Origin of the sequence: Rhodoferax sp., assembly GCF_012927445.1 — a bacterium.
Taxonomy (GTDB): Bacteria; Pseudomonadota; Gammaproteobacteria; order Burkholderiales; family Burkholderiaceae_C; genus Rhodoferax.
The window spans coordinates 564,321-679,663 of record NZ_JABBPD010000007.1; the positions used below are offsets into that span (position 1 = coordinate 564,321).

At 61.1% G+C, this 115,343-nt stretch carries 93 protein-coding genes and 1 riboswitch (1 of these 94 only partly in view); of the genes, 36 read left to right on the plus strand and 57 right to left on the minus strand.

Annotated elements, in window-relative coordinates; translation table 11 throughout:
• Positions 1–87: 87 nt before the first annotated feature.
• From HHJ17_RS14415 to HHJ17_RS14455, 9 genes are all read right to left on the minus strand, one after another.
• Positions 88–1,635 (minus strand): PAS domain-containing methyl-accepting chemotaxis protein, encoded by a 1,548-nt coding sequence (locus tag HHJ17_RS14415; RefSeq protein ID WP_296506244.1) that lies wholly within the window; start codon positions 1,633–1,635, stop codon positions 88–90.
• Positions 1,636–1,671: 36 nt separating this feature from the next.
• Positions 1,672–3,357 carry a methyl-accepting chemotaxis protein gene (locus HHJ17_RS14420; RefSeq protein ID WP_296506245.1) on the minus strand — a complete coding sequence of 562 codons (1,686 nt, stop codon included), beginning with the start codon at positions 3,355–3,357 and terminating at the stop codon, positions 1,672–1,674.
• 21 nt (positions 3,358–3,378) lie between these two features.
• Complete coding sequence (locus tag HHJ17_RS14425; protein ID WP_296506246.1) at positions 3,379–5,604, minus strand: EAL domain-containing protein; 2,226 nt, start codon at positions 5,602–5,604, stop codon at positions 3,379–3,381.
• Between the two features lie 167 nt (positions 5,605–5,771).
• Positions 5,772–7,010 carry a hypothetical protein gene (locus HHJ17_RS14430; protein WP_296506247.1) on the minus strand — a complete coding sequence of 413 codons (1,239 nt, stop codon included), beginning with the start codon at positions 7,008–7,010 and terminating at the stop codon, positions 5,772–5,774.
• 113 nt (positions 7,011–7,123) lie between these two features.
• Entirely contained in the window at positions 7,124–7,708 is a 585-nt protein-coding gene (locus HHJ17_RS14435; protein ID WP_366557546.1) for an ABC-type transport auxiliary lipoprotein family protein, read from the minus strand.
• 77 nt (positions 7,709–7,785) lie between these two features.
• Entirely contained in the window at positions 7,786–8,748 is a 963-nt protein-coding gene (locus HHJ17_RS14440; protein ID WP_296506249.1) for an MlaD family protein, read from the minus strand.
• Between the two features lie 12 nt (positions 8,749–8,760).
• On the minus strand, positions 8,761–9,549 hold the full coding sequence (locus HHJ17_RS14445) for an ATP-binding cassette domain-containing protein (protein WP_296506250.1): 789 nt from the start codon (positions 9,547–9,549) through the stop codon (positions 8,761–8,763).
• Entirely contained in the window at positions 9,546–10,667 is a 1,122-nt protein-coding gene (locus HHJ17_RS14450) for an ABC transporter permease (RefSeq protein WP_296506252.1), read from the minus strand. The genes HHJ17_RS14445 and HHJ17_RS14450 overlap by 4 nt, the downstream gene beginning before the upstream one ends.
• Positions 10,668–10,817: 150 nt before the next feature.
• Complete coding sequence (locus tag HHJ17_RS14455; RefSeq protein WP_296496867.1) at positions 10,818–11,852, minus strand: SGNH/GDSL hydrolase family protein; 1,035 nt, start codon at positions 11,850–11,852, stop codon at positions 10,818–10,820.
• Between the two features lie 260 nt (positions 11,853–12,112).
• Here HHJ17_RS14455 and HHJ17_RS14460 point away from each other — a divergent pair, with 260 nt between their 5' ends.
• On the plus strand, positions 12,113–12,901 hold the full coding sequence (locus tag HHJ17_RS14460; protein ID WP_296496868.1) for an enoyl-CoA hydratase/isomerase family protein: 789 nt from the start codon (positions 12,113–12,115) through the stop codon (positions 12,899–12,901).
• On the opposite strand, the gene HHJ17_RS14465 is transcribed toward HHJ17_RS14460, so the two are convergent.
• Complete coding sequence (locus HHJ17_RS14465) at positions 12,898–13,833, minus strand: LysR family transcriptional regulator (protein WP_296496869.1); 936 nt, start codon at positions 13,831–13,833, stop codon at positions 12,898–12,900. The genes HHJ17_RS14460 and HHJ17_RS14465 overlap by 4 nt on opposite strands.
• Before the next feature lie 91 nt (positions 13,834–13,924).
• On the opposite strand from HHJ17_RS14465, the gene HHJ17_RS14470 reads away from it, so the two are divergent.
• The gene (locus HHJ17_RS14470; protein ID WP_296496870.1) at positions 13,925–15,436 is read left to right on the plus strand and encodes a CoA-acylating methylmalonate-semialdehyde dehydrogenase; all 1,512 of its coding nucleotides are present in this window, start codon (positions 13,925–13,927) and stop codon (positions 15,434–15,436) included.
• A 173-nt stretch (positions 15,437–15,609) separates the two neighbouring features.
• Positions 15,610–17,334, plus strand: a complete 1,725-nt coding sequence (locus HHJ17_RS14475) for a GMC family oxidoreductase N-terminal domain-containing protein (protein WP_296506254.1) — start codon at positions 15,610–15,612, stop codon at positions 17,332–17,334.
• A gap of 72 nt (positions 17,335–17,406) precedes the next feature.
• Here HHJ17_RS14475 and HHJ17_RS14480 read toward each other — a convergent pair whose 3' ends face one another.
• Complete coding sequence (locus HHJ17_RS14480) at positions 17,407–18,018, minus strand: recombinase family protein (protein ID WP_296506255.1); 612 nt, start codon at positions 18,016–18,018, stop codon at positions 17,407–17,409.
• Positions 18,019–18,197: 179 nt separating this feature from the next.
• Here HHJ17_RS14480 and HHJ17_RS14485 point away from each other — a divergent pair, with 179 nt between their 5' ends.
• The 4 genes from HHJ17_RS14485 (at position 18,198) to HHJ17_RS14500 (ending at position 25,601) form a co-directional block, all read left to right on the plus strand.
• Positions 18,198–21,245: a Tn3 family transposase gene (locus HHJ17_RS14485; protein WP_296506386.1), complete on the plus strand. Its 3,048-nt coding sequence runs from the start codon at positions 18,198–18,200 to the stop codon at positions 21,243–21,245.
• A gap of 199 nt (positions 21,246–21,444) precedes the next feature.
• Positions 21,445–23,211 carry a methyl-accepting chemotaxis protein gene (locus HHJ17_RS14490; RefSeq protein ID WP_296506256.1) on the plus strand — a complete coding sequence of 589 codons (1,767 nt, stop codon included), beginning with the start codon at positions 21,445–21,447 and terminating at the stop codon, positions 23,209–23,211.
• Positions 23,212–23,786: 575 nt separating this feature from the next.
• A complete protein-coding gene (locus tag HHJ17_RS14495) occupies positions 23,787–24,545 on the plus strand; it encodes a TSUP family transporter (RefSeq protein WP_296506257.1) in 759 nt (252 codons plus the stop codon).
• A gap of 36 nt (positions 24,546–24,581) precedes the next feature.
• Complete coding sequence (locus HHJ17_RS14500) at positions 24,582–25,601, plus strand: diguanylate cyclase (protein WP_296506259.1); 1,020 nt, start codon at positions 24,582–24,584, stop codon at positions 25,599–25,601.
• On the opposite strand, the gene mrdA is transcribed toward HHJ17_RS14500, so the two are convergent.
• The 4 genes from mrdA to HHJ17_RS14520 are packed head-to-tail and all read right to left on the minus strand — an operon-like array spanning position 25,588 to position 30,111.
• Positions 25,588–27,591: a penicillin-binding protein 2 gene (gene mrdA / locus HHJ17_RS14505; protein WP_296496874.1), complete on the minus strand. Its 2,004-nt coding sequence runs from the start codon at positions 27,589–27,591 to the stop codon at positions 25,588–25,590. The genes HHJ17_RS14500 and mrdA overlap by 14 nt on opposite strands.
• 13 nt (positions 27,592–27,604) lie before the next feature.
• Entirely contained in the window at positions 27,605–28,135 is a 531-nt protein-coding gene (mreD, locus tag HHJ17_RS14510) for a rod shape-determining protein MreD (RefSeq protein WP_296506261.1), read from the minus strand.
• A complete protein-coding gene (mreC, locus tag HHJ17_RS14515; protein ID WP_296496876.1) occupies positions 28,132–29,052 on the minus strand; it encodes a rod shape-determining protein MreC in 921 nt (306 codons plus the stop codon). The genes mreD and mreC overlap by 4 nt, the downstream gene beginning before the upstream one ends.
• 15 nt (positions 29,053–29,067) lie before the next feature.
• Positions 29,068–30,111: a rod shape-determining protein gene (locus tag HHJ17_RS14520; RefSeq protein WP_296496877.1), complete on the minus strand. Its 1,044-nt coding sequence runs from the start codon at positions 30,109–30,111 to the stop codon at positions 29,068–29,070.
• 201 nt (positions 30,112–30,312) lie between these two features.
• Between HHJ17_RS14520 and gatC the strand changes: the two genes are divergently transcribed.
• Genes gatC through gatB form a run of 3 tightly spaced genes read left to right on the plus strand, consistent with a single transcriptional unit; the run spans position 30,313 to position 33,662 of the window.
• Complete coding sequence (gatC, locus tag HHJ17_RS14525; RefSeq protein ID WP_296496878.1) at positions 30,313–30,612, plus strand: Asp-tRNA(Asn)/Glu-tRNA(Gln) amidotransferase subunit GatC; 300 nt, start codon at positions 30,313–30,315, stop codon at positions 30,610–30,612.
• Between the two features lie 24 nt (positions 30,613–30,636).
• Positions 30,637–32,112, plus strand: coding sequence for an Asp-tRNA(Asn)/Glu-tRNA(Gln) amidotransferase subunit GatA (gene gatA / locus HHJ17_RS14530; RefSeq protein ID WP_296496880.1), 1,476 nt, complete (start codon positions 30,637–30,639; stop codon positions 32,110–32,112).
• 2 nt (positions 32,113–32,114) lie between these two features.
• Entirely contained in the window at positions 32,115–33,662 is a 1,548-nt protein-coding gene (gene gatB / locus HHJ17_RS14535; protein ID WP_296506263.1) for an Asp-tRNA(Asn)/Glu-tRNA(Gln) amidotransferase subunit GatB, read from the plus strand.
• Between the two features lie 30 nt (positions 33,663–33,692).
• Here the strand turns inward: gatB and HHJ17_RS14540 are convergent, their stop codons facing one another.
• Both HHJ17_RS14540 and pyrE read right to left on the minus strand, forming a co-directional pair.
• Complete coding sequence (locus HHJ17_RS14540; protein WP_296506265.1) at positions 33,693–34,400, minus strand: DUF4124 domain-containing protein; 708 nt, start codon at positions 34,398–34,400, stop codon at positions 33,693–33,695.
• Between the two features lie 2 nt (positions 34,401–34,402).
• Positions 34,403–35,113 carry an orotate phosphoribosyltransferase gene (pyrE, locus tag HHJ17_RS14545; RefSeq protein WP_296506266.1) on the minus strand — a complete coding sequence of 237 codons (711 nt, stop codon included), beginning with the start codon at positions 35,111–35,113 and terminating at the stop codon, positions 34,403–34,405.
• A 10-nt stretch (positions 35,114–35,123) separates the two neighbouring features.
• Between pyrE and HHJ17_RS14550 the strand changes: the two genes are divergently transcribed.
• Positions 35,124–35,909: an exodeoxyribonuclease III gene (locus HHJ17_RS14550; protein WP_296506269.1), complete on the plus strand. Its 786-nt coding sequence runs from the start codon at positions 35,124–35,126 to the stop codon at positions 35,907–35,909.
• Between the two features lie 98 nt (positions 35,910–36,007).
• On the opposite strand, the gene HHJ17_RS14555 is transcribed toward HHJ17_RS14550, so the two are convergent.
• Positions 36,008–36,418: a high-potential iron-sulfur protein gene (locus tag HHJ17_RS14555; protein ID WP_296506270.1), complete on the minus strand. Its 411-nt coding sequence runs from the start codon at positions 36,416–36,418 to the stop codon at positions 36,008–36,010.
• Positions 36,419–36,676: 258 nt separating this feature from the next.
• Here HHJ17_RS14555 and HHJ17_RS14560 point away from each other — a divergent pair, with 258 nt between their 5' ends.
• The 9 genes from HHJ17_RS14560 to pelG all read left to right on the plus strand — a co-directional run bounded on the left by HHJ17_RS14560 (position 36,677) and on the right by pelG (position 50,342).
• The gene (locus tag HHJ17_RS14560) at positions 36,677–37,315 is read left to right on the plus strand and encodes an MBL fold metallo-hydrolase (protein ID WP_296506272.1); all 639 of its coding nucleotides are present in this window, start codon (positions 36,677–36,679) and stop codon (positions 37,313–37,315) included.
• Positions 37,316–37,540: 225 nt separating this feature from the next.
• Entirely contained in the window at positions 37,541–40,315 is a 2,775-nt protein-coding gene (locus tag HHJ17_RS14565; protein ID WP_296506274.1) for a bifunctional glycoside hydrolase 114/ polysaccharide deacetylase family protein, read from the plus strand.
• Positions 40,281–41,171 (plus strand): hypothetical protein, encoded by an 891-nt coding sequence (locus HHJ17_RS14570; RefSeq protein ID WP_296496892.1) that lies wholly within the window; start codon positions 40,281–40,283, stop codon positions 41,169–41,171. Before HHJ17_RS14565 ends, HHJ17_RS14570 begins: the two co-directional genes overlap by 35 nt.
• Positions 41,168–44,485 carry a tetratricopeptide repeat protein gene (locus tag HHJ17_RS14575; protein ID WP_296506276.1) on the plus strand — a complete coding sequence of 1,106 codons (3,318 nt, stop codon included), beginning with the start codon at positions 41,168–41,170 and terminating at the stop codon, positions 44,483–44,485. The genes HHJ17_RS14570 and HHJ17_RS14575 overlap by 4 nt, the downstream gene beginning before the upstream one ends.
• Before the next feature lie 12 nt (positions 44,486–44,497).
• Positions 44,498–45,019: a penicillin-binding protein activator LpoB gene (locus HHJ17_RS14580; protein ID WP_296506278.1), complete on the plus strand. Its 522-nt coding sequence runs from the start codon at positions 44,498–44,500 to the stop codon at positions 45,017–45,019.
• A 36-nt stretch (positions 45,020–45,055) separates the two neighbouring features.
• Entirely contained in the window at positions 45,056–46,411 is a 1,356-nt protein-coding gene (locus HHJ17_RS14585; RefSeq protein ID WP_296506280.1) for a PelD GGDEF domain-containing protein, read from the plus strand.
• 7 nt (positions 46,412–46,418) lie between these two features.
• The gene (locus HHJ17_RS14590) at positions 46,419–47,459 is read left to right on the plus strand and encodes a hypothetical protein (RefSeq protein ID WP_296506281.1); all 1,041 of its coding nucleotides are present in this window, start codon (positions 46,419–46,421) and stop codon (positions 47,457–47,459) included.
• Positions 47,431–48,981, plus strand: a complete 1,551-nt coding sequence (gene pelF / locus HHJ17_RS14595) for a GT4 family glycosyltransferase PelF (RefSeq protein ID WP_296506283.1) — start codon at positions 47,431–47,433, stop codon at positions 48,979–48,981. The genes HHJ17_RS14590 and pelF overlap by 29 nt, the downstream gene beginning before the upstream one ends.
• Positions 48,969–50,342, plus strand: a complete 1,374-nt coding sequence (gene pelG, locus HHJ17_RS14600) for an exopolysaccharide Pel transporter PelG (RefSeq protein ID WP_296506285.1) — start codon at positions 48,969–48,971, stop codon at positions 50,340–50,342. Before pelF ends, pelG begins: the two co-directional genes overlap by 13 nt.
• Positions 50,343–50,442: 100 nt before the next feature.
• On the opposite strand, the gene HHJ17_RS14605 is transcribed toward pelG, so the two are convergent.
• On the minus strand, positions 50,443–51,291 hold the full coding sequence (locus HHJ17_RS14605; RefSeq protein ID WP_296506287.1) for a M48 family metallopeptidase: 849 nt from the start codon (positions 51,289–51,291) through the stop codon (positions 50,443–50,445).
• 43 nt (positions 51,292–51,334) lie between these two features.
• On the opposite strand from HHJ17_RS14605, the gene HHJ17_RS14610 reads away from it, so the two are divergent.
• From HHJ17_RS14610 to HHJ17_RS14620, 3 genes are all read left to right on the plus strand, one after another.
• A complete protein-coding gene (locus HHJ17_RS14610) occupies positions 51,335–52,681 on the plus strand; it encodes an MFS transporter (RefSeq protein ID WP_296506289.1) in 1,347 nt (448 codons plus the stop codon).
• Between the two features lie 179 nt (positions 52,682–52,860).
• Positions 52,861–53,565: a response regulator transcription factor gene (locus tag HHJ17_RS14615; RefSeq protein ID WP_296496917.1), complete on the plus strand. Its 705-nt coding sequence runs from the start codon at positions 52,861–52,863 to the stop codon at positions 53,563–53,565.
• Between the two features lie 2 nt (positions 53,566–53,567).
• Positions 53,568–54,803 carry an ATP-binding protein gene (locus tag HHJ17_RS14620; protein WP_296496919.1) on the plus strand — a complete coding sequence of 412 codons (1,236 nt, stop codon included), beginning with the start codon at positions 53,568–53,570 and terminating at the stop codon, positions 54,801–54,803.
• 268 nt (positions 54,804–55,071) lie between these two features.
• On the opposite strand, the gene waaF is transcribed toward HHJ17_RS14620, so the two are convergent.
• The 12 genes from waaF to HHJ17_RS14680 all read right to left on the minus strand — a co-directional run bounded on the left by waaF (position 55,072) and on the right by HHJ17_RS14680 (position 64,476).
• The gene (waaF, locus tag HHJ17_RS14625) at positions 55,072–56,079 is read right to left on the minus strand and encodes a lipopolysaccharide heptosyltransferase II (protein ID WP_296496921.1); all 1,008 of its coding nucleotides are present in this window, start codon (positions 56,077–56,079) and stop codon (positions 55,072–55,074) included.
• The gene (locus tag HHJ17_RS14630) at positions 56,066–56,272 is read right to left on the minus strand and encodes a zinc-finger domain-containing protein (protein WP_296496922.1); all 207 of its coding nucleotides are present in this window, start codon (positions 56,270–56,272) and stop codon (positions 56,066–56,068) included. Before HHJ17_RS14630 ends, waaF begins: the two co-directional genes overlap by 14 nt.
• Before the next feature lie 22 nt (positions 56,273–56,294).
• Complete coding sequence (locus tag HHJ17_RS14635; RefSeq protein WP_296496923.1) at positions 56,295–57,245, minus strand: branched-chain amino acid transaminase; 951 nt, start codon at positions 57,243–57,245, stop codon at positions 56,295–56,297.
• A 106-nt stretch (positions 57,246–57,351) separates the two neighbouring features.
• Positions 57,352–57,765 carry a glycerate kinase gene (locus HHJ17_RS14640; protein ID WP_296506290.1) on the minus strand — a complete coding sequence of 138 codons (414 nt, stop codon included), beginning with the start codon at positions 57,763–57,765 and terminating at the stop codon, positions 57,352–57,354.
• Between the two features lie 51 nt (positions 57,766–57,816).
• Positions 57,817–59,196 carry an ATP-binding protein gene (locus tag HHJ17_RS14645; RefSeq protein ID WP_296506291.1) on the minus strand — a complete coding sequence of 460 codons (1,380 nt, stop codon included), beginning with the start codon at positions 59,194–59,196 and terminating at the stop codon, positions 57,817–57,819.
• Positions 59,193–59,864 carry a response regulator gene (locus HHJ17_RS14650; protein ID WP_296506293.1) on the minus strand — a complete coding sequence of 224 codons (672 nt, stop codon included), beginning with the start codon at positions 59,862–59,864 and terminating at the stop codon, positions 59,193–59,195. Before HHJ17_RS14650 ends, HHJ17_RS14645 begins: the two co-directional genes overlap by 4 nt.
• A 27-nt stretch (positions 59,865–59,891) precedes the next feature.
• On the minus strand, positions 59,892–60,629 hold the full coding sequence (locus tag HHJ17_RS14655; RefSeq protein ID WP_296496927.1) for a cytochrome b/b6 domain-containing protein: 738 nt from the start codon (positions 60,627–60,629) through the stop codon (positions 59,892–59,894).
• Between the two features lie 6 nt (positions 60,630–60,635).
• A complete protein-coding gene (locus HHJ17_RS14660) occupies positions 60,636–61,133 on the minus strand; it encodes a diheme cytochrome c (RefSeq protein ID WP_296506295.1) in 498 nt (165 codons plus the stop codon).
• A 29-nt stretch (positions 61,134–61,162) separates the two neighbouring features.
• A complete protein-coding gene (locus HHJ17_RS14665) occupies positions 61,163–61,564 on the minus strand; it encodes a DUF1924 domain-containing protein (protein WP_296496929.1) in 402 nt (133 codons plus the stop codon).
• A 63-nt stretch (positions 61,565–61,627) separates the two neighbouring features.
• Positions 61,628–62,995: a DNA repair protein RadA gene (radA, locus tag HHJ17_RS14670; protein ID WP_296496930.1), complete on the minus strand. Its 1,368-nt coding sequence runs from the start codon at positions 62,993–62,995 to the stop codon at positions 61,628–61,630.
• 239 nt (positions 62,996–63,234) lie between these two features.
• Positions 63,235–64,086: a hypothetical protein gene (locus HHJ17_RS14675; RefSeq protein ID WP_296506297.1), complete on the minus strand. Its 852-nt coding sequence runs from the start codon at positions 64,084–64,086 to the stop codon at positions 63,235–63,237.
• A 108-nt stretch (positions 64,087–64,194) separates the two neighbouring features.
• A complete protein-coding gene (locus HHJ17_RS14680; protein ID WP_296506298.1) occupies positions 64,195–64,476 on the minus strand; it encodes a hypothetical protein in 282 nt (93 codons plus the stop codon).
• Positions 64,477–65,098: 622 nt separating this feature from the next.
• On the opposite strand from HHJ17_RS14680, the gene mgtA reads away from it, so the two are divergent.
• Together mgtA and HHJ17_RS14690 are read left to right on the plus strand one after the other, a co-directional pair.
• A complete protein-coding gene (gene mgtA / locus HHJ17_RS14685; protein ID WP_296506301.1) occupies positions 65,099–67,597 on the plus strand; it encodes a magnesium-translocating P-type ATPase in 2,499 nt (832 codons plus the stop codon).
• Positions 67,567–70,179, plus strand: a complete 2,613-nt coding sequence (locus tag HHJ17_RS14690; protein ID WP_296506303.1) for a cation-translocating P-type ATPase — start codon at positions 67,567–67,569, stop codon at positions 70,177–70,179. Before mgtA ends, HHJ17_RS14690 begins: the two co-directional genes overlap by 31 nt.
• 15 nt (positions 70,180–70,194) lie before the next feature.
• On the opposite strand, the gene HHJ17_RS14695 is transcribed toward HHJ17_RS14690, so the two are convergent.
• Together HHJ17_RS14695 and alr are read right to left on the minus strand one after the other, a co-directional pair.
• Positions 70,195–71,370 carry a hypothetical protein gene (locus HHJ17_RS14695; protein ID WP_296506304.1) on the minus strand — a complete coding sequence of 392 codons (1,176 nt, stop codon included), beginning with the start codon at positions 71,368–71,370 and terminating at the stop codon, positions 70,195–70,197.
• 41 nt (positions 71,371–71,411) lie between these two features.
• Positions 71,412–72,536: an alanine racemase gene (gene alr / locus HHJ17_RS14700; protein ID WP_296506387.1), complete on the minus strand. Its 1,125-nt coding sequence runs from the start codon at positions 72,534–72,536 to the stop codon at positions 71,412–71,414.
• Positions 72,537–72,662: 126 nt separating this feature from the next.
• Here alr and lplT point away from each other — a divergent pair, with 126 nt between their 5' ends.
• From lplT to HHJ17_RS14715, 3 genes are read left to right on the plus strand one after another with little or no spacing between them, the layout of a single operon-like run.
• Positions 72,663–73,946: a lysophospholipid transporter LplT gene (gene lplT / locus HHJ17_RS14705; protein ID WP_296496942.1), complete on the plus strand. Its 1,284-nt coding sequence runs from the start codon at positions 72,663–72,665 to the stop codon at positions 73,944–73,946.
• Positions 73,946–74,821 carry a DMT family transporter gene (locus tag HHJ17_RS14710; RefSeq protein WP_296496943.1) on the plus strand — a complete coding sequence of 292 codons (876 nt, stop codon included), beginning with the start codon at positions 73,946–73,948 and terminating at the stop codon, positions 74,819–74,821. Before lplT ends, HHJ17_RS14710 begins: the two co-directional genes overlap by 1 nt.
• Positions 74,822–74,875: 54 nt before the next feature.
• A complete protein-coding gene (locus HHJ17_RS14715; protein WP_296496944.1) occupies positions 74,876–75,361 on the plus strand; it encodes a glutathione peroxidase in 486 nt (161 codons plus the stop codon).
• Between the two features lie 38 nt (positions 75,362–75,399).
• Here the strand turns inward: HHJ17_RS14715 and HHJ17_RS14720 are convergent, their stop codons facing one another.
• The 9 genes from HHJ17_RS14720 to HHJ17_RS14760 all read right to left on the minus strand — a co-directional run bounded on the left by HHJ17_RS14720 (position 75,400) and on the right by HHJ17_RS14760 (position 84,841).
• The gene (locus tag HHJ17_RS14720) at positions 75,400–76,296 is read right to left on the minus strand and encodes a transglycosylase SLT domain-containing protein (protein ID WP_296506305.1); all 897 of its coding nucleotides are present in this window, start codon (positions 76,294–76,296) and stop codon (positions 75,400–75,402) included.
• 45 nt (positions 76,297–76,341) lie between these two features.
• The gene (locus tag HHJ17_RS14725) at positions 76,342–77,400 is read right to left on the minus strand and encodes a 3-deoxy-7-phosphoheptulonate synthase (RefSeq protein WP_296496947.1); all 1,059 of its coding nucleotides are present in this window, start codon (positions 77,398–77,400) and stop codon (positions 76,342–76,344) included.
• Between the two features lie 175 nt (positions 77,401–77,575).
• On the minus strand, positions 77,576–78,850 hold the full coding sequence (gene glcF, locus HHJ17_RS14730) for a glycolate oxidase subunit GlcF (RefSeq protein WP_296506306.1): 1,275 nt from the start codon (positions 78,848–78,850) through the stop codon (positions 77,576–77,578).
• Between the two features lie 9 nt (positions 78,851–78,859).
• Positions 78,860–80,026 carry a glycolate oxidase subunit GlcE gene (gene glcE / locus HHJ17_RS14735; RefSeq protein WP_296506307.1) on the minus strand — a complete coding sequence of 389 codons (1,167 nt, stop codon included), beginning with the start codon at positions 80,024–80,026 and terminating at the stop codon, positions 78,860–78,862.
• 67 nt (positions 80,027–80,093) lie between these two features.
• Positions 80,094–81,032: an SMP-30/gluconolactonase/LRE family protein gene (locus HHJ17_RS14740; protein WP_296506309.1), complete on the minus strand. Its 939-nt coding sequence runs from the start codon at positions 81,030–81,032 to the stop codon at positions 80,094–80,096.
• A gap of 6 nt (positions 81,033–81,038) precedes the next feature.
• The gene (locus tag HHJ17_RS14745) at positions 81,039–81,941 is read right to left on the minus strand and encodes an HDOD domain-containing protein (protein ID WP_296506311.1); all 903 of its coding nucleotides are present in this window, start codon (positions 81,939–81,941) and stop codon (positions 81,039–81,041) included.
• Between the two features lie 178 nt (positions 81,942–82,119).
• The gene (amt, locus tag HHJ17_RS14750; protein ID WP_296496957.1) at positions 82,120–83,673 is read right to left on the minus strand and encodes an ammonium transporter; all 1,554 of its coding nucleotides are present in this window, start codon (positions 83,671–83,673) and stop codon (positions 82,120–82,122) included.
• A 32-nt stretch (positions 83,674–83,705) separates the two neighbouring features.
• Positions 83,706–84,044 carry a P-II family nitrogen regulator gene (glnK, locus tag HHJ17_RS14755; protein WP_296496959.1) on the minus strand — a complete coding sequence of 113 codons (339 nt, stop codon included), beginning with the start codon at positions 84,042–84,044 and terminating at the stop codon, positions 83,706–83,708.
• A gap of 26 nt (positions 84,045–84,070) precedes the next feature.
• Positions 84,071–84,841 (minus strand): TorF family putative porin, encoded by a 771-nt coding sequence (locus HHJ17_RS14760; RefSeq protein WP_296496961.1) that lies wholly within the window; start codon positions 84,839–84,841, stop codon positions 84,071–84,073.
• A gap of 201 nt (positions 84,842–85,042) precedes the next feature.
• Here HHJ17_RS14760 and HHJ17_RS14765 point away from each other — a divergent pair, with 201 nt between their 5' ends.
• Complete coding sequence (locus tag HHJ17_RS14765; RefSeq protein ID WP_296496963.1) at positions 85,043–86,575, plus strand: YifB family Mg chelatase-like AAA ATPase; 1,533 nt, start codon at positions 85,043–85,045, stop codon at positions 86,573–86,575.
• On the opposite strand, the gene HHJ17_RS14770 is transcribed toward HHJ17_RS14765, so the two are convergent.
• The 5 genes from HHJ17_RS14770 to HHJ17_RS14790 all read right to left on the minus strand — a co-directional run bounded on the left by HHJ17_RS14770 (position 86,572) and on the right by HHJ17_RS14790 (position 96,257).
• Entirely contained in the window at positions 86,572–89,109 is a 2,538-nt protein-coding gene (locus HHJ17_RS14770) for a chemotaxis protein CheW (RefSeq protein ID WP_296496965.1), read from the minus strand. The two genes, HHJ17_RS14765 and HHJ17_RS14770, sit on opposite strands and share 4 nt — an antisense overlap.
• Positions 89,106–91,415, minus strand: coding sequence for an EAL domain-containing protein (locus HHJ17_RS14775; protein ID WP_296496966.1), 2,310 nt, complete (start codon positions 91,413–91,415; stop codon positions 89,106–89,108). The genes HHJ17_RS14770 and HHJ17_RS14775 overlap by 4 nt, the downstream gene beginning before the upstream one ends.
• A gap of 95 nt (positions 91,416–91,510) precedes the next feature.
• Positions 91,511–92,215, minus strand: a complete 705-nt coding sequence (locus tag HHJ17_RS14780; protein WP_296506314.1) for a glycine zipper 2TM domain-containing protein — start codon at positions 92,213–92,215, stop codon at positions 91,511–91,513.
• Between the two features lie 140 nt (positions 92,216–92,355).
• Positions 92,356–95,091, minus strand: a complete 2,736-nt coding sequence (gene metH, locus HHJ17_RS14785; protein ID WP_296506316.1) for a methionine synthase — start codon at positions 95,089–95,091, stop codon at positions 92,356–92,358.
• Between the two features lie 25 nt (positions 95,092–95,116).
• A riboswitch (S-adenosyl-L-homocysteine riboswitch) is annotated at positions 95,117–95,186 on the minus strand.
• Between the two features lie 24 nt (positions 95,187–95,210).
• Positions 95,211–96,257: a homocysteine S-methyltransferase family protein gene (locus HHJ17_RS14790; protein WP_296506318.1), complete on the minus strand. Its 1,047-nt coding sequence runs from the start codon at positions 96,255–96,257 to the stop codon at positions 95,211–95,213.
• A 94-nt stretch (positions 96,258–96,351) separates the two neighbouring features.
• Here HHJ17_RS14790 and HHJ17_RS14795 point away from each other — a divergent pair, with 94 nt between their 5' ends.
• The 4 genes from HHJ17_RS14795 to recQ all read left to right on the plus strand — a co-directional run bounded on the left by HHJ17_RS14795 (position 96,352) and on the right by recQ (position 101,394).
• Complete coding sequence (locus HHJ17_RS14795; RefSeq protein ID WP_296506320.1) at positions 96,352–97,323, plus strand: HlyD family efflux transporter periplasmic adaptor subunit; 972 nt, start codon at positions 96,352–96,354, stop codon at positions 97,321–97,323.
• The gene (locus tag HHJ17_RS14800) at positions 97,320–98,252 is read left to right on the plus strand and encodes an ABC transporter ATP-binding protein (RefSeq protein WP_296506321.1); all 933 of its coding nucleotides are present in this window, start codon (positions 97,320–97,322) and stop codon (positions 98,250–98,252) included. The genes HHJ17_RS14795 and HHJ17_RS14800 overlap by 4 nt, the downstream gene beginning before the upstream one ends.
• Positions 98,249–99,385 carry an ABC transporter permease gene (locus HHJ17_RS14805; protein ID WP_296506323.1) on the plus strand — a complete coding sequence of 379 codons (1,137 nt, stop codon included), beginning with the start codon at positions 98,249–98,251 and terminating at the stop codon, positions 99,383–99,385. Before HHJ17_RS14800 ends, HHJ17_RS14805 begins: the two co-directional genes overlap by 4 nt.
• A gap of 161 nt (positions 99,386–99,546) precedes the next feature.
• A complete protein-coding gene (recQ, locus tag HHJ17_RS14810) occupies positions 99,547–101,394 on the plus strand; it encodes a DNA helicase RecQ (protein ID WP_296506388.1) in 1,848 nt (615 codons plus the stop codon).
• Between the two features lie 36 nt (positions 101,395–101,430).
• Here the strand turns inward: recQ and HHJ17_RS14815 are convergent, their stop codons facing one another.
• From HHJ17_RS14815 to HHJ17_RS14835, 5 genes are all read right to left on the minus strand, one after another.
• Positions 101,431–101,859, minus strand: a complete 429-nt coding sequence (locus tag HHJ17_RS14815) for a hypothetical protein (RefSeq protein WP_296496974.1) — start codon at positions 101,857–101,859, stop codon at positions 101,431–101,433.
• Between the two features lie 238 nt (positions 101,860–102,097).
• Entirely contained in the window at positions 102,098–103,024 is a 927-nt protein-coding gene (locus tag HHJ17_RS14820) for a hypothetical protein (protein WP_296506325.1), read from the minus strand.
• Positions 103,025–103,145: 121 nt separating this feature from the next.
• Positions 103,146–103,766 carry a MarC family protein gene (locus tag HHJ17_RS14825; RefSeq protein ID WP_296506327.1) on the minus strand — a complete coding sequence of 207 codons (621 nt, stop codon included), beginning with the start codon at positions 103,764–103,766 and terminating at the stop codon, positions 103,146–103,148.
• Between the two features lie 38 nt (positions 103,767–103,804).
• Positions 103,805–104,713, minus strand: coding sequence for a YihY/virulence factor BrkB family protein (locus HHJ17_RS14830; RefSeq protein ID WP_296506389.1), 909 nt, complete (start codon positions 104,711–104,713; stop codon positions 103,805–103,807).
• A gap of 216 nt (positions 104,714–104,929) precedes the next feature.
• Positions 104,930–105,676, minus strand: coding sequence for an SDR family oxidoreductase (locus tag HHJ17_RS14835; RefSeq protein WP_296496977.1), 747 nt, complete (start codon positions 105,674–105,676; stop codon positions 104,930–104,932).
• Between the two features lie 96 nt (positions 105,677–105,772).
• On the opposite strand from HHJ17_RS14835, the gene HHJ17_RS14840 reads away from it, so the two are divergent.
• Together HHJ17_RS14840 and HHJ17_RS14845 are read left to right on the plus strand one after the other, a co-directional pair.
• Positions 105,773–106,375 (plus strand): 2-hydroxychromene-2-carboxylate isomerase, encoded by a 603-nt coding sequence (locus tag HHJ17_RS14840; protein WP_296496979.1) that lies wholly within the window; start codon positions 105,773–105,775, stop codon positions 106,373–106,375.
• A 23-nt stretch (positions 106,376–106,398) separates the two neighbouring features.
• Positions 106,399–107,091 (plus strand): dienelactone hydrolase family protein, encoded by a 693-nt coding sequence (locus tag HHJ17_RS14845; RefSeq protein ID WP_296496981.1) that lies wholly within the window; start codon positions 106,399–106,401, stop codon positions 107,089–107,091.
• 6 nt (positions 107,092–107,097) lie between these two features.
• Here HHJ17_RS14845 and secB read toward each other — a convergent pair whose 3' ends face one another.
• From secB to HHJ17_RS14865, 4 genes are all read right to left on the minus strand, one after another.
• Positions 107,098–107,562 (minus strand): protein-export chaperone SecB, encoded by a 465-nt coding sequence (gene secB / locus HHJ17_RS14850; protein WP_296496982.1) that lies wholly within the window; start codon positions 107,560–107,562, stop codon positions 107,098–107,100.
• A gap of 91 nt (positions 107,563–107,653) precedes the next feature.
• Positions 107,654–108,160 (minus strand): acetone carboxylase subunit gamma, encoded by a 507-nt coding sequence (locus tag HHJ17_RS14855; RefSeq protein WP_296496983.1) that lies wholly within the window; start codon positions 108,158–108,160, stop codon positions 107,654–107,656.
• A gap of 51 nt (positions 108,161–108,211) precedes the next feature.
• Complete coding sequence (locus HHJ17_RS14860; protein ID WP_296496985.1) at positions 108,212–110,536, minus strand: hydantoinase B/oxoprolinase family protein; 2,325 nt, start codon at positions 110,534–110,536, stop codon at positions 108,212–108,214.
• A gap of 11 nt (positions 110,537–110,547) precedes the next feature.
• A complete protein-coding gene (locus HHJ17_RS14865) occupies positions 110,548–112,695 on the minus strand; it encodes a hydantoinase/oxoprolinase family protein (RefSeq protein WP_296496987.1) in 2,148 nt (715 codons plus the stop codon).
• 456 nt (positions 112,696–113,151) lie between these two features.
• Here HHJ17_RS14865 and HHJ17_RS14870 point away from each other — a divergent pair, with 456 nt between their 5' ends.
• Entirely contained in the window at positions 113,152–115,182 is a 2,031-nt protein-coding gene (locus HHJ17_RS14870; RefSeq protein WP_296496989.1) for a sigma-54-dependent Fis family transcriptional regulator, read from the plus strand.
• Between the two features lie 41 nt (positions 115,183–115,223).
• Here HHJ17_RS14870 and HHJ17_RS14875 read toward each other — a convergent pair whose 3' ends face one another.
• A protein-coding gene (locus HHJ17_RS14875) for a magnesium transporter CorA family protein (protein ID WP_296496990.1) crosses the window boundary here: on the minus strand, positions 115,224–115,343 show its 3' end. Its footprint extends 1,002 nt past the window's final position; only the last 120 of its 1,122 coding nucleotides appear in the window; its start codon lies off the right edge, out of view; the stop codon is at positions 115,224–115,226.

Sequence of the window (115,343 nt, forward strand, 5' to 3'; positions counted from 1 at the left end):
ATTATTCAGCATAAGCGATAACTTGACCAAATGGTCACATCCTGTAACGTAACGCCTCGGGGGAAGAAAAATGTGCTTGAAAGTGTCTTAAACCGAAAACACCTTCACGGCCTCGACCAGACGTTGGGCCTGATCGCCCATGCTGATGGCGGCCGCACTGCTTTGCTCCACCATGGCGGCGTTTTGCTGCGTCATCTCGTCGAGCTGGGTCACAGCGTGGCCAACCTGTGAAATGCCAAGATTTTGTTCCTTAGATGCCGAGGTGATTTCAGCCAGTAAATCATTAACGCGTCGGACCTGACTCACGACTTCGGTCATGGTCTGGCCGGCATCGGCCACCAACCGGGACCCGTTTCCGACCTTTTCGACAGAGTCATCAATCAGAACCTTGATTTCCTTGGCGGCCGCCGCAGAGCGGCCGGCCAGACTGCGCACCTCGCTGGCCACTACCGCGAAACCGCGACCCTGCTCCCCTGCGCGGGCGGCCTCGACCGCGGCGTTCAGCGCCAGAATATTGGTCTGGAAGGCAATGCCGTCAATCACACTGATGATGTCGGCTATTTTTCGGCTCGAATCCGAAATCAGCGCCATGGTGGACACCACATCGGTCATTGCATCGCCTCCTTTGGCTGCAACTTCCGTTGCTGCTTGCGCCAGTTGGCTGGCCTGCTGTGCCGTATCGGCGTTTTGGCGCACGGAGGCCGTTTGCTGCTCCATAGCGGCCGCTGTCTGCTCCAGATTGGATGCGGTTTGTTCGGTCCGGCTCGACAAGTCATTGGTGGCAGCGGCAATCTCCATGCTAGCCACCTGCACGCCGGAGGCCTGCTCGAACACGTCGGCCACCAGCGAATGCAGGTTGAGCCCGGCCTGGTTGATGGCGCGTGCGATCAGTCCAATGTCATCACAGCGGTTGAGGCGCAAGTCCACGGCGGCCTCGCCGCTGGCCACCTGTTCGGCCAAAACCAGAATTTTTTCCAGGGGCGAGGTCACCTGTTTTTCAATAAACCAGCCCGCCAGCAGCAGGCTGCCCGCGACCGTCGCCCCGATGGCCGCCAAGGCCGCACCCCCCAAGTCCGAAAAAGACAGGGCGATGCCCACCATGGAGCCGGCCAACAGCAGCGGTAGGCGAACCCGCCAAGCCGTGGGCAGCAGTTGCAGCGCACTGGCCCAGCGCATGAGGCCGGTACGCACAATCAGTCCCCGATGGAAGGCAAGCCCTGACGCTTGCCCCTCCTTGAAACGCGCATACAGTTTTTCAGTGGCTGCTACTTCAGCGCGCGAGGGCTTGGTGCGCACCGAGATGAACCCCGCCACCTGGCCATTGCGCCGCATCGGCGCGGCATTGGCGCGCACCCAATAGTGGTCGCCGTCCCTGCGGCGGTTTTTGATCAGCGCCGTCCAGGACCGACCCTCTTTCAGGCTGCGCCACATATCGGCAAAGGTTTCCGTGGGCATGTCGGGGTGGCGGACCAGATGGTGGGGCTGCCCAATTAACTCTTCGGTGGAAAAGCCACTGGTACGAATGAATGCCGCGTTGGCGTAGGTAATGTGGCTAGAAACATCGGTCGTAGACAGCAGGGTTTCATTGCCTGGAAACTGGTACTCGCGTTGCGTCACCGGTAGGTTTGTTTTCATTGATATCTCTTTTTAGTTGGTGTTTGCGTGATGTTTTTAGAAACTGGCCCATTCACCCGCGTCCTTCGCCGGGCTCTGGGTCAAGGCTTTGGGTGCGTAGGCTTGCGGCAGGGCTCTGGGTTTGCTGGCCGCAGGCTTGGCGATGCGAGGGGTCGACAGGGCTTGCGCGCGTGAAACGCCGGGCGTCAACTTGAACACCGCCACGGTGCCGACCAGTTCTTGCGCCTGTGACTTCAAACTGCTGGCCGCCGCCGCCATTTCTTCGACCAGCGCGGCGTTTTGCTGCGTCACCTGGTCCATTTGCATGACCGCCTCGCCCACTTGTGACACCCCCTGGCTTTGCTCGTTGCTGGCGGCACTGATCTCGCCCATGAGGTCGGTCACGCGTTTGATGGAGCTAACGACTTCCGTCATGGTGGTGCCGGCCTGATCGACCAGCACGCAACCTTGCTCGACCCGCTCCACGCTGGCATTGATCAATCCCTTGATCTCCTTGGCGGCTTCGGCAGACCGCCCGGCCAAACTGCGCACCTCGCTGGCCACCACGGCAAAGCCGCGGCCCTGCTCACCGGCCCGGGCGGCTTCCACAGCGGCATTCAAGGCCAGGATGTTGGTCTGGAAGGCGATGCCGTCAATCACGCTGATGATGTCGGAGATTCTTTTGGAACTGTCATTGATGTGTTTCATGGTGTTCACCACCTGGGTTACGACCTCACCGCCCTGGATGGCGGTGGTGCTGGCACTCAGGGCCAGTTGGTTCGCTTGACGGGCACTGTCGGCGTTTTGTTTGACGGTCGAATTGAGCTCTTCCATGGAGGCGGCGGTTTGCTCCAGCGCGCTGGCTTGCTGTTCGGTGCGGGCCGAGAGGTCGTGGTTGCCGGAGGCAATTTGCGAACTGGCGGTGGCCACGCTCTCCGAGCCGATGCGCACGTCGGAAACGACCTTGGCCAGGTTCTCCTGCATGGCCGACAGCGCCTGGAGCAGTTGGGTCACTTCATCCTGGCCGTCCACATGGATGGTTTGGCTCAGGTCGCCTTGGGCGATGGCATGGGCGATGTCCACGGCATGATGGAGCGAGCGCGAGATGCCGCGAATCAGGGCCACCCCAAAAAGCACTGCAATCAGCAGGCCGGAGAGGATGGCGCCAATGGCCAGCCAACGAATGTTGTTGTAACGGGCCGAGGCCGCATCGAACTCCGCCTTGGCCACGTCCAGCTGGAGCTGCATCAGGACAACAATACCCGCACTGACGGGAACATACAGCGGGCGATTTTTTTCAAAAACGATGCGCTTGGCTTCTTCCAAATTATGGGCACGCAAGGCAGCCACAGATGGACGCAAGCCCTCTCTCAAAAAATGTTCGTTGTCCGAGGCGAATTTCTTGGCGATCGTTGCTTCCTCATCGGTCAGTGTGGTCGCCACGTAATCGGCCCAGGCTTTCTCAATGGCAGCGATGTTGGCATCGACCCCGGTGGTGTCTTGGGCGATTTCTTCGGGCGTTGGATCAAGCAAGCTTCCGGCAATCAGCAGTCGGTTTTTCAGGTTCAACTCGTTGATCTTGGCAATCAGTCCCATCGGCACCGTGCGGTCTTCGTACACGGTTTTCAGCGCGTCGTTTGATTTGCTGATGCCCGACAAGCCGATGGCGCCGATGACAACGAGCAGTGCAGACAGAAGGCCGATCAGGATGACCAGGCGGGTGGAGATTTTCAGGTTGTTCAAGCGATGTTTCTCGTAAAAATGCTAGTTAACTTCGGTGGCGGTGACCTGCAGGGCCAGCGCTTCAAATTCATGCAAGGGCATGGGCCGGCCGTACAGGTAGCCCTGGTAAGAAGTGCAGCCAAAGCGCTCAAGGCAGGCGCGCTGCTCCTGCGTTTCCACGCCTTCGGCAATCAAGCGCAGCCCCAGGTTGTGGGCCATGCCAATGATGGTTTGCACGACGACGGCGTCGTTGTGGTTAGTGTCAATGTTGCTGACAAAACTCCTGTCAAGTTTGAGTTGCTGAATGGGCAAGCGCGTCAGCTGCGACAAGGAGGAATAACCGGTGCCAAAGTCATCCATTGAAAAGTGGACGCCCTGCTGGTTCAAGGCCTTCATCTTGTCGATGGTGTCAACAATGTTGTGCAGTACCAGGCTCTCGGTCAGTTCCAGCTTGAGCTTGTCCGGGTTGATGCCGGTTTGCGCCATTATCTGGCACACCATGGCGACGAAATCAGGCTGACGAAACTGGCGGGCACTGACGTTGACCGCGAGCACAAATTTTTCTGTCGCCGGGTCAGTCGCCCAGACCTTGAGTTGCTCACACGCCGTGCGCAATACCCATTCGCCCATCGGCAGGATGAGCCCTGATTCTTCAGCCATTGGAATAAACTGGTCGGGTAACACCAGGCCGTGTTTAGGGTGCTGCCAACGCAGCAACACTTCGGCGCCCAGGACACCCTGCGTGTTGTCCACCTGTATCTGGTAGTACAGCTGGAACTGATTGTTGGGCAGGGCGTTACGCAGTTCGGACTCCAGTGCCATGCGTGTTTCCAGTGAGGCCTGTATTTGCGGGTCGTAAAAGCACAGGGCGTTGCGCCCGCTGCTCTTGGCCTGGTACATGGCGCTGTCAGCGCGTTTGAGCAGCTCATCGAGGGTGGCGTTTTGACCCGGAAACAGGCACAGCCCCATGCTGGTGGAACCGTGGTGAAGCTGGTTTGCCAGCATGCAAGGCTGGTTGATGGCGGCTCTAATTTTTTCACCGACTCTCTCCGCCTGCAGTGCGGCCTGCGCTTCATCCGCGCTCAAATCAGTCAGCACGACGATGAACTCGTCACCCCCCAGACGGGCGACCGTGTCGGTCTCGCGAACGCAGGACTGGATACGCCGTGCAACTTCTGTCAGCAGGCGGTCGCCAACATCATGCCCACGGGTATCGTTGATGCGCTTGAAATTATCCAGATCAAGCATCAGCACGGCGCCATGGAGATGGTCGCGCGTGCTCACTGACAGCGCCTGTTGCAACCGGTCATACAGCAGTCGCCGGTTGGGCAGGCCGGTCAGGTGATCATAAAAGGCGAGTTGCTCAATATGACCCGCCTGGGCTTTAAGCTCGGTGATGTCCTCCACGACTACCAGCAATTCTTCTTCTTCTTCTTCTTCTTCTTCTGCAAGCCGGATTCCAGTGATGGTGAGGCGCAGCCATTTTTCGCCCTGCGCGATGTCAATGCCGCGCAAGGTCATCCCGCTGGCGAGGACGGCTTGCGCCTGTTGGCGCAGATCGGGTAGCGGCAGGAGGTCTTCGAGTTCGCGCCCGAAAACGTCTTCTCCGTTTTCAAGTCTGAACATCTCGCGGAAGGAGCGGTTGACACTGCGCACCTTGAGGGTGCCGTTCACCACGATCAGCCCGGCGGGCAGGCTCGCAATGATGTCATCGGCGTATTTCTTGAGCCCGAGGATGGCACGCCGGTCGGCCTGAATATAGGTGTCGAGGGCAAGCCCCATGTCCAGGAACGCGATCTTCTGCAGCGCGTGGTAGGTGGCGAGAAATTTGTCCGGGTCGTCGCCAAGCAAGCGCCACAGCTCGGGCAGCAGCCCAACGAGGTACTTGCTGTAGGCGCCGATGTACCACTTGGGTTCGAGCCCGATGTGCTGGTGGACGACGCCTACGCGCAGGCGCTGGAGAGCGTAGTCGGGGCCGTAGTCGCCCGCGGTCAGGCTGTTGAAGTAGTCCGTCTGAGTCCGCTTCAGGCGCTCAAGGGATGGTGCATCCGGGATGAAGCGGCGGGTTTCCTCGAACTTGATGAGATGGGTGTAAAAGTCGTTTACGAAGTGCTGCGACACATCCTGCAGACGCGCGTGCAACTCCGTGAGCAAGCTGACATCGGTTTCGTCGAACTCCAGGAATGCCTTGCGCCGGGTGATCTCTTGCGCGTCGATCCCGATCTTACGGGCCAGCGCGGCGACGGCCTCGTCCGAGAGATTCTTCATCGTCCGGCTCCCGCTATGGGGCCGTAGACGACGGGGGGGAGGTCAGGCTTGCTTGCTTGCTTGCTTGCTTGCGCAATATTTGTTCCACGATAGACCCCAACCTTTATTTATTCTGGTTCACATTTTGCGCCAGACTCTGGTGCGCCCCAATTACCACTCTCTAACTCTTACGGGCTCATTCGATTGCACAACGGCGGCGTGCCGAAGGTTTCGCAAAATACCCGATACAGATCCCGCTCCGCCCAGCGCCAGCCTTCGTTGATCAGGCGGAATCGCACCCGCGCGGCACCGTCTGCGAGGTGCTTGTAAAGTAGCACATTATCACTACTGCCCCGCAGGTGATCCCCCAGACGCTTGCGCAAATCCCCGGTCGAGCCTATATACACGACGCTGTGCGGCCCCGGAGGCGCGCTTTTCTCAAGCCATCCCTCTTTTGCTTCACTCACGGGCGAGCCCAAAGCCGCCCGGATTTCGTACACTCCCGGTTGGGCCGGAACTGCAGTCCGCAGTGCTTGCGGGGTCAACGGTACCAATGTGGAAAACCCCTCGGTCGCCGCCAGATAATTCATCCGCTGGCTGCGACTCCGGCAATCGGGAATCGCCAGGTCGTGCCGGATGTTGGCCACCGTGCGCCGCGACAAGCGAATGCCGTGTTCGCGCTTGAGGATGGCAGCGATGGCTTCGTCCGTCAGCGGCTCGCACAACACGCCTTGGAGCATCCATGCTTTTTCCCTTTTGATCACGTGGTCCACAAAATGACAATGAACCTGCCGCGGCTTTGGAAAAAGTCCACCCAACGGCACCGCTTTACCGTTCGGCAGCGCGATGGACAATCCGCGCACCAACCGGGAGATCCGGCCCGGATCCGCCACCACGGAAAGATTCGACTCCGACCGCAGCCGGGCGGAAATCTCCGCTTGGGTCAGAGGCAAGAGCGCCAAGCCCTGCCCGGAACGCAGATACGCCGCTTGCGATGCCAGCACGGCCTGCATCAGCGCGTGGGTGAGCCGGTTCCGGGTATTGATGAGGCGCAACCTGCGCAATACACCCGCCTGTTCCCTGGGGAAGTCCGGGCCGGACATCAGGTGGTTTACACCCTCCTCATCGAATCGGTATTCCCGCGCGTAGCTGTCGCGGTGGTAGAGGAACATCAGACCCCGGCTCGCCTCGCGAATCTCCCCCAGTACCGGGGAGGCTTGGGTTTGAGGGGTGTCGGCCGCATCATGCGCCACCTGCGCGCCGTCCAATTGACCCACGGTCACCCAGGGGCGCAGGGCGGTAAACCCGGTGGCGGACTCCGTCCGGGACACGAGACGGTCGACAGCCCGCAGCGGCAATTCCAGAAAGCGAGCGAGCACGATTTTACCGAGCAGGTCGGCATCAATCTTATTGTTAGGGTGTTGCAATCGCTATTGTAAGCTACTGTATTCATAGCTTATAACGTAGCAGCGACGGGGGCTGGCGGCAGATTTTATCAATAGTTTGAGCAGATGATCCGTGCGGCGGCCGTGCCGGTGTCTCAGGGCGCCAGTGGCTGCAGCCACTGTTCAATTTCTTGCACAGCGGCATCGGCAGCCGCGGTCAGGGCGCGCACACCGCCAGCGGCATCGGTGCTGGTGGCTGGCCGTTTCACGATGACGCTGTGTTGCGCCACCCATTTTTCGCCGCTGGGGCTGGGCTGGGCCAGCGTGGCGCGCAGGCGCAGCAGACCCACGCTTTGGTTGGGCGCCTCGAACAGCTGGCTGAACTCTTCCAGCTCAATACGCAGCGTGTGGGTGGTGGCGATGTTGAGGGTGCTGTCGCCGGGATTGAGCAGGGCGCGGCTCTGGCCCAGGTAGGCACGCAGGCGTTGGCGCAGCAGTTGGGCCGGCGTCATGCTCCAGCGGGCCTGGGCGTAGGGCCGGAGTTGCTGGGCGTCGGCATAGGCCAGCCGGTACAGGATGGCGGTGCTGTCCAGTGCCGGGTTGGCTTCAATCTCGCCAATCACCAGCGGCCCCAACGGCGCCCGGGGGGCCGGTTGGCTGGCCGGGCTGCTCAGGCTGCCGGGGCCAAAGTCATAGACGGTGGCGCGAACCGGGGAGCGGGGCAGGGCGCAACCGGTCAAGCTTAATAAAATTATAAGAAATAGGCCTCTAGCCCCCGTTCTGTATGCGCAGTTAGCTACTGAATTCATAGCGTTTCTCATGGTTTGCCTGGGTTGGTGAAACCGGCTTCACCCGGGCCGGGTAGCAAGGGTCCGTTGCCATAGAGCAGGGACTGGGGGTTGTCGTTGATGGTGCCGGCGGCGCGGCTGAGCTGGCGCGCGGTGCGGGCGGCATCTTCCAGCGCATGGTTGACACGCGGCAGGGTCGCGGTGTTCAGGTTTTGCCCGGTGGCGGCCAGCGTGCTGACGCCCTGGGCCAGTTGGTCCAGCGTGCCGCCACTGGCGTTCATGCGCTCGGTGACGGTCCGAAAGGCGCGTGCCGATCGGCGCGCCTCATCGGCACTCTCGCCCACCCGCACCGAGGTGTCTTGCAGGCTGACGAGGGTGGTCTTGGCGTCTTGCATCAATTGGGGCAGCACTTGGTCGGTATGGGTGGTCAGCTTTTCCATGCTGGCCGCCGCCTGGCCGAGGTTGCCAATGGCGCTCATCAGGTTTTTCTGGTTGTCGGCGCTGAGCAGCAGGTTGGCGCGCCGCGTGGCTTCATCCAGTTGCGACAGAATGCTCAGCCCCCGGTCCGACAGCGTGGACAGCAGGCTGGGCCGCATGGGGATGCGGGCCGGCGAGCCGTCGCCCGCGGGCAGGGCGACCTTGGACTCGCCTTTGTCGTCCAGCTGCACAAAGGCCAGGCCGGTGACGCCCTGATAACCGAGGGTGCCAAACGTGGACTGGGTGATGGGTGCCTGCTCGTCCACCGCAATGCGGATCAGCACCTGGCCGGGCACTTGCGGGTCAAAGCCGATGGCCGTGACCTTGCCAATGTTGACGCCTTTAAAGCGCACCGCCGCCTGCGGCTGCAGGCCGGTCACCGCGTCTTTGCTGGACAGGTCGTACAGCCGCAGCGAACGGGAATCGCGGGTCAGCCAGACCGCCAGGGCCACCAACAGGGCCATGACCACCAGCACAAAGGTGCCGGCCGCCAGGGCGTGAGATTTGTTTTCCATAAGGTTCCGTTTCTACACTGCGTCGGGGTGTGTGCGCAACAAGGAAGAAGCGCGCTGCCCCCGGTCACCCAGAAAGAAGTCGTGAATAAAAGGGTGCGGGTAAGCAATGACCTCTGCCGGCGTGCCGCAGACGATGATGCGTTTGTCGGCCACCACGGCAATGCGGGTGCTGAGTTCAAACAGGGTGTCCAGGTCATGGGTGACCATGACCACGGTCAGCCCCAGTTCATGGTGCAGGGAGCGCAGCAGCGCACAAAAAGCGTCGGCACTGTCGGGGTCGAGCCCGGAGGTGGGCTCGTCCAGCAACAGCAGCGGCGGGTCCATGATCAGGGCCCGCGCCAGCGCCACGCGCTTGATCATGCCGCCCGACAAATCAGCCGGCATTTTGTGCGCCTGCGCGGGGTCCAGTCCGACCATCTGCAGCTTGACCATGGCGGCGTCGTGAATCAGGGATTTGGGCAGGGTGCGCAGTTCGCGCAGCGGAAAAGCAATGTTTTCCAGCACGGTAAAGGCGGAAAACAGGGCGCCGTGCTGGAACAACATGCCAACCCGGCTGGCGGCGCCGTCCGAGCCCAGTTGCGCGGCCGGTTTGTCCAGCACCGTCACGCGGCCGCGGGTCGGCTGCTCCAGCCCCAGCATCTGGCGCAGCAGTACGGTCTTGCCGCTGCCGGAGCCGCCGACGATGGACAACACTTCGCCCGCCTCAATGCGGAGGTCGAGGTCCTGGTGCACCACGACGTCCAGCCCTTCGGCGCGAAACACCGACCAGAGCTTGTCAATCTCGACCACGGTCTGGTTCATATGCCGATGTCCTTGAAGACCACGGCAAACAGCGCATCGACCAGGATCACGATGGTGATGGAGGTCACCACCGAGGACGTGGTGCCTTGCCCCAGGCTCTCGGTGTTGGGTTTGACGCGCAGCCCGAAGTGGCAGCCGATCAACGCAATCAGCAGGCCGAACACCACCGATTTGCCCATCGCCAGTGTCAGGTTGGAGGCTTGCACGGCGTCGGGCAGGGCGGCAAAAAAGTAAGCGGGCGTGACGCCCATCGTCAGGTCGGACGCCAGCATGCCACCGGCCAGCGCCGCCAGCGTGGTCCAGACCGTCAGCAAGGGCATGGCCAGCGCCATGGCCATGGCGCGCGGCAACACCAGCCGGTAGCCTTGTTCGATGCCCATCACCCGCATGGCGTCCAGTTCTTCGGTCACCCGCATGACGCCGATTTGCGCGGTGATGGCCGAGCCCGAGCGACCGGCGATCAGGATGGCGGCCAGCACCGGCCCGAGTTCGCGGATAAGCGAGATGCCCAGGATGTTGACGATGAAGGCATCGGCGCCAAACTGGCGCAGCTGCTGCGACATCAGGTAAGCCAGCACCACGCCAATCAGAAAGCCGACCAGTGCCGTGATAGGCAGGGCCGTGGCGCCGATATGGAACAGGTGGCCCGAGACATCGCGCCACGGGCCTTTGTGGGGTTGGCGCAGCAGTTTGAGGCCATCCAGCAGCAGCTGGCCCATCAGGCGAATGAAACCCCTGACGTGGTCAATCAGCAGCCAGACCCGGCTGCCGAAAAATAGAAAAACCTGCCACGCTGAGAGGCGGGTGGTTGCCGGTGGCGGGCCCGAATACTGGGCCACCCGGGAAAGCATGGTGCGTTGGGCGTCCGGTATGGACAGCTCGGCGGGCCATTGGTGGCCCCAGGCGTTCCACAGCACTTGGGCGCCGGTGTGGTCAAGCCGTTCCAGCTCGCGCAAATCCCAGCGCCCGCCGGCTGCCGTGCCCGCGCGCAGCCCGGACTGAATCTGCGGCCAGGTGGCGGGCTCGGCCAGCCGCGCCGCGGTCCAGCAACCAGACAGCACGATTCCCGGCTTGTCAGGCGTGGTGAGTGGCGTGATACGTGGGGTGTTTTCCTCCATGGAGGGGCGCTAGCTCAAAAAGATACAGAGTTCGCATCGTACCGCCAAAGAGGACCTGATCGCCAACCTCACACCGCCCCGTGTGCCGGGGCTTGTTCCGTGCCGACGGGGGCGTGCCACGCCAGCCGGTGATCCGTCGTTCCGCCCGCTTCAGGCCGCCCGGCGGCGGTGCGCCACGAGCAGCACCAGCAAGGCCAGCCCGACCAGCGCCAGGCTGTCGGGTTCCGGCACGCCCAGCACGGCCAGCGCCGCACTCGCGATCAGGGCGTGCGCATAAGCGGACGGGTGCAGGACATCCGCAAACAGCGAGGCGGCACAGCTGGCGCCCGCTGAAAATTCAAAACCATCACACGGCAAGCTGGTGTTGGTGATGCCAAAGCTCAGGGGGTTGGCCAGAATGGAATCAAACAGGCCGGCCATGTCCAGCAGGTACATGTGCAGACCCAGTGCGGCCCCGCCGCTCATCAGGGCGCTCTGGATCAGGGTATTGAAGCGTACCGATGCATCCGATGAGGCCGCCTGCAGGTTCAAAAAATTCGCCTCGGGCGATGCGCCCAGATTCGGCAGCGTGGAGATCAGGATGTTCTTGGCGCCCATGCTTGCCAGGTAACCGATCGTGTTCGCCAGGTTGCCGATGGCGGCCGCCGCCGCCGCTGCGCGCCCGGTCACATCTGCCGGTGTCATACCGGTGTAGAGTGAGCGCGCATCACGCATGTCGTTGCCACCGCCCACCACGACATACAGGGCATTCGGATCCGCCGACAGATGGGGCGTGAGTCCCCAAGGGGCGTAGCCGGGGCCCCACAGGCCGACCGCCTGCGCCAGCACACCGGGTGGGCTGCCGATCACGCCGGTACGGGCGCCAGCGAAGGCGTAGTTGTTGCCGCCCTGCAAAGCCGGGGCGGCTTCACTGGCCAGCCCCAGTCCGGTGGCCAGTGATTCAATCCAGACCGGACCGTTGGAGAGGCGACTGTCCTGATAGTACGGACCGTTGAAGCCGACCCCGATGGGCGGCAGGGTGGGCACCGGCAAGCTGTTAGCGACGGCATTGGCCGTGGCCAGGTTGCCGGTGTCCGACAGGCTGTCGCCGAACACCACTAGGCTGGAGAAGGGCCCAGCCAGCACGCTCAAGGGCAGGCTCATCGCCAGAGGCAGCAGGATGGAACGCAGGCGTTTGAATAACATCTTGTCTCCCGGGACGTTGTTGAGCTGAAAGTCAGCAGCCCCTGTTTGGGGTGGGCCAACTAAAAAAGCTGGCAAGTTTCACGCCAAAGTGGAAAAGATATTTAAAAACAAGGGCTTGCCTCCGCCGTTCGCGATAGGCAATGAAAAAAACGGGTGAAGTGTCAACTTTATCGACAGTCCGGTTTGCCTGGTGGCCCGCCTTGACCCGCGGCCAACCGGCTCGCGCGTTGCGGCAAAATGACCTCAACAGGAGACCTACCGTGAACAACCCCCCATTTGTATCGACCCCCGAGTTAAGCGTGGAACAACGCGGCCCGGTGCTGTGGCTGACCATCACCCGCGAAGAGCGGCGCAACGCCATGAGCCACGGTGTGCTGGCTGGCATGACACAAGCCATCCTGGCGGCCCAGGGCCAGCGCGACCTCCGCGCCATCGTCATCACCGGGGCCGGTGTCAAGGCCTTTTGCGCCGGCGCTGATTTGCAGTCGGCCAAGGCCTTCACCACCGACTATTCCGAGCCGCATGGCCATCTGGCGCAACTGCTGCGCGCCGCGCGGGCCAGCTATGTGCCGCTGATTGCGCGTGTCAACGGCGCCTGCATGGCCGGTGGCATGGGGCTGATGTCGATGTGCGACATGGCGGTGGCGGCGCGCCATGCGGTGTTTGGTCTGCCGGAGGTCAAGGTCGGCGTGTTTCCGGCCCAGGTGCTGAGCGTGTTGCAGCATCTGATTCCGCGCCGCACCCTGAACGAAATGTGCCTGACCGGCGAGCCCATCACCTCGGCGCAGGCGCTGGAGGTGGGGCTGGTGAATTATGTGGATGACGATGTGGACGCCAAACTGCAGTGGCTGCTGGACCGCATGCTGGACAAATCACCGGCCGCCATCCGGCGTGGTCTGTACACCCTGAAGAAGGTGGAAGCGATGGCGTTTGAAGAGTCCATGTCCTTCACCGAAAGCCAGATTGCCCTGTTCACCTTGACCGAAGATGCCAAGGAAGGACAAAAGGCGTTTCAGGAAAAGCGCAAGCCGAACTGGGTCGGGCACTAGCGCCAGACCCGGTCCAGCGCCGTCCAGGCACTGGCCACCACCGGGTCGGCCAGGCGGGTCTGCAGGCAGGTGAAACTCAAATTGCAGTCCAGGCTGACGCGGTCGGCAATCACCAGGCCGCGCGCCTGCGCTTCCCGAATGGCAATGGAATCACGCACCAGGCTCAGGCCGACGCCCGACCGGACCAGATCGAGCATGGAGGCCTCCTGGTCCACCAGCGCCACCCGGCGCGGCTCGACCCCGAGCGGGCCAAAGACACTGGCCAGCAAGCGGTGGTGGGCCGACGCCGCCGGGGTGGCCAGCCAGGGCAGGGCGGCGAGCGCCTTCCAGTCCCGGCCCAGCACCTGCTCGCCCCAGCCGGCCGGCGCCAGCACCCGGTAGGTGAAGTGCGACAGAATTTTTGCTTCAAAAACAGGAGCAGTGTTCGCCCGGTTGACGGAGGCTTGAGGCGATTCTGAGGGTGCATCGCCGGGCAGGCTCAGGTAAAAGCCGACATCCAGTTCGCCCCGCGCCACTTGGGCCAGCACATCGCCGCTCATGCCCTGCCGCAACTCGGTCTCGATCTGCGGGGCCGACTCCACCAGCTCTTTCAGGAACGCGCCCAGCCGCGTGAACTCGGGGTCGAGCACGGTGCCGATGCGCAGGCGGCCGCGCACCGTGCTGTGCAGACGGCGCGCCGCCTGGTTGAAATCGGCCAGTGACAGCAGGGCTTTTTCTGCCTGCGGCAGCAAGGCTGCGCCATCGCGGGTGAGCACCAGACCATGCGGCGTGCGCGTGAACAGCACCAACCCCGTGTTTTCCGCCAGACTTTTGAGTTGCAAACTCACCGCCGGCTGGCTCAGGTGCAGCCGCACCGCCGCCCGCGACACATTGCCTTCGCGCGCCACGGCGACGAAGGCGCGCAGGGTGTGGAGATCGGCAACGGTTGTCATATTGGATAAATTTATATCACGGTTTTACCGAAATCATTGGTAAAGGGCCTCGCTTTTAGCGACACTCGCACCTTAATTTCAGGAATTCATCATGAGCAACGCAAATATTGATCATTACATCGGTGGCCGTGTCGTCGCGGGCACCTCCGGCCGGGCGCAAGATGTGTTCAACCCGGCGACTGGGGCGGTGACCGGCCAGGTGGCGCTGGCCAACGTGGCCGAGGTGAATGCAGCGGTGGTGGCGGCGCAAGCGGCGTTCCCGGCTTGGTCCGACACGCCGCCGATCCGGCGTGCCCGCGTGCTGTTCAAGTTTCTGGAACTGCTCAACCGCAACAAGGACGAGCTGGCGCGTTTGATCACCGCCGAGCACGGCAAGGTGTTCACCGATGCGCAGGGCGAAGTGGCGCGCGGCATCGACATCGTCGAGTTTTCCTGCGGCATCCCGCAGTTGCTCAAAGGTGACTTCACCGACCAGGTCAGCACCGGCATCGACAACTGGACGCTGCGCCAGCCCTTGGGCGTGGTGGCCGGCATCACGCCGTTCAACTTTCCGGTCATGGTGCCGATGTGGATGTTCCCGGTGGCGATCGCCGCCGGCAATACCTTCATCCTCAAGCCGAGCCCGATCGACCCCAGCGCCAGCCTGTTCATGGCCGACTTGCTGAAACAAGCCGGGTTGCCGGACGGCGTGTTCAACGTGGTGCAAGGCGACAAGGAGGCGGTCGATGCCTTGCTGGTGCACCCCGACGTGAAAGCGGTGAGCTTTGTCGGCTCAACCCCGATTGCCAACTACATCTACGAAACCGGCGCCCACCACGGCAAGCGCGTGCAGGCGCTGGGCGGTGCCAAGAACCACATGGTGGTGATGCCCGATGCCGACATCGACCAGGTGGTGGATGCGCTGATTGGCGCCGGTTACGGCTCGGCCGGCGAGCGCTGCATGGCGATCTCGGTGGCGGTGCTGGTCGGCGACGTGGCGGACAAGGTGCTGCCCAAGCTGATTGAGCGCACCAAGTCGCTCAAGGTCCTCAACGGCACCAACCTGGCCGCCGAAATGGGTCCGATCGTCACTCCGGCGGCGCATGCGCGCATCACCGGCTACATCGAGCAGGGCATCAAGGAAGGCGCCCAGTTGCTGGTGGATGGTCGCGGTTTCACCGGGGCGACCGCTGGTGACGGTTGCGAGCAGGGTTTCTGGATGGGCGGCACGCTGTTTGACCACGTCACGCCCGACATGCGCATCTACAAGGAAGAGATTTTTGGCCCGGTGCTGGGTTGTGTCCGGGTGCCGGACTTTGCCACCGCAGTCAAGCTCGTCAACGACCACGAATTCGGCAATGGCGTGGCCTGCTTCACCCGCGACGGCAACGTGGCGCGTGAATTCAGCCGCCGCATCCAGGTCGGCATGGTCGGCATCAACGTGCCGATTCCGGTGCCGATGGCGTGGCACGGTTTTGGCGGCTGGAAGCGCTCGCTGTTCGGCGACATGCATGCTTATGGCGAGGAAGGCGTGCGTTTTTACACCAAACAAAAGTCCATCATGCAGCGCTGGCCCGAGAGCACGCCCAAAGGTGCTGAGTTTGTGATGCCGACGGCCAAGTAATCTACCCCCCACGCTTGTCACTGCGTGTACGGCGCTGCCCCCCAAGGGGGCTGTTTCGCCTTGGGGCGGTCCGGCGCCGAAACTAACCCCCACGCTGCGCACTCCGTGTCGTCACTGCCCCCAAGGGGGTCGTAGTCGGCTTGGGGCGGCCCGGCGTCAACTAAGCTATCGATATGAGCACCCAATTCGACTACATCATCATCGGCGCCGGCACCGCCGGTTGCCTGCTGGCCAATCGACTCTCGGCGGACGCGACCAAGCGCGTCTTGCTGATCGAAGCCGGCCGCCGCGACGACTACCACTGGATTCACATTCCGGTCGGTTACCTGTACTGCATTGGCAACCCGCGTACCGACTGGCTGTACAACACGGAGCCGGACACCGGCCTCAACGGCCGGTCGTTGCGTTACCCGCGTGGCAAAACGTTGGGCGGCTGCAGCAGCATCAACGGCATGATTTACATGCGCGGTCAGGCGCGTGACTACGACCAGTGGGCGCAAATCACCGGCGACGAGGCCTGGACCTGGGACAACGCCCTGCCGTATTTCAAGCTGCATGAAGACCATTACAAAGGCGCTAGCGCGGCGCACGGGGCGCGCGGTGTTGCGCCCGAACTGATGCGCGACGATGCCACGCCCTACCGCCAGGTGCTGCGGCACCGCAATGCCGGCGGCGAATGGCGGGTCGAGAAGCAGCGCCTGCGCTGGGAGGTGCTGGACGCGTTTTCACAAGCCGCGCAGCAAGCCGGCATTCCGGCCAGCGATGACTTCAACCAGGGCGACAACGAGGGCGTGGGCTACTTTGAGGTCAACCAGAAAGAAGGCTGGCGCTGGAACACGGCCAAGGCCTTTTTGCGGCCCACCTGCTACGGCCGACCGAATTTCGAGATGTGGACCTCGGCCCAGGTGGCCAAGCTGCTGCTGGAAACCCAGGCCGACGGCAGCCAGCGCTGCACCGGCGTGCAGGTGTGGGCCAATGATGAACTGATCACCGCCACGGCATCTGGCGAAGTCATCTTGAGTGCCGGCAGCATCGCCTCGCCCCAACTCCTGCAACTCTCCGGCATTGGCCCGGCGGCGCTGCTGCAGCAACACGGCATCGCCGTGGTGCATGACGCGCCGGGGGTCGGCTCCAATCTGCAGGATCACCTGCAAATCAGGTCGGTCTACAAGGTGGACGGTGTCAAGACGCTGAACACGCAGGCCAGCTCACTCTGGGGCAAAGCCATGATTGGGCTGGAGTACGCCTTCAAGCGCACCGGCCCCATGAGCATGGCGCCGTCACAGCTGGGCGCTTTTACCCGCAGCGACCCGGCCCAGCCCTATCCCAATATCGAGTACCACGTGCAGCCGCTCAGTCTGGACGCTTTTGGCGAACCGTTGCACAGCTTCAATGCGTTCACCGCCAGCGTCTGCAACCTGAATCCGACCAGCCGCGGCACCGTGCACATCAAGAGCAATCGTTTTGAAGAGGCACCGGCCATTGCCCCCAACTACCTGAGTACCGACAAGGACCGCAAGGTGGCGGCCGATTCGCTGCGCGTCACGCGCAAGATCGTGGCGCAATCGGCCCTGGCCAAGTACCAGCCGCAAGAATGGAAGCCCGGCACCCAGTACCAGACCGACGAGGATCTGGCCAAGCTGGCGGGCGACATTGCCACCACCATTTTTCATCCGGTTGGCACCACCAAGATGGGTGCGGCGCACGACCCGATGGCTGTGGTCGACTCGCGCCTGCGCGTGCGCGGCCCGGGTGGCCTGATTGCCGGTCTGCGCGTGGTCGATGCGGGCGTGATGCCCCTGATCACCAGCGGCAACACCAACTCCCCCATTTTGATGATTGCGGAGAAGGCGGCGCAATGGATTGTGGAAGATGCCGCGCAACGGGTCAAAGGGTAAATTCTTCAAGGGTTAGTCCTGATGTGGGGTTGTACGCCCTAATCCACGAAAATTTCAGAGGCACCGATTTTCTCAGCGACCCAGCATCTTTTGACCGTCTAGGCGCAGCGCGCCACCAGGGCCAAGATGCCGGTACAGGGTCTGGCGGGTGACCCCCAACTCCTTGCATAGTTCGCTCACGACCGTTTCCTTTTGACCCATCGCCGCCATGGCCAGGCGCAATTTCGCCGGCGTCATCTTGTATTGACCGCCTCCATTGCGTCCTCGTGCGCGGGCTGACGCCAAGCCCACCTTGGTGCGCTCTGAAATCAACGCCCGCTCAAACTCAGCCAGGGCAGCAAAGATGCCGAACACCAGTTGACCTTCAGGTGTTCTCGTATTGATGGAGGCGCCATGCCCTGTCAACACCTGGAAGCCGACACCTTTGCTTGTCAGATCGTGCACCGTGTTGATGAGGTGACGCAAATTGCGGCCGAGACGATCAAGTTTCCACACCAGCAGCGTGTCGCCTGCTCGCAGGGCTTTCAGACAGCTGATCAGTCCAGGCCGTGCGTCCAGGCTTCCTGATGCCAGATCTTCATACACGTGCTCAGCATCAATGCCGGCGGCCAGCAATGCATCTCTTTGCATATCCAAGACCTGGGAGCCATCCGCCTTGGAAACGCGCATGTAGCCGATCAGCATGGTGTCACCTGAACGAACGTTTGCGTGACAGACGATAGATGGGACGATTGAACACAAAAATATGTCACTTTGCTAGTCACTCAGTCAGTGTATCGTGAATAATTGAAGATTTTGACTATATTACATGCCCATGCCCATGCCCATGCCCATGCCAAACCATATCCTCTTGAATGTCCCACATGCGCGGTGACCCCAATGCGCGACTGACCATCCTTTCAGAGGTCGAAAAAACCGCCCTCTACGGCATTCCAAATTTCGACGACTTCCAACGCATTGAATTCTTTGCCATGACCGATGCGGAACGTTCCCTCGCATTGGGGCGCAAAAGCGTTTTGGCACAGGTCTATTGCCTTCTGCAAATTGGGTACTTCAAAGCCAAGCAAGCCTTCTTTCAATTCTCTCTTGACGACGTGCAACACGAGGACATTGCCTTCCTTTTGCAGCGATATTTTCCGGGTCAGACGCTGGTCAATGCACCGTTGCACACCAGCGAATACTACGTGCAGCGCAATAAAGTTGCCAAATTGTTTGGCTACCGCATGTGCTCAGACGACGATCTGCCGGCGTTGCGGGCCAAGGCAACACTGCTGGCACGCACGGACGTGACCCCCACCTTCTTGCTGGGTGAACTGATGGTATTCCTGATTGGCCAGCGTATCGTGCGACCAGGCTACACCACGTTGCAAGACCTGATCACGCATGCACTATCAGTCGAACGTGACCGCCTGGAAAAACTTGTCGAAAAAGACCTGACCGCTACAGCACGCAAAGCGCTGCAACAACTGCTGGAAAGTGATGATGCCCTGTCTGAATTGGCAGCCCTCAAGCAGGACGCCAAGAGCTTTCGCTACCTCCAGATGGGCATGGAGCGCCAAAAGCGCCTCACCCTGGCGCCCCTGTACACCATCGCCAAAACCCTGCTGCCAAGCCTTGATATCTCGCAGCTCAACATCGCCTACTACGCCAGTCTGGCCAACTTTTACACCATCTACGATTTACGGCGATTCAAGCCCGGCCAGACCAACCTCTATTTGCTGTGCTACGCCTGGCAGCGGTACCGGCAACTCACCGACAACATCGTGGAAGCCTTTGGCTACCACGCCCGTCATCTTGAAGACAGCACCAAGGCCGTCGCCAACCAGCAAGCCGCACAAATACACAATGAACGCCAGCAAGCCACGCCACGGGTTGGTGAGCTACTCTTGCTGTACGTGGATGACTCGCTCACCGACGTGACCCCTTTCGGCACGGTACGCGGCAAGGCCTTTCGCATCATGCCCGAGGAGAAGCTGCGCTCGACTGGCAAGCTACTGACGGAGACTCCTGTCAGTCAGATGGATTTGCGTTGGCAAGCGGTGGACAAGCAGAGTGGGCTTTGCACGAAAAATCTACGCCCCCTTGCCACGGCCCTGGATTTCGCAAGCAGTAGTGCCAGTGGCAAGGTCTGGCTGGCGGCCTTGCAATGGATGAACGAGGTCTTTGCCGGCCACAAGCGGCTTGCCACGCAGCAGTTGGAGGACATTCCGCAGCGCACGATACCCACCCGGTTGCGCAATTTCTTGCTCAGCTTTGACGAGGAGGGCAAGCCCGTTGGTCTGCGCGCCGACCGCTACGAGTTTTGGGTGTACAGGCAACTGCGCAAGCGCCTTGATGCGGGGGACATTTACCTCGACGACAGTGTGCAGCACCGGCGTTTTGCCGATGACCTGGTGTCCATGGAGGCCAAGGCCGAAGCCCTCAAGGCACTGGACATCCCATGGTTGCGACAGCCGGCCGACCAAACGCTTGATGCCTTGTTTGTTGAACTGGATAAGCAGTGGCGGGCGTTCGATTCGGAACTGCGCAGCGGCAAGCTCAAGCACCTGGAGTTTGATCCGGTCAAAAAGACGTTGACATGGCACCGGCCCAAGGCCGACAAGGACAAGCAACTGCAGCAAGGCTTCTACGGCAAGCTGCAGGCGCGCGACGTTGCCGACGTATTCCGGTTTGTGAACGAGCGGTGCAACTTTCTCTCAGCCATGACGCCCTTGCAGCCACGCTACGCCAAGAAAGTCGCCGACGCTGACAGCCTGATGGCCGTGATCATTGCCCAGGCCATGAACCATGGCAACTTCAAAATGGCGGAGACCTGCGACATCCCGTACCACGTCCTGGAGGCCACGCACCAGCAGCACCTGCGACCGGCCACGCTGATTGAGGCAAGCAACGTCCTCAGCAACTTCATCGCCAGCCTGCCCATCTTCCCGTATTACTCCATCGACATGGATGTGCTGTACGGCAGTGTGGATGGGCAAAAGTTTGCCACTGCCTCTCCGACGCTCAAGGCCCGCCATTCACGCAAGTATTTTGGTAAGGACCGTGGCGTTGTCGCCTATACCTTGCTGGCCAACCATGTGGCTCTGCAAACCCAGATGCTGGGTGCCAACCAGCATGAGAGCTACTGGGTGTTTGACATCTGCTACAACAACACGTCCGACATCAAGCCAACCACGATCACCGGCGACATGCACAGCATCAACATGGCCAACTTTGCCATCCTGCATTGGTTTGGCATGAACCTGGCACCACGCTTTACCAATTTGCATGCCCAGTTGAAGCACCTCTGCCGTGGCCCTGACCAGGAGGGTTATGCTGATTTTTTGATTCAGCCAGTGGGTCAGATTGACCGTCATCTGATTGCCGCTGAAAAATCCAATTTGGATCACATTGCCGCCACCTTGGGTCTCAAGGAAATGAGCCAAAGTGTGCTGGTGCGTAAAATTTGCACCCTGTCCGGACACCACCGCACGCGCAAGGCCCTCTTCGAGTATGACAAGCTGATCCGCACGATCTACACGCTGCGCTACTTGCGCGATCCCCAATTGCAGCGTGATGTCCACCGCTCGGAAAACCGCATTGAGTCCTACCACCAGCTGCGCTCCACCATCGCCCAGGTCAACGGAAAGAAGGAACTTACCGGGCGTACCGACCTGGAAGTGGACATCAGCAACCAGTGCGGCCGACTGATTGCCAATGTGGTGATCGCCTACAACTCGATGCTGCTGTCAGGGCTGCTTGGCCGGTGTCTGGCCGCGGGCAATGAAAAGGCGCTGGACTTGCTCAGGCGGATTTCACCAGCGGCGTGGCAGCATCTGCACTTCCTGGGGCACTATGCCTTCAGAGGCAAGCACAATCCGATCGATTTGGAGGCTGTTTTGGCGGGGATTGATTGGGACGCGGCAGGTTGATTTAGGTCATCGGGAAATTCCGAGGGTTCGGGCGTGGAACCCTGGATGCCGTGCAAAATCATCGCGCATCGTTGACGTGGGCGCATAGGGTAAACACGGGGGGGGGGCTGAAAAACCCTACTTCCTAGTAGACAATGATGATTTGGAAAACAAACCCGTGTCAGCGTTGACATGGGCTTACCGGGACCCAAGCTCTCCTATGAACAACCTCAAAATCTCAACCCGGCTGATCACGCTGATTGGCATCCTGTCCGCATTGCTCCTGGCTATCGGCACGCTTGGTTTGTATGGCGTTGGCCGGTCAAACGATGCGCTGAAGACGGTCTACGAAGACCGTGTCGTGGCCCTCGATCAACTCGGTGAAATCGGTTACTTGGTGCAGCGCAACCGCGTGCTGGTCATGGACATGATGCTACAGCCCGAGCCTGCCAATGTGCAAAAGCGCAACAAGGAGCTGCTTGGCAACGTCGAAAAAGTAACGAAGATTTGGGCTGCTTACATGGCCACCTATCTCACCCCGCAAGAAAAGACTTTGGCTGACACTTTTGCAGTGGCGCAAAAATCGTATGTGCAGGAAGGGATTCTGCCAACGGCGCAGGCCATGCTGGCCAACGATGCGACGACCGCTTCTGAGATATATAAAACAAAAATCAGCCTGCTGGCGCCCGCAACGCAGGAGGGTGTGGGAAAGCTGATGGAGTTACAACTCGATGTAGCCAAGGAGGAATACGTCGCCGCAGAGGCCCGCTATGCCATGCTGCGCATGCTTATGGTGGGGGCCATTGGTGCTGGCTTTTTGTTTGCCGTTGCTTTCGGCATGGCACTGGTGCGCGGCATAAGTCGCCAGCTCGGCGGCGAACCAGGCGAGGCAGCAGAGCTGGCCCGCAGCGTTGCCGCAGGCGACCTCACTTCGCGTATTGACCTCAAGGCAGGGGACACCACCAGCATGATGGCGCAGCTCAGCGCCATGCAAAAGAGTCTGTCCGAAGTCGTGAGCAGCGTGCGACAGGGCTCCGACGGTGTGGCTACTGCCAGTGCCGAGATTGCCCAGGGCAACAACGACCTGTCGGCCCGCACTGAATCGCAAGCCAGTGCACTGGAAGAAACTGCCGCCTCCATGGAGCAGCTCAGCGCCACGGTCAAGCAAAACGCCGACAGCGCCAGGCAGGCCAACCAGTTGGCGATGAACGCCAGCACGGTTGCCATCAAGGGCGGCGAGGTGGTAGCCCAGGTGGTGGGCACCATGAAGGACATCAACGACTCGTCGAAAAGAATTTCGGACATCATCAGCGTGATCGACGGCATCGCCTTCCAGACCAACATCCTGGCCCTCAATGCAGCGGTTGAAGCAGCCCGTGCCGGTGAGCAGGGCCGTGGCTTTGCCGTGGTGGCCAGTGAAGTGCGCAGCCTGGCCGGACGCAGCGCTGAGGCGGCCAAAGAAATCAAGAGCCTCATCAACGCCAGCGTAGCGCGGGTTGAGCAAGGTACTGCGTTGGTGGATCAGGCGGGGACAACCATGACCGAGGTGGTCAGCTCCATCAAGCGTGTGACCGATCTCATGGGCGAGATCAGCGCGGCCAGCAACGAGCAGGCCGCAGGCGTATCCCAAGTGGGTGAAGCCGTCCAGCAAATGGACCAGGTGACACAGCAAAATGCGGCGCTGGTGGAGGAAATGGCCGCAGCTGCAAGCAGCCTCAAATCGCAGGCCGAAGACCTGGTGGGAACGGTGGCGGTGTTCAAGCTCGGCGGCGATGACGAGCACCACAATGCGGCCCCACGCCCGGTTGCGGTGCGCGCGTCCGTATCCAGCGCCAAACCTCATAAAAGCCCAGATAGGCGTGCTTTGACAGCTCCCTCCAAACCCGCATCAAATCCAACTACTGTGAGAATTGCCACTAAGTCTCCTGCCAATACAGTAGCTTCGTCCGCCTCCAAGGGAGGAAATGACGAGTGGGAAACGTTCTGAGGCGCTGCGAGTATGACAACGCCAAATGCAACGCCACCGGATGTGGACATGGAGATACTGGCCTGTTTGTTGGCAGAGTTGCGCGATGCTCTGGTAGAGACAGCACTGGCTTTGCGAGACTATCAATTTACATTTGACTCTGATGCGCGGTGCCAGGCACGGGACCAGGCGGGCCAATGGATTGCGCGGGTTCAGGGCGGTGAAAGCCGAAGTCAAAACGGTCTGTTACGCCATCGGCCGTTTGATTGAACCCAGACGCAAGCTGTTACTTTGTAACGGTTCTGAAATTTTCGTGGATTTGGGCGTACAACCCCGATGTGCCAAGCGGTGTGGGTCGCGTACATTTATCTCAATCGACAACGGGCCACAGGCTTGCTGACGGTGAAAGGCCCCGGAGACAAGCCCGCACGGGCATATTAAAAATGACGCAGCCACAAGCAGACGCATCTGGAAAAAACACCGGTAATCCCGGTGTTTTTTTTTATCAAATTGGCCTGTAGACGCCGTATTTATTGCGCTATAAGCTATAAATACTGTAGCAATTGTGGCGCCATGGCGGGTGCGACAATCCTCTGATGGAATTATTGATTGTCTCGCTGGCCTCGCTTTTGGCCGGTTTTGTGGATTCGATTGTGGGTGGCGGCGGCCTGATTCTGGTGCCCGCCCTGTTTGCCACCTTCCCCGCCGCACCTCCGGCCACCCTGTTTGGTACCAACAAAGGGGCTTCGGTCTGGGGCACGGCATTTGCGACCTGGCAATTCAGCCGGCGGGTCGAGATGCGCTGGGCCGCCCTGTTGCCCGCCGCTGGGGCTGGTTTTGTTGCCGCTTTTGCCGGTGCCTGGCTGGTGACCGTGGTGTCGCCCGACTTTTTACGCAAGGTGCTACCGGCCGTCTTGCTGGTGGTGTTGATCTACACCCTGCTTAAAAAGGAGTTGGGCCGGACCCATGCGCCACGGTTTTCCGGCAGCAAAGAAAAGCTGCTGGCGGCGACGATCGGTGCCGTGATCGGGTTTTATGACGGGTTTTTCGGGCCGGGTACGGGCAGCTTTCTTGTCTTTTTGTTTGTGCGCCTGCTGGGCTACGATTTTCTCAGTGCCTCGGCCTCGGCCAAGCTGATCAACACCGCAACCAATGTGGCGGCGCTGATTCTGTTTGTGGGCAAAGGCCATATCTGGTGGCACTTTGTGGTCGTCATGGCGCTGGCGAATGTGGTGGGCAGTCTGCTGGGCACCCGCCTGGCGCTCATGCACGGCACAGGTTTTGTGCGCGTGGTTTTTATCGGGGTGGTAAGTGCACTGATATTGAAGACGGGGTATGACGCTTTTTGGCGTTGACTGCTGCCAGAATCAAGGCTTACGTTGGAGACCAACTTGCGGTACAAAGAATCAAAAGAACAAAGCGCTGAATTGCTGCGAACTGTGCTGGCGTTGATGGGGCAGCACGATGCTGCGTTCAATCCGGTGACGTTTACCGTCTGGTACGAGTTTGCGGCCGGCATGAATGCCCGCTTGACACAGGCCATTGAGAGCGCTCTTCAAAACGAGCCCCGGCTCGGTGACGACGCCTTGGATCGTCTCTATCAGGCCTACGTGGCTGAGGCCGATCCGGCGGCGATGCAACGCATCAGCGGTGAGTTGCAGCGCATGATGGCGAGCATGGCGGCCAGCGCCTTGCGCACGGGCGATCGGGCCGGTGTTTTTGGTGAGCAGCTCCGGGGTCTGACGGTGGCGCTCAATACGAATAATCCGACCGTTATGACGCCGCTGGTCACGCAGGCGCTGGCCGGCACGGTGGAGATGAGGAGTTCGGCGCAAGAGCTCGAGCAACAGGTCCTCGTCAGTTGCCGGGAAATTGAGCGTCTGCATGTGGATTTGATCCGCGCCCGCGACGAAGCCGTGCTGGACCCCCTCACGCGGGTTTTGAACCGCAAGGGGTTCGACCAGGAACTGGCGTCCATGTTGGCGCAACCGCCCGCGCCGGGCAGCACCCATGGCCTGATCATGCTCGACATCGATCATTTCAAGTTGGTCAATGACAGCCATGGCCATGTCATGGGCGATCGGGTCATCCAGGCGCTGGGCGAGGTCTTGCGCAGTTGCGTGACCGGCAAGGCGCATTCCGTGGCGCGCTATGGCGGCGAGGAATTTGCGATTTTGCTGCCCCACAGCACGCTGGACTTCAGCATGGCGCTGGCGGACACGGTGCGGCTGCGGACCCGGGCCATGAAGATTCGCGATCGCCGGACGCAGGAGGTGGTGTTGACGGTCACTATTTCAGCCGGGGTGGCGGCGATGCAGGCGGGCGATGATGCCCAGGGCTTGATCGAGCGCGCCGATGCGGCCCTGTACAAATCCAAGGAGTCAGGACGGGATTGCGTTACCTGCGCTTGAGGGGCGCGGCACTGGCTGCAGTTTCGGGCGGCTTGGCGACCTCGGGTGAGCCGGGTGGCCAGGGAAATTCGGCCGCCGTGCGGGGCTTGCCAATGGGCGTGGTCACCTGGGCTTTTTGCACGGCTTGAATATCCTCTTTGCTTGGGTATTGGTTAAGCAGCCAGTAATCAAGCACCCGGCGGGCAATGGGCGCCGCACTCTGGCCACCGAAGCCGGCGTTTTCCACAATGATGGCCAGTGCAATTTTGGGTTCGTCTGCCGGTGCAAACGCGGTGAACAGCGCATGGTCGCGAAAGCGCTCTTCCATTTTGGAGGCCACGTACTTTTCGTTTTGCTTGATTTGCACCACCTGGGCCGTGCCGGTCTTGCCGGCGCTGGTGTAGGGGGAGCCTCTGAAGCTGGCGGCAGAGGTGCCCTCAATGTTGACGCCCACCATGGCCTTCTTGATGACCGCAATATTGGCCGGTTTGGCAATCACTTCCCCCACTGATTCGTGTGTGGTGGTCGTGGGGGCGTGGGTCATGATGTCCATCACCTCCTTCACCAGGTGCGGCTTCATCTTGACGCCGTTGTTGGCGAGCGTGGCGGTGGCCGAGGCCAGCTGCAGCATGGTGAAATTGTTGTAGCCCTGGCCGATGCCCAGTGAAATGGTCTCGCCGGCGTACCATTTTTGCTGGTCGGCGCGCTTGTAGGCTTTGCGTTTCCATTCGGTGGATGGCAGCAGGCCGCGCACTTCGCCGTGGATGTCGATGCCGGTGAGTTCACCAAAACCAAAGCGTTGCAGCTGGTCATGGATGGTGTCGACCCCCATGTCGTTGGCCAGGATGTAATAGTAGGTGTCGCAGGACTGGACAATGGAGCTGTACATATTCACCATGCCGTGGCCACCCTCCTTGTCGTCCCGAAACCGGTGGTTGCCCAGCATGAAAAATCCGGGGTCGGCGATCGACTGTTCGGGTGTGCGCAGGCCGGTCTCCAGGGCTGCCAGCGCCATGAACGGCTTGTAGGTGGAGCCGGGCGGGTAGGTGCCGCGCAGCGCCCGGTTGAGCAGCGGTTTGTTGGGTGATTCGTTGAGCGCTTGCCAACTCTCGCTGTCAATGCCTTCGACAAACAGGTTGGGGTCAAAGGTGGGCTTGCTGACGAACGCCAGGACTTCACCGGTCTTGGGGTCCATGGCCACCAGCGCGCCACGGCGCTCGCCAAACAATTCTTCCACCAGGTGCTGCAGCTTGATGTCGATCGACAGCTTGACGGTGTTGCCCGGCACGGCGGGGCTGCTGGCCAGCCGGCGCATGGCGCGTCCGCCGGCCGAGGTCTCCATCGAATCCACGCCGGTGGTGCCGTGCAACTCGGCCTCAAAACTCTGCTCGACACCGAGTTTTCCGATGTAGTCCGTGCCGCGGTAGTTGGCCTGGTCGTCCGAGTCGTCAATCTTTTCTTTTTCGGACTGGTTGATGCGGCCGATGTAGCCAATGACATGGCTGGCCAGTTCGCCATAGGGGTAGTTGCGAAACAGCCGGGCCTTGATGTCGACACCTGGAAAACGATAGCGTTGTGCCGCAAATTTGGCCACTTCTTCGTCACTCAGACGGGTGCGCAGCGGCAGCGACTCGAAGCTTTTTGACTCGTCCTGAAGCTTCTTGAAGCGGCGGCGGTCCCGTGGTGTAATTTCCAGTACCAGGGACAAGGCTTCAATTGTTTGCTCCAGGTCGGCAACCTTGGACGGTGTGACTTCCAGTGTGTAGGCCGAGTAGTTGGAAGCCAGCACAATGCCGTTGCGGTCGAGGATGAGCCCCCGGTTTGGCACCACCGGCACAATGGCCGTGCGGTTGTTTTCCGCCTGCTCCAGCAGGTCCTCGTGGCGCACGATCTGCAGGTACATCAGCCGGGAGGCCAGCAGCACAAAGCACGCCACGACGACGATGCTGGCCACCAGCACCCGAGCCCGAAAACGGGACAGGTCGGCTTCAACATTGCGAAGTTCCATCATGATGGCAGCTCAGTCAAAGCGGGCGGTTCGCGTCGGGATTGGGGGTCCTTCTTTGCGGCAGCAGCAGGATCACACTGAAGACCGGCCACAGCAGCGATTCAATAACCGGTGCCAGCAGAATCCATAAGCTGGGGAAGGCGCTGCCCGACATCATGCGAACGGCCAGTTCAATGGCGTGGGACGCGGCAAACAGGGGCAAGACCTGGAACGCCTGAGACGGTACCGTGAACCACAGCAGGCGGCGGTGGATGGCAATGGCCAAAAAGCTCAGGACGGTATAGGCCATCGCATGCTGCCCCAGCATGGCGCCTTGGTGCACGTCGATTAACAGTCCAAAGACAAAAGCGACGCCAATACCCACCCGCTGCGGTTGATGAATACTCCAAAACACCAGGATCAGCGCCAAAACGTCCGGTATCCAGGCCGCGCGACCCCACAGGCCCATGTTCTGCAGCATGCTGAAGGCCAGTGTTGCCAGCAAGCTGCCCCAGATGAAGAGTGGATTGGCGGGCAGCAGCAGTTGATGCCCCGGACGCATGATCATTTTCTAGTCCCTTTTTTGACCGGCCCGGGAGGGGCTTCCACGGCGGGACGCGGAGCAATCTGGGTGGTCAGCGGTTTGAGGACCATCACATGCCCCACCCCGGAGACCAGGGCCAGTGGCACACAGGTAATCCGGGCGAAGGCCGAGTCCACCCGGCGTTCCACATTGGTCACCCGGGCCACGGGCAGGCCCGGCGGATAGACGCCGTCCACACCACTGGTGGTCAGCAGATCGCCGGTTTGCACATCCGCGTTGGCGGCCATGAACCGCAGTTCCAGTGAACTGGAACGCAACGTCGGGTCACCAAAGGCCACACCACGCGCGCCGGTGCGCGTATTGAGCACTGGAATCGCCTGGTCCCGATCGGTCACCAGGGTCACTTCGCTCACCAGTGGGTAGACCCGCGTCACTTGGCCCAACACCCCTGTTTCATCCAGCACCGGAGAGCCGGGCTCGATGCCCTTAAGCCCGCCGCGGTCAATGATGACTTTGCGGGTGTAGGGGTCAGCGGCGTCATACAGCACCTGCGCTGCCTGCGAGGGGGTTGCCACCCGTTCGCGCAAGGCCAGCAGTTGGCGCAGACGTGAATTTTCCAGGACCAGTTGCTCGACCTGATTGGCGCGCTGGGATTGCAGATCCAGTTTGCGGCGCGCTGCTTCTTCGCTGGCCTGAGAGGCGCTCAACGATTCAAAATATTTATTGCCGCCCTGCGCCCATACCACTGGGCGCAGGGCCAGCCATTGCACCGGGTACAGCACCGTCGCCAGCGTCGCACGCAGGGGTTGCGTGACATGGAGGCGTACATCGGCCACCATCAAAAACAGCGCCAGCGCGCTGAAAAATGTTAGTTTGGACAGGGCCGAGGGGCCCTGTCTGAAGAAAGGAGGGGGCGTGCCGTCCAGCGTACCAAGTGGCATCGCTGCACCTAATGATTATTCGCTGGTGAAAATGGAACCCAAACGGTCCATCCGCTCCAGCGCCATGCCACAACCCCGCACCACGCAGGTCAGAGGATCTTCCGCCACCAGGACGGGCAGGCCGGTTTCTTCGGCCAGCAGGCGGTCCAGGTCGCGCAAGAGTGCGCCACCGCCAGTGAGCATCATGCCGCGGTCGGCAATGTCGGCGCCCAACTCGGGCGGGGTTTGCTCCAGCGCATTTTTGACGGCCGACACGATGTTGTTGATCGGGTCGGTCAGGGCTTCCAGAATCTCGTTGCTGGAGATGGTGAAGCTGCGTGGCACGCCTTCCGACAGGTTACGGCCGCGGACTTCCATTTCCAGCACTTCGCTGCCTGGAAACGCCGAGCCGATTTTTTTCTTGATGGCTTCGGCGGTGGGCTCACCGATGAGCATGCCGTAGTTGCGGCGGATGTAGTTGATGATGGCGTCGTCAAAACGGTCACCGCCAACGCGCACACTGCCTTTGTAGACCATGCCGCCGAGCGAGATCACGCCCACTTCGGTGGTGCCGCCACCAATGTCCACCACCATGGAGCCACTGGCTTCACTGACGGGCAGACCGGCGCCAATGGCGGCTGCCATCGGTTCTTCAATCAGGTACACATCGCTGGCACCGGCACCGAGGGCCGACTCGCGAATGGCGCGACGTTCGACCTGGGTGGAGCCACACGGTACGCAGATGATGATGCGCGGGCTGGGGCGAAAGATGGAGCGCGGATGCACCATCTTGATGAACTGCTTGAGCATCTGCTCGGTGACGGTAAAGTCGGCAATCACGCCGTCTTTCATGGGGCGGATGGCCTCAATGTTGCCGGGGACTTTGCCCAGCATGGCCTTGGCTTCCTTGCCAACGGCTTGAATGGTTTTCTTGCCTTGGGGGCCACCTTCGTGGCGGATGGCAACGACCGAAGGTTCGTCCAGCACAATGCCCTTGTCACGTACGTAGATCAGGGTGTTGGCGGTGCCAAGGTCGATGGCCAGGTCAGTGGAGAAGTACTGACGGAATGCTCCAAACATTTAAAATCCTCTCGGGTATGGCGTGCACTTCGGCCTGCCATCACCCTGTTAGCTGGTTGAATATCGGGTTTTTCTGACAAAAAGCCGCAGTGCAGCAAGCCGGATGCCAAAGGCAGGATAATACCTTATCCCCTGTGAAAACTTTAGCCGGCGAGGCCTCTCGGGAGGCCTTTTACAACCGGTTTCGAATGAAAATACGTTATGTCCCTGACTTCTGCTGACATCGCCCGCATTGCCAATCTAGCCCGACTGGAGCTCAATCCAGTCGAGGGTGAGCGCATGCTGATCCAAATTAACGGGTTTTTCGACATGGTCGAAAAAATTCGAGCGGTGGATACCACCGGTATTGAACCCCTGGCGCATCCGGTGGCCGCGATCCAGGAAATTGCTTTGCGTCTGCGCGAGGATCGGGTGAGCGAGCCTGACAACCGCGAAGCCAATCAGCGCAATGCCCCGGCCGTTGAGCATGGGCTGTTTCTGGTCCCCAAGGTGATCGAATAACACGGCGACCCACAAAAGAAAAATATGACGCAAGACACATCTGCCCTCCATGACCTCACCGTGGCCCAACTGGCCATCCAGTTGCGTGAGCGCAAAATTTCTGCGGTCGAGACGGCCCAGTATTTTCTGGCCCGGGCCCAGGCGAACGCCACCTTGGGTGCCTTTCTCGACCTCAATGAAGAAGCCACACTGGCCCAGGCGCGTACGGCCGACCTGGCACTGGCTGCAGGCACGGCCAGCGCGCTGCAGGGTGTGCCGGTGGCGCATAAAGATATTTTTGTGACCCGGGATTTCGTCACCACGGCCGGCTCCAAAATGCTGACCGGTTATCGCTCCCCGTTTGACGCCACCGTGGTCGCCAACCTGGCCCAGCAGGGCGTGGTGACCTTGGGTAAGCTCAATTGCGATGAATTTGCCATGGGCTCGGCCAACGAGAACTCGGCTTTTGGCCCTGTCAAAAATCCGTGGGACACCACCCGCACCCCCGGTGGCTCGTCCGGCGGCAGCGCGGCGGCGGTGGCCGCCCGGTTGGCACCGGCGGCCACCGGCACGGACACGGGTGGCTCGATTCGCCAGCCTGCCTCGTTTTGCGGCATCACCGGTATCAAGCCCACCTATGGGCGCGCCTCCCGTTACGGCATGGTGGCGTTTGCCTCCAGTCTCGATCAGGCTGGACCGATGGCACGCACGGCGGAAGACTGTGCTTTGCTGCTCTCGGCCATGTGCGGACCGGACCCGGACCGTGATTCGACTTCACTCGATGTGCCGGCTGAAAATTTCAACCGTTCGCTGAACGAATCTATCGACGGTCTGCGCATTGGCGTGCCGGCTGAATTCTTTGGTGAAGGCCTGGCCCCTGACGTGCGCGCCGCCGTGGACGCCGCCTTGAAAGAGTATGAAAAGCTGGGCGCCAAGCTGGTCCCCATCACGCTGCCCCGCACTGAACTGTCGATCCCGGTCTATTACGTGATCGCTCCGGCCGAGGCCTCCAGCAACCTGAGCCGCTTTGACGGTGTCAAGTTTGGCCACCGGGCAGAAAAATACGTCGACCTGGTCGATATGTACAAAAAGACCCGTGCCGAAGGTTTTGGCGATGAGGTCAAGCGTCGCATCATGATTGGCGCCTATGTGCTGTCGCATGGCTATTACGACGCTTACTACCTGCAAGCGCAAAAAATCCGCCGCATGATTGCCGACGACTTCCAGCGGGCCTTTACGGAGTGCGATGTGATCGCCGGACCGGTGGCGCCCACGGTTGCCTGGAAACTGGGCGATAAAAGTGACGATCCAGTGGCCAGCTACCTGGCCGACATCTTCACCTTGCCGGGCTCACTGGCCGGCTTGCCCGGCATGAGCATTCCGGTCGGCTTTGGCGCTGGCCACATGCCGGTGGGCATGCAACTGATCGGCAATTATTTGCAAGAAGCCAAGCTGCTCAATGTGGCGCATCGCTTCCAGCAGGCCACTGACTGGCACGCCGCCAAGCCAAAGGGATTTTGAACATGAATGCATTTGTTGAAACCAGCAACCCGGCCCGTGCCGGAATCAAATCACCGCTGGTGATGGGCTACGAGGTGGTGATCGGGTTCGAGACCCACGCCCAGCTCTCGACTCAATCCAAAATTTTCAGCCGCGCCGCCACGGCGTTTGGCGCCGAACCCAACACGCAGGCCTGCGCGGTGGACTTGGCCTTGCCCGGCACCCTGCCGGTGATGAACAAGGGCGCGGTGGAGCGCGCCATTCAGTTTGGCTTGGCAATCGGTGCGCATGTGGCCCCAAAAAGTATTTTTGCCCGCAAGAACTACTTTTACCCGGATCTGCCCAAGGGCTACCAGATCAGCCAGTTTGAAATACCGGTGGTGCAGGGCGGCGAGATTGAATTCTTTTTGGGTGACCAGAAGATGTCGGTGCGCCTGGAACGGGCTCACTTGGAAGAAGACGCCGGCAAGTCACTGCACGAAGACTTTGTCGGCCAGACCGGCATTGACCTGAACCGGGCTGGCACGCCCTTGCTGGAGATCGTGACCCAGCCCGACATGCGCTCCAGCTTGGAGGCCGTGGCCTACGCCAAAGAGCTGCACAAGATCGTGACCTGGATCGGCATTAGCGACGGCAACATGCAGGAAGGCAGCTTCCGCTGCGACGCCAATGTGTCGGTGCGCAAACCGGGCGAGCCCTTGGGCACGCGCCGCGAGGTCAAGAACCTCAACAGTTTCAAGTTCATGCAGCAAGCCATTGACTATGAAGTGCGCTGGCAGATTGAGCAGATTGAAGACGGTCATGCCATTCAGCAGGCCACCGTGCTGTTCAACCCCGATACTGGCGAAACCCGTGCCATGCGCACCAAGGAAGACGCCGCCGATTACCGCTATTTTCCCGATCCAGATCTGCCGCCACTGGTGATTGCGGATGAATGGGTGGAGCGCGTGCGTTCCGAGATGACGGAATTGCCGCGTGTCATGGCGCAGCGGTTTGTGGCTGATTACGGCCTCTCGGACTATGACGCGAGCGCCTTGACGCAAAGTCGAGCGATGGCCGCTTATTTTGAAGCCGCCGCCAAGGCCTGCGGTCAGCCCAAGCTCGTTAGCAACTGGATCATGGGTGAAGTGTCACGACGGTTGAATCAAGATGGCGGCGCCATCGAAAACGCGCCAGTGACACCGGGGGCACTGGGATGGCTAATCAGCCGTATTAACGACGGGACGATCTCAAATAACAATGGGAAAGTAGCTTTTGACCACTTGTGGAAAGGAGCTAATGTTGCTGGTTCCAGTCTGAGCGCGCCGAGTTCAACCCTGCACGCCATGGGCACCGTTGGTGAACAAGTCGATCAAGTAATTGAGTCCCTTGGTCTTAAGCAGATGAACGACTCCGGTGAGCTGGAAAAAATCGTGGACGATGTGCTGGCTGCCAACCCGAAAAATGTCGAGGAATACAAAGCCGGCAACGGCAAGGCCCTTAACGCGCTGGTCGGCCAGATCATGAAGGGCAGCAAAGGCAAGGCCAACCCGCAGCAGGTGAACGACCTGCTGCGCCAGAAACTGGACTGAGCCCGCCTCAGGCGGCCGCCAATTTGCGCGTTAGCGCGTTTTGTTGGCCGCGGCTGGGGGAGCCGGCGCATGCAGGGCCCAAAGCTGCTTCAGGCGCACCAGCTCTTCGTCAAAGTGGGCATTGACGCGCTTGATCTCAGTGTCCTGATCGGCAATGAAACGCTGCTGGATCGCCAGACTCTGGGCAACTTCCTCGACCTGGAGTCGCAGGGATGGCGGCGCTTTGCTGGGGTCGCGTTTGTAAAACTCCATCTCCTCCAGCACGGCCGCACGCTGGCGCTGTAGTTCTTCAATCCGGGTAGTGGCGGCCTGCCGCACCACCCCGATCTGGGCCAGTGCGGCGGCACGTTCCTTGTCATGGATGACCTTGTTGGGGTAGCGGATCAGCAGTGCCCGCTCGCGCCGTTTTTCTTCATTCAGGCGCGCCCGCTCTTCCTGTTCCGCTTTGTCTCTGGCCTCCAGATCAGCGCGCTCCTTGAGGGTCAGGGTGGGGCCCACCCGGGCTTTCAGGGTGCCACTGGGGTTGAGCAGCTTTTGCTCACGGTCGTTGCACTCGGCAATGGGTCGGTCAGAGGTCAGCTTGCGACCCCGGGCGTCGGTGCAGGTGTAGATACCCTGCGTTGTGTTCGCTTGTGTCTGCTGCGCCTGAATGGCTGGCACGCCGGATAGGCCCGCCAGCAACAAGGCCTTGACCACATGCCTCAAAGAAAATTCCGCGTCCCGAGTACACCTGAACATGTTTAGCCTTCTTCTACGCCATAACGTTGGCGGTAGATCAGAACGCGTTGATGGTCGATGGCCGAGCCACCTGCGCTGTGTTGTTCGAGATACTGCATCAAATCCGCCAGCTTCGCAATTGAACAAACCTGTAACCCGAGCTGATTTTTGACATATTGCACGGCGCTGTGCGCCACATCCAGGCCATCTTCCGTCGCTTTTTCCTGCCGGTCCAGCGCGATCACCACCGCGTGCGCCGTCGCCCCGGCGTTGCGGATGATGGCAATCGATTCGCGCACCGCCGTGCCGGCCGACATCACGTCGTCCACAATCAGCACGCGTCCTTTGAGCGGCGCGCCCACCAGCGTACCGCCCTCGCCATGGGCTTTGACTTCCTTGCGGTTGTAGGCAAACGGCACGTTGCGCCCGAGGCGCGCCAGTTCGACGGCCAGTGCCGCGCCGAGCGGAATGCCCTTGTAGGCCGGGCCAAAAATCATGTCAAATTCAATGCCGCTCTGCAGCAGGCGCTGCGCATAAAATTGCGCCAACCGCCCGAGTTTGGCGCCATCGTCAAACAGACCGGCGTTGAAAAAGTAGGGGCTGATACGGCCCGACTTGATCTTAAACTCGCCGAAACGCAAGACACCGCAATCCACCGCAAACTGCACAAAATCCTGGGCCAGCGCATCTTGCGGCGGGGTTGGTCCAGATTTTGTTGCGACACTTATCGACATGGGAAATTCCTTGTTTAAATTGACCAGCCTCAACCTCAACGGTATCCGCTCCGCCACCACCAAAGGCCTCGAAGCCTGGCTGACTAAAGTCAAACCTGATTGTATTTGTGTGCAAGAGGTCAAAGCGCAGGCGGCCGATGTGCAAGGCCGGTTTGAAGCGTTGGCCGGACTCCAGGGTCATTTCCACTTTGCCGAGAAAAAGGGTTATTCCGGCGTTGGCATCTACACCCGGCAGGAACCCAGCGACGTCATTGTTGGCCACGGCTCCCCTGAGTTTGACTCGGAGGGCCGCTATGTGGAGCTGCGTTTTGACACCCCGGGTGCCAAAAAATCGATCATCAGCTGTTATTTTCCCAGCGGTTCCTCCGGGGAAGAGCGCCAGCAGGCCAAGTTCCGCTTTCTGGCCGAGTTGTATCCGCACCTGACGCAGCTCAAGGCCGGGCGCGAGTTCATCCTGTGCGGTGACGTGAACATTGCGCACCAGGAGATCGACTTGAAAAACTGGAAAGGCAATCGCAAGAACTCCGGCTTTTTGCCCGAAGAGCGGGCCTGGATGACCCAGTTGCTGGGCGAGGCCGGCCTGGTCGACGTCTACCGCCAGTTGCAACCCACCGCCACCGATGCGGCCTACACATGGTGGAGCAACCGGGGCCAAGCCTATGCCAAGAACGTCGGCTGGCGGCTGGATTACCACCTGGCGACCCCCGCGCTGGCCGCCTCGGCGCGCCTGGAGTCGATCTACAAAGACGAGAAGTTTTCAGACCACGCGCCCATCACGATTGACTACGCTATGTAATTTATAGCTACTTGCGTAGGTTGGACGAGGGCTAGAGGCCTATTCGGCTTAATTTTTTGCTGGAAAAGCAAATGCCCTCCTGTCTACGCCCCACCAGTTCAGGCTTTCTTGAGCCACGCGGTGCACCAGCCCTTGGCGTTCACACGCTTGCCCGGGAATATCTTGCAGCCACCGGCTGGATCACCCGACTGGCCCAGGTAATTACCGCAGTTGCTGCAGCCGCTGCCCGCAACAAAATTCGGAAACTTGACCTTGTCGGCGCGAGCGGCGTCCTCGACATAGCCGAGCGCCAGGGCGGAAGCCTCTTTCTCGTCAAGCATCGGCAGGCTGCCGGTTGAGGCCGGTGCCGGCACTGCTGCTGGCGCCGGCGCGGTCACTGGCGGCGCCGGGGGTGTATTCGCTGGTGCAGGGGGTGGTGGCTCATTTTTGGGTGAGCAGGCGGCGAACAGCGCGACACCCGCCAAGGGCATGATTTCGATAAAGCGGCGACGCGTGGCTTGGGTAGGCATGGCGATTTCCTCCGTATAATGAATGGGATTTGGCTCCCCGGGTTGGGGTCACTTCAGTTTCATCAGTTCCAATATAGGTGGGACTCGCGCATTCGTCTTTGCGTTTACGCATAGTCGGATGCCGAACCTCTGTGCCTGGAGGCTGTCATGCAAAATGAGAAGTGCTTAGGCTGCGCGCCGATCCATCTTGTCTTTGCTATTTAATTGGTAGCTGTCTGCGAAATGTGGGCGTGGGCTAGAGCCTGAAAACTTATATATATGCTGCAGTATCAAATTATTCCCGTCACCGCCTTCCAGCAAAACTGCTCTATTGTCTGGTGCGATGAGACGATGCAGGCCGCTGTCATCGACCCCGGTGGCGATCTCGACCGTTTGCTCGCCGAGGCCCAGCGCCGGGGGCTGACGCTGACGCAGATCTGGCTAACCCATGCCCACATTGACCATGCCGGGGGCACCGCCGAGCTGGCGCAAGACCTCAAGTTGCCCATCATCGGGCCCCATCCAGCGGATCAGTTCTGGATTGATGGCCTGCCCGAGCAGAGCAAGATGTTTGGCTTTCCCCCTTCCGAGGCGTTCACCCCCACGCGCTGGCTGTTTGACGGGGATACGGTTACCGTCGGCCACTGCACGCTGAAGGTGCGCCACTGTCCCGGCCACACTCCCGGTCATGTGGTGTTTCATTCACGAGAAACAGGGCGCGCTTTTGTCGGTGATGTGCTGTTTGCCGGGTCGATTGGCCGTACCGATTTTCCGCAGGGCGACCAAGACACGCTGATTGCCAGCATCGTCCAGCGTCTGTGGCCCATGGGCGACGAGACGGTCTTCATTCCCGGTCATGGCCCGGAGAGCACGTTCGGGCAGGAACGCAAAACCAATCCTTATGTGCGCGGGACCTGAGGCGTCACCCGCGCGGCTCGAAATAAGACACTCCTGATACATTAGAAAGGTGTTTCAGGATGTATCAAAAAGATTGCCAGCCCGCTAGAACGCCTGTAACTTCAGGCCCGATGGGGTCGTCGGCCTTCAATTCTTCCCCTGCATTTAAAAATGCGTCGAGTCCCGTGCGGGTTCGGTTCCCCGAGAAACCTGTTTTATGCGTTCACACCTTGCGGAGTCCCTGAATTGAAAAGCTTGCTTGCGCTGCTGCTGTCTATGCTGGCGAGTTTCCCTGGCGCTGGAGCCTTGGCTGCGCCCGCTGGCCCGGCCATCGCCAGTCCGGCGGTGGCGTTTTATTACGGGGCCAATCCGCCGTGGAACGAACTGCAGGCCTTTGATCTCGTGGTGGTGGACCCCGACCACGTGCCCGACCCCAAACTGCCTGCGCTTCCCCATACCCGGCTGGCCGCCTATGTGGCCGTGGGAGAGGTGCAGCCGTCGCGCCCTTATGCCAGTGCCATTCCCAAGGCCTGGTTGCGCGGAGAAAACAAGGACTGGGGCAGCCGCCTGATTGATCAGTCCCGGCCAGAGTGGCCCCGGTTTTTCACGGACAGCATCATCACGCCGCTCTGGAACAGCGGCTACCGGACGTTCTTTCTGGACACGCTGGACTCCTACCAGCTGTTCGCCAAAACGCCCGCGGAAAGAGCGCTTCAGGAGGCCGGCATGGTCGCGGTGGTGGATGCCCTCAAGCAGCGCTACCCGCAGGCAAAACTGATTTTCAATCGGGGCTTCGAGATTTTGCCCCGCACCCATGCGCAGGTAGAGGCGGTGGTGGCCGAATCGCTCTTTCAGGGCTATGACGCAGGCAAAACCCGTTACACCACGGTGCCGGAAGCCGATCGAGAGTGGTTGTTGGGGCAATTGCAGCGGGCGCGGGACGAGTTTCACCTGCCGGTGATCGCGATTGATTACGTCCCGTCCGCCAAAAGAGAACTCGCCCGCGAGACCGCGCGCCGGATCACGGCGTTGGGCTTCATTCCCTGGGTCGCGACGCCGGATCTCACGACGCTGGGGGTGGGCGCGATCGAGGTCATGCCACGGCGGGTGCTGGTGGTGCACAGTCCGTTGCGAGATGAGTATGAGTTGCGGCTAGATGCGCCGTTACGTTTTGGTGCTTTGCCGCTTAACCACTTGGGTTATGTACCTGATTACGTGGATTCCAATCACCTGCCAGCGCAATCCTTGGCGGGCCGCTACGCCGGTGTGGTGGTCTGGTTGACCAAGGATACTGAGGCCCGCGAACGCCAGAAGCTGATTGCTTGGCTTGGGCGACAAGTGGAAGAATCGATCCCGCTCGCTCTGATCGAACCGCCAAATCCATTGATAGAGAGCTCACTCGGGAAAGTCCTGGGACTGACGGTTAAATTTCCCGCGGCTAATACGGTGCCGGTCGAAATCAGCCAGCAGAGCGCGTTGATGGGTTTCGAACGCCAGCCGCAGATGACGCCGGATAATTTCTATTCCTTGTCCATTGCGCAAGGTCGTTCGCTCTTAACCTTGAAACGGGGCGAGGGTCAGCAAGTTGCAGCGGCATTGATGCCCTGGGGTGGCTACGTCATCGCGCCTTACGGCGTCATCACGCTTCCGGGTGACAGCGGAAATCGATGGGTGATTGATCCCTTTGGCTTCTTGAAACAGGCTTTGCGGTTGCCGGAGATGCCGGTGCCGGACGTCACGACTGAAACGGGGCGGCGTCTGTTTATGGTGCATATGGATGGCGATGGCTTTGTCAGCCGATCGGAATTGCCGGGCAATCAGTTGGCGGGTGAAGTGGTGCGTGACCGGGTCGTCAACAAGTACCCCGTTCCGATGACCATCTCGGTAATTGAAGCGGAGCTTTCCCCCAAGGGCTTGTACCCGGGTTTGTCCAGCACCGCCGAGAAAGCCGCCCAGGATATTTTTCGTGCGCCTAACGTTGCCATCGCGTCCCACAGTTACTCGCATCCCTTTGTCTGGCGCAAGGCAAATGCCAGCGATGGAAATGAGGGCTACAACCTGCGCCTGCCAGGCTACCGCTTTGATCTTCAGCGAGAAATCGAAGGCTCGATACGCTACATCGAAGACCGACTCGCCCCCGTGGGCAAAAAGGTGGAGATGTTTTTTTGGACCGGCGACTGCATTCCCGGCAGTGACGCACTGGCCTTGACCCGGAAATTGGGGGTGCTCAACCTGAACGGCGGCGACACGGTGGCGACCCGCTCGGCGCCCACCGTCTCCCAGGTGGAAGGCCTGGGCGTGCCGCGTGAGGGTGGCTTTCAGGTATACGCGCCTAATCAAAACGAGAACGTCTACACCAATAACTGGCAAGGTCCGTTTTATGGTTTTGAGCGCGTGATTGAGACTTTCGAATTCACCGAAACACCGCGTCGCCTCAAGCCGATCGACATTTACTTCCACACTTACCTCACCACCAAACTTGCGGGTATGAAATCGCTGGACAAGGTGTTTGCCTATGCCATGGCGCAGGAAACCACGCCGGTGTTCGTGTCCGACTATGCGCGTCAGGTGCTTGACTTTCAGAGCATGGCCATCGCGCGAACCCCCAGCGGCTGGCGGGTGCGGGGTGCTTCAAATCTGCGCACGCTGAGGTTGCCGGTGTCGATGGGTTTTCCTGATGTGCAAAAAAGTCAGGCGATCGCCGGCTACCGCGCCGGGCCGGTCGATAGTTACGTTCACCTTGGCAACGATGCTGCCGAGTTGGTGTTGCGCGCCACCGAGTCCGTAACGCCCCGGCTGCTATCCGCCAACGCCAAGGTTGAAAGTTTTGAAGCCACACCGGAGGGCCAGCGATGGCATCTGGTGGGGAATGTGCCTCTCAAATTTACGCTGACCCATGCGGAAGCCTGTCGCGTACGCGCTGGCGGCCACGACCTGACGCCGACCCGGCGCGCGGCTAATTTGTCTTACTACGAACTCAAGTCCCATGTTGCCCGACCGCTCGAAGCGATATGCCGGTAACGACGGGGAGATCCCCCGTCTGGTGCTGGCTTCCAACTGGCAGTTGCTGTTGGTCGCGCTGCTGGTGCTGGCCTTGCTGGTGGTGATTTTTCCCCGCAAGGTCTTGGTTGAAAAACTGTATGAGCAGGAAACGCTGGACGAGCTGACGCTGTCCTACATTCAAAACCTGTACCGGGCCGATGCCAAGAACGCCGATGTCGCCATCCTGCTGGCCAAAGCGCAACAAAACGAGTTGAATATCAAAACGCTGGAATCAATGCTTCTGCCATTCGTTAACGCGGAAGATCCGCGTCAGCGCACCGAAGCCCGCATGGTGTTGGCCACGGCCTATGAGAAGGCTTGGGCGACCCAGCCGGACATCCGGGAGCGGGCGCGTTTAAGAGCCAAACTAACAGAGATGCTGCAAAAAGTTGTGGCAGAAAAAATACCGGAACGGCTCTCCAGGCTCTTTGCCGCCGCTGCGTTTGAACTGGATTTGCCGCGCCTGGGACTTGAGTTTCTTGAGCCAATCGAAGTTGGACATGCCGCTCAGACACTTGAGCAATATGGCCAAGAAGCGCTCGGCCAAGGCGAGTACGGCCTGGCCGCCGAGTATTTTTTGATGGCACGGGATCAGACCAGTGACCGTGATGAAGCCCGACGTCTATTCCAGAAGGGCGTTGGCACCCTCATGGCGGCTAGCCGGTTCAGGCAGGCCATGCTGGCCGCTGACCAGCATCTGGGCAATCTGGAAAACGATTCCGCGACGCTGCGTTACCTGGCGCGCACCGCACTGGCGGCGGGAGAGCCAGCCAAGGCCGCAAGCTATGTCCGCCGATTGGTATTCCAGGCGGATAAGGCTCCGGGCACACCATGAAAGTCAAGCTACTGCTGGCCTGCATGGCCTACGCCGGATTTTCATCGACACAGGCGAGTGAGCTACCCGCAACGGGAACGGACTACTACTCCTTGCAGATCGCCAGCGGCAAGGATGCCCAGGCACTGGAAAAACTCTATCGGCGCTACGCCGAATTGCCCTTTGTCCGGGTGGAACGGCGTGGTGCGCTGTATGTACTGCGTGCCGGTTTCTGGGCCGATCAACGAGCGGCTCGGCTCGCCGTGTCCAATGCCCGCGTGGACGCCCCATTTATCAGGGTTGCCGCTTTTCGCCCGGAGGCCATCGTCCAGCGCAACTGGCGTGACGACGAGGCCCTGGCGGCGGCACCTGTTGCGCCCTTGGCGCCCGCCCCCACCCGGCCAACGCCGCCGCCCACGGGGGCACTCACGCAGCCGGTGGCCCTGCGCAAAGTACCTGGCGTTGCAACGGACACCGAGGTGTTGTTGCCCTTCAATCAGGAAGATTTTGTGCTGGCCTACGATGTGCTGCTAGGCAGTGGCGACTTGGCGCGGGCGTTTCAGGTGGCACGGCAAGCCGTGCAGCAGGCGCCCCAGGACAGCACCTGGCGCCGAAAACTGGCTCAAGTTGCCGAATGGACGCAGCACCCGTTGGTGGCGGCCGAGCAGTGGCGGGCCTTGTTTCAGCAGGGGGATCATTCCCAGGAGACAGTGTTGGCCGTGATCCGTCTGGCGCTTTTGCTGGATGACCCTTCGATTGCGCTGCAGGCGTGGGCGGTGCGGGCGAAACAAACCACGCTGACCGCTGCGCAATGGGAAGATATTTTCGAACTCTATGAAAGCGCCGTAGAACCCGCGAAGGGTTCGCGTTTTTTTGAAGCGCAATTCAGGCAGAAGAAGATCCCGCTGCTGCTGGAGTACGCGGCACGCCTGGCCGAACATGCAGGAGACGATGAGCGGGCTGGGGCCTTGTTTACGCAACGAGCCCAACTCGATCCGTTTTCCATGGATGCCGTGTTGCGTGCGGTGGTGAGTTTGATTCGCCGTGATCACATGCGCGAGGCGCTCAGCCTGATGCAGACCCATGAAGACAAAGTGCCTGCGGATGCGTCAGAGTTCTGGCGCTTGTTGAGCCAGGTGGCCTGGGAGTTGCGTGACTACGAGGCCGCGCAGGGTGCTTATCAGCGCTTTGCCCAAACGCCGCAGGCCACGACGGCGGACTGGTCGCGGCTGGTTTTTCTGGTGCGGCAAAAACACCCGGCGCAGGCGGCCGGGTTGGCGCTGGACGCTTACCGTCGCTTCGGCGCTCTGGATCAACTGGTGCTGGGGTTGGGGCTCTACGCTGAAATGGGGGATTTTCAAGCGCAGGCTCGGGTCTTCAAGTCGCTTGACGCTGAAGCGCTGGCCGCAGCGGAACAGGAAGTGCGTTTTTTACTGATCCGTGCCCAGTATGAGCAGCGCCAGAAAAAGCCCGATCTCGCTTGGGTCGATTTACGCCGTGCGCTCCAGAAAAGCCCGGATGAGACGGAAGTCGTGCTGGCGTCGCTCTGGTTTCTCATCGACGAGGCCCGCGCGGACGATTTGGCGCTGGCACTGCGGCACTATGCTTCGCGGGCGGTCAATGACCCGGCTTACTGGCTCGCTTACGCCGCCGGCAATCAAGTGCTGGACCGCCACCGCGAAGCGGTCACCTGGTACGGCAAGGAGATTCGGCGCCATCCGGAAGATCCGTTGGTTCTGCTCAATTACGCCGACGCGTTGGAGCGCAGTCAGCGCGAAGGCATGGCGGAACGGGTGCGCCGTCATGCCTGGTTGACTTTGAAACAAAAATATCCGCATCCTGAAAACCTGCAGAACCTGGGCAAGAACCCGGATCTGCTGTCCCTGGTCCGGCTGGCGATCTTGAATCAGCCGGGCGATCCGGGCTTGCAACTGGTGCGCCAGTTGGCCCAGCAAATGAGAGGCTTGCCCACCGATCCGGCGGATGACGGGCAAACGATGGCGCTGGTACTGGGCTGGGCCATTGCCAAGGAGCAGTTTGCCAACGCCCGTGCCTGGATGTGGTTGCGCTACGCACGGCAAAGCCAAACAGCGCCACCGTTGTGGGGCGACTCGCAGGTGGCCTTGCAGCTGGGAGAGACGCAAACCATGGACCGTTTGCTGACGCGCAACAGCCAGGGCTTGCCCATTTACAACCGGTATGACACCGCCTATGCCCTGGGCCATGTGCCGCAGGCACTGGACATCGCGTTCAAGGGCATGACCCAGCAGGATGGCGATGAACCCCTGCATGACCGATTTCGCCAGCACGCGCCCTTGCACGCCAACTACATTCAGCTGAAAGCGGTCAGTGACGACCTGGGATCGCTGGAGCAGCAGAATGTTCGCTTGGGTTCGGTGGTGAGTCAAGGTCTTCAATGGGAGGCGCGCCTGGTGCCGCATCCCAAGTTGCACGTCATTCTGGGCTGGTCGCGCATGGGGCAATCCAGTGATGATGCGAGCGACGCAACCACGGCCAATCCCATCAACACGGTGGCCGCCCCAACGTCAGATCGTTTGAACAGCGTTGAGGCTCGTTGGTTGGGTGAACGCGGCGAGAGCAGCCTGACGCTGTTCCGCCGCAATGAACTGCAGGGCTACAACGGCTTGCGTCTGAGCCAGACCCTGCAGTGGGGTAGCCGAATCAATCTGGAAGCCGGGCTGGATTACCGCGCAGACTCGACCCTGAGCCTGCCGCTTCAGGTTTTTGGTTACGAAACCGGTTTGCACGCCAGCCTCAACTACACCTTGGGCAAGCGCGAATACCTGCGCATCGCCCCGCGGGTGACCCGCTACTACACCCAGTTTGGCGACTATCTGGGCAGCGGCCGCATCCTCGAGTTGGAAGCGGGTTATCGCATCCGGACCGAGTACCCGGACTGGCGCGTGCGAACCTTTGCGACCTATCAGCGTGCCTCGCATGAGGGCGGTGTCGGTGACGCTTTCAAAGCAACACTTTCGCCCAGTGTGCAGACAGCGATTGACAACGGAAGCTTCGACCCGGTGGCCTTCCTCATCCCGGAAGGCAATACCACCTGGGGTGCCTGCGTGAGCATGGGCGAAAACCTGGCGGGGCAAAACCTGCAGACGGTATACAGCCGCGCCTGGCGACCGTTCGTGGATTTTTGCCTCAGCCATAATACCGCCGGCAGCGAGGGCTACACCGGCATCCTGGGCATGGCCGGGTCACTGACCGGTGAAGACCATCTGTCCGTGCAGTTACAAAACAGCGAGGGTTACGTGTCTGGCGGCGGTATGACCCGCTCATTGGCGATCCGTTACCGACACTACTACTAGGAATTTCTGATCATGAAGAACATTAAAAACATACTGCTCTGCCTTGCGGCGCTCCTGATGGCGGGTTGTGCCACCAGCATCCAATCCACGGTCGACCCCGACGTGCTGGATACGCAGGCCAAGTGGGCCTTGCTGCCCATTGCCAACAACACGGACACGCCCCAGGCTGCCCTGTCGGCCGAGGCCATGCTGGAGCATCAGCTGCGCCGTCGCGGTATCACCACGCTGTTGCATTACCCGGCCATGCTGTCGCGTGACAGCCTGTTTGAACCGACGGAACGCAAAGTGAGCGAGGAGGCGCAGCAGTGGGCGATCGAGCAGGGTGCCCGCTTTGCCTTGACCGGGAGTGTGGAGGAATGGCGCTACAAAGTGGGGATAGATGGCGAGCCTGCCGTCGGTGTCACGCTCAAAGTGATTGATCTGACCAACGGGCGTGTGGTGTGGAGTGCCTCCGGGGCGAAAAGTGGCTGGAGCCGCCAAGCGCTTTCTGCCGTGGCGCAGGCCCTGCTCGCGGATTTGCTCGGCAGTTTGTAACTGCTCTCCGGCCAATCCAACTCGTAACAAGGCCACATGCCACGGTTTGATTTTTCAGGTTTTTTCAAGCGCATCACAGGCGGGAAGGCCCTTGCGCCGGAACAGGTGACGGGTTGGGCGCAGTGGCTGGAGGTGGCCCTCATTCCCTGGGTCGCGATTGGGCTGGCCTGGCTGGCCCGGCCAGATGACCCACTGCTGGCCGACACGCTGTTTCCCTGGTTGTGGTTTGCGCCCGTATTGATTGCCCTGCGCTATGGTGTGCTGCCGGGCCTGCTCGGCAGCCTGCCGATGTTGCTCAACTGGTTGTTGGCCGATCATTTTGGGGTAGTGCCGAAAGATTTTTCGCCTGAGTATTTTTTTGGCGGCGGCTTGCTGGTTCTGGTGTGCGGCGAGTTCAGTGATGTCTGGCGCGACCGGAATTTACGCATGGAGGAAACCTATCTTTATGTGACCGAGCGTTTGTCCCGGCTCACCAAGCGGCACCTGCTGCTGAACCTGTCGCACGATCGGCTGGAGCAGGAGATGCTGGCCCGTCCAGGCTCCTTGCGCGATGCCCTGGCTCGGCTGCGCTCCATCGCCATCGAGCGCAGCCAGGACCAGTTGCCCATGCCCGGTGCGGCCGGTTTGCTGCAACTGTTGTCCCAGTATGTGAACATCGAATCGGCGGCACTCTACACCGTGGAGGAGCGGGGTTCCAGTCTGGTGTTGGGGGCGCTGGTCACCCGCGTAGGGGATCCCGCCGCGCTGACCCCCAATGACGAATTGCTGCGCCTGGCACTGGAGTCGCGCAGTCTCGCCCATATTGCCAGCCAGGATGTCAGCCTGGAGAGCCAGAGCAAACAGTTGGTGGTCGCGCCCCTGGTGGCCGGTAACGACACACTGATTGGCGTTCTGGCGGTGACGCGCATGCCATTTTTCTCGCTCAATCTGGAAAACCTGCAAATGATGTCGGTCATTCTGGCCTACTACGCCGACAACATTCGTCATGCGCCTGACGTGCGCCGTGTTCAGGAGCGTCTGCCGACCATGCCGGCACTCTTCGCCGAAGAACTGGTCCGCATGATGCTGATGCAGAAAAAAGTCGGAATTCCAAGCCATATTGTGGTGATGTCGTTTGGCGGCACCCAGCGTGAAGAGATTCCGGCCGAGTTCTTGCGCATCAAACGCGGACTCGATCTCTATTGGCAGACCCAGGTCAAGGGCCAACCCGTGATCGCGGTGTTGATGCCGTTTGCATCACAAGCTTCCAAGGATGGGTTTTTGCAACGCATCGAAGACTGGCTCCTGAGCCGTTTTGGGGGCAACTTCGACTCACTTGGCATCCATTTGCGGCCCATCGATTTTGCCCTGGAAGATCCGCTGGAAGTTCTGGCGGAGCTCACCAAGGAGTAAGCACTGCATGACTTCAATTTATTGGGCCTGGGGTGCCGTTCTGGCTGAACTGGGCATTTTTTTGAGCCCGCTGGTCATTTCCAACAGCATCCCGGCTTTTGTGGGCGTCTTGACGGCGCATACCCTGGCCTGCGCGATTGTCGCCAGCAGCACCTATCTCATGTTGCCAGCGCGCTTTCAGCGACCGCGCGCGATGGTGTGGTTGCTGATGTTCGATTTCGCATTTGTTGCCCCGGTCGTTGGCGCGGTGGGCATGCTTTTTCTGGTGCGTTTCACGATGCGCCAGGCCGCTGACAAGTCACGTCTTGCGGTGCCTGTTTCCGTGGATTTGCCCGAATACGACGTCCAGGGTAAAGATGTCAATCGAAGTGGACAAGGCGCCATCCGCTCGCGCCTGGGGGCGAATGTGCCGGGAGAGATTCGCATGCAGTCGCTGCTGACGCTGCAAGCGGTGCCCAATCGGGTGTCCAACCCCATTCTCGAAGACCTGCTGGGCGACAGCACCGATGACGTTCGACTGGTCGCCTTCGGCATGCTGGATGCAGAAGAAAAAAAACTGTCCGTGCACATTCAACGCGAGCGCGCGACTTTGCTTGGTGAGCTGACGCTGGAGCAGCGCTACACCTGTTTGCGCCATCTGGCCGAGCTGCATTGGGAATTGATTTACGCGTCGCTGGCGCAAGGCGAACTGCGCAACCACATTCTGGGTCAGGCCCGTCAGTACCTGGATGCGGCACTCGCGGTGGGGGTGCCACCCAATTCGGGGCTCCTGTTCCTGAAAGGCCGCATCCTGTTGGCCCAAGGCGAGATAGAAAATGCCGAAGTCGCGCTTCAGAAGGCGGTGGCGTTGGGACAGCCCAAAACTTCTGCTTTACCGTATCTGGCCGAAATGGCCTTCAAGCGGCGCGAGTTTGGGCGGGTGAAACAGCTCATGCAGCAACTTGTTGACCTCAATGTGGCCTCCCGGACCCGGGCCATTGCCGATTTTTGGACCCAAAGCGATAACGTGAGCAATTTCAGTGACCGTCGATACCTGCCCCATATCTAAATCCACGTTGCCGCGCGCTGACAGCGTGGATGTTTTGCTCTTGCTTGAAGGAACCTTTCCTTTCGTGGCAGGCGGGGTCTCGAGCTGGGTCAATCAGATCATTCGAGGCTTTCCCGAGCTGCGCTTTGGCGCCATATTTTTGGGAAGCCGGCCAGAAGACTATGGCGACATGCGCTATGCCTTGCCAGACAACCTGGTTCATCTGGAGACCGCCTATCTGTTTGAAAAGCAGGAAAACCCGCCGGTCATGCCCGTCAAGCCCCCGGCCGACACCATGCCCATGGTGGAGCGCATGCACGGGTTGTTTGAAACGGATGCGAAGCACCCGGATTGCATGCGCCTTTTTTCCGGACTGATGGATGAGGCGGGCCCGGATGGCAAGATTAGCCATGAGGTGTTTCTTTACAGCAAAGCGGCGTGGGATTTCATCAAGAAAAGCTACCGCCGTCGCAGCACCGACCCCTCTTTTGTGGACTATTTCTGGACCATCCGCAATATCCACACGCCGTTTTGGCGCTTGCGGGCCGTTGCGCTTCGGTGTCCCGAGGCGCGTATTTATCACTCCGTTTCCACCGGTTATGCCGGCATTCTGGGTGTGTTGCTGAAGCATCGCAACAAAAAACCATTCATCCTCAGCGAGCATGGCATTTACGTCAAAGAACGCAAAATTGATTTGTACCAGGCCCAGTGGCTCAAGGACAACCGCAGCGTGTTTGAGCGCGACCCGTCCCGCGTCAGCTACTTTCGACAGTTGTGGATTCGGTTTTTTGAACACCTGGGTTATGTAACCTACCAGGCGGCCGACGACATCCTGGCGCTGTATGAGGCCAACCGCCAGCGCCAGTTGCTGGACGGCGCGCCGCCGGAGCGAACGGCCAACATTCCGAATGGTATCGACATTGCACGCTTTGCGCCCTTGCGTGCGTTACGACCAGCGACGCCGCCGCCGATCCTGTGCCTGATCGGGCGCGTGGTGCCGATCAAGGACATCAAGACCTTCATTCGCGCCATGCGCACGGTGGCCAATCATTTGCCTGAGGCCGAAGCCTGGATTGCCGGCCCGGAGGATGAATCGCCCGAATACGCCAGAGAATGCCGCGAGCTGGCAGCCCAGCTTGGGCTGGGGGACAAAGTGAAGTTCCTGGGCTTTCAGCAGCTCACCGAGTTGCTGCCCAAGGTCGGGCTGGTGGTGCTGAGTTCCATCAGCGAAGCCTTGCCGCTGGTGATCCTGGAAGGTTATGCGGCCGGCGTGCCCACGCTCGCCACCGACGTGGGTTCGTGCCGGCAGCTGGTGTTTGGCCTGCCCGGTGAGGATGAAGCGCTGGGAGCCGCCGGCCGGGTCGTGCGCATTGCCGACCCCGAGGCGCTGGCGCAAGCCGCGCTGGAATTGCTGACTGATCCGCAGGAATGGCAGCGCGCCAGCGCATCCGCCATCCAACGGGTTGAAAAATACTATTCCCAGCACATGATGTTTGACCGTTACCGTGCGTTGTACGAGAAGAATTTTCAATGGCAGGCATAGGCTTCGAATTACGCAAGCTACTGAAGAAACAGACCTACGCCGGCCTGATTCAGGCCTATGCTTTTGCCGGCATCATCAGCTCGGGCCCCTGGGTCTTGTCGATCATCGGCATCATGCTGATTGGCCTGTTCAGCATGGGCGTGGTCTTTCCCAAAGTCGCCATTGCGCAGTTTCAGGTGACGGTGACCTACCTGTTCCTGATGTCGCTGATCTCGACCGGCGTCGTCCAGTTGTCGTTCACGCGCTTTGTGGCCGACCGGACGTTTGCCAAGGACGAAGCGTCCATCCTGCCCAATTTCAATGGGCTGATTCTGGCCGCCATGAGCTTGAGCCTCGTGCTCGCCTTGCCGTTTGTGATTTTTTTGTTTCCGGAGCAGACGGTGCTGTACCGGCTTCTCTTTGTCATGGGGCTGGCGGTGATGTCGGCGATCTGGATCGCCACCGTGTTCCTGACGGGCATGAAACATTACCGTGCGATCGTGCTGATTTTCTTTCTGGGCTATGGCGCCACACTCGGACTGGCCATGCTTTTTCGGCGAACGCTGGGCATGGATGGACTGCTGCTGGGTTTTGTGCTGGGCCACTACCTGTTGCTGATGGGCATGATCTGGCTGGTGTACCGCCATTACCATTCCGATCGCTTCATCGCCTTTGACATCTGGAAGTCCGGCGCCATGTACCGCAGCCTGATGCTGGCCGGCTTTCTATTCAATCTGGGGGCCTGGATCGACAAACTGATGTTCTGGTACTTTCCCGCCACCGGCCAGCAGGTGATTGGCCCCTTGCACGCGTCGGTCATCTACGATTTCCCGATTTTTCTTTCTTACCTTTCGGTCATCCCGGGCATGGCCATCTTTCTGGTCCGGATTGAAACCGACTTTGTCGAGTACTACGTCAAGTTCTACGACGCCGTGCGCGAAGGTGCCACCCTGGATTTCATTGAGCGCATGCGCAACCACATGGTGTACCACGTGCAGCGGGGCCTGTTTGACATCGCCAAAATCCAGACGATTGCGGTGCTGATCACGTTCGCGCTGGGCGGCGTCTTGCTGGAGTGGCTCGGCATTTCAAAGCTGTACCTGCCGCTGCTGTACATCGACGTGGTCGGGGCCGCCTTGCAGGTGGTCTTGCTGGGGATCTTGAATGTGCTGTTTTATCTGGACCAGCGCCGCGCCGTGGTCTTGCTGACCGCCACGCTGCTGCTGGCCAATATTCTGTTCACGGCGATTTCACTGCAACTCGGTGCGGCTTGGTTTGGTTATGGCTTTGCCCTGGCCATGCTGGTCACGGTCTTGCTCGGCATTTGGATCTTGAACCGCAAACTCGAAGCGCTGGAGTACCAGACCTTCATGCTGCAATAGCCTGGGTGTTGCCTGTTTGCTATTAAATAGATAGCTACTTACGCAGGGTAGACGGGGGCTACGGGCCTAAAAAGCTTGAAGTCTGAAGGATTGCGGCGTGCTAGCCCTTTCTGGCCCGCTCATACAGCGGCATCACTTTGGGCAGGTTCATTTCAATCTCCGAGATGCGGGAATTGCCTGACGGGTGGGTGGACAGCCACTGCGGTGGCGCGCCGTTGCTGGCGGCCCCCATTTTTTGCCATAAAGTGATACCGGCCCGGGGGTTGTAGCCCGCGCGGGCGGCCAGCTCCATGCCCACCAGGTCGGCTTCGGATTCATCGGTGCGGCTGAACTGCAAGGTCAGCAACTGGGCGCCGTAGTTGGTCACCGTTTGCCCGAGCTGGCCGAAACCGAACACCTGGCTCAGCAGGCTGGCGCCGATGCCGGTGGCGGCGTTCTTGCCCATGCGCGCCCGGGCGTGTTCGCGCAGGGCATGGGCGATTTCATGGCCCATCACCATCGCCACTTCATCGTCGGTCAGCTTGAGCTGATCCAGAATCCCGCTGTAAAAGGCAATTTTGCCGCCCGGCATGCAAAACGCGTTGATTTGCTTGCTGCCAATCAGATTGACCTCCCAGCGCCAGTCCCGGGCGCGCGGGTTCCAGTCGACGGCGAAAGGGATGATCTTGCCGGCAATGGCGCGCAGGCGCACCACTTGAGGGTTGTTTTTCGCGCCCAGGGCGTTTTTGCTGGCGGCTTCTTGCAGCATTTGCGCATATTGCTGAACCGAAGCGCGCTCCACGTTGTCGGCCGGCACCAGCTGGCTGAACGCCGAGTTGCCGCCCACGTCCACGCCATCGCGGGCCACGGCCACGGAAATCGCCACGGGCGAAAAAACCAGCAACAGCGTCAAACTGCTCAGAACAAATCGTTGCGGCCAACGAAGCGAGAAAGGTGGTGGAAGGTTCATGCGCGGCTAAAAAAATGGACAAGGCTGGGCGTATTATTCCCGCATGACATCAAGTGCACCCGACGCCAGCCAAATCAAGCCCACCTGGCTTGCTACTTTTAAAGTTTACCTGGAGCCGCCCACGGTGCGGATGCTGCTGCTGGGGTTTTCGGCTGGACTGCCCCTGCTGCTGGTGCTGGGCACCTTGAGCTTTTGGCTGCGCGAGGCGGGCATTGACCGCACCACCATTGGCTACCTGAGCTGGGTCGGCCTGGCTTACGCCTTCAAATGGGTCTGGGCGCCGCTGGTGGACCGGATGCCTATTCCGCTGTTGACGCGCTGGCTCGGGCGCCGGCGCAGCTGGCTGTTGCTGGCACAACTGGCGGTGATGCTGGGCCTGATCGCCATGTCGTTCAATGACCCCAAGCTGGCGCTGCAACCGGTGGTGTGGGGCGCCCTGGCGGTGGCTTTTGGCTCGGCCACGCAAGACATTGCGCTGGATGCGTTTCGCATTGAATCCGCCGATGTCGACCGCCAGGCGGCGCTGGCCGCCGCGTACCAAACCGGCTACCGTCTTGCCATGATCTGGGCCGGGGCCGGGGTGTTGTGGCTGGCCGCGCGGGCTGAAGTGGCCGGGTTGACCAGCTACCAGCACGGGGCCTGGCAAACCGCCTACCTGGTCATGGCGGCCAGCATGTCGCTCGGCATGTTGACGGTGCTGCTGTCCCCCGAGCCGCTGCGGCGTCCGATGCCGGTGGCTAAAAATGCGGTGGAGTGGCTGCATGGCGCGTTGGTGGAGCCCTTTTCCGACTTCTTACATCGCTATGGCAAGCAGGCGCTGCTGATCCTGGCGTTAATCGCCATCTACCGCATCAGCGACGTGGTGATGGGCATCATGGCCAACCCGTTTTATGTCGACATGGGCTACACCAAGGACGAAGTGGCGGCCGTGACCAAGATTTACGGCGTCATCATGACCCTGGTGGGTGCTTTTGTGGGGGGCGTGCTGTCGATGCGCCTGGGCGTCATGCGGGTGCTGATGCTGGGCGCGGTCTTGAGCGCGGCCAGCAATCTACTGTTTGCCTGGCTGGGCAGCCAGGGGCACGATGTGACGGCGCTCATCTTCGTGATTTCGGCGGACAACCTCTCCAGCGGCATTGCCTCGGCGGCGTTCATTGCATACCTCTCCAGTTTGACAAACCTCAACTACTCGGCCACCCAATACGCGATATTCAGCTCTGTGATGCTACTTGCCCCCAAATTTCTGGCGGGCTATTCGGGCCGCTATGTTGACGCTTTTGGTTATCAAAATTTCTTTGTCGCGACGGCCATGCTGGGTGCGCCCGTGTTGCTGTTGGTATGGCTAGCTTCAAGGGTAAAACAACCTCTAGCCCTTGATGTACCTGCGTAAGAAGCTATTAAATTAATAGCTTCTTATGGTGGTTAGGTTCTTTGTTTGATGCGCTTTGTCTTCTGCAAGGGCTTGTGCTTCCCCACTCACAAAATTCAAAAAATGCATGTTTACCTAAATTTACCCCTGCTTTAACTACCGCGTACACGCGACGTCTTTGCCAAGGATAGACTGCCAGCATGAGCCAACACCTGCTGATGATAGAAGACGACGCCCGCCTGGCCCAGATGGTGAGCGAATACCTGGGGCAGTCCGGGTTTACTGTGAGCCATGCTGGCGATGGACAAGGCGGTCTGACTGCCTTGCAGGCCAGCCCGCCTGATCTGGTGATCCTGGACCTGATGCTGCCCGACATGGACGGCCTGGAAGTGTGCCGGCGCATCCGGACGTTGCCCGGCGCCGTGGCCCAGGTGCCGGTCTTGATGCTGACCGCCAAGGGCGATCCGATGGACCGCATCATCGGGCTGGAGATTGGGGCCGATGATTACCTGCCCAAACCGTTCGAACCCCGCGAACTGCTGGCGCGCATTCGCGCTATCTTGCGCCGCAGCGTTGAAGGCCCCGCTGAAGTCGGCCGCCAACTGCGCTTCGGCTCGCTGGAGATTGACCGCGATGCCCGCACCGTCTCCGTGGGGGCGCAGGTCTGCGATTTAACCTCTTACCAGTTTGATTTGTTGGTGGCCTTGGCCGAACGCGCCGGCCGGGTCCTGACCCGTGACCAGATCATGGAAGCCGTCCGGGGCCGTGAGCTTGATGCGTTTGATCGCTCGATTGACGTGCATATGGGGCGCATCCGCGCCGCGATCGAGCTGGACGCCAAGGCGCCCAAGCGTATTTTGACGGTGCGCGGCGTGGGCTACGTGTTTGCCCGCCAGCAAGACTGATCATGTTTTTTAAAAAACTGTATGTGCGGATCTGGCTGGCCGTGGTGCTGGCCGTGGCGGTGCTGACTTTGTTGGTCGGCTGGGCCTGGCGACTCGCCGCTGATCCACCCCTGCGGGATGTGGTCATCCGCAACGAGGCCGGGCAAATCATTGGCAATGGTCATTCGCGCATGATGCGTTCACCGGGTGGGCCGGAGGAGAGTGGGCCCCCGTTCGGCCCCACCCACCCGTATGGCAGCGGGCCCGAATTTTTGGTGCGCATGAATGACGGCCAAATCATTCACATGCATCTGCCGCGCCCGCCGCGCTCGCCCTGGACCCGCCCGCCGTTTGGGTTTTTCTGGACACTGGCCCTGGTCGGCATTGCCGTGGCGCTGGCCACCTACCCGATTATTCGCAAGCTCACGCGCCGCCTGGAGTCGCTGCAAAACGGGGTCGAAAAATGGGGTGAAGGCGACCTGTCCATTCGCTTTCCCGTGAACGGCAACGATGAGGTCGCCTTTCTGGCAAGTCGCTTCAATCACGCGGCCGAGCGCATTGAAACCCTGGTGAAGTCGCATGAATCGCTGCTGGCTTCGCAAAAATCATTGCTCGCCAATGCCTCGCACGAGCTGCGTTCGCCCCTCACCCGCATCCGCATGGGGCTGGAGCTGATGGGCGCGCCTTCTTCGCCGGCGTTCAAGAACGAAATCTCCCGCAACATTGCCGAGCTCGACCAGTTGATTGAAGAAATTTTGCTCGCCAGCCGGCTGGATGCCAGGGAGGCGGACCTGGGCACGATCGAGTCGGTTGACCTGATCGGGCTGGCGGCCGAGGAGTGTGCGCGGGTGGATGCCGAACTGGAGGTGCAACTGGTGGATGCTCCGGCCGGGGCGTCGGCTTTGCTGGTGCAAGGTGTGACCAAGTTGCTGCGCCGGGTGATGCGCAATCTGCTGGAAAATGCGCGCCGTCATGCGGCGGGCGACATCACGGTGACGCTGGGCACGACGGCGGGGCAGGCGGTGATCCGCGTCTGTGATCGGGGCCCCGGTGTACCGCCCGAACTGCGCGAGCGCATATTTGAGCCTTTTTATCGACTGCCCGGGGCGACCGAGCGGGATGGCGGCGTCGGGCTGGGTCTGGCGCTGGTCAAATCCATTGCGATTCGCCATGGCGGCAGCGTATTTTGCGAAAACCGGCCGGATGGCGGCGCCTGCTTTGTCGTTCAGTTGCCCTTGGCTGCCGGCACGAGTGTGTAAACGTTGCGAAAAATCACGGTTTCAAACAAATAAGCGATCCATATCCCCCAAATGGGGGATAGCGTTGCGGCTGGTTGAGCAGTAAAGTTGCTCCAACTGCTGTCACAGTAATCAAGTGCTGAAGTCCAATCGATCCATTCAATGGACGGGCCTTCAGACACACAAGGTTTCCAACGACGTCCCTTCGGGGACTTTTATAAAGCCACCTCCGGGTGGCTTTTTTTTATGTTGATTGGGGCTGTAGCCCCCGTTGTTTCTGCGTAAGTAGCTATATATTCAGTAGCACATCGGTGGCGGCGATGTCGACCAGACAGCGCGTATGTCCCAGCGGACATTCCCGTTCGAAACAGGGGGCGCAGTCCAGTGGGGGCTGGTAGCGCGGATCGTTCTTCAGCCACAGCACGGTGGCCCGCTCATTCAGGGGCGGTGTGTGCAGCGGGCTGCTGGAGCCAAAGATGGCGATTTGCGGCACGCCAAAAGCGGCCGCCACATGCATCAGCCCCGAATCGTTGCTCACTATTCTTTTGGTAGCGGCTATCGCACTGAATGCGTAGGCTAGCGATGTTTTTCCTGCCAAATTAAGACACTTGCCCGGCTGCTCGGCGTTCACTGGTGCGGCGATTTCGTTGCACAGGTCAAACTCCTTGGCGGAGCCCAGCAGCACCACGGGCAAATCAAGGCGTCGGGCCAGCTCGGCAAAGCGGGCCGCTGGCCAGCGTTTGGCCGGGCCGTATTCGGCGCCCGGTGCAAACACGTAATAAGCGCCGCGCTGCAAGCCCATGGCCGCCAGCGCCAGATCGACTTCGCTGGCGGCCATCTGCAATTGCGGCCGGTCGCTGGCGATGTCGGCCTCGCCACTCAGGGCCGAATAAAACGCGACCATCGGCGGTCGCTTGTCCTTGGGCGGGTTTTTCAAGCGGTGCGTCAGCAGGCCAATCCGCGCTTCGCCCAGGTAACCGACCCGCTTCGGGATGCTGGCCAGAAAGGGCAGCAGGGCGCTTTTCAGCGAGTTGGGGCAAATATAGGCGGTGTCAAACCGGCCATCGAGTTGTTTGGCCAGGCTGCGCCGCGCCTTGAACTGCAGGCCGCCATGGGCAAACGGAAATTCAATGACCTCGGCCACCTGCGGCATGGCCCGGTACACCGGCGCCACCCAGGGCAGTGCGCCAACCGTGAGGCGTTCGCCGCGAGCGCTCAGGCGGCGCATCAGTGGCTCGGTCATCACCGCATCCCCAATCCACTGGGGCGCGATGACGAGGGCGTTAGTGGTGGCCACCGAAATGTTCGCCGTCCTTCAATTTGTAGACGGTGCCGCAATAAGGGCATTTGGCCTCGCCGGTGAGGGCCACGTCCAGATACACCTTGGGGTGGCCATCCCAGATTTTCATGTTGGCCAGCGGGCTGGGGCAAAACACACCACCTTGGTGGTTGAGGTCTCTGGCCAGCAGTTCAATCACAGATTTACTCATAAATACCTTTGTTCAGTTGAGCTCAGACCTTCGCCAGCCAATGGGCGTATTTGGGGTTGCGGCCGTGGACGATGTCAAAGAACGCGCTCTGGATTTTTTCGGTGATCGGGCCGCGGCTGCCGACATAGTCGCCTTTGCCGAGCTCAATGCGGTCCAGTTCGCGGATAGGCGTCACTTCAGCAGCGGTGCCGGTGAAGAAGGCTTCGTCGGCGATATAGACCTCGTCGCGGGTGATGCGCTTTTGCACCACTTCCAGGCCCAGATCCTGGCAGATGTGGAACACGGTGTCGCGCGTGATGCCTTTGAGCGCACCGGCCGACAGGTCGGGCGTATAGACCACGCCGTCCTTGACGATGAATACGTTTTCGCCCGAACCTTCGGACACAAAGCCGGCGGTGTCGAGCAGCAGCGCTTCGTCGTAACCGTCGTCGGTGGCTTCGGTATTGGCCAGGATGGAGTTGGTGTAGTTGCTTACCGCCTTGGCTTGCGTCATGGTGATGTTGACGTGGTGGCGGGTGTAGCTGGAGGTCTTGACGCGGATGCCGCGCTTCATGCCGTCTTCACCCAGGTAGGCGCCCCAGGCCCAGGCGGCAACCATCAGGTGAATGTCGTTGCCTTTGGGCGAGACGCCCAGTTTCTTGTCGCCGATCCAGCTTAAGGGACGCAGGTAGCCGGACTCGAGATGGTTCTCGCGAATCACCGCGATTTGCGCTTCGTTCACCTGCTCCTGGGTGAACGGGATTTTCATGCGCAGAATTTTGGCGCTGTTGAACAGGCGTTGCGTGTGATCTTCGAGCCGGAATATGGCGGTGCCGCTATCGCCTTTGTAGGCACGGATGCCTTCAAAGACGCCGCAACCGTAGTGCAGCGTGTGGGTCAGCACATGGATTTTGGCGTCACGCCATTCCACCATCTGGCCGTCCATCCAGATTTTGCCGTCGCGGTCTGCCATGGAAGGGGGTAATGCTGACATGATGCTGATCCTTTGGTGAATGTAGGTGTCGAGAAAATAATTCTTGGACGGGAAGTTGCCCCGGCGGCCAGCCCGTGGGGCCGTGCAAAAACCCGAAACAATGATTTTACGGTGCGGGCGGCAGAGCGCCCCCGGCGGGCCTGAAAAGCACATGCTGCGCCAGCTTGCCGCCGACGAAGGTGCAGGTGACGTGCGAGTCGGTGCCGTCGGTCCAGCGGAACACCTCGGGCTGCACATCTTTTTCTGTCAGGCGCTTGCCCAGCGCACGGGTCATGGCCACCACATGCAACAACGTCATGCCGGGCTGGAGTTTGGCATTGAGCATGACGGCACTGCCGACATAGCCGATGGGCCGATTGGTCGTGCGTTTGAGCACCTGCATCATGCGGCTGAAGTGCAGCAACAGCCACATCACCAGCGCACTCACGGCGACCGCAACACCGGCCCAGCGGTAGAAATAGTAGGCGGCAATGACCAGCAGCAGGCTGCCCACCGGGACCAGGAATTTTTGAGAGGGCATGCCCTGATTTTGACTGATGTCACGGGTCAAGCATGCCGGGTTGGTACCTGTCTAATGCCCCGTTGATTTTCCCGTGGCTGGCGCCGGCCAGCGCACCGCAACCGCCAGCCCGCCCAGCAGGTCGGAGTGGCTCACCTGCACTTGGGCGCCAAAGAGATTAGCAATCCGTTTGACAATCGACCAGCCCAGGCCGCTGCCCGGTTGCTCATGACCCAGCACCCGGTAGAAACGCTCGCCCAGTCGGGCCATCTCCTCCTCGGTCATGCCCGGGCCACTGTCTTCGACCCACAGCGTCGGTTGCCCGGACTCGTCCGTCACACTGACGCAAATCCGCGCCCGATCCGGGCTGTAGCGCATGGCGTTATCGATCAAATTGCGCACCAGTACCCCAATCAGCATGTCGTCGCCCGCCACCGCGTGCGGGGCGTCGGCTTCAAGTTCCAGGGTTTGATGACGCGCCAGCGCCGTCGGGGCCAGGTCGGCGGCGACGCGCCGCGTCACCGCGCTCAAGTCCACGGGGGCAGACGCGGCGGTGGCTGCGACCGGCGCTGCTTCCAGGCGCGCCAGGGTCAGCAATTGTTCAACCAGCCGGGTGGCGCGGTCGCAGCCGATCAGGGTGGCCTGCAAGGCATGCTGGCGTTGCGCTTCATCGGCACCGGCCCCCATCGCCACCTGCGCCTGGGCGCGAATGCCGGCAATCGGCGTGCGCAGTTCATGGGCCGCATCCGCCGTGAAGCGGCGCTCGGACGCCACCATCAGTTCAATGCGCTCAAACAAGGCATTGAGCGCCTCCACCATCGGCTGCATTTCAGTCGGCAGGTCAGCCAGCACCACCTGCTTGAGCGCCTGTGGCCGCCGCTGGCCGATCACATGACTGAGCTGCCGCAAGGGCGCCAGTCCCTGGCGCACGACCCACCACCCCACCAGCGCCAGCAAGGGCAGGGCATATAAAAAGGGCAGCAGCACGCTATGGAGGATGGCCCAAAGAATCTCATTGCGTGATTCCTCCTTCTCCCCGACGTAGACCTGCACATCACGCTCAACCCCACTGGTCGAAAACACGCGCCAGCGTTCACCGTCGCCCAGGCGCACCGTTTCAAAGCCGTGGTCCTTGGGCGACATCGGTGCCAGGCCGGCATTGGCCGAGCGCATGGCTAATTTACCTTCGTGAAACACCTGAAATGCCACCAGGGGGGCATATTTGTGCAGCGACGGCGCGTCTGCCACGCCATCATCATCCGCTCTGGCCTGTTGCACCACCAGCAAGGCGGCGGCCTGGGCCAGATGGCCATCGAGCAGGTCATCAAGTTCTTCGCGTGCCTCAAACCAGGTCATGGTCGCAGCCGCCAGCCAAATCACGGTCACCAGTGCCAGCAGGGGCAGCAACAGACGTGCCTGCAAGGATTTCAAGGGACGTCGCACCGGCTTCATGTCAGGTCCTGACTGCGCAGCATGGTGTAGCCGACGCCGCGCACGGTCTGGATCACGTCCGGGTGCAATTTACGGCGCAGATGGTGAATGTGCACCTCGATCGCATTGCTTTCCACCTCATAGCCCCAGCTGTACAACTGCTGCTCCAGTTGCTCGCGCGACATGACGCGGTCCGCATTGAGCATCAGGACGTGAAGTAAATCGAATTCGCGCGTGGACAGCGCCACGCTCTCGCCATTCAGGCTGACCCGCCGGGCAGCCGGTTCAAGCAGCACCGCACCACATTGCAAAACGTCCTGCATCTGGCCATGCGAGCGGCGTACCAGGGAGCGCAGGCGGGCCCCCAGTTCATGCAGATCGACCGGCTTGACCACATAGTCGTCGGCGCCCAGGTCCAGGCCGCGGATGCGGTCCGGCACGGCGTCGCGCGCGGTCAGCACCAGCACCGGGGTGCTGACCTTGCGGGCCCGGAGCGCCTGCAACACGTCCAGCCCGTCCTTCAATGGCAGGCCGAGATCGAGCACCGCCGCCGTGTAGTCGCCCGACGCCAGCTCGCGCTCGGCGGCCACGCCGTCGCGCACCCAGTCCACCTGGAAACCCAGTTGACGCAAGCCGGCCCGCAGTCCGTCGCCCAGCATGGGATCATCTTCAGCCAGCAGGATGCGCATCCATAAACTCCAGGGTGATTCAGTGGTTCAGAGCAGGGTCGACGCTGCCAGCGCAGGGCTGTTAGTCATCGCCGCGGTCATGTGACTGTATTTTGCATTTTCCGAGGCCCCGGCCGTTCCGGCTGCCGCGTCTGCGGGGGCACTTTGCCATTGCAGCCACCAAAAGCCCAACACCGCCGCCAGGAGGACGAGCGCCAGCGGGCGCCAGGGCCAGCGGATGCCTTCCTCGGGGGTGCCCTCTTTTTTACCGGTCAGCATGGCGCGCACCAGATTTTCGCGGTGCAGCCAGCTGGCCAGCAGCACACCGGCCACGTGCACGCCCACCACCGCAAGCATGAAGTTGGCCGCGCCTTCGTGCAGATCTTCGAGGGCATTGCCGCCCACCTCGTTGTAGATCGCCCAGCCGCTGGCGACAGTGGCAATGCTCAACAACAACAGCAACACAATCGCCCAGGCCCCAGCCGGGTTATGCCCGACATGGTGCTCTGGCTTACCGCTCAAGAGGGCGCGCCCATACCGCATGACCGCTGCGGGGCCGCGCACAAAGCTGGCAAAGCGCGCATAGCGCGTTCCCACCAGACCCCACAAAATACGAAACGCCACCAGGCCACCCATTGTGTAGCCCAAACTCACATGCACCAGGCGCCAGCGTTCACTCTCCGCCGTGAGGTAAGCACCGGCAAAACTGAGCACCAGCAGCCAATGGAACACCCGCACCGGGGCATCCCACACCAGAATTTTGGTCTTTGTTGTTGAATTGGTCATGACGTTTTACTTCGGGATTCTGATGTCGCGTTCACTAAAACTGCCTTTGGCCGCGTTGGTGTGGCAGGCCGCGCAATTGGAGGCGCTGCCAACCGACGCACGTTTCCAGACGTTTGCCGGCACTTCCCCTTCGCGGTGTTTGCGTAAAAACCAGGCCGATTTCGTGATGCGGTCCTGCGGCGGCGCTTCGCTGACCCGCTTGTAGGTGCCAGCGTTGGCCTGGAGCCAGCCACTGATCTCGCGCACGCTGGCCTCGTCCAGCGAGGCATCGGTGCCATAGTGCTTGGTAAGGGACCCCATCATGTGCTGCCATGAGGCGGCCGGCAACATGCCGGCGGGGTAGGCGATATGGCAGGCGGCGCATTCCTGCTGGTATTTGGGCAAGGGCTGCACCATCGGCCCCTTGGCGCCATGATCGTCGGCCTGGGCGGCAGTCACCGTACCTGCCGCCAGCAGCAGCAGCCGCAGGATGCGCGAAATTTGTTTGAAGTTTGAACGGGACATGAGGTTCTTTCAGAGAAGTTGATCGGGCTTTAGCGTTTGAGCGTCAGCAGCCAGGACAACACATCGGCCTTTTCGCCGGCGGTGCATTCACGACCCATGACGTCATTGCAATTGCGGCGAAACCATTTCTCGGTCTTCGCCGTGGCGGTAAAACGTTCCGGGTTGAAGGCGGGCGCCATCGGGCCGATGACCTTGCCGGTGCTGGCATGTTTGCCGTCACCGGTTGGCGTGGCGGTATGGCACGAAGCGCAACTCCAGTCCTTGCCGTGTTTGCTGGTGAACAGCTGTTGCCCGCGCGCGGGTTGGGCGGGCGTACCCGCTTCGGCGGTGTAGGCGGCGAGCTGCTCGGCTGGGGTGACGGCGTAGGCTTGTGAACTCAGGCCACCCGCCAGGGCCGCGCAAACGAGGGAAAGGGAAGAAAACTTTTTCATGACGACTCCTTGATGAAGCCGACATTAACGCGGGCAGATTAAGCTTTTCTTAAGGGCACCGGGTCACCCCAGGCCGCGCACGATCTCCATGGCCTGCTCGACCCGCTCCACCGCATGGATGGTCAGGCCCTCGATCGGCTTTTTCGGCGCATTGGCTTTCGGTACCACCGCCACGCTAAAGCCGAGCTTGGCCGCCTCCCGCAAGCGCTCCTGACCGCGCGGTGCCGGCCGCACTTCGCCCGCCAGCCCAACCTCGCCAAAAGCAAAAAAGCCCTTGGGCAGCGGCTTGCCGCGCAAGGAGGAGGTGATGGCCAGCAGCACTGCCAAGTCAGCCGCAGGCTCGCTGATGCGCACACCACCGACGGCATTGACGAAGACGTCCTGGTCCATGCAGGCGACGCCGGCATGGCGGTGCAGCACCGCCAGCAACATCGCCAAGCGGTCTTTGTCCAGACCGACGCTCAGACGCCGGGGCGACGGACCGCCGCTGTCCACCAGTGCCTGAATTTCGACCAGCATCGGCCGCGTGCCTTCCAGTGTGACCATGACGCAACTGCCCGGCACCGGCTCGGCATGCTGGCTCAGAAAAATGGCGCTCGGGTTGGAGACACCTTTCAGGCCTTTTTCGGTCATGGCGAAGACGCCAATCTCGTTGACCGCGCCAAAACGGTTTTTGATGGCGCGCACCAAGCGAAAGCTGCTGTGCGTGTCGCCTTCAAAGTACAGCACCGTGTCCACCATGTGCTCCAGCACGCGTGGTCCGGCCAGCGTGCCTTCTTTGGTGACGTGGCCAACCAGCACAATGCAGACGCCACTGGCCTTGGCCGCGCGCGTCAGGTGCGCTGCGCATTCGCGCACCTGCGCCACCGAGCCGGGTGCGGAGGTGAGCTGGTCGGAGTACACCGTTTGAATCGAGTCGATGACCGCGATGTCGGGCCGCAGGGCGTGCAGCGTGGCCAGAATTTTGTCCAGTTGAATCTCGGCCAGCACCTTGACCTGTGAGTTGTCCAGCCCGAGGCGGCGCGAGCGCAGCGCCACTTGGGCGCCGCTTTCTTCGCCGGTGACGTACAAGGTGTTTTGTCCGCTGCGCTGCAGCGAATCCAGCGCCTGCAGCAGCAGGGTGGACTTGCCGATGCCGGGGTCGCCGCCAATCAGCACCACACCGCCTTCGACGATGCCGCCGCCCAGTACCCGGTCCAGTTCTTCATGGCCGGTCGGCGTGCGCGCCATGTCGACCGCGTCAATGTCGCCCAGGGTGACGACTTCGGCGGTTTTGGCCAGCGAGGCGAAGCGGTTTTTGGTCGGGGCTGTGCTCTCGGGGACGGATTCAATCAGCGTGTTCCACGCATTGCAGCTGGGGCATTTGCCCAGCCATTTGGGGCTGGTGCCACCACAGTCGGAACACACGTAAACAGTTTTTTCTTTGGCCATGCGGGGATGTTACGGGATGGAACCATCCATTTTAAAACCCCCGGCCGTTTCAGCGCTAATGACGGGAAAAGACCCACTGTCGACATTGGCTGCGCTCCGAAGCAGTCGTTACGTGAAAGTAAGGGCTGCGGCGTGCTTTTGCGCCGCCCCGTTTGAGCGTCGGGTTGGGTGCCGGGTCGCCCGATCGCTTCGGACAACCAGATGCCGAGTGTCACCACCTTGCACTCATGAAGCGGAACTCAAAGGCCTTTAGCCTTGACCATTGCGACATACTGCCGCATAGCCGAGCAGTAGTTTCGAATCGTGTTTTCCTTCCTCTTGCCGCTGATGCTTTTGGCAATGTTGTCCACGTCGCTATCGCTTCGTAATAGCGTTGGTGTGATGTCTCTGCCAATGAGCTTGGCTACGCTATTCAGGTAAGAGACGTACGAAGCGGTTGACGACGCGACAATATCTTTGGAGCCAACTCCTTTATGTGCGATGAAGTCTAGAAACAGGCTTTTGTGATCGATCAACATAATCTCACGGTGAACACCCAACGTTGGAGTGAGAGGGTGATCGGCCTTATCTGGAAGGTCCATTTGGACTGTCGGGCATACCTTGGAGAATAGCCGGACATAAAGATTTTCAATTGACGTAATTGCCGTAAAGCTGCTCTTTGGTAGAACTCGAATATTCCGACGCTCTGTTTTGACTCCGTCCTTGTTACCTTTTGTGTGCTTCGCAACCTTCCGATCCACCAGACTCGGCAATGGTTCCCCAGCTTCTGCGCCGAAATAGAGGAAGGGTCCAAGATGCAAAGTCTTTTCGTCAATGTATATCCAAACCACACAGCCACTCGGCTTGTCAGCGAGCTTGGTATGAATTTTCTGAACAGCCGTCTTGCCGCCAACAATAGACGTTTTGAGTTGCATGTGCCTGACAACACCCATTGCTTCCACGATTAGGTCATACCCAGAATTGTCCACCTCAGGCTTTGAAATTTCCAGAGCGCAGCAATGACGAAGCCAAGATAACTTCAACAACTCTGCGACAAAAAGATGCTCAATCAGCTTCTCTCGATATGAAGAATTTTCGGTATGTTGAGTCATTGCAGACTCCGAATTTTCATGGGACATAACGTAACGGTGAGCGGATGGCTGCGCACAAATTAAGAAGGAACTTAGTTATCGCATCGCGGCCAGTCCGATCGACCATCCTTAAATGCACGAAAACACAACCGTTGCCTTTGGATAGTTACCAAGAATATACGGACCAGGATTTTCAACTGCCGAAACTAGTTTGAGAGTCTTTTTCATCGCTGCGCATGTGGTCCCAGCCTCTGCCAGCGCTTCGGTCAACAGTGGTTCTCTGCCACTTGGAAAGGCCCCTGCTTGGCGTGAAACAACAAAAGTATCTGGACCAGCTGACACTGCACCAGTAGAAGTGGTTGCACAACCACTCAAAGCGATAAAAGGGACGGCCAGCAGTAATATTTTCATTGTTGCCTTGTAATGTTTAGTAGGACTGCGGTGGAAAACCGATTAGGGATTCATCGTGCTTTGCCGACCCGTCATGTCATGTCACATTACTATATCGCCAAGTAGACCATTCCCCGGAATGACCGCTTCCGCTCCATAAGAGTCCTCACTCCCTTGCTGTCGACCCATTCATCGGATCAACGGAGAGTTCAGCAAGCTCAGCCGCAGCGTGCTGGGTTTTGAGCTTTATTTGCTATTAATATAATAGCTGCTTATGCAGTATCTACGGCGGCTACAGGCCTAAAATGCTGATAGCCATTGGAGACCAGCCCAACTCAGAGTCTCGCCGCCGAGCACCAGTCAGTAACCGGCACCGTCCTTGCGCCGCGATGTCGGCGGTGGAAGCGTTAAGGTCCTCCAGCGACTGCTGGAACAGGTCGGTACGCATTTTTTACTCCTGGCCGCGAAACTGGCTTTGATTGGACTGGATTGCGTTCTGCTCAGTCTTGATGTGTATCAATATTTATTTGAATGACAAGGTGCATGCTGCTGTCCATGGCGCTGCTGAGTCAAAGTGGTAAACTTTTATTTGCTATTTAAATAATAGCAAATTGCGCTTATTAGACGGGGGCTACAGGTAAATATGGCTAATAAAAACTTGAATGGACTGAGCCGCGCTGAAGCGGCCGAGCGGCTCAAACAGTACGGTCCCAACCGCTTGCAGCCCGCCTTGCAACGGGCGGTGCTGCTGCAATTTCTCGCGCATTTCCGCAACCCGCTGGTGTTGGTGCTGCTGGCGGCCAGCGGCATTTCGGCCTTGACCGGCGACGTCACCGGGGCCCTCATCATTGGCCTGATTGTGGTGATGAGCGTCACGCTGGATTTTGTCCAGGCCTACCGGGCCGGTCAGGCGGCGGAGCGGCTGGCCTTGAAAGTGGCGGTGACGGCGACCGTCCTGCGCGACGGCCAGGCGGCTGAACTGCCTGTCATGCAGCTGGTGCCCGGCGACGTTGTGCTGCTGTCGGCGGGCAATCTGGTGCCGGCCGATGCGCACCTGATGGAAGCCAATGACTTTTTTGTCAACCAGGCGCAACTCACGGGCGAGCCTTATCCGGTGGAAAAACGGGCGTTGCCGTCCGACGAAGCGCGCAGTGCCGCCGCACCCGCGGATTGGGTGCTGGAGGCGGTGGACACGGTGTTCATGGGCAGTTCGGTGGTCAGCGGCTCGGCCCGCGTGTTGATCGGGCGCACCGGCAGCAGCACCGCCCTCGGGCAAATCGCGGTCAGCCTGGCCGACCAAGCGCCGCCCACCGCGTTTGAGATCGGGACCCGGCGCTTTGGCATGCTCATCATGCGGCTGACCGTGCTGCTGGTGCTGTTCACCTTGCTGGTCAACGTGGCCTTGCACCGCTCCTTGCTGGAGTCGTTTTTGTTTGCCGTGGCGCTGGCGGTCGGACTGACGCCCGAGTTGCTGCCGATGGTGGTGTCGGTCACGCTGACGCGCGGTGCCCTGCGCATGGCGACCTTGAAAGTGATCGTCAAACGGCCGTCCGCCATTCAGGACATGGGCGCGATGGACGTGCTGTGCACCGACAAGACCGGCACCCTGACCGAGGCCAAGATTCGGCTGGAACGCCATGTCGATGCCGGCGGACAGGACAACCCTCAGGTGCTGGCGCTGGCCTACCTCAACAGCTATTTTGAGAGCGGCTTGAAGAGTCCGCTGGACGATGCCATCCTGGCGCATGAAGACATTGATGTGTCCGGCTGGAGCAAGATCGACGAGGTGCCGTTTGATTTCGAACGCCGTCGCGTCTCGGTGCTGGTGCAGCGTGCCGGCGCCCGGCGGCTGGTGGTCAAGGGTGCACCCGAAGATGTGCTGCGGTTGTGCACGCATTACCAGGACCCGGCTGGCGGCACCGTGGCCCTGGATGGGGCCGCGCACCAACGCATTGAAGCCTTGTTCGACAGTTTGGGGGAAGAAGGTTTTCGGGTGCTGGGGATTGCCTGGCGCGATGTGCCGATTGATCACCCGCACGCCGTGATCTCAGACGAGAGTGAACTGGTGTTCGCCGGTTTTGCCGCCTTTCTCGACCCGCCGAAAGCCAGTGCCGGCGAGGCGCTCAAGGCGATGGCCGCCAGCGGCGTCGCCGTCAAAATCGTCACCGGCGATAACGAGCGTGTGACGCGCCATGTCTGCACCCAGCTTGGCGTGACCATTGAGGGCGTGCTGACGGGGAGCGAGGTGGCGGCCATGAACGACGACGCGTTGCGCGCCCGGGTCGAAGGGGTCAACCTGTTTTGCCGCGTCAACCCGGCGCAAAAAAACCGCATCATCCTGGCCTTGAAGGCGCGGGGCCATGTGGTCGGTTATCTGGGCGACGGCATCAATGACGCGCCTTCGCTGCACACGGCAGATGTCGGCATCTCGGTCGAGGGTGCGGTGGACGTGGCCAAACAGGCCGCCGCCATGATTCTGCTGGAGCGTGACCTGATGGTGCTGCACAAAGGCATTCTGGAAGGGCGGCGCACCTTTGGCAATGTGATGAAGTACATCATGATGGCCACCAGTTCCAACTTTGGCAACATGTTCAGCATGGCGGCCGCCACCTTGTTTTTGCCGTTTCTGCCGATGCTGCCGCTGCAGATTCTGCTCAACAACCTGATGTACGACGTGTCCGAAATCACGCTGCCGCTGGACAATGTGGACGCCGAAGACCTGGCGAGTCCGAAGCGCTGGGACATGACCTTCATCCGCAATTTCATGCTGACGATCGGGCCCATCAGCTCGCTGTTTGATTTCCTGACGTTCTACTTGTTGATCAGCCTGTTCAACGCGCACGAGTCGCTGTTTCGCACCGGCTGGTTTGTGGAATCGATCGCCACCCAGGTGCTGGTGATTTTTGTCATCCGCACGCGGCGCAATCCGCTGCGCAGTCACCCCAATCGTTGGCTGGTGCTGACGTCGCTGGGGGTGGTGCTGACGGCGATGCTGTTGCCGTTCACCCCGCTGGCGCCGTATTTGGGTTTTACGCCGCTACCGCTGTCATTTTTTGGCTTGCTGACCGTGTTGCTGATTTCTTATTTGGTCATGGTTGAAGGGGGTAAACAATGGTTTTACAAACGTCTGATGCGGGCGTGAGCGCCACGCACGACATCGACGAGGTCACTGATTCCAATGGCTTGACGGCAGCGCAGGCGGCGCAACGCCTGCTGGAAGACGGCCCCAACGCGCTGCCGGGCGATCAGCACCGCACGCTGTGGGGCATCATCAAAGAGACGCTGCAGGAGCCGATGTTCATGCTGCTGCTGGCGGCCGGCTCGCTTTATTTGGTGCTGGGTGACTTGCAGGAAGGCGTTGTTTTGTTTGGCCTGGTGCTGGTCGTGCTGGCCTTGACGCTGTACCAGGAGGGCAAGACCGAGCGCGCGCTGGAATCCTTGCGCGACCTCACCAGCCCGCGGGCGCTGGTGCTGCGCGACGGCCAGCCGCTGCGCATCGCCGGGTGCGAGGTGGTGCGCGGCGATATTTTGCTGCTGGCAGAAGGCGACCGGATTGCGGCGGACGCGGTCTTGATCAGCGGCCATGATGTGCAAGTGGATGAATCCTTGTTGACTGGCGAAGCGGTGCCGGTCAGCAAGGTGGCCGCCGTGCTGAGTGAGGTGAAGGCCGATGCACGCCCCGGGGGTGACCAGTTGCCTTATTTGTATTCCGGCACGCTGTTGGTCAACGGTCACGGCAGCGCCCGCGTCACCGCGACCGGTCCCCGCAGTGAAATCGGGCGCATCGGCACGGCGCTGGAAACGCTGACGCCGGAGCGCTCGCCGCTGAAAAAGCAGACCGCCCGCCTGGTGCAGGTGCTGGCGGTGATTGCCTTTAGCGCCAGTTTGCTGCTGGTGCTGGCCTATGGCCTGCTGCGGGGCGACTGGTTGGGGGCGCTGCTGGCCGGCATTGCGCTGGCGATGGCCCTGCTGCCGCAGGAGTTCACCGTGGTGTTGACGGTGCTGCCGGCGTTGGGCGCCTGGCGCTTGTCGAAGCAAAACGTGCTGACCCGGCGCATCGCCGCGATTGAAACGCTGGGCGCCGCCTCGGTGCTGTGCGTGGACAAGACCGGAACCCTGACCGAGAACCGCATGACGGTGGTGCAACTCTATGCACAAAATGGCCGCCCTGCTGAGGGCGAAAGTCTGACCATCGATTACGCCACCACGGACGAATTGCCCGAGACTTTTCATACCCTGGCGGAGTTTTCCATTCTGGCCAGCATGGCCGACCCGTTTGACCCGATGGAAAAAGCCTTCCACCGGCTGGGCCGGCATTACCTGAAGGACACCGAGCACCTGCACCGCGACTGGACCCTGATGCAGGAATACGGCCTGACGCCTGAGTTGCGCGCCATGTCGCATGTCTGGAAAGCGGTCGATGGTGCGGCGCATGTGGTGGCGGCCAAGGGTGCACCCGAGGCGATCATGGATTTGTGCCACCTGGACGCCAATGCGCAGGCCCGCATTGCGGCGGCCGTGGAAGCCATGGCGGCCACCGGTTTGCGCGTGCTGGGCGTGGCGCAAGCCCGCTTTGCCGGTGAGCAGTGGCCGGCTATCGAACATGATTTTGATTTTGAATTTGTTGGCTTGCTCGGGCTGGCCGACCCGCTGCGCGCCGAGATTGTCGAGGCGGTTGGCCAATGTCGCACTGCCGGCATCCGCGTCGTCATGATCACCGGTGACTACCCCGCCACCGCCCGCGCCATTGCCAGGCAGGCAGAACTGGCGTCGGGCGAGGTGCTGAGCGGCGACGCCATGGCGCTCCTGAGTGACGCCGAACTGCAGGTCGCCATGAACACGGTGAGCGTCTGCGCCCGCATTGCGCCGGAGCAAAAGCTGCGCATCGTGCAGGCGCTCAAAGCCAGTGGCGAGATCGTGGCCATGACCGGCGATGGCGTCAACGACGCGCCGGCGCTGAAGGCCGCCCACGTCGGCGTGGCGATGGGTGGGCGCGGCACCGATGTGGCGCGGGAAGCGGCGTCGCTGGTGCTGCTGGACGACAACTTTGCCTCCATCGTGCGCGCCGTGCGGCTGGGCCGGCGCATCTTCGACAACCTGCGCAAATCCATGTCCTACATCCTGGCGGTGCATGTGCCGATTGCCGGCATGGCGCTGCTGCCGGTGCTGCTGGGTTGGCCGGTGATGCTGTTCCCGCTGCACATCGCCTTTCTGGAGCTGGTCATCGACCCGGCGTGCTCCATGGTGTTCGAGAACGAGCCGACCGAGGCGGACGTGATGCAGCGCCCGCCGCGCGACGCCAATGCCCAGTTGTTTGGCGGCACCACCCTGCTGCTCGCGCTGCTGCAGGGCGTCGGCGTGCTGTTGGTGGTGATGGGGGCCGCTGCCTGGGGCGCCAGCTGGCTGACGGAAAAAGAGACCCGGGCCTTTGCCTTCGCCACGCTGGTGATGGGCAATGTGGCGCTGATTTTTTCCAATCGCTCCCGCACCGGGTCGCTGTGGGCCTCGCTGCGCGTGCCGAACCGGACGCTGTGGATCGTGACCGCTGTGACGCTCGGGTTTCTGGGGCTGGCGGTTTATCTGCCGTGGCTGGCGCGCCTGTTCTTTTTTGAGCCGCTGCCGCTGCCTGACCTGTTGACGGCGCTGGCCTTGGGGCTGGTCAGCGTGATCTGGTTCGAAGCCATCAAACTCAGTCGCCGCCTGTCGCCCCGGCCGACGTTGTGAGGCTGGCCCGCTGCGTCAAGCCGTGCGGTCTGGTCGCGCCTTCAGCACTTGTTCAAGGTTGACTTTGATCTTGATCTTTTCTGCATTAAAGGGCGAGCGGATGGCATATTTCGGGTTGTTGGTGTCCCGGAAGAGGCAGGGGTTCAGCGGCATGCCCCCCGGACTGACGATGCTCACCACCTGCGGGTGGCTGGCGCGAAGACCGCGCTTGACCGAAACCGCTTTTTCGCCGTTCACCAACTGCACGTAGGTGCCTGGTGGGTAAAAACCGAGGGCCGTCGTCATGGCCAATGCGAGCTTCGCTTGTTCTGCATCGGTACCCAGAAAAACGGACTGGGCCGCACTCAACGGTGACATGGCAAGCCTCGTCTTGCGTGCCGCCATCTTGGCCACAAAACCATCGGCCATCCGCAGGAGACGCCGACTTGCCAGGTTGCTGTTCATGCCGCAGGACTCATCGGGTTCATGATGCCAGCGCACGATGTCCAGCTGGTTGTCGTCCGTCACGCCCAAGCTCTGCAAAATTGCAAGGCTGTTTTCTGGGTGTTTGCGGATCAGCTTTCTCTGAACGTCGTTGAGGAGTGCGGTACTTTGCCGGGCCAGACTGTCCTGGTCCCGTGCCATGCCAATGTTCATGGTCAGCGCAGCGCGGAACAGCACACGGCGGTCTGTTTCTGCGGTTCCCAGCTTTTCGGCACTCAGTTCGCACACCACCGCCGACAGCAGGGCGTGGGTGGCGCAATAACCCAGCGACAGGTCAGCCAGTGCCTGGAATAAGATGACAAGGGACTCATCAGGGTCTCGCTTCAGCAAGTCAAGGGCTTCCTTTTCGATCGCCTCCAGTCGCGGCAACGGACTGATGGCGGCCGCGCCTTGGTAAAGCAGCGCCTGCAAAACGGCCTGCAAATCCCGCCAGCCGACGAGAATGTCGTTGTCAGACGAGGCGGGCGCTGTGTCCACCGCCACCCCTTCCTTGTGTATCGGTTGCATCATCTGTTCGTAACTTTTCTGCCAAGCCTTGGCATCACTGCTTTTCATGCAGGCCTGCTGGTCACTCAGCATTTCCTTGTGCTGGGGTGACCGGATGGTTTGCCCTTTTTGCAGCAGCAACTTGCCGTTTGCATCCCACACATCGATAGGCAGTGGTTTCCCGAGGTCCAGCATAGAAACGGGGAGGGGGACGTAATTCATCAAATGACTCTCAATGGCCGGCGAATAGGTGCGATTAGACCCTAATCGGTGACCAATACCGGCACGCGCGGGGCCAGGGCGCACATTAATTCGTAGCCCACGGTGCCCGCCGCTTGGGCCACCTCGTCAATTCCCAGTAGGCTGCCGTTGGCGGCGCGACCCCACAGCGTGACCTCACTGCCAAAGCCGGCCCCGGCAACGGGGGTGAGGTCGACGGCGAGCATGTCCATGCTGACCCGCCCGAGGGTGCGGGTGCGCACGCCGTTCACCAGAATCGGCGTGCCGGTGGGGCAAGCGCGCGGGTAGCCATCGGCATAACCACAGGCCACCACGCCGATGCGCATCGGCTGCTCGGCGACAAAGTTTGAGCCATATCCGACGCTAGCCCCCGTCGCTAGGTCTTGTGTTGCTATTATTTTAGAAGCGAGTGTCATGCCCGGCTGCAAGCGCCAGCTGGCCGCACTGTTTTCCGGGAAATCGGGCGCGCTGCCGTAAATCACGATGCCCGGGCGCACCCAGTCGGACGCGACGTAGACGTCGGGCGGCGGGTGGACGCCGGTGGCCGGCAGGCTGTGGCGCAGGATGGCGGCGCTGTTGCTCAAGGACCGTTCGCCGGGCAGGTCCTGGGTGACTGCGGCAAAGACCGCCATTTGCGCCGTCACGCCCCGCGCGCCATCCGCGTCGCTGAAATGGGTGATCAGGGAGATCTCATCGACCTGGGGCAGTGCATTCAGGCGGGTCCAGGCGGCGCGGTAACGCAGCGGTGTAAAGCCGAGCCGGTTCATGCCGGAATTCATCTTGAGGAAGACCCGGTGCGGCACGTTGGTCTTGTGGGTGGCGAGCATGTCAATCTGCTCGTCGCAGTGCACGGTGTGCCACAGACCGAGGCGGGAACAAAGTTCGAGGTCGCGCAACTCGAACACGCCTTCCAGCAACAGAATCGGGCCGCGCCAGCCCAGGGCGCGCACGCGCTGGGCTTCTTCCAGGTCCAGCAGCGCAAAACCGTCGGCACCGCGCAAGCCCTCGAACACGCGCTCAATGCCATGGCCGTAGGCATTGGCCTTGACGACGGCCCAAGTTCTCGCATCGGGTGCCGCCTCCCGGACACGCTCAAGATTGTGGCGAAGTGCTTCGGTATGGATGGTGGCTTGTATCGGGCGAGGCATGGCGCTGTAGGGGTGACGGACGAAAGCCTGCATTTTGCACCCCGGGGGCGTGCTATAACCCTTTACCGTTCGGACACATATTAAAAAAACCACCGTGTCAGCAACCCTGATGCGCGCTTGTAGACAATGAAACGCGGCTTTTTCACCATCATGTCAGCGCAGTTTTTCAGCTCGCTGGCCGACAACGCGCTGTTTGTTGCAGCCGTCCAGTTACTGAGAAGCAGCAAGGCACCCGAGTGGCAACAAGCCGCCTTGGTGCCGATGTTTGCACTGTTTTATGTGGTGTTGGCGCCTTTTGTCGGCGCTTTTGCCGATTCCATGCCCAAAGGCCGGGTGATGCTGATCAGCAACTTCATCAAAGTGGTGGGGTGCCTGTTCATGTTGTTTGGCACGCATCCCCTGATGGCCTACGCCATTGTCGGGCTGGGCGCTGCCGCTTATTCGCCCGCCAAATACGGCATCCTCACCGAATTGCTGCCGGCTTCCCAGTTGGTCAAAGCCAATGGCTGGATCGAAGGCCTGACGATCGCCTCCATCATTCTGGGCGTTTTGCTGGGGGGGCAACTGGTCGGGCCGATGTTGTCACCGATGTTGTTGTCGTTCGACTTCCCATTCATCCGTACCAGCGTGGACACCCCGCCGGAGGCCGCCATCAGCGTGCTGATCTTTCTATATTTCCTGGCCGCCTGGTTCAACACCCATATTCCGCACACGGGGGTCGAAATGCGCCCCATGCCGAAGCGGATCACTTCCTTGCTGCCTGATTTCTGGACCTGCAATGCCCGGCTGTGGCGCGACAAACTGGGCCAGATATCACTCGCTGCCACCACGCTCATCTGGGGTGTGGCGGGTAATTTGCGTTTCATTGTGCTGGCCTGGGCCGCCGCGGCGCTCGGTTACTCGGTGACACAGGCCTCGGCCCTGCAAGGAGTGGTGGCCATTGGGATGGCGGTTGGCGCGGTGGTGGCTTCGATGCGCATGCGGCTGGAAGATGGCCCCCGGGTGATTACCCTGGGCATCTTCATGGGGCTGTTGATCATCATGCTCATCTTTATCACCAACGTCTGGGTCGCGGCGCCGTTTTTGATTCTGCTGGGTGCCTTGGGTGGCTTCCTGGTGGTGCCGATGAATGCGCTGCTGCAGCACCGTGGCCACAATTTGATGGGCGCCGGGCGCTCGATCGCGGTGCAGAACTTCAATGAGCAGGCCTGCATTCTGGCGCTGGGCGCGGCCTACAGCCTGTCCACCGGGCTGGGGTTGCCGACCTTTGCCGCCATCACCGTGTTTGGGGTGGTGATTGCCGGCTTCATGTGGTTCATCAAGCGTTGGCACGCCCGCAATTGCCTCCACCATCGCGCCGAGGTTGAGCATCTGCTGGGTATTGCCCGTAACGACAATATTCACGGCTGATGTCACATCGAGCGCTCGCGGCGGCGGCGCTGATCCTCAATGCCTTTGTTTGGGGGGTGGCGTGGTGGCCGTTTCGGGCACTGCAAGCGCACGGCCTGCATCCGCTGTGGGCCACCACCATCATTTTTGTTTTTTCCCTGCTGTGTTTGCTCGCTGTCCAGCCGCAGGCTTGGCGTGGTTTTTTGAAGCATCCGATGCTGTGGTGGTTGCTGCTGGCTTCCGGCTTGACCAATGTCGGATTCAACTGGGCGGTGACCGTCGGTGACGTGGTGCGCGTCGTCCTGTTGTTCTACCTGATGCCGGCCTGGGTGGTGCTGCTGGCCTGGCCGCTGCTGGGCGAAAAACCCACGGCGGGTTCTTTGCTGCGCCTGGCCCTGGCGCTCACCGGCGTCGTTATCGTCCTCAAAACGCCCGCCTCACCCTGGCCCATTCCCGAGAGTCTGGCCGATGGACTGGCCCTGATGGGCGGCTTCAGCTTTGCCCTGACCAACATCCTGCTGCGCAAGCTGAATGAGACGCCGAGCGCGTCGCGCACGCTGGCCATGTTTGGCGGCGGTGCCATGATGGCCCTGGGCGCCGCCGGGATCGGCATGGGGCTGGGCGTGGTCGCTGCGCTGCCCGCACCAAACTGGGCGTGGACCGGCCTGGCCCTGTTCATCAGCCTTGCCTTCCTGGCCGGCAACCTGGCCCTGCAATACGGCGCGGCGCATTTGAGCGCCAGCGCCACCTCGCTCATCATGCTGTCGGAAGTGGTTTTTGCCAGCGTGTCTTCGGTGGTGCTGGGCACCGGCGAGCTATCGACGCGCACCTTGCTGGGCGGGGGCTTGGTTCTTTTGGCCTCACTGCTGGCCGTGGTGTCGTATGACAAGCGTTGATTTTGGCGACAAAGTGCGACACTGACGCTTCCTTTTTTGACCGGGAGCGCGCCCATGAGCACTGTGTACGATTTTGAAGTCCTGCAAATCAATGGCCAGTCCGTCCCCTTGCGCCAGTTCAAGGGCAAAGTCATGTTGATCGTCAACACCGCCAGTGCTTGTGGTTTCACGCCCCAGTTTGCCGGGCTGGAGGCCTTGCATCAGACCTATGGCCCGCAAGGCCTGGTGGTATTGGGTTTTCCGTGTAACCAGTTTGGCGCCCAGGACGCCGGTAGCAATGCGGAGATCGCCGAGTTTTGCCAACTGAACTATGGCGTCAGCTTCCCCATGATGGCCAAAATTGAGGTTAATGGCGACGGCGCCCACCCGCTCTACCAGTGGCTCTGCGTCGAAGCCCCGGGGCTGCTGGGCAGCAAGTCGATCAAATGGAATTTCACCAAGTTTCTGGTTGGCAAGGATGGCGCCGTTCTCAAGCGCTATGCACCGACCGATACCCCCGCCAGCCTGAGCCACGACATTGCAGCCGCGCTGGCCGCCTGACTGGGCCGCCGCCGCTGGCAGCGCGGCGATGGCGCACGTCAGGGCAAACGGATCTGGGCCATGGTGGGCGAAGGGCGGGTGACCGTGGCGTCAAACGGGTGGGCGGGCGCGCCACCGACTGCCTTGAGTATCTTCTGCACATACGCCCGGGTTTCCAGGTACGGCGGCACGCCGCGGTAACGCTCGACCTTGCCTTCGCCGGCGTTGTAGGCGGCCGCCACCAGCGCCACATCCCCTTCAAAATAGGCCAGCAACCAGCGCAGATAGGTCAGGCCACCGCGGATGTTTTGCGCCGGGTCAAAGGCATTTTTGACCTTGAAGCGCTGGCTGGTTTCCGGGATCAGCTGCATCAGCCCCTGGGCGTTCTTGGGTGACAGCGCCAGGCTGTTGAAGTTGGATTCGGCCGCGATGATCGCCAGCGCCAATTGCGGCTCGACCTTGAACTGGGGCGCCAGTTGCATCACCAGCTCAAAAATTTTGCGCGGTGCAATCACCTCATAGTTCACGCTGGGCGGGCTGACAACCGCAGGCGGGGAGACTGCAGGCGGGCGCATACAGTCGGGCACTTCGGTGGTGCGGCCGCCAACGACTTGCAGCATGCGCCGCGCCGCCTCGAGACCCTGCTCGGCCGCGGCATGAAAAAAGAAAGCCGCCGCCACATCGTTGCGCGCAATGCCACGCCCGTTGGCGTGCATCCAGCCCAGGTTGTATTGCGACTGCGCGTCGCCCAGTCGGGCGCTCTGGCAGTACAGGGTGGCCGCCAGCACCGGGTCACGCGCCACGCCTTCGCCATGCTCGGCGGCGATGGCTTGCGTGCGCAGCTTAGTCGCGAGCGTACCGTCCGCCTCGCTCTTCTGCGCCTGTACGGCGAGCGAGGCCGCCGCACTGCAGAGCGCGAGCAACAGGCTTGACAGGGTTCGGACACTGGGGCACATGCCGCGCAGTGTCGGCGGCTTTTTGTGCGCGTGCCTTGCGGATTGTCAGCGTTGGAGAGTTCGCAGGCGGGCCGCTGCTTCGCGCAAACAAGCTGCGGTGCTGTCCCAGCCCATGCAGGCGTCGGTGATGGAGACGCCATAGCGCAGGTCTTGCAGCGCGCCCAGTTTTTGGTTGCCTTCGAACAGGTTGGACTCCAGCATCACGCCTTTGATGCTGCGGTTGCCGTCGGCCACCTGATGCACCACGTCTTTCAGCACCAAGGCTTGCAGGGCGTGATTTTTGCGCGAGTTACCGTGGCTGCAGTCAACCACGATGTTCAGCGGCAGCTTGGCCGCCGTCAGTTCCGCTTCGGCCTGGGCCACCGCCACGGAGTCGTAATTGGGGACCGCGCCGCCGCGCAGAATCAGGTGGCCGAAAGCGTTGCCGCGGGTTTTGGTGATGGCGACCTGGCCGTCACCGTTGATGCCCAGAAACGAATGCGGCTGGGCGGCGGACAGCATGGCGTTCAGCGCGACTTCCAGATTGCCGTCGGTGCCGTTCTTGAAGCCGACCGGGCTGGACAGGCCACTGGCCAGTTCGCGGTGGGTCTGGCTCTCGGTGGTGCGGGCGCCAATGGCGCTCCAGGCAATCAGGTCGCCCAGATATTGCGGCGTGTTCGGGTCCAGCGCCTCGGTGCCGCACGGCAGGCCCATGTCGTTCAGGTCGACCAGCAGGCGGCGCGCAATGTGCAGGCCTTCTTCGATGTGAAACGAATCGTCCATGCGCGGGTCGTTGACCAGCCCCTTCCAGCCGACCGTGGTGCGCGGCTTCTCGAAATACACCCGCATCACCAGGAACAGCTGGTCGGAGAGCTCGTCACTCAGCGCCTTCAGGCGCTGGGCGTACTCCATGGCGGCTTGGGTGTCGTGGATCGAGCACGGTCCGACCACCACAAACAGGCGCGGATCGCGTCCGCTCAAGATGTCGGCCAGGGTGTGGCGCGCGGCGCTGACGGTTTGGGTTGCCTGGGCGGTGGCCGGAATGTCGTCGTGCAACTGGCTGGGGGACAACAGGGTGTGTTGCGACACCACGTTCAGGTTTTCAAGTGCGGTAGGGAAAGTCATGGCGTGTTTCTGTTGGCAAAAGAGCAAACATTAAACCAGACCGCACCCCCGCGTGGCGCGCCGCCCGGTGCTGGCCGGTCGGCCGGTGGACCGCCAGCCGATGGCCGGCAGCACCGGTAGGACGCCAAATTTATAACAAATCAGCCTCTGGCCCTTGCCGTACCTGCGTAAGTAGCTATTGATTTGATAGTGATTTTTGCAGGGCCTCGTCCAGCACTTCAATCCAGTGCCGCACCGGCGTGGCGGTGCCGCTTTGCAGATGGGTGATGCAGCCGATGTTGGCCGACACGATCACGTCCGGTTTGGCCTCGCCAAAGGTCTCGTTCAGGTGCCCGAGCTTGCGGTCGCGCAACTGGTAGGACAAGACCGGGTTCAGCACCGAGTAGGTGCCGGCCGAGCCGCAACACAGGTGCGCTTCGCAGCCGGTCACCTTGACATTGAAGCCCAACTCGCCCAGGTATTGCTCGACGCCGCCGCGCAGTTTTTGGCCGTGTTGCAGCGTGCACGGGGGGTGGTAGGCGATGGTCGCGGTGTGGGCCTGGACCTGGTCGCGCAGCTTGACGCTGAGTTCGGGCAGCCATTCGCTCACATCTTTGGTCAGTGCGCTGATGCGCGCCGCCTTGGCTGCGTAGGCCGGGTCGTCCCGCAGAATGTGGCCGTAGTCCTTGACTGTGACGCCACAGCCGGAGGCGTTCATGAGGATGGCTTCAACACCAGCCGCACCCGGTTTGCCGGACTCGTCCTGCACATAGGGCCACCAGGCGTCGATGTTGGCGCGCATCTCGGACTTGCCGCCGTCCTGGTCGTTCAGGTGAAACTTGACGGCGCCGCAGCAACCGGCCTTCGGGGCGATGACGGTCTGGATGCCGGCGGCGTCGAACACGCGGGCGGTGGCGCGGTTGATGTTGGGGCTCATGGCCGGTTGCACGCAGCCGGCCAGCAGCAGCACCTGGCGCGCATGGCGGCGGGTCGGCCACTGGCCGGCCTCCTGTTTCGCCGGCACTTTGTTTTGCAGTGCGGGCGACAGCAGCGGGCGCACCAGTTGGCCCAGCTTCATGGCCGGGGCAAACAACGGCGACGGCAAACCCTCTTTCAGCGCCCAGCGCAGCGCCGTTTCGCCCAGCGGGCGCGGCACTTTGGCGTCCACCAGTTTGCGGCCGATGTCGAGCAAATGCGCGTAGTCCACGCCCGAGGGGCAGGTGGTTTCGCAGTTGCGGCAGGTCAGGCAGCGGTCCAGGTGGAGCTGTGTTTTGCGGGTCGGCGTTTCGCCTTCCAGCACCTGTTTCATCAGGTAGATGCGCCCGCGTGGCCCGTCCAGCTCGTCGCCCAGCAGTTGGTAGGTGGGGCAGGTCGCGGTGCAAAAACCGCAGTGCACGCATTTGCGCAGAATGGCTTCGGCCGCATCGCCATCGGCGGTGCCTTTGTATTCGGGAGCGAGATTGGTTTGCATCGAGGACAGTTAAAAATCAGGGTACAGGCGGCCACGGTTGAAGATGCCGGCCGGATCAAACTCGGCCTTGAGGCGCTGGTGAATGCGGTCCAGGGGTGGTTTTAAAGGGCTAAAACAAGCGCTAGTCCCCGTATTATCTGTGCGGTTAGCTATGAAAAGCGTAGCGGTTCCGCCGGCCTCAGCGGCGACCTGGCGCAGTTGTGCTTGTGCTGACAGCGGCGCCCACAACCAGCGCTGGCCACCATGCCACTCGATCAGTTGCGGCCAGGGCAGGGCCAGTGCGGGCGCAGTTTGCGGCAGACTCAGGCGCCACAAGGCCATCGGCTGCGCATCCTGGCTGGGCAAGTCCGAATTCCGTGCGCTGGCATTTTTAAAAAACGGCAGGCGCAAATCGCGGCAGGCGTTCCAGTCGGGCCCGGCCACCGCGTTGTCCGCGCGTGTGCCCGGCACCTCCTGCGTCATCTTGCGGCAGGCCGATTCGACCGCGGCGATGGCGCCGCGCAGCCGCACAAACAGCAGCTCCGGGCTGCCGGCCGCGGTGTTGTCCCGCACCCAGCAACTGGCGTTCAGGGGCAGCGGTTGCCCGCCCCAGCGGTGCAGTTGGGCCAAGGCCTGGGCCTGGTCCAGCCGGAACACCAGGGTCGCCTCGGCCGGGGCCACGGGCAGCACTTTGAGTGAAATTTCGGTCAGCACCCCGAGCGTGCCCATGGCGCCGACCATCAGACGCGACACGTCGTAACCCGCCACATTTTTCATGACCTGGCCGCCAAAGGTCAGTAACTCGCCTTTGCCGTTGATGAGGTTGACGCCGAGGACGAAGTCGCGCACCGAGCCGGCGCTGGCACGGGCCGGACCGCTCAGGCCGGCTGCCACCATGCCGCCGACGGTCGCGCCGGGGGCAAAGTGCGGTGGCTCGAACGCCAGGCATTGGCCTTTTTCCGCCAACACGGCTTCCAGTTCGGCCAGCGGTGTGCCGGCACGGGCCGTCACCACCAGTTCACTCGGCTCGTAGCTGGTGATGCCGGTCAGTGGCGTCAGGTCGAGCAACTCGCCTTGCAGTGACTGGCCATAAAAGTCTTTGGTACCCCCGCCGCGCAGGCGCAGTGGGGTGCGGTCGGCGGCGGCGGCTTGAATGCGGTCGGTGATCTGGCGTAGCGGGGAGTCGGTGGCGTACATGCCCCAGATGGTAAGGGGCGGCAGGCCCAGCCGGTTTGAATTTTTTGAAACCCTTGGGTTCAAAAATTTAGTCGGCAAAGAAGTTCACTGGTAGACCCGGTACCGCCACCCGCATGGAAAAGACGCAACCCGACTGGGGAAAGGCGTCGAGTTCGGCCGCTGCGCGGTGGTGGCGGGCGCTGGTGAGGTAGAGCGTGCGCAAGTCTTCGCCGCCGAAGCAGGGCATGGTGGGGCATTGTGCCGGTGTGGCCAACTCGGCCAGCAGCGTGCCATCCTGGGCAAACTGGCAGACCCGGCGTCCTTCGAACATCGCCACATAGTAGTTGCCCTGCACGTCCACGGCGGCGCCGTCGGGGCGGCCGCGATAACCCCGGTTGTCCGCGGCGGGGTCAAACTGCCAGCCTGCTGGCTTCGGCGCGAACTGGGCAAAGGTGCGGGGCGCCGTCAGGGTGTTGCGGCTGGGCTCGTAATCCCAGACGTGGACCGCGTGGCTGGGCGTGTCGGCCCAGTACAGGGTGCGGCCATCGGGACTCCAGGCCAGGCCGTTGGCGGTGGTGGCGGGGAAGGTGGCGGGATCCAGCTTGCGCTCAAGCTGCGGCGGGCGGCCGTCGCGGCAGTCCAGTGAATACAGCGCTGCGTTGCGCGCCACTTTGGTCTCGTCAATGGTGCCAATCCAGAAACGGCCGAGGGCGTCGCACTTGCCGTCGTTGGCGCGCAGGTGGGCCGGGTCGTAATCCAGGGTGGCCAGATGCTGCAGCGGCCCACCCCACTGGCGGGCGCGGAACACGCCGTGACGCAAGGCAATCACCAGACCCCCGCTGGCGGCCGGCGCCATGCAGCCGGGCTCCGAGGGCATGTCCCAGCTCTCCACCGTGCCCATGTAGACGTTGGCCCGCAGGATTTGCTTGCCGGAGATATCGACCCAATACAGCAGTTGCTCGTGCGGGTGCCAAAACGGCGATTCGCCCAGTTCGCAGGGCTGGGTGGTGAGGGTTTGCCAGTTCATGCAGATTCAGACAGGGTGGTTGATTTTGTGGACAAACGCCAGCGCCACGCGTGGCGCGGCATTGAGCAGAAGGGCGATGTCGTTGATGTCGTCGGGCAGGGCCGCATTGTCCCAGCTGTGCATGGTGTGCCTGGCCAGCCGCACGGCCAGCAGCACGTTGCGCACATTGGCGTGGGTCGGGTGCTTGCCGTCGCTGATGCGCACCAGCAGTTCGGGGAGCCGGTAGAGCTTCATCAAGGCATGGCGTAAATCATTGAGCTCGATGTTGTAGACAAAACGCTGCAGGCTGGCGGTTCGCAGCGTCGGGTTGGCGCGCTGCATGGCACGGATTTCAAGCTGGATGGTGGGGGCGTGGCACCACATCAGCATTTCGGCAAAGTCATGCAACACCGCCGCCAGGTGGATCACGCCGACGTCCAGGTCGCCCCGGTGCACCGCAAAGCCCACGGCGAATTGCCCGGCGCGCTCGGAGCGGGTGAGTAATTCGCGCAGGCCTTCCAGCGCCAGCGGCTGATTCGCGAGCTGGTCTTCCACCGTGGGCTGAAGGCCGAAGTTTCTGAAAAATGGCGCAATGCCCATCATCACCAGGGAGCTGGTGATGGACTCGGTCTCCGTGGTGTCGCCGGTGCGGCGGTTGGCCGACACATAAGCCAGGACTTTGAGCGTCATGAGCGGGTCGCTCTCAATCACCGCGCTCAGCATGCCCGCGTCCACATCGTCTTCGATGGCGCGCAAGGCTTCCAGTTTTTGGGCGGTGGCGGCCAGCACGGGAATCGCGGCCTCCCGAAAGTAGCGCGTCCAGGCGGCGAGATCGGGCAGTGGCTCGGTCAGGTAGGGCGTGGTGACCGGCACAGGGGCCGGTGTGGGTGGCGTTGCCACCATCTCATCAGGGCTGGTTGGGTCGGTCATGGTGATCAGATCGTTGCATGACAGGCAGTATCTGCGCAGCCCTGATGCAGGTCAAGGACCACTTGGCATCCGCATAAGAAAAGCCCACCGAAGCCAGTGGCTTGGGTGGGCTGATGTCTCAAGGAAGTTTTGCGGGTCAGGTTGCAGAACCCTCAGGTGCCGCAACCGTTCTCCGTGATCAGCGGTTGTAGGCGGTTTCGCCGTGGGAAGTGATGTCGAGGCCTTCGCGCTCGTCTTCTTCGCTGACCCGCAGACCAATTGTCAAATCAACCACCTTGAAGGCAACGAAGGAGACCACGCCTGACCAGACGATGGTGGTCAACACAGCCTTGGCCTGAATCCACACTTGAGAAGCGATGGAGTAGTCGGCCGCCGTGATGCCTGTTGCGGTGACCCAGTCAGCCACAAAGCCAGGGCCACCCAAGGAAGGCGAGTTGAACACGCCTGTCAACAGGGCACCGACGATGCCGCCAATGCCGTGCACGCCAAAGACGTCGAGTGAGTCATCTGCGCCCAGCATCTTCTTGAGGCCGTTAACGCCCCACAGGCAGGCAAAGCTGGCTACCGCACCAATGACCAGTGCCCCGCCAATGCCGACGTTACCGGCAGCTGGCGTGATCGCCACCAGACCGGCTACCGCACCGGAAGCCGCACCCAGCATGGACGCCTTGCCGCGCATCAGCGCTTCACCCAGGCACCAGGCCAACACAGCCGCAGCCGTTGCACCAAAGGTGTTGATGAAAGCCAGGGCTGCAAAGCCGTTGGCTTCCAGTGCCGAGCCGGCGTTGAAGCCGAACCAACCCACCCACAGCAGCGAAGCGCCGACCATGGTCAATGTCAGGCTGTGAGGCGCCATCGATTCCTTGCCGTAGCCGATCCGTTTGCCGACCATGAAGGCACCGACCAAGCCGGCCACAGCCGCGTTGATGTGCACCACGGTGCCGCCAGCAAAGTCAAGCGCGCCGGATTGCCAGACATAACCGGCTTTGGCATTCATGGCGTCAACCACTTCTTTGCTACCGTAGGCGTCAGGGCCCATCCAGAACCACACCATGTGGGCAATCGGGGCGTAGCTGAAAGTGAACCACAGCGCCGAGAACATCAGCACGGCGGAGAACTTCATGCGTTCGGCAAAGGCGCCGACGATCAGGGCGCAGGTGATACCGGCGAAGGTGGCCTGGAAGGCGGCAAACACGATCTCGGGAATCACAACACCCTTGCTGAAGGTGGCGGCGTTGGCAAAAGTGCCGGCCGTGTTGTCCCAGATGCCGCGCATGAACAGCCGGTCAAAACCACCGATGAAGGCATTGCCCTCCGTGAACGCCAGGCTGTAGCCATACAGGAACCACAGCACCACGATCAGCGAGAAGGTCACCATCACCTGCATCAGAACCGACAGCATGTTCTTGGAGCGGACCAGGCCGCCGTAAAACAGGGCCAGACCCGGCACGGTCATCAGGATCACCAGCACGGTGGACACCATCATCCAGGCGGTATCGCCCTTGTTGGGCACCGGTGCCGGTGTTGCGGCGGCCGAGGCCGCCGGGGCGGGTGCAGCAGCGGTTGCTGCGGCCGTCGCAGTTGGCGCTGCCGCAGGGGCAGCCGCGTCAGTGGGCTTGGCTTCGGCCGGGGCCGTGGCCACAGTCGGTGCCGCCGGGGCTTGCGCCAAGGCAGCTGCGCCACCAGCCAGCAGACTCAGACCCAGGGTAAGGGAGGCAAGTAGTTTTTTCATGTCAGTGTTCTCGTATCAATAGTGCGAGGGCGTTACAGCGCTTCCTTGCCGGTCTCGCCGGTGCGGATGCGAACGACTTGTTCGAGGTTGTAGACAAAGATCTTGCCGTCGCCGATCTTGCCGGTGCGGGCGGCGCCCTCGACCGCTTCGATGACGCGGTCCACCAGTTCGTCGGAAATGGCGGCTTCGATCTTCACCTTGGGCAAAAAGTCGACCACATACTCGGCACCCCGGTACAACTCGGTGTGGCCTTTTTGACGGCCAAAGCCTTTGACTTCGGTCACGGTGATGCCCTGCACACCGATGGCGGAAAGCGCTTCACGCACTTCATCCAGCTTGAAGGGTTTGATGATCGCGGTTACAAGTTTCATGAGTTCTCCTCAAATGGAATCGATGTTCAGAAGCTGTATTTCACGCCGACAACCAGAGCGTCATCACCCAGAAATTTATTCTTTGAGTCGGTATAAAACGTTTTATTGGCATTGGTTCCTACGGCTGCGAGGGATGCGCTCAGGCCGTTGCCAAAGTCTTTACCCAGTGTCAACGCGTAGTCGGTGTAATCACCAGCGTTATTGGTCACATTGGGGATCGTCTGGCGACCAACATGCGGTGTCAGCGTGAAGCCGCTGCCCAAGTCAAAGGTGGCAGCCACTTCAAAATAACGGCTATTGGAACTGTTGGCATTGGCAACGAAATTACCGGTGCTTTGGCTGTACTTGGCAGTCACGATGCTGTAAGTCAGGGCGCCATAAACTTCAGTGGTGTTGGCGTTCACAGCAGTTGCAGAAACGTTAGCGGCTGTATTGCCCGGATATTGGTAAGTGATGACGCCGAGGTCATACGTGAAATCTTTGCTGATTTCGCCTTTGTAGCCACCGTACAAGTCAACTTCCAGTGCGCCGTCAGTGGCAAGTGAGTAGTCACGAATCCAACTCACATTGGAACCCCAGACGCCCACATAAAACCCGCTCTTGTGCGCAAAGTCCACACCCGCTTGCAACGCTGGGTTAGTTGAAGTTTGTGCCATGCCGCGGAAGCGATAGTCGCTGGTGACGCCCACGTTGTATGACAAGGTGTAGTCAGGTGTAGGCGCTGTGGTTTGGGCCATGGCAGCGGTGCCAGCCAGCAGGGTGGTCAGGATCAGGGCGGCGGTTGATTTCAATTTCATGGAGTTCTCCAAAGAGGTTAAGGGATGTAACCGTTACGCACAGACCGTGCCAGCTATGTCGTTCGGCGCTGCCACGTCTCGGAGCACGGATTCAAAAGGTGTGCGGTAAGATATCTGTACAAAAATACAGTTCGCACCGTGCTGGTGCGTACACGCTTGGTGCCGGGACTTCAGCGCGCACCGTTTTGGAGAGGAATCCTCATGAGTTTGTCTTTGGTGCAAAGCCGGGCCCTGCTGGGTCTGGACGCGGCGGCGGTCACGGTGGAAGTGCACTTGGCCAATGGCCTGCCCAGCTTTACGCTGGTGGGCCTGGCCGATGTGGAGGTCAAGGAAGCCCGCGAGCGGGTGCGCTGCGCCATTCAAAACTCGGGGCTGGAGTTTCCGAACAACAAACGTATCACGGTCAATCTGGCCCCGGCCGATCTGCCCAAGGATTCCGGCCGTTTTGACCTGCCGATTGCCCTCGGCATTCTGGCCGCCAGCGGGCAGATCGATGGCGCCAGGCTGGCTGGTCATGAATTTGCCGGGGAGTTGTCGCTGTCCGGCGAGTTGCGACCGGTGCGCGGCGCGCTGGCCATGAGCCTGGCCTTGCATGCGGGCCGGGTGGTGACCCAACTGGTATTGCCCCCCGACAGTGCGGAAGAAGCCGCTCTGGTGCCCGATGCCCAGGTGTACCGGGCCAAGCATTTGCTGGACGTGGTGCAGCATTTTTTGCCGCTAGCAGCCGATGCACCGCCCCCGGAGCCTTCCCCCGGTTGGTGCCGTATCACCGCCAAGCCGCAAGGTAACGTGGTCCAGTACCCGGATCTGGCCGATGTGAAAGGACAACTCGGTGCGAAACGGGCGCTGGAAATTGCAGCGGCGGGCGGGCACAGCCTGTTGCTGATGGGGCCGCCCGGCTCGGGCAAGTCCATGCTGGCGCAACGTTTTGCCGGGCTGCTGCCGGCCATGACGACCGACGAAGCGCTGCAAAGTGCGGCCGTGGCCAGTTTGGGCGGTCGTTTTTCGCTGGACCGCTGGGCCCAGCGGCCGACCTGCAGCCCGCATCACACCGCCAGCGCGGTGGCACTGGTGGGCGGTGGTTCACCTCCCCGGCCGGGAGAAATTTCACTGGCGCACCATGGTGTTTTATTTTTGGATGAATTGCCGGAATTCCCCAGGGCCGCGCTGGAAGCGCTGCGTGAGCCGCTGGAGTCGGGCACCATCACGATTTCGCGGGCGGCCCGCCGCGCCGAGTTTCCGGCCCGCTTCCAGTTGATCGGCGCCATGAACCCGTGTCCGTGCGGCTATCTGGGCTCGGCGCAAAAAGCCTGCCGCTGCACGCCGGATCAGGTGTCGCGCTACCAGGGCAAGCTGAGTGGTCCGCTAATCGATCGGATTGACCTGCATGTCGAAGTGCCCGCCTTGTCGTCGGCGGACTTGATGCAAGCCCGACCGGGTGAGTCGACCGCCACCATTCGCGAGCGTTGCACGCTCGCGCGCGAGCGCGCCATGGCCCGCCAGGGCAAGGCCAACCAGGCTCTGCAAGGCCAGGAGATCGACGCCCATTTGTTGCTGGACGAGGCTGCCGTCAAGTTCCTCAACATTGCCGCCGCGCGCCTGGGCTGGTCCGCTCGCAGTACGCACCGGGCTCTGAAAGTGGCGCGCACCATCGCCGATCTGGCCGGTGCCCACCGTACCCAGGTCACGCATGTGGCCGAGGCCATGCAATACCGGCGCGCGCTGCGGGCCTAAACCAGCGTTTTGCGATTCATCAACACCGCAAACAGACTGCGGACATCCACCGACTGAATCAGCAAGCGTCCGCCATTGGCCTTGATGAAACGCTTGACCAGTGCGCCATCGGCCTGGCCCGCAAAGGGGGTGGACATGATTTGAGCCTCATTGAATTCCGGTACGCCATGGAGCGAATCGACCAGCAGGCCAATCGATTGGTCGCCGTAACGCACGATGATCACCTGGCTGCTCTTGTCGATCAGGGAGGCCCGGCCGTGCAGCAGATAGCCCAGGTCGAACACCCAGACCGAACCCTTGTTTTCCGCGTCACTCTGCAGCGCCAAGAGGCCGATACAGGCTTTGCGGTCAGCTCTCGACACGGAGGATATTCTGGACGCAGACAGTGCCTCCAGCACATGCTCGGCAGGCAGCGCAAACAAGGTGCCGTCGATAAAGAAGGTGGCGAATTCACTGCCACCCCGCTCGGTTAAATCCGATTTCAATATCGTCTCGATCCGGTGGCCGGCGCCCAGACGATCACGCACTTCACCAATCGACTCGAACACGATCGCCAGCACATCTTCGCGATAACCATCCGACACCTTGAATTCGCGGTAGCCGCTGGAGACGCTGCAGCCCATGATCGCGTAATGGCCGTCGTGCACCACGATGCGCGACGCACTGCTGCCGTTTGGCAGTGCCAGCAAGCTGGGGTCCATCTCCAATCTGGAACCCACCGGTCGCTGCCGGTCCGTGCTGGCAATCACCTTGCCCTGCCGATCCACAAACAAGGCATTCATTCGTGCCTTGGCCCCCAGTCCGCCCCTCAACATGGCCGAAAATTCGGGCGCGGAATCGAACACGATACCGATGCCGCCGACCACCACCCCATCGTCCTCGGGATCGCGAATGGCGGCGTGGTAGATGTAGGTGGACTGCCCCCCGTAGAGGGCGGTGGGCGCAAACGGGGTCACGTAGTAATCCTGTTCACTGCGCAGCGCATGAACCTGGGCCAGTGTCACCGGATCGATGGCTGACCCCAGCACCGTTTCACCATCCTGCTCGGGATGCGTGCTGGCCACAATGCACCCGCTGGCGTCATAGACGACGATGCGGGTGTAGACCGTGTACAGGCGGTTGATGTAGTCCAGAATAGGGGTGATGCGTTCGACCACCTCCGCATCGCGTTCCGGGGCCGCCAGCGCCACGCGCAACTCCGGCGTCAAGGCCCACCAGCGGCAATCGTCGGAGCGCTCATACAGGTTGCGGTCCAGCAGGTCCACCAGCAAGTGGGAGGCGAATTCCGAATCCCGCAAACTGGAGGCCAGCACGGTCTCATAGAGGTCGCCGATCGAGTTGGAAAACAGCTCGTTGCTGCGGGCGCCGGTTTCGCTGATCTGATCCAGAATCGTCTTCAGCTTCATCTGTTCACCGCGCTGGCCGCTCGTCATCACCTGGCCATTCCACACCACGCGTTGAATGGTTTCTGCCGCCGTCAAAATCTCGTACAGCGGTGGTGAAAATGATTGGGCGTGCGACAGCAAACCATCGGCCACGCTGGGGTCCAGCGACGCCAGGGTATTGCTGCCCCGGCCGCTGAACGCCACGTCAACCGGAATCATGACTTGGCCCTGCCAACCGAGCGGTCCCTGGTAGCCTTGGTAGCCCTCGGCCGAGAAGGTGCGCACCAGGTATTCGCGCCCGGCAAACATCATCAGTTGCGGGGCCGCGCCCTGGTTCACCGGGACGCTGGCCGCGAGTGGCGTCCACAAGGTATCCGCACTGGCAATCACCCGATTGTGGCCATCGAGCAGCATCATGTTGGAGCGTCCAGCCGGGTCGCGATGCGACTGGAAGATGCCCGCCATTTCCTGCTCGAAGTTGAAGCACAGGCACAGCACGCCAACGATGACACCGGTGTCCGGATGCAGCATGCGGCGCGAATAAATCAGCGCATGTTGTTTTGCCGGGCGCAAATCACTGGCGCGAAAGGTTTCAACAAAAGTAGCGCTGGCCAGGGTTTGTGCCAGCAGCGGATCCACACTGCCTTCCAGTGGTGTCGTCTCATCAATTTGCACCAGCACATTGCCGGCCACGTCCAGCAAAATGATTTCGTCATAGACCGTGTATTTGCTGCGGTAGGCCCGCAGCCGCTGGCGCACCGCCTCCTGGTTGTCATGCAGGCCCGCGACAAAGGCGCACAGTTCGTTATCGGTAGCGAGAAACCCGACATCAGCGGTGCGCTCGTACAGATTGCGCACAACGATGTCGATCACATACTGGGCTTTCGTGCCAATTTCATCGAGCACAGTGGCTACTTTTTCACTCACCAAATTGGCGACCAGATCCTGCTCAAGACGGTTGAAGCCTTCGCGTGTGGCCGTCATGGTCGGCAAAATAGTCTTGGCTTCGACCGGACAGTTCATCTTGGCGGCGGACTCGATCATGCGCCACATCAGGTTCAATTCGCGCAGCGATTGTTCGCAGCGAATCACGTCGCGCATGTAGGGCAAAAAAGTGTCGATTTGGAGTGGGGCGGCACTGTCGGTCATGATATTTTTCGGGTTTTAGGGGGTTGAAGTGCCATCAGATCGGACACTGTTTTTGGCCTGCTCAATAAAAACCCCTGAATGAGCGAGCAACCGAATTGGCGCAAAAAAATCAGCTGGGCATCGGTCTCGACGCCCTCGGCAATGACCTGCAGCTTCATGTGCCGTCCGAGATCCAGAATGGTCCGCACGATGGCCGCATCGCCGCGGTCGTGTGGCAAGCCACTGACGAAGGAGCGATCAATTTTCAAGGACGAGATCGGCAGCTTCTTCATGCGCGAGAGCGAGGAATGGCCCATGCCAAAATCATCCAGACTGATTTTGAAGCCCTGCTGGCGCAAGGCGGCCATGACCGGAATCACCTTGTCCGGCTGCTTCATCACCAGACCCTCGGTCAGCTCCAGGCAGAGGTGGCGCGGCGCGACACCACACGCCGCCATCACGGTCATCAGTTCGCCCGGCAGACTGGCATTGACAAACTCGGGCGCCGCCATGTTGACGTTGACTTGCAAGTCCGTGAAGCCAGCGCGGTGCAGCCGCGCTAAATCGTGACAAGCTTGCGTCACCACCCAGCGGCCGATCTGCACGATCAGGCGGCTTTGCTCCGCGACCGGAATGAAAACGTCAGGGCGCACCACTTCACCGTTGGGCTTGCGCCAGCGAATCAGCGCCTCGACCGCGCTCATGTGCTCCGCGTCCCGATCAAAAATCGGCTGGTACTCCAGAAAGAATTCATCGCTTACCAGGGCGCGGTGCAACTCGGCTTCCATCGTGAGTTGCCTGGCCAGTGCCGAACGCTGCTCCGCCAGAGTCTCGGCGGTGCCATTTGAGAAAAAGCTCACGCCATTGCGGCCGCCGTGTTTGCGCCGGTACATGGCCGCATCGGCGCTGCGCATCAGTTCGGAGCCGCTCCCGCCGTTGTCCGGGAAGATGCTGACACCGACACTGGCCGACACTGTCAGCTCCTGACTTTCATACAGGAACGGGCGACGTGCCGCCAGCAACACGCGCTCTCCCGTGGCCTGCAACTGCGCCAGCGAACAGTCTGGCGCCATCAGGATGGCAAACTCATCACCGCCCAGTCGACCGACCGCACAGCCGTCGAGTTCAAGTCCCTGCAAGCGTTGTGCAAACTCATGCAAGACCAGATTGCCGGCCTCGTGGCCGAAGGCATCGTTGATCAGCTTGAAGCGGTCAAGGTCGATATTCAGGATCGCGAACGATGAGCCCGATGCCGTGGCCCGCGTGCAGGCGGCATCCAGCAGATGGTGAAAATGCTTGCGATTGGTGAGTCCGGTCAGATCATCGACCTGTGCAAACTGGCGGATCAGTTCCTGCTGCTCGATGCGCTGTACCGTCTGCGCAATCAAGGCCCCGATCGTGATTGACAGACTGGGTAATTGCGCCTCGCGCTGGCGCGACAAGCGGCTGTAGAACTCCAGCACGCCATGGCTGTGGCGACGTCCATCGACCGTGACTTGCGACACCGGAAAGGCATAGCCTGATTTCAAGCCGCAGGCCTGGGCGCTCTGGCGCCGCAAAAAATCCTGGTCATTGAGCATGTCTTCAACCCAGGCGGGCCGCATGGCACTCCAGACATGGCCGACCAGCCCCTCGCCCGGCGCCAGGCTGAGTGCCGCCGTGTCGGCGATGAACGATGCCGGTGAATCGTCCGGTTTATGCCACTCATATTGGCACGTCAGCCGATGGTTCCCCATCTGCTCCTGTTGCAGCGACCAGTAGGCGCCACACTCCCAGCCCAGGTTCTCACAGACCAGTTGAATCACCTTGGTCACCGCCTCGCCGAGCGTCGGGGTGCCGATCAGGAATTGCGTGGATTTAAAACAAAAGCGCTCGCGCATCGCGGCGAGCCGGGTGGGGGTGACGTCGACCAGCAGACCGGTCTGCACGGCGGGCTCCGGCAGGAGTTGGGGCGCCGACACCAGGCGCAACCAGCGCAAACCGGCCAATTCATGGATGGTGCGAAATTCAGCGTCAATGACATGGCCCGGTTCAAGAAGCGGGCCGAGGTCCGTCATCAGCGCCGGACCATCGTCCGGCACCACCTGCTCGAAGCAGCTGAGGGCGGTGCGGTGCAAGCCGGCGCTGACGTCCAGCAAGCGGGCCGCCCCGGTGGACAGCACCCACTGGCCGGTTTGCGTGTCGCACCACCAGCGACCGAACAGCCCCATTTCTTCCGCGGCGTCTGGCATGCTGGCCAGCACTTGGGCCAGTCTCAGTTTGGGTGTCGGGTCCGGGGCCTCTGCGGCCGTCGGAGCAGGACCGCACAACAACGAATGTTCACGCATAACAAGCTGTCTATCTTTTGAGTCAAAGTAGACTTGTTACGCAACATTGATGCCAGTTCCTGGATTCCTTCCGTGAGTGCTGGGGTTGGGCGGCTTTAACGGCCGGCGGCTTGCAGGCTATTGCCCTCAACGATCACTTTGGAGCCGACCGAGGCGGGGCTGCTTTGCTCCACCGTGCGCGTGCTGCCGTCTTCCATCTGCACCCGCACTTCGTAGGTGGTTTCTTTTTTCATCTTTTTCTCGACCGTGTTGCCGGCAAAACCGCCACCCAGCGCCCCCAGGATGGTGGCCAGGGTTTTGCCGTTGCCGGCGCCCACCTGGTTGCCGACCACAGCGCCCAACACCCCGCCGGCAATGGCGCCGCCGCCACTGCCGGTGCCGTCGCGCTGGATCGGTGTCACCGATTCAATCGTGCCGCAGTTGGCGCAAATCGGTTTGTGCACCGGGGCCATGGGGTGGTTCAGCGGGGCGCTCGTTCCGGCGGCTCGGTTGTTGTTGTTTGCTGCATATTTAGGAGCGGTTTGCGCATGTTTGACGGGGGCTACAGCCTTATTTGATGCTGAAGTCTTGCCGCCCTCCAGCGGTGCCGTGGCCGCTGGCGCAGGCACCGCAGCGCCGCTGGGCGTCGCGGCGGGGGCCGAGGCCGACAGTGCGGCGAGGCGGGGTTCGTCAGGGTGACTCTGGATGCGCAGCAGGGTGGCGCCCATGGCCACCACGGCCACCCCAAGGACGGCCACCGCGGCCCACAAAGGCTTGTTGACGGTCGAGGTGGACTTGGGGGTTTCTAAGGTAGCACTCATGAATTATTCCTTGGCAACGACCCACAAGGGATCTAAAAAAGTCGGCAGTCATTATTTAACTGTGGTTAGATAACGCCTGACCGCGCCAAAGGTAAACCGAATGCTGGCAAGCAGCCTGTTACGTGTGTAACAGGAGGTAATTACAAATTCGGTGCCAACAAACGCTGCAGCGCCTGTTCGTTCATGCGCCGGCGCGCCGCCAGGTCTTTCAACTGGTCGTCGCCGATTCGGCCGACACTGAAATAAGTGCTGTCGGGGTGTCCGATATAGAAGCCGCTGACGCTCGCCGCCGGCGTCATGGCCAGGCTCTCGGTGACGCCCATGCCGATGTCTTCGCAGTGCAGCAAGTCAAACATGTCTTTTTTGACGCTGTGATCGGGGCAGGCCGGGTAGCCGGGGGCGGGGCGAATGCCTTTGTACTTTTCTGCAATCAAGGCGTCCGGCGCCAGCGCCTCCTGCGCGGCGTAGCCCCACAGGTCGGTGCGCACGCGGTGGTGCAGGCACTCGGCAAAGGCTTCCGCCAACCGGTCGGCCAGCGACTTGAGCATGATGGCGGAGTAGTCGTCGTACGTGCTTTCAAACAACTTTTCGCGCTTGTCGACGCCGATGCCGGCCGTGACGGCGAACACGCCGGCGTAGTCGGCGGCCACCCCTTTGGGTGCCACAAAGTCGGCCAGGCAGCGGCTGGGCCGCATCACGCCGTCAATCACCTGTTTCTCGGCTTGCTGGCGCAGGCCGTACCAGGTCATGGCGACCTCGGTGCGCGTCTCATCGGTGTAGAACTCGATGTCGTCATCGTTCACTGAATTGGCCGGGTACAGACCGACCACGCCATTGGCCGTGAGCCAGCGGCCTTCAATCAGTTTTTTCAGCAGGGCCTGGCCATCGGCGTAGACCTTGGTGGCCTCGACCCCGACGACTTCGTCTTTCAGAATGGCGGGAAACGGCCCGGCCAGATCCCAGGTCTGGAAGAACGGACCCCAGTCGATGAACCTGGCAAGTTCGGTCAAATCGAAATTCTTGAACACGCGCCGACCCAGAAACTTCGGTTTGGTGGGGGTGAATTGCGCCCAGTCCACCGGCGTCTTGTTGGCGCGCGCTTTGGCCAGTGGCCACAACGGCGTCTGCTTTTTGTTGGCGTGCTGCTGGCGCACCCGTTCGTAGTCGGTGTTGATCTCGGCAACGTACTGCTCGGCTTGCTCGCCCAACAGGCCTTGCGCTACCCCGACGCCGCGCGAGGCATCGGGCACATAGACCACCGGGCCGTCGTAATGCGGCGCAATCTTGACGGCGGTATGCACGCGCGAGGTGGTGGCACCACCGATCATCAGCGGCATCTTGCGCAGGCGAAAGTAGTCGTCCTTTTGCATCTCGGCGGCCACATACTGCATCTCTTCCAGGCTGGGTGTGATCAAGCCGGACAGGCCAATGATGTCGGCCCCTTCGGCCTTGGCACGGGCCAGAATTTCATGCGCCGGCACCATCACCCCCATGTTGATGACGTCGTAGTTGTTGCACTGCAGGACGACGGTGACGATGTTCTTGCCAATGTCGTGCACATCGCCCTTGACGGTGGCAATGACGATCTTGCCTTTGGTGCGCACGTCACGTCCCGCCGCCTCGTCCAACCGCTTTTCTTCTTCAATATAGGGAACCAAATGGGCCACGGCTTGTTTCATGACCCGCGCGCTTTTGACCACTTGGGGCAGGAACATCTTGCCTTGACCAAACAGGTCTCCGACGACATTCATGCCGGCCATCAGCGGGCCTTCGATCACATGCAGTGGCCGGCCGCCCTTGGCCAGAATGGCCTGGTACGCTTCTTCGGTGTCTTCGGTGATGAAGTCGGTCACGCCGTGCACCATGGCGTGGCTCAGGCGTTGCTCCACCGTCGCGGGCTGTTCGGCCGTGCCGCGCCACTCCAGCTTTTTGCTCTCGTCCTTCGCTGCGCCCTTGGCGTTTTCGGCAATCTCGACCAGACGTTCCCCGGCGTCAGGGCGGCGGTTCAGCACCACGTCTTCAACCCGCTCGCGCAGTTCCGGTTCCAGGTCGTCATAGACGCCGACCATGCCGGCGTTGACGATGCCCATGTCCATGCCGGCCTGAATCGCGTGGTACAAAAACACGGTGTGAATCGCTTCGCGCACCGGGTCGTTACCGCGGAACGAGAAGCTCACGTTGGACACGCCGCCCGAGACCTTGGCGCCTGGCAGGTGCTGCTTGATCCAGCGCGTGGCGTTGATGAAATCGACCGCGTAGTTGTTGTGCTCTTCGATGCCGGTGGCGATGGCGAAGATGTTGGGGTCGAAGATGATGTCTTCCGGCGGAAAGCCCACCTCGTCCACCAGAATGCGGTAGGCGCGTTCGCAAATCTGAATCTTGCGTTCGTAGGTGTCGGCCTGCCCTTGTTCGTCAAACGCCATCACCACCGCCGCCGCGCCATAACGGCGCAGCAATTTGGCCTGGTGCTTGAAGGCGGCCACGCCTTCCTTCATGCTGATGGAGTTGACGATGCCCTTGCCCTGCACGCAGCGCAGCCCGGCCTCGATCACGCTCCACTTGCTGGAGTCAATCATGATCGGCACGCGGCAGATGTCGGGCTCCGAGGCGATCAGGTTCAAAAACCGGACCATGGCGGCCTGGCTGTCCAGCATGGCCTCGTCCATGTTGATGTCGATGATCTGCGCGCCGTTTTCCACCTGCTGGCGGGCCACCGCCAGCGCCTGTTCAAACTCGCCGTTCAGGATCATGCGGGCGAAGGCTTTGGAGCCGGTCACGTTGGTGCGTTCACCAATGTTGACAAACAGCGAGTCGGCGCCAATGCTCACCGGCTCCAGGCCGGACAATTTCATGGGGGGAACAACGATATCGGACATGCGTCTCACCTGTAAATGACAAAAAAGCAGGTGAGCGTGGTTGGGGGACATCCAAGCCTGACGGGGGCAAACCCGCTGCAACGCTCCTTGGATAGGTGCAATTTTAAGGGCTGGCCGATTCAGGCCACTTCTTTGTAGAAAATAGACTTCTGTAGCACGCGCCCTGGCAGCGGCGCCACCGCGTCGCGGATGGCGCCAATGTGTTCCGGTGTGGTGCCGCAGCAGCCGCCCACGATGTTGACCAGGCCCTCCAACGCAAATTCATGCAGCAGGCGGCTGGTGTCGGCTGGCGTTTCGTCAAAGCCGGTGTCGCTCATCGGGTTGGGCAAGCCGGCGTTGGGGTAGCAGCTGATGAAGGTGTCCGGCGCCACGCGCGCCAGTTCCTGGATGTAAGGGCGCATCAGCGCCGCACCGAGGGCGCAGTTCAGCCCGATGGCCAGCGGCTGGGCGTGGCGCACGCTGTACCAGAAGGCGGTGACGGTCTGGCCGCTCAGGATGCGGCCGGAGGCGTCGGTCACGGTGCCGCTGATGATGAGCGGCAGGCGTTCGCCCGAAGCTTCAAAGTACTCGTCAATCGCGAACAACGCGGCTTTGGCGTTCAGGGTGTCGAAAATGGTTTCCACCAGCAGCGCATCGGCGCCACCTTCCACCAGCGCCTCGACCTGTTCGTAATAGGCGGCGCGCAGTTGCTCGAAGCTGACGTTGCGGGCGCCGGGGTCGTTCACATCCGGGCTGATGCTGGCGGTTTTGGGTGTCGGGCCCAGGGCACCGAGCACAAAGCGCGGTTTGTCCGGGGTGGAAAACTTGTCGCAGGCGGCACGGGCCAGTTTGGCCGATTCGAGGTTCATCTCGCGCGCCAGTTCGGCCATGTCGTAATCGGCTTGCGCCACGCTGGTGGCACCGAAGGTGTTGGTCTCGATAAAGTCGGCCCCGGCCGCCAGATAACGTTCGTGGATGCTGGATATGACGTCCGGGCGCGTCAGCGACAGCAATTCGTTATTGCCTTTCACATCTTTGTGAAAGTCCTTGAAGCGCTCCCCGCGGTACTGTTCCTCATTGAGCTTGAAGCGCTGGATCATGGTGCCCATGGCGCCGTCCAGAATCATGATTCGTTGCGCCAGAATGTCTGGCAGGGCTTGGGCGCGGGTATATTGAAGTGGTTTCATAGCGGGTGCATTGTAGAAAAGATCGAATTCCTGCGTGTTCGGGCCGTGTTTGACCCGCCCTGCAAGCGCTGGTGAGGACTTGAAAGAAAACCAAATGAATTGTCTCAAGACGTGCTGCGCCCTGTGGTTGATCCCGCTGCTGTTGGCCGGCTGCCAGCCCAAAGTGGCGCCGGGCTGGTCGGGCTATGTGGAGGGCGACTACGTTTATGTGGCCTCGGCCCTCGGTGGCACCCTGTCGCAGCTGAACGTGCGCAGCGGCGATCAGGCCCGCCAGGACATGCCGCTGTTTGCACTGGAGGCCGAGAACGAGCAGGCCGCGCGGCTGGAGGCCGACGCCCGGTTGGCGCGCGCCAATGCCCAGCTGGCCAACGCCGCCAAGGGCAAGCGCAGTGACGAAATCGCCGTCATTCAGGCCCAGATCAGCCAGGCACGCGCCCAAGCCAGGCTGAACGCCGCGGCCCTGGCACGCGAGGAGCAGCTGGTGAAGCAGGGTTTTGTCTCCGCGGCACACCGGGACGAGCTGCTGGCCGCGCAGGCCCAGAGCGCCGCCCATCTGGACGAACTGCTCGCCCAGCTCAAGGTCGGGCGGCTGCCGGCACGGGTTGATGAACGCGCCGCCGCCGCCGCCGACACCGATGCCGCCCGGCAAGCGGTCCGGCAATTCGCCTGGCGCGAGGCGCAAAAAACACGCACTGCACCGGTCAGCGGGCTGGTGACGGACACCTTTTTTCGCGTCGGCGAGTCGGTACAGCCGGGTCAGCCGGTGTTGGCGCTGCTGCCGCCCGGTAACGTCAAAGCGCGCTTCTTTGTCCCCGAAGGCGTGGTCGGCCACCTCCAGATTGGGGCGGCCGTCCACATCGTGTGCGACGGCTGTGCGGCACCGATCGCGGCCCAAATTTCTTTCATCTCGAACCGGGCCGAGTACACGCCGCCCGTCATTTACTCCAATGTGCAGCGCGCCAAGCTGGTGTTCCTGGTGGAGGCGCGCCCCAGCCCGGCCGATGGCGCCCGGCTCAAACCCGGCCAGCCGGTCGATGTGGTGCCGGTGGCCGGGGCCGCGCCATGACACTGGCCGTTGACGTCACCGGCCTGAGCAAGCGCTATGGCGGGCGCGCCGTCGTCGACAACTTGTCGATCCAGCTGGAAACCGGGCGCATCTGCGGCTTTCTCGGCCCCAACGGCAGCGGCAAGACCACCACCCTGCGCATGCTGTGCGGGCTGCTGACGCCGGACAGCGGCGCCGGCACCTGTCTGGGGCTGGACCTCATCACGCAGGCGGCGCAGATCAAGCGCCAGGTTGGCTACATGACGCAGCGCTTTGGCCTGTACGAAGACTTGACGATTCGCGAAAACCTGGACTTTGTGGCACGCCTGTTCGAGTTGCCGCAGCGCAAGCGGGCGGTGGACCTGACGCTGGAGCGGCTGGAGTTGACGGCGCGCCAGCACCAGCTGGCCGGTGCCCTGTCCGGCGGCTGGAAACAACGCCTGGCGTTGGCGGCCTGCCTGTTGCACGAGCCGCGCCTGTTGCTGCTGGACGAGCCGACCGCTGGCGTCGACCCGAAAGCGCGGCGTGATTTCTGGGACGAAATCCACCGGCTGGCGGCGCAGGGCATCACGGTGCTGGTGTCGACCCACTACATGGACGAAGCGGCCCGCTGTCATGAATTGATGTACATCGCCAACGGCCAGGTGCTCACAAAAGGCAGCCAAGCCGACATCATCGCGCGGGCGGCGCTGGTCGTGTGGTCCATCGCGGGGGCCGATCTCGATACCTTGGTGGCGCCGATCAAGGCGCTGCCGGGCGTGCTCAGCGTCTCCGCTTTTGGCAATACCCTGCATGTGGCGGGCGAGGATCAGGCGCTGCTGCAGGCCTCGCTGGCGCCTTACCGGGCACGGCCTGACTTGCAACTGTCGTCGGCGCCGGCGGACCTGGAGGATGTTTTCATCAGCCTGATGGACAAAGCCAAAGACGCCTACCAAGGGGCGACGGCATGAGCGCCGCGTTTTCCTTCGGGCGGGTGGCGGCCATCATCATCAAGGAATTCCAGCAGATGCTGCGCGAGCGCCTGACCTTTGCCATGGCGATCGGGGTGCCAGTGATGCAGTTGATCCTGTTTGGCTACGCCATCAACAACGACCCCAAAGGCTTGCCGACCGCGCTGGTGGCGTACGACAACGGGCCGCTGGCGCGCAGCCTGGTGGCGGCCATCCAGAACACCGGTTACTTCCACATCGTGGCCCAGCCGGCCACCGAGGTCCAGGCGGAGCGCCTGCTGGAAACTGGCGAGGTCCAGTTCCTGCTGGCGATTCCGCCCGATTTCTCCAAGCGCGTGCTGCGCGGCGAAAAACCCGCCGTGCTGGTGGCGGTGGACGCGACCGACCCGTCCGCCGCCAGCAACGCGATTGCGGCGCTGGGGCAAATCACGCCGCTGGCGCTGGCCCACGACTTGACCGGGGCGCTGGCCGGGTTGCAGCCGGGTGAGCCGCCGTTCGAGCTGCGCATTCACCGTCGCTACAACCCCGAAGGCCTGACCCGCTACAACATCGTGCCGGGCCTGATCGGCACCATTCTGACCATGACCATGGTGATGCTGACCTCGCTGGCGATGACGCGTGAGCGCGAACGCGGCACCATGGAAAACCTGCTGGCGACGCCGGTGCGGCCGTTCGAGGTGATGGTCGGCAAGATCACGCCCTACATCATCATTGGCTATGTGCAATTAGCGGTCATCATTCTGGCGGCCCTCCTGCTGTTTGAGGTGCCGATTGTGGGCAGTCTGACCCTGCTGATGGGGGTGATTGGCTTGTTCATGCTGGCCAATCTGGGCGTGGGTTTCACCTTCTCGACCCTGGCGAGCAACCAGTTGCAGGCGATGCAGATGACGTTTTTCTTCTTTTTGCCCTCGATGCTGCTGTCCGGCTTCATGTTTCCGTTTCGCGGCATGCCGCCGTGGGCGCAGTGGCTGGGTGAGTTGCTGCCGCTCACGCACTTTTTGCGCGTGGTGCGCGCCATCATGCTGAAAGGCGCCACCTTCGGTGAAATCGTCCCCAATCTGTGGCCGATGGCGCTGTTTTTGGGGGTGGTCGGCGCCATCGCGCTCAAGCGCTATCGGCAGACGCTGGACTGACGCCGCAGAAATCGCCGGACAATAGGGGCATGCAACCCCTTCTCCCGCTAAAAACCTGGCCCCGCCAGTGCGGTCCAGCGCCATGGGCGAAAAATATAAGCAAAATTGGCCTCTGGCCCTTATGTAGTCTGCGCAAGCAGCTATTAAAACAATAGCGACAAATCTTGTCTATCCATCTCATTCTTCAAGAAGTCTTCGGCTACGGCGCGTTCCGTGGGCCGCAGCAAGCCATCATCGAGCACGTGGTGGCGGGCGGCGACGCGCTGGTGCTGATGCCCACTGGCGGCGGCAAATCGCTGTGTTACCAGATTCCGGCGATTGCGCGTGAGCAGGCCGGGCAGGGCATCACCGTGGTGATTTCGCCGCTGATCGCGCTGATGCACGACCAGGTTGGGGCTTTGGATGAAGCGGGGGTCAGCGCCGCCTTTCTCAATTCCACCTTGTCGTTTGAGGAAGCCGCGCAGGTGGAAAAACGCCTGCTGCGCGGCGACATCACCCTGCTGTATTGCGCGCCCGAGCGGGTGATGACACCGCGTTTTCTGGCGCAGCTCGATTCCCTGTACGAACGCGGCAAGTTAAGCCTGTTTGCCATTGACGAAGCGCATTGCGTCAGCCAGTGGGGCCACGACTTCCGGCCCGAATACCGCGCGCTCACCGTGTTGCACGAACGCTATGGCAACGTGCCGCGCATCGCGCTCACCGCCACCGCCGACACGCTGACCCGCGCCGACATCGTGGAGCGGTTGCAGTTGCAGGACGCGCGCCTGTTTTTAAGCAGCTTCGACCGCCCCAACATCAGCTACACCATCGTGGAAAAGACGCAGGCGACGCAGCAGTTGCTGCGCTTCATTTCCAACGAGCACCGGGGCGATGCCGGCATCGTCTACTGCCAGTCGCGTAAACGGGTGGAAGACATCGCCAATATGCTGTGTGACGAAGGCATCGCGGCGCTGCCGTACCACGCCGGGCTGGACACCAAGGTGCGACAGGCGAACCAGGACCAGTTTTTGCGCAGCGAAGGCATTGTGATGGTGGCGACCGTCGCCTTTGGCATGGGCATCGACAAGCCGGATGTGCGCTTTGTCGCGCACCTGGACATGCCGAAAAACATCGAAGGCTACTACCAGGAAACCGGCCGTGCCGGGCGCGATGGCGCCGCCGCCGATGCCTGGATGTGCTACGGCCTGCAAGACGTGGTGAACCAGCGCCGCATGATCGACGAGAGCCCGGCCGGGGAAGAATTCAAGCAAGGCCTGCGCGGCAAACTCGATGCACTGCTGGGCTTGGCCGAGGCCACCGATTGTCGCCGTGTCCGCTTGCTGCACTACTTTGGCGAGATGAGCCAACCGTGCGGCAATTGCGACAACTGCCTGCAGCCACCGGCGGTGTGGGACGGCACCGATGCGGCCCGCAAACTGCTCAGCACCATCTACCGCGTGCAGCAGATGGGTGGCAGCTATGGCGCGGTTCACATCATGGATATTTTGCGCGGCAAAGCCACCGAGAAGGTGACCCAGCGCGGGCATGAAACTCTGAGTACCTTCGGCATTGGCGCGGAGTTCAGTGAACAGCAGTTGCGCGGCGTGCTGCGCCAGTTGATTGCCATCGGCGCCGTCGCGGTCGATGCCCAGGCCTTCAACACCCTGCAACTCACCGAGGCCTCGCGCGCCGTGCTCAAAGGCGAGGTGCCGGTGCAACTGCGCGCCTCGGTTTCGACTCCGGCCGATCGCAAAGCCAAACGCGGCAGCACCGCCAGCGCCGTCGTCAAAGCACCGCCTTCACTGGACGCCGGCGGCCAAGCGCGCTACCTGGCCTTGAAAGCCTGGCGCGCCGAGGTCGCCACGGAACACAACCTGCCAGCCTACGTCATCTTTCACGACGCCACGCTGGTCGCTATCGCCGAGCGCGCGCCGCAATCGCTGGACGACCTGCAAGGTCTCAGCGGCATCGGCGCCAAGAAGCTGGAGGCCTACGGCGAAGAAGTGTTGCAGGTGATGGCGAGCGTTTGACCGCCCTCCACCCTGCAACTCAGTGTCAGTCGGCGCTTATTTTTTCTTCTTGGCCGGGGCCTGCTCGACCCAACCACCGGAGACATCGTCCCAGTGGTGTGTGCGCATGAAGTGCTGAGTCTCGCTACGCACCTGCTCGCGTGACATCGCGTTCAAATCGCGCGGTTGCGTTTTCAACGGCACCCAATCCGCGATGCGTGTGTCATAGCGATTGTTGCGCAGGAACTCGTCGCGTTCCGCCTTGATTTCAGCTCGCGACTTCATGCCAGCGGGTGGCTCGGAGCCCGAATTCAGCACCCAGTTCGACGAGACATCGTCATAGTGGTGCGTTTTAAGGAACTCGTCGCGTTCCATCTTGACCTGCGCACGCGTTGCCGTTTCGGCAGCGGTCTGTGCGCTGACCATACCGGCTGTAGAGGCCAAGAGAAGAGCCAGAAGAAGAGGAAGAGCTTGCATGCGTTTCATGGTATTTTTTCCAATCATAAATTGAGTAGCGGTTGTGAATCCTTGAGATATCGATGCGGGACGCCGGCCGCAACTTGGCGAGGGTCTCCACTCCGATTTACTGACAGGGCCAAGTTGCTTGGGAGTACCAGTTTCCATGTTTATCTTTCCATCTCGTTAAGGAAATTTGAGCGTACAAAGCATGCGCCAGCCGGTCTTTGCGAAATCGCAGTAAAAGCAAATCCAGCGGGCGATGTGTTCAATCCGCAACGCCGGGTGGCATCTGCATGCGCAGAACCTCACGCCGTTTCATCGTGAGGTAGGCGTCACGGTCGACTTCATGCAGTTGCCGGGAAAATTGCTCGGTGGCGTTAAACCAGCTTTGCAGGCGTTTTTCGAGTTGTGCCGCAGGCGGTGTCGACAGCGCACCGAGATAGGCGTCGATCGCGAGGTAGTAGCGCATGGTGTTGCGTTCCACCGCGCCGCGCACGCCACCAATATAGTCGGGCTGGCCATTGGATGGCTTGGCGGTGTGGGTGAATCCTACCTTGCCGCGCCCGAGGGTCGAGAGATAAGCCAGCATCGCCAACCGTCCTTGAAAATTGAAAGCATAGGAGTAGGTGAGGTGGAGAAAAGTTTTGCCGCCCGGCACCGAGACCGCCTCCAGCATGAGGAGGTAGTCGCTCGTGCCCAGCGGCCCGGTTTTTGCATTGAACAAAACGTTGAAATACTCAGGCGTCGTGGTGGCGATGCTGTGCACAAATTCGAACAGCTGGGCGTCATCAATCGCCTGGTAGGTCTTCTTGCCAATACTGACGGCGAGGATGTTGCTGGCGTTGTGCGTCGACGCGTGGCAGTATTTTGTATTGAGGTGCAGGATCAACACGTCGCACCAATGCGCCGGGCCAATCAGGGCTTCTTTGACGGTCGCAAAGGGGTAGTCAACCAGGGCGTAGATCTCCCCTTTGGAGCGGTTGGAGGATTCGGCCGAATTGAGGGCCAGCGGCCGGTTGAATTGATTGCTGCTGAGTTGCGGTTCCAGCGCGGCGAACTCGGCGCGCAGCCCGGCGGCAAGATGGCTGTCGGGCCCGGCGACATCGGCCTGCGCCAAGCTCGCACTGCCGATGCAGACGACAAGCCAGAGTGTTCGCCAACAAAAAAAACAGATTTGCCATAGGATGCTCATCGGACCGACCTTAGCCGAGAACCAGGCTGCGTTTAGCGCTTTCTCTTGCCTTGGCCTCACATCTGAGCCTGCACTTGCGAATTCGCAAACGACGCAAACGAAGTGTCAAAAATGCCGACGGTTATCGACCCAGCACCGGAAACAGTTTGATCAAGCCATCCGACATCACCTCGACCGCCAGCGCTGCCAATATCAAGCCCATCAGGCGCGTCATGACGTTGATGCCGGTTTTACCCAAGCCCCGGGCAATGGGCTGCGCCAGCGAAAAACACAGCGCGGTGGCGAGGCCGATAACCACGCCGTAGCCCACCAGCGTGGTCAACTCCCAGAAGGTCTTGGCCTTGTCGGCATAAATCACCACGGTCGACATGGTGGCGGGACCGGTCAGCAGGGGAATGGTGAGCGGCACCACGGCAATGCTGGCGCGGGCGGAGGCGTCATGTATTTCTTCCTCGTTGGATTTGGCCTCGGCCGGTTGCGCGTTCAACATGGCCAGCGCCGAGGTCAGCAGCAGCATGCCGCCGCCGACCTGAAAACTGGCCAGCGAGATGCCAAAAAATTCCAGAATATGCAGGCCCATCAGGGCACTGATGGCAATCACGACGAAGGCGCTGACGGACGAGATCCAGATCGTACGGCGCCGTTGGGCGATGCTGAAGTCGTGCGTGTAGTGAATGAAAAACGGCACGATCGCCAGCGGGTTGACAATGGCCAGCAGCGTGACGAGGGGTTTGAAATCCATGGGAATTCTTTCGGGTGTTTCGTCAAAGGGGGGCGACTTTAATGCAAGGTGCCCGTCGTAAAGGGCTTCGGTGCGGTGTCGAGCGCCTCCATCGCCAGACGCTCGTATTCGGAAATCACCTGCGCGCCCAGCAGCAGCAGGGTCGCCGCCACCTCAAAACTCAACAGCACCGCAATGGCGGTGGTTAGCGACCCGTAGACGGTGCCAATCTGGGACAGTGTCGTGAAATACCAGACGAGGACGTGGCGCGACAGTTCCCACAGCAATGCCGCGGCGACCGCACCGAGCAGGGCGTGGTGCAGGGACGGTCGGCCAACCGGCATCACCAGGTACACCGAGGTGAGCACAAAGATTTCACCGGCGAGGCCGAGCAGGTACAGCAGCACGCCGGACAGGCCGCCGAGCGACCAGCTGCGCCAGAGAAAATCCACCCGCTGCTGGCCCATCGCCTGCAGGCTGCCCGCCACCAGCGTCACCAGCAGCAGCCCGAGCCCGAGCGACAAAATGTAGCCATAGGGAATCACGGCGGAGATCAGGAAGTGGCGCCGGCGTATCGCCACACGGTGATAAAAGATCACCGACATCGCGTTCTCGAGCACCGTGAAGGCGAGCGAACTGAAGAACAGCATGCTGCCCAACAACACCCAGCCGAGGACATCGCGGTGCGCCAGGAAGTTCGCCAGCTCGGCCACAATCGCCCTGGACTGTCCGGGGACCAGCCATTCAAGGTAGTGGCCCAAAGTCTGCAGCAGCGCCGCCTGATCGACAAAGTGCGACAGCGCAATCACCGTGAGGATGAGCATCGGCACAATCGACAGCAAGGCGTAGTACGCCACCGCCCCGGCCAGCAGCAGGCCCTGGTTGGCGCGAAATCCCTTCAGCGTGCGGACGGCGAAGGTTCCGGGATGCCTGAGAATTTGCGTGGTGTGGCGACCAGGGAGTTGCATGGGGTAGCGTGTGGGCTCCGAGCCGGTTAGCGAAGCGGACTGGCCTGGAGCACAGCCCGGGAATGGCCGCGCCGACCATGGAAACCCATCATGGCGAGGACCGGCAGCCAGTATGCCACTCCCCGCTGCCAGCACACGGGGCCGTCCAAAAGACGGCACGGCATCCCGCTTGCGTCGTGGGTCGCGATCGGGCTCGGGCTCGACATGGCAGCTCGCTTACCGGCCGCCCGTCACGTCCAGCAGGGACCCGGTGGTGTAGCTGGCTTGCGCCGACAGCAGCCAGACGATTGCCTGCGCTACTTCCAGCGCACTGCCGGCGCGTTGCATCGGCACCATGGGCGCCATCTGCTGGGCTCGCTCGGGCTGGCCGCCGGAGGCATGGATCTCGGTCTCGATAATGCCGGGCCGCACGGCGTTGACGCGGATGCCTTCCAGCGCCACTTCTTTGGCCAGGCCCACGGTCAAGGTGTCAATCGCGCCCTTGCTGGCGGCATAGTCCACATACTGGCCGGCACCCCCCAGGCGCGCGGCCACGCTGGACACGTTGACGATGGCGCCACCCAATCCGCCGTGGCGCGTACTCATGCGTTTGACGGCTTCGCGGGCGCACAAAAAGCTGCCCAGTACATTGATGTCAAACATGCGTTTCAGGCGCGCCACGCTCATTTCATCGACACGGGCCGCCACGTCCACCACCCCGGCGTTGTTGACCAAGGCGGTGAGTCGCCCCAATTGGGCGTCGATGGTCTCGAACATGGCCAGCACCTGCGCTTCCTCTGCCACATCGGCCTGCACTGCGATGGCGTGGCCGCCGCTGGCGCGGATCTGGCGCACCACCTCGTTGGCGGCCTCCGCGTGGCGGGTGTAGTTGACGGCCACGGCATACCCGCGTTGCGCGGCCAGCAGGGCGGTCGCGGCGCCAATGCCGCGCGAGCCACCGGTGATCAGTAGGGTTGGGTTCATGGTGTTTTCTGCCGGTTAAGAAAATATGGGGTACAACAGACACTGGAGTCCGGCCATGGTAGCCGCAAGCTCCGCAAAGCACCCGAAGGAGATGACTTGACGCAAACGATTGATTACTACTTTGCCCCGCAAAGCCCCTGGACCTATCTCGGGCATGCCCGCTTACTGGCGATCGCCAGCGCAGCGAACGCCACGATTCGCGTGTTGCCGACCGACCTGGGCAAAGTTTTTCCGATTTCAGGGGGCCTGCCGCTGCCCAAGCGCGCGCCGCAACGCCAGGCCTACCGGCTGGTCGAGCTGGCCCGGTTTCGCGATGCCTTGAAACTGCCGCTGAACCTGCAACCCCGCTATTTCCCGGTGGCGGCGGACGATGCGGCGCGCCTGATCATTGCCGTGGATTTGCAGGACGGCGCAGCGGCTGCGCTGCGCTTCAGTGGTGCTGTGTTTGCCGCCGTTTGGGCACAGCAGCGTGACATTGCCAGTGCCCAAACCCTGGCGGAACTGCTGACCGAGTGCGGTTTGCCGGCCGAGCGGCTGGCGCAGTCGCACGGCCAGCCCGTGCAGGAGCGGTACGAGGCCAACACCCAGGCCGCGATCGACGCGGGCATATTTGGGGCGCCCAGTTACTGCCTTGACGGTGAACTCTTCTGGGGCCAGGACCGGCTCGATTTCGTCGAGCGCAAGCTCAACCGCAACTGAAACCAATTTTTAAAGAACTACAAATGACTCACTACATTGAATTGACGGTGGCGGATGGTTTCAAATTACCGGCCTACGAGGCCCGGCCGGTGGGACCCGTCAAAGGCGCCATCGTCGTGTTGCAAGAGATTTTTGGTGTCAATGCGCACATTCGCGCCGTGGCCGATGGCTTTGCGGCACTCGGCTATCTGGCCGTGGCCCCGGCCACCTTTCACCGGGTGAAGCCGGGCATTGAACTGGGCTACAGCCAGGACGACGTGAGCGCGGGGGTGGAGCTGAAGGCGGCGGTAGAGGCGCTCCCGGCGCCCGGCGTGCTGCAGGACATTCAAGCCGCCATCGACTACGCCGCGCAAGCGGGTGCTGCCGGCAAGGTCGGCCTGGTGGGCTACTGCTGGGGTGGTCTGCTGACCTGGCGCGCCGCCTGCGAGTTGTCGGGCCTGAGTGCCGCGGTGCTGTACTACGGTGGCGGCATGACCAGTGCCGACGAGATCGCCCGCACACCGACCTGCCCGGTGCTGGCGCACTTTGCCAATCAGGACGCCTCGATCCCGCTGAACGGGGTGGAGGCGTTCAAGCAGGCACACCCGGAAGTGGAGGTGCGCTTTTACCAGGCCAGCCATGGTTTCAACTGCGACCACCGCAGTGCCTATGACGCGACGGCCGCTGCGCTGGCGCGTGAGAGCACGCGGGCCTTCCTGGCCGAGCATGTCGGCTGAACGCGGTCAGGCCGCCAGCAGCATTTCCTCTGGCTGGTTCATGGTGGGCTTTTGTTGTTGCCGGTAGAACACTTCAAAATTGATTTCTGACAGGTGCACCGGCGGGAAGCCGGCGCGGGTAATGGCGTCTGCGATATTGGCGCGCAGGTAGGGATAGACGATATTCGGGCAGCCGATGCCGAGCAGCGGTTCCAGTTGTTCGGATGGGATATGGCGCACTTCAAAAATGCCGGCTTGTTTGGCTTCCACCAGAAAAGCCACCTTGTCGTTGATCTTGGCGGTGACGGTCACGGTGACCGTGCTCTCGTAAATAAATTCGTCCTGCTTCTTGGCCGTCGTTGACACGGCCACTTCAATCGTCGGGCTGGCGGGTTCCAGAAAAATGGCCGGGGAGTTCGGTTGTTCCAGCGACAAGCCCTTCAGATACACGCGTTGAATTTGGAACAGAGGTTGCAGATTTTCGTCAGACATGGAACGCTTTCGTTGGAAATAAAAAAGACAGGAATCGACTCGATCAATACGGGGCCAGGAGCCCGGTGAAACACCGGGCTCCTGCGAGGGTCTAGTTGGCTTTTTCTGGCAACGGCAGATGCACCCAGTCGGCATAGAAGGCTTCGATGTCCGGCTCGAATTCATGAATCACCGGGTACCACGGTGTTGGCGCCTCGACGTCATGCATGGTGCCGCACTCCGGGCAGTAGTACTCGCGGTAGACCTGCCAGTTGGTGTCTGGCGCCATCAGCTTTGGATAGACTTCGTGCATGGCTTCCGGCGTATCGCGGACGTACACCAAAGCCTCCAGTTTCCAGTTCTTGCGGTAGTCGCCAAACTCGTGGCCGCAACTGCACTTGGTGACCCATTCCTTGCTGGTTTTATTTTGCGCCACGTACAGGTGCAAGCTGATCGGCAGAATGATCTTGTCATCCCATGGCACCTTGGACTGCAACGTATTCAAATACATGCGGAAGCGATCATGGTCTTTGGGCATGGACAGCATGCGCATGGTGGTTTCCCAGTCCAGCTTGCCTTCCACCAGATAGTTCACTTGCTCTTGTGTATAAACAGACATTTTGTATCTCCAATAAGGGGGGGGTAGTCGGGGCCAGGCCCCGACTTCAAATCATTCTTCGACCAGGGTCACGGTGCGGACATCGGGCAACTTCGACAGGTCCATCCGGTACTTGGAACCGAAGGACGGCACGCCCAATTCGGACTCCGGCAGCTCCCAATCGGCGGGCAGTTCCCAGAACGCCTTGAACTCGTTCTTGAACTTGACGCTGAGGTCGAAGCTGGTGGCAAACATGTGGCGCACCTGCACCGAAGCGTGCTTGGTCAAAATCCGGGCGCGCTCTTCCTTCATCCATTCGCGGGTCGGCACGGCGCGGGCAATCCGCTCTTTGCGAATGACTTTGCGGCGCGCCGCCGTCTTGGCCACATTGACTTTCCACACCTCATCCTTGTCTTGCGCAATGACGACGCCGTAGACCTTCTCCGCAAACTCGGGCAACACGAAGCGGCTGTTGAGGTCGTTTTCAACCGAGGCACAGTCGCGATCGAGCGGATCGCCAAAGCCGGGCCCACCGCGCATGTAGTTCAGATACAGGTCGTGGTTCTCGAAGATGGCTTCGGTGGTGGTGCATTGCTGATCGCGCTTGACCTTGGCCGTCGCGCTGATGTGGCGCTCGTACTCGGTGTCTTCCGGATTGCGGTCAGCGCCGAGCGGCAGCGACAAGCCCTCCTTGATGCGGGCCTCGAGATCGGTCTTGTGCGCTTCAAAACGGTAGCCGGTGGCCGACGGGTAACCGCCCATCAGACCCCAGTCACTGTTCATGTAGCCATTGCCCATGAAGTACATGCTCCAGTCCTGCGCCTTCCAGACCATGCGCAGGGTCTCGAAGCCGCAACCACCGCGGAACTTGCCATAACCGCCCGAGTTGGTCTTGACGTTGCGGCCCATGTACAAGAGCGGCTCCGCCATTTCCCAGATCTCGATGTCGCCCATGTCGCCTTCGGGGTTCCACACCGCCGCCGCGTGGTTGAGGCCATCCTTGATGGCGCAAGCGCCGGTGCCGCAGGCGGCGGGCTCAAAGCTGTTGACCGCATGGGCTTCACCGTCCTGGTTGATACCGCCGCCCTGCAGCCAGTTGGAGGTGTTGGCATTGCCGGCATTCACTTCCTCCAGGTAGCCGCGGGCGAAGTAGGACTGGCTCATGCCGCGCCAGATGCCGCTCCAGCCCGACACCAGGAAGTGCCAGGCGTAGGCATGCGCCGTGCGCCGGTCATCCGGGTTCATCCAGGTGCCCTTGGGCAGCTTGAATTCGGTCGCGTAGTAGGCGCCATCGTTGATGCGCGCCGTCGGCACCAGCGTCTGCGTCAGCATGACCCAGATACCGCTGGTGAAGGCCACCTGATTGGCGTTGAAGCTGTGCCAGCCCCAGCGGCTCGCGCCCTCGAAATTGAGCCGCCAGGTGGCGTCCGGGCGGATCGTCATTTCACACGGCGCGTGCATGATGCTGTTCATCTTGCCAAACTCGGACGCCAGGCTCATGTCGGGATGGTCATAGGGAATGTCGACAAAAGCAACCCGGCGATAGACGCCCGGCACCGTCATGGCCTTCAGCCGCGCTTGCAGGCCGCGCCGACCTTCTTCAATGATCTCGTGCGCAAACTTGGTGTAGTTCTCGATGCCTTCGGCTTCCAGCACTTCTTCTACCAGCTTGCGGATCATGTGGCAACCGGCAATGCGCGTGCGCTCGTCCAGGATCCAGTACTTGGTGGTGCGGACATTGCGCTGGCTCTCGTGCAGCCAGTCACGCAGCGGCGTGTCGTTGATGCCGGTCTTGCGACAGGTCACCTGCAAGCCATCGCCAAAACGCGAGACTTGTCCGGTCGACATCGAGCCCGGTGTCATGGCACCGAGGTCAATCACGTGCGTGACGCCGCCGACCCAGCCGATCAGTTTGTCGTCCCAGAAGATAGGAACGATGGTGGCGATGTCGCAGGGATGGACATTGCCGATGGAGCAGTCGTTGTTGGTGAACATGTCGCCCGGGTGGATGCCGGGGTTCATTTCCCAGGCGTTCTCGATCATGTATTTGATCGCTGCGCCCATGGTGCCGACGTGGATGATGATGCCGGTGGAGGTCAGTATGCAGTCACCCGCCGCGTTGTACAGCGTGAAGCACAACTCACCTTCTTGCTCGACGATGGGGGAGGCCGCAATTTTCTTCGCCGTCTCGCGGGCATGCACCAGGCCGCCACGAATGCGAGAGAACAGCTTCTCGTACGTAATCGGGTCGGATTCCTTGAACTCCAGCTTCTCCAAGCCGTTGTAGAAGCCGGTGCTTTTGGTCCGCTCCAGCACCTCGTCGCGATGCTCTTTGAGGGTCTTGCCGTTGCCCAGCAAATCAGGCAAACCAATTTCTTTTCTGGATAGCATATTCATGATGGAGCTCCTTATTTAACTTCTTTAAGATGGAACAAGCGGTGCGTATCGCAATAGGTTTCAAAACCTAGCGGCACGATGAAGGTGGTGGACGGCGACTCGACAATGGCCGGTCCGACCACGCGGTTGCCTGCCTTCAGTGCTTCCATCGACCAGATCTGCGCGTCCTGCCATTTTTTGTGGCGGTAGAACGGACGGCTGCCGATGTGCGCGGCTTTGGGTGGAATCGGACCTGCATCCGGCTCCTCCGGCAGTTCCGGCTTGGACGAAATCACACTGCCGCGCATGATGGCGCCAGTGACGCCAAAACCCAGTTCGGGTGAACTGGCCGAACTGGCATAGACGCGGGCATAGGTCTCGTCAAAGGCCTGCACCATTTTTTCCCAGTCCGCCAGCGTGGTCGCATTGGTGATGGGTGAGTTGATTTCGAGGTCGTTCAGCTGGCCCATGAACTGCATGCGGTAGCCCGGACGCAGCAACACATCTTCCGGCTTGAAGCCGTTGATGACGAATTCCTCGATGACCTTTTCACTCAGTTCGCCCCACGCTTCGGTCAGGGTTTTGCAGGCTTGCACTTTCTCGGCATCGCTGGCTTTCGGTCCGACGCCGATGTCGACGCTCTTGTCGTAGCGGTATTCGTACTCGGCGCAGGCGCAGCCGAAGGCCGAGAAGCCGGCGGCCCAGGCCGGCACCACCACGTCCTTGAAGCCCAGCCCTTCGGTGTAGCCGTAGGTGTGGACCGGACCGGCGCCGCCGTAGGAGAAACAGACGAAGTCAGCCGGGTTGTAACCCTTGGCGCTGATGACCGAGCGCATGTATTCGCGCAGGTTCAAATCGAGCAGTTCGATCACGCCTGCCGCCGCATCTTCGACCGTCAGTCCGAGGGGGTCGGCAATCTGTTCCTTCAGGTATTTACGGGCCCGGTTGACGTCGAGCTTGATGGCACCGCCGAGGAAGTTATCGGGGTTGAGGTAGCCCAGCACGACGTGGCAATCGGACACCGACACCGTGTCCAACCCGCTGTCGGCCCAGCACATGCCGACGCGATAACCGGCACTGTCCGGACCGAGTTTGATCGCCTTGCTGTAGGGGTCGATGCGGATGAAGCTGCCGGCGCCAGCGCCGACCGAATCCATCGCCACCAGGGGCAGGGACAGCAACAGGCGCGCCATGTCCGGATCGGACTGGATGGCGAAGTTGCCCTTGGTGATGATGGCCATGTCGAAACTGGTGCCGCCGATATCGCTGCAAGCAATATTGTCATAGCCCAGTTTCTCGCCCAGGAATTTAGAGCCGATCACGCCGCCGATAGGACCGGAGACGATGGTGCGGGCCAGCTCCTTGGCGCGCCAGCCGATGGTGCCGCCGTGGGTCGCCATCACGCGCAGGTCAAACTTGGCACCATGCTTCTTGAACCGGTCGCTGACTTTTTTCAGCGTTTCGCGCGAAGGTTCGGCGGCGTAGGCTTCCAGGATGGTGGTGTTGGTGCGGTGGCTTTCCTTGCGCGACGGGTAGTAATCGACGGTCGCAAAGACCGGGATGTCGACGCCCAGTTTCTTCAATTCTTCGCGGCAGAGATCACGCGCCCGCAGTTCACTCTTTTCGTTCTTGTGCGACTGCAACAGACTGATCACGATCGCCTTGGAGCCGCGTGCCACCAGCTCACGGGTGGCGACACGCACTTCGTCTTCGCGCAAGGGAATCACGACCTGACCCTGGACGTCAGTGCGCTCGGTGACGCCGCGGGTGCGGGACAGCGGCACCAGCGGGTCATCGTAGCGGTGGCAGTTCAAATGGATGCGTTCTTCCAGCGCATAGCCGAGGTAGCTCTGCGCTGCGCGACCCATCGAATGGATGTCTTCAAACCCTTTGTTACACATTAGGCCAACGTCCAGGCCTTTGCGCTGCACCACCCGGTTCAGCATGGCGGTGCCGGAGTAGACGCAGGTCAAAAGTTCCGGAAAGACCTCGTCGACATTGAGCTTCCATTCGGCGAGCGCGTCGATCGACGATTCGTAAATGGCCTGCGATTCATCCCCGGGATTACTCTGTGCTTTACCGACGACGAATGAGCCATCTTCTCGGACAAAGAAGGTGTCAGTCATCGTGCCGCCGGCATCGATTCCCATCACCTGTACGGGCGAGTGTTGCGTTTGCATAAGTGCTGTCTCCTCAATTCCTAATTGATTTTTTGACCCAGCTAGCGACCGTCAATCTAACAGTTGGTGGCTGGTACCCGCGATGAAATTAAAGTTAATCGCCTAGCCGGTATTGCAAAGGGCATGCCAGTGTTTATGAAAGCTGGAAAGAATCCGTTTCCCCCAATGAGAGGGGCTGAAAACAGGACAAACTTGAGCCCGTCCAAAAGCGGTCTCGAACGTTTGTTTTTCGAACGGTCGCGTTGAATCCGGACGGAAATCGAACGGCGTGCGGCGGTGCCACGGCGAAGCAGTGACTTGTGTCAATGTGTTCATTCGCAAGGACTGCGCACGAGGTCCGCTGTATAGTGCTACGGAAAAATAACTAAATTTCCGAGATGAGCCCGTCAAACAAAGTGGGCTGCCCAGGGCCATTGCGCTCTGCGGCAATTAGGGGAATAGCGAGTAGGAGACAACATGAATGCAAGCGAGCCAAAGCGGTCCAGCCAGCGGCTGTCCGATCCGCAAAACAACCAGAAAATCATGGCGGCCTGGGATGGGTTCTTGAGTGGCAATGCGCCCCAGGCGAATGCGTTGCGCTGCCTGATTGATGACTCCTGGCGGCGCTGTCTGGAGGTGCAGGTGGACCCCGGCCGCAACCAGGCGCTTCCGCCGGTGAATGAGGATGCACTCAATTCGTTGCAGCAGCAGCACCGCGAATTGTTGATCGCCGGCAAACAGGTGATGGCGATGGCGCGGGATTTTCTGGCCGAAACCGAGACGATCATGATCCTGTCCGATCCGAACGGCATGATTCTGGGCGTGGAGGGCGACCCCCGCGCACTGGGGGCGGCCGAGGACATTCACCTGAGTGCCGGCAGCAGCTGGAATGAGCTAATTTGCGGGACCAATGCCATCGGCACCGCCCTGTCCATCGGCCAGCCGGTGCAGATCCATGCCGCCGAACATTTTTGTGCCGGCATCAAGCAATGGACCTGCTCCGCGACCGTCATCCGGGACCCCTATGACGGCAAGATCTTGGGCGCCGTTGACGTATCGGGTTTGGGCAAGACCTTCAGCCCGCACAGTCTGGCTTTTGCCGTCACCACGGCCAGCCGGATCGAGAGTCAGCTGGCCAAATTGGAGATGGAGTTTCGCTATCAATTGCTGGAACGCGGCATGGCGAAAATGTCCAGCGCCACCGACGGTGTCATCATTTGTGACCGTCGCGGCTACCCCATCAAGGCCAACGAACGGGCCGTTACCGCGCTGCTGGCGCGGGGCATCAATTTCGATCTTAAAAACACGACCCGCATCCCGACCTTGAGCACCGGGTCGTTCGCGTCCCCGACGTCCGTCGAGGCGCCTGAATGGCTCTGTGCCGACTGGCTCGAGCCCATCATCGACGCTGGGGAACGGATTGGCACGTTGTTGGCGATTCCGGGGTTGCCGCAGATGGGCACGCCGGTGCACTGGACCCGAGCGGAGCGCAGCACCAAGACGGCGGTAACCTCAGACAGCCGGAGTTTTACCGACATCGTCGGCAGCAGCGAGGTCTTGGCGCAGGCGGTGCAAAAGGCCCGGCTGCTGGCGAAAACCAACGTGCCCGTGCTTTTGCTCGGCGAAACCGGCGTCGGCAAAGAGAATTTTGCGCAAGGAATCCATCGCGCCGGCCCGGCCGGGGAGCGGCCATTTGTCGCGCTCAACTGCGGTGGGCTTTCCAAGGACCTGTTGGCCAGTGAGCTCTTTGGCCATTGCGAGGGCTCCTTTACCGGCTCGCGTCGCGGCGGCATGGTCGGCAAGATTGAGGCAGCGAATGGGGGCACGCTGTTTCTGGATGAGATCGGTGAAATGCCGCTGGAGCTGCAGCCCCACTTTTTGCGGGTGCTGGAAGAAGGGGAGATTTACCGGATCGGCGAGACCACGCCCCGAAAAATCAGCTTCAAGCTGATCGCCGCCACCAACCGGGAGATTCGGGAGGAGGTGGCCGAAGGCCGGTTCCGCATGGACCTGTTTTACCGGGTCTCGGTGACCAGTATTCACATTCCGCCGCTGCGCGAGCGGCGCGTGGATATCCGGCCGCTGGTCGAGCATTTTCTGCACAAGTTTGCCGCCCAGTACGGTGTTGAGGCCAAGCAGATCACGCCGGAAGTCATTGCCGTGCTGGAAAACCAGGCCTGGCCGGGGAATGTGCGTGAGCTGCGCAATGTCATCGAGAGCATGTTTCTGCTGGCGGCCGGCCCCTCCTTGGGGCTCCGCGACTTGCCCGCTGAAATGGCCGTGCCGCCGGTGACCCATCGCGGGCAAGTGTGTGAACCTGCGCCCGCGACCAAAGGCAAGCTGGAAGACTCGGGGCTGGCCTTCATCCGCGAGACGATTGAAGCGCACCGGGGAAACCTGACCCTGGTGGCCAAGCAGCTTGGCATTGCGAAGAGCACCCTGTACATCAAGCTCAAAAAATACGGGCTGGACCAGGTGGTCAGCAGCGTCAGAGGTCCGGGCCACTAGGCTTGCCGGACGGGGATGGTGCCGCGTGGCGCAGGGTCTTCTCAGCGCGCGGAGCGTTCCAGGTAATGTTTACGCCAGAAAAACAGCACCAGCCCGAGCGCCGTCAGCAGCATGAAGCTCATGGCAATCCAGAAGCCATTCGACAGGTGCAGCAAGGGAAT

What these genes read in the sequence shown, in the direction of transcription:
- HHJ17_RS14795 (WP_296506320.1), top strand. Translation starts at nt 96,352, where the DNA reads ATGAATTGTCTCAAGACGTGCTGCGCCCTGTGGTTGATCCCGCTGCTG.
- HHJ17_RS14455 (WP_296496867.1), bottom strand. Translation starts at nt 11,852, where the DNA reads ATGTTATTCAAACGCCTGCGTTCCATCCTGCTGCCTCTGGCGATGAGC.
- HHJ17_RS14610 (WP_296506289.1), top strand. Translation starts at nt 51,335, where the DNA reads ATGACATCAAGTGCACCCGACGCCAGCCAAATCAAGCCCACCTGGCTT.
- mrdA (WP_296496874.1), bottom strand. Translation starts at nt 27,591, where the DNA reads ATGATGGAACTTCGCAATGTTGAAGCCGACCTGTCCCGTTTTCGGGCT.
- HHJ17_RS14780 (WP_296506314.1), bottom strand. Translation starts at nt 92,215, where the DNA reads ATGAGTGCTACCTTAGAAACCCCCAAGTCCACCTCGACCGTCAACAAG.
- HHJ17_RS14445 (WP_296506250.1), bottom strand. Translation starts at nt 9,549, where the DNA reads ATGAACCAGACCGTGGTCGAGATTGACAAGCTCTGGTCGGTGTTTCGC.
- HHJ17_RS14640 (WP_296506290.1), bottom strand. Translation starts at nt 57,765, where the DNA reads ATGCCCTCTCAAAAATTCCTGGTCCCGGTGGGCAGCCTGCTGCTGGTC.
- HHJ17_RS14540 (WP_296506265.1), bottom strand. Translation starts at nt 34,400, where the DNA reads ATGTTCAGGTGTACTCGGGACGCGGAATTTTCTTTGAGGCATGTGGTC.
- HHJ17_RS14710 (WP_296496943.1), top strand. Translation starts at nt 73,946, where the DNA reads ATGTCACATCGAGCGCTCGCGGCGGCGGCGCTGATCCTCAATGCCTTT.
- HHJ17_RS14570 (WP_296496892.1), top strand. Translation starts at nt 40,281, where the DNA reads ATGTTGCCCGACCGCTCGAAGCGATATGCCGGTAACGACGGGGAGATC.
- HHJ17_RS14605 (WP_296506287.1), bottom strand. Translation starts at nt 51,291, where the DNA reads ATGAACCTTCCACCACCTTTCTCGCTTCGTTGGCCGCAACGATTTGTT.
- HHJ17_RS14635 (WP_296496923.1), bottom strand. Translation starts at nt 57,245, where the DNA reads ATGTCAGCATTACCCCCTTCCATGGCAGACCGCGACGGCAAAATCTGG.
- amt (WP_296496957.1), bottom strand. Translation starts at nt 83,673, where the DNA reads ATGAAAAAACTACTTGCCTCCCTTACCCTGGGTCTGAGTCTGCTGGCT.
- HHJ17_RS14620 (WP_296496919.1), top strand. Translation starts at nt 53,568, where the DNA reads ATGTTTTTTAAAAAACTGTATGTGCGGATCTGGCTGGCCGTGGTGCTG.
- HHJ17_RS14450 (WP_296506252.1), bottom strand. Translation starts at nt 10,667, where the DNA reads ATGGAGGAAAACACCCCACGTATCACGCCACTCACCACGCCTGACAAG.
- HHJ17_RS14575 (WP_296506276.1), top strand. Translation starts at nt 41,168, where the DNA reads ATGAAAGTCAAGCTACTGCTGGCCTGCATGGCCTACGCCGGATTTTCA.
- HHJ17_RS14775 (WP_296496966.1), bottom strand. Translation starts at nt 91,415, where the DNA reads ATGCGTGAACATTCGTTGTTGTGCGGTCCTGCTCCGACGGCCGCAGAG.
- HHJ17_RS14630 (WP_296496922.1), bottom strand. Translation starts at nt 56,272, where the DNA reads ATGAGTAAATCTGTGATTGAACTGCTGGCCAGAGACCTCAACCACCAA.
- HHJ17_RS14495 (WP_296506257.1), top strand. Translation starts at nt 23,787, where the DNA reads ATGGAATTATTGATTGTCTCGCTGGCCTCGCTTTTGGCCGGTTTTGTG.
- HHJ17_RS14415 (WP_296506244.1), bottom strand. Translation starts at nt 1,635, where the DNA reads ATGAAAACAAACCTACCGGTGACGCAACGCGAGTACCAGTTTCCAGGC.
- glcF (WP_296506306.1), bottom strand. Translation starts at nt 78,850, where the DNA reads ATGCAAACCAATCTCGCTCCCGAATACAAAGGCACCGCCGATGGCGAT.
- HHJ17_RS14720 (WP_296506305.1), bottom strand. Translation starts at nt 76,296, where the DNA reads ATGTGCCCCAGTGTCCGAACCCTGTCAAGCCTGTTGCTCGCGCTCTGC.
- HHJ17_RS14800 (WP_296506321.1), top strand. Translation starts at nt 97,320, where the DNA reads ATGACACTGGCCGTTGACGTCACCGGCCTGAGCAAGCGCTATGGCGGG.
- HHJ17_RS14830 (WP_296506389.1), bottom strand. Translation starts at nt 104,713, where the DNA reads ATGCAACTCCCTGGTCGCCACACCACGCAAATTCTCAGGCATCCCGGA.
- HHJ17_RS14870 (WP_296496989.1), top strand. Translation starts at nt 113,152, where the DNA reads ATGAATGCAAGCGAGCCAAAGCGGTCCAGCCAGCGGCTGTCCGATCCG.
- HHJ17_RS14805 (WP_296506323.1), top strand. Translation starts at nt 98,249, where the DNA reads ATGAGCGCCGCGTTTTCCTTCGGGCGGGTGGCGGCCATCATCATCAAG.
- metH (WP_296506316.1), bottom strand. Translation starts at nt 95,091, where the DNA reads ATGTCCGATATCGTTGTTCCCCCCATGAAATTGTCCGGCCTGGAGCCG.
- HHJ17_RS14585 (WP_296506280.1), top strand. Translation starts at nt 45,056, where the DNA reads ATGCCACGGTTTGATTTTTCAGGTTTTTTCAAGCGCATCACAGGCGGG.
- HHJ17_RS14650 (WP_296506293.1), bottom strand. Translation starts at nt 59,864, where the DNA reads ATGCGCATCCTGCTGGCTGAAGATGATCCCATGCTGGGCGACGGACTG.
- HHJ17_RS14680 (WP_296506298.1), bottom strand. Translation starts at nt 64,476, where the DNA reads ATGAAAATATTACTGCTGGCCGTCCCTTTTATCGCTTTGAGTGGTTGT.
- HHJ17_RS14665 (WP_296496929.1), bottom strand. Translation starts at nt 61,564, where the DNA reads ATGAAAAAGTTTTCTTCCCTTTCCCTCGTTTGCGCGGCCCTGGCGGGT.
- HHJ17_RS14790 (WP_296506318.1), bottom strand. Translation starts at nt 96,257, where the DNA reads ATGAAACCACTTCAATATACCCGCGCCCAAGCCCTGCCAGACATTCTG.
- HHJ17_RS14820 (WP_296506325.1), bottom strand. Translation starts at nt 103,024, where the DNA reads ATGAGCATCCTATGGCAAATCTGTTTTTTTTGTTGGCGAACACTCTGG.
- radA (WP_296496930.1), bottom strand. Translation starts at nt 62,995, where the DNA reads ATGGCCAAAGAAAAAACTGTTTACGTGTGTTCCGACTGTGGTGGCACC.
- HHJ17_RS14580 (WP_296506278.1), top strand. Translation starts at nt 44,498, where the DNA reads ATGAAGAACATTAAAAACATACTGCTCTGCCTTGCGGCGCTCCTGATG.
- HHJ17_RS14470 (WP_296496870.1), top strand. Translation starts at nt 13,925, where the DNA reads ATGAGCAACGCAAATATTGATCATTACATCGGTGGCCGTGTCGTCGCG.
- HHJ17_RS14825 (WP_296506327.1), bottom strand. Translation starts at nt 103,766, where the DNA reads ATGGATTTCAAACCCCTCGTCACGCTGCTGGCCATTGTCAACCCGCTG.
- HHJ17_RS14425 (WP_296506246.1), bottom strand. Translation starts at nt 5,604, where the DNA reads ATGAAGAATCTCTCGGACGAGGCCGTCGCCGCGCTGGCCCGTAAGATC.
- HHJ17_RS14465 (WP_296496869.1), bottom strand. Translation starts at nt 13,833, where the DNA reads ATGACAACCGTTGCCGATCTCCACACCCTGCGCGCCTTCGTCGCCGTG.
- HHJ17_RS14855 (WP_296496983.1), bottom strand. Translation starts at nt 108,160, where the DNA reads ATGTCTGTTTATACACAAGAGCAAGTGAACTATCTGGTGGAAGGCAAG.
- pelG (WP_296506285.1), top strand. Translation starts at nt 48,969, where the DNA reads ATGGCAGGCATAGGCTTCGAATTACGCAAGCTACTGAAGAAACAGACC.
- HHJ17_RS14645 (WP_296506291.1), bottom strand. Translation starts at nt 59,196, where the DNA reads ATGAAGCCGGTGCGACGTCCCTTGAAATCCTTGCAGGCACGTCTGTTG.
- HHJ17_RS14740 (WP_296506309.1), bottom strand. Translation starts at nt 81,032, where the DNA reads ATGAACTGGCAAACCCTCACCACCCAGCCCTGCGAACTGGGCGAATCG.
- alr (WP_296506387.1), bottom strand. Translation starts at nt 72,536, where the DNA reads ATGCCTCGCCCGATACAAGCCACCATCCATACCGAAGCACTTCGCCAC.
- HHJ17_RS14765 (WP_296496963.1), top strand. Translation starts at nt 85,043, where the DNA reads ATGAGTTTGTCTTTGGTGCAAAGCCGGGCCCTGCTGGGTCTGGACGCG.
- HHJ17_RS14475 (WP_296506254.1), top strand. Translation starts at nt 15,610, where the DNA reads ATGAGCACCCAATTCGACTACATCATCATCGGCGCCGGCACCGCCGGT.
- HHJ17_RS14760 (WP_296496961.1), bottom strand. Translation starts at nt 84,841, where the DNA reads ATGAAATTGAAATCAACCGCCGCCCTGATCCTGACCACCCTGCTGGCT.
- gatA (WP_296496880.1), top strand. Translation starts at nt 30,637, where the DNA reads ATGACGCAAGACACATCTGCCCTCCATGACCTCACCGTGGCCCAACTG.
- HHJ17_RS14655 (WP_296496927.1), bottom strand. Translation starts at nt 60,629, where the DNA reads ATGACCAATTCAACAACAAAGACCAAAATTCTGGTGTGGGATGCCCCG.
- HHJ17_RS14485 (WP_296506386.1), top strand. Translation starts at nt 18,198, where the DNA reads ATGCGCGGTGACCCCAATGCGCGACTGACCATCCTTTCAGAGGTCGAA.
- HHJ17_RS14490 (WP_296506256.1), top strand. Translation starts at nt 21,445, where the DNA reads ATGAACAACCTCAAAATCTCAACCCGGCTGATCACGCTGATTGGCATC.
- HHJ17_RS14745 (WP_296506311.1), bottom strand. Translation starts at nt 81,941, where the DNA reads ATGACCGACCCAACCAGCCCTGATGAGATGGTGGCAACGCCACCCACA.
- HHJ17_RS14695 (WP_296506304.1), bottom strand. Translation starts at nt 71,370, where the DNA reads ATGAATTACGTCCCCCTCCCCGTTTCTATGCTGGACCTCGGGAAACCA.
- lplT (WP_296496942.1), top strand. Translation starts at nt 72,663, where the DNA reads ATGAAACGCGGCTTTTTCACCATCATGTCAGCGCAGTTTTTCAGCTCG.
- glcE (WP_296506307.1), bottom strand. Translation starts at nt 80,026, where the DNA reads ATGTACGCCACCGACTCCCCGCTACGCCAGATCACCGACCGCATTCAA.
- HHJ17_RS14555 (WP_296506270.1), bottom strand. Translation starts at nt 36,418, where the DNA reads ATGCCTACCCAAGCCACGCGTCGCCGCTTTATCGAAATCATGCCCTTG.
- HHJ17_RS14560 (WP_296506272.1), top strand. Translation starts at nt 36,677, where the DNA reads ATGCTGCAGTATCAAATTATTCCCGTCACCGCCTTCCAGCAAAACTGC.
- HHJ17_RS14590 (WP_296506281.1), top strand. Translation starts at nt 46,419, where the DNA reads ATGACTTCAATTTATTGGGCCTGGGGTGCCGTTCTGGCTGAACTGGGC.
- HHJ17_RS14660 (WP_296506295.1), bottom strand. Translation starts at nt 61,133, where the DNA reads ATGTCCCGTTCAAACTTCAAACAAATTTCGCGCATCCTGCGGCTGCTG.
- mreD (WP_296506261.1), bottom strand. Translation starts at nt 28,135, where the DNA reads ATGATCATGCGTCCGGGGCATCAACTGCTGCTGCCCGCCAATCCACTC.
- HHJ17_RS14725 (WP_296496947.1), bottom strand. Translation starts at nt 77,400, where the DNA reads ATGACTTTCCCTACCGCACTTGAAAACCTGAACGTGGTGTCGCAACAC.
- HHJ17_RS14860 (WP_296496985.1), bottom strand. Translation starts at nt 110,536, where the DNA reads ATGAATATGCTATCCAGAAAAGAAATTGGTTTGCCTGATTTGCTGGGC.
- pyrE (WP_296506266.1), bottom strand. Translation starts at nt 35,113, where the DNA reads ATGTCGATAAGTGTCGCAACAAAATCTGGACCAACCCCGCCGCAAGAT.
- HHJ17_RS14865 (WP_296496987.1), bottom strand. Translation starts at nt 112,695, where the DNA reads ATGCAAACGCAACACTCGCCCGTACAGGTGATGGGAATCGATGCCGGC.
- HHJ17_RS14480 (WP_296506255.1), bottom strand. Translation starts at nt 18,018, where the DNA reads ATGCTGATCGGCTACATGCGCGTTTCCAAGGCGGATGGCTCCCAGGTC.
- HHJ17_RS14675 (WP_296506297.1), bottom strand. Translation starts at nt 64,086, where the DNA reads ATGACTCAACATACCGAAAATTCTTCATATCGAGAGAAGCTGATTGAG.
- secB (WP_296496982.1), bottom strand. Translation starts at nt 107,562, where the DNA reads ATGTCTGACGAAAATCTGCAACCTCTGTTCCAAATTCAACGCGTGTAT.
- HHJ17_RS14715 (WP_296496944.1), top strand. Translation starts at nt 74,876, where the DNA reads ATGAGCACTGTGTACGATTTTGAAGTCCTGCAAATCAATGGCCAGTCC.
- HHJ17_RS14770 (WP_296496965.1), bottom strand. Translation starts at nt 89,109, where the DNA reads ATGACCGACAGTGCCGCCCCACTCCAAATCGACACTTTTTTGCCCTAC.
- mreC (WP_296496876.1), bottom strand. Translation starts at nt 29,052, where the DNA reads ATGCCACTTGGTACGCTGGACGGCACGCCCCCTCCTTTCTTCAGACAG.
- HHJ17_RS14690 (WP_296506303.1), top strand. Translation starts at nt 67,567, where the DNA reads ATGGTTTTACAAACGTCTGATGCGGGCGTGAGCGCCACGCACGACATC.
- HHJ17_RS14815 (WP_296496974.1), bottom strand. Translation starts at nt 101,859, where the DNA reads ATGAAACGCATGCAAGCTCTTCCTCTTCTTCTGGCTCTTCTCTTGGCC.
- HHJ17_RS14615 (WP_296496917.1), top strand. Translation starts at nt 52,861, where the DNA reads ATGAGCCAACACCTGCTGATGATAGAAGACGACGCCCGCCTGGCCCAG.
- HHJ17_RS14845 (WP_296496981.1), top strand. Translation starts at nt 106,399, where the DNA reads ATGACTCACTACATTGAATTGACGGTGGCGGATGGTTTCAAATTACCG.
- HHJ17_RS14835 (WP_296496977.1), bottom strand. Translation starts at nt 105,676, where the DNA reads ATGAACCCAACCCTACTGATCACCGGTGGCTCGCGCGGCATTGGCGCC.
- HHJ17_RS14520 (WP_296496877.1), bottom strand. Translation starts at nt 30,111, where the DNA reads ATGTTTGGAGCATTCCGTCAGTACTTCTCCACTGACCTGGCCATCGAC.
- gatC (WP_296496878.1), top strand. Translation starts at nt 30,313, where the DNA reads ATGTCCCTGACTTCTGCTGACATCGCCCGCATTGCCAATCTAGCCCGA.
- gatB (WP_296506263.1), top strand. Translation starts at nt 32,115, where the DNA reads ATGAATGCATTTGTTGAAACCAGCAACCCGGCCCGTGCCGGAATCAAA.
- glnK (WP_296496959.1), bottom strand. Translation starts at nt 84,044, where the DNA reads ATGAAACTTGTAACCGCGATCATCAAACCCTTCAAGCTGGATGAAGTG.
- mgtA (WP_296506301.1), top strand. Translation starts at nt 65,099, where the DNA reads ATGGCTAATAAAAACTTGAATGGACTGAGCCGCGCTGAAGCGGCCGAG.
- HHJ17_RS14440 (WP_296506249.1), bottom strand. Translation starts at nt 8,748, where the DNA reads ATGGAAAACAAATCTCACGCCCTGGCGGCCGGCACCTTTGTGCTGGTG.